The following is a 112,919-nucleotide window of genomic DNA, read 5'->3' as shown; positions in this document are numbered from 1 at the left end:
CACTGGAGATCCTGATGCCGACCATCCAGTCGGCCGAGCTGTGGCGTGAAAGCGGCCGCTATGACGACTACGGCAAGGAGATGCTGCGGATCAAGGACCGGCAGGACCGCGACATGCTCTACGGTCCGACCAACGAGGAAATGGTCACCGAGATTTTCCGTTCCTATGTCAGGTCCTACAAGGATCTGCCGCTCAATCTCTACCACATCCAGTGGAAATTCCGCGACGAGGTGCGGCCACGTTTTGGCGTCATGCGTTCGCGCGAGTTCCTGATGAAGGACGCCTATTCCTTCGACCTCGATTATGAAGGCGCCAAGGCGGCCTACAACCGCATGTTCGTGTCCTATCTCAGGACGTTCACGCGCATGGGACTGCAGGCGATCCCGATGCGGGCCGATACCGGACCGATCGGCGGCGACCTCAGCCACGAATTTATCATCCTGGCCGATACCGGCGAGAGCCAGGTTTTCTGCCATCGCGACTATCTTTCGCTTGCCGTGCCCGGAGCCAGCACCGATTTCGCCAACGGCGCCGAGATCGCCGATATCGTCAAGATTTGGACGACGCCCTACGCCGCCACCGATGAGATGCATGACGAAGCGGCGTGGGAAAAGGTGGCGACAAGCGACAAGGTTTCGGCGCGCGGCATCGAGGTTGGCCATATCTTCCATTTCGGCGACAAATATTCCAAGCCGATGGGCGCCAAGGTGACCGGGCCCGACGGCAAGGACAGTTTCGTCTCGATGGGCTCCTACGGCATCGGACCCTCGCGGCTGGTCGCGGCGATCATCGAAGCCAGCCATGACGACAACGGCATCATCTGGCCGGAATCGGTAGCGCCGTTCGATGTCGGCCTGATCAACATGAAGGCCGGTGACGCCGACTGCGACCGCGTCTGCGGCGAGCTCTATGCGGCCCTCGTCGCTGCCGGCAAGGATGTGCTCTACGACGACACCGACCAGCGGCCGGGCGGCAAGTTCGCCACAGCCGACCTGATCGGCCTGCCCTGGCAGGTGATCGTCGGGCCGCGCGGCGTTGTCGCCGGCGAGATCGAGATCAAGAACCGCCGGACCGGCGAGCGCGAGACGCTGCCGATCGCGGATGCCAAGAAACGCTTCGGGATTGCTGCATGAGCGAAGCGGCAGCAGCCAAGCGCACCGTCGCCGGCCCATTTTCCATGTTCGAGCGCATGGTCGCGTGGCGCTATCTGCGCTCGCGGCGCAAGGAGACGGTGATCTCGGTCATCGCTTCGATCTCCTTCCTCGGCATCATGCTGGGCGTCGCCACGCTGATCGTCGTCATGGCTGTGATGAACGGGTTTCGCGCGGAGCTTCTGACGCGCATCCTCGGCGTCAACGGCCATCTGATCGTGCAGCCGCTCGATTCGCCGCTGGAGGACTATGCGCAGGTTGCCAGCCGCATCAACGGCGTGGCAGGCGTCAAATACGCCATTCCGCTGATCGATGGGCAGGTGCTGGCGCAAGGCAATGTCGGCGGCGGCACCGGCGCGCTGGTGCGCGGCATACGCGGTGATGATCTCGGCAAGATCGCCATCGTCGCCAACAACATCAGGCAGGGCTCGATCGCCGGCTTCGACACCGGCGAGGGCGTTGCCATCGGCAAGCGCATGGCCGAGAATCTTGGTCTTGTGCTCGGCGACACTATCACGCTGATCTCGCCGGATGGCGACGTGACACCAATCGGCACGACGCCGCGGATGAAGGGCTACCCGATCACGGCGATCTTCGAGGTCGGCATGTCGGAATATGATACGTCGATCGTCTACATGCCGTTTTCCGAAGCGCAGCTCTATTTCAACATGGACGGCCGGGCGCAGACGATCGAGATCTATGTCGACAATCCAGACAATGTCGACGCGCTGAAACCGAAGGTCGAAGAGGCGGCGCAGCGACCGATAGACATGGTCGACTGGCGCCAGCGCAACGAGACATTCTTCTCCGCCCTGCAGGTGGAGCGCAACGTCATGTTCATGATTCTGACGCTGATCGTGCTGGTGGCGGCGCTCAACATCATCTCCGGCCTGATCATGCTGGTGAAGGACAAGGGGCACGACATCGCCATCCTGCGCACCATGGGCGCGTCGCGAGGGGCCATCCTGCGCATCTTCCTGATGACGGGGGCGGCGATCGGTGTCACCGGAACATTGGCCGGCGTCCTGCTCGGCGTTCTCATCTGCTTCAACATCGAGTCGATCCGCCAGTTCTTTTCCTGGATGACCGGCAAGGTGCTGTTCAATCCGGAGCTTTATTTTCTCAGCCAGTTGCCGGCGAAAATGGATCCGCGCGAAACGACCTACGTCGTCCTGATGGCGCTCGGGCTTTCCTTCCTGGCAACGGTGTTTCCGGCATGGCGGGCCGCCCGCCTCGATCCGGTCGAAGCCTTGAGGTACGAATGATGGCCGAGGCCATTATCGAATTGAAGAGCGTCGAGCGGCACTATGTGCAAGGGCCGCGCAAGCTCACCATCTTGAACGGCGCCGATTTTTCGCTGAAGCGCGGCGAGATGGTGGCGCTGGTGGCGCCGTCGGGCACCGGCAAGTCGACGCTGCTGCACACCGCCGGCCTGCTGGAGCGGCCCGATGCCGGCGACGTGATTTTGGCCGGGCGTGCCTGCGGCCGGCTTTCCGACGAAGAACGCACGGCGATCCGCCGCAACGATGTCGGCTTCGTCTATCAGTTCCATCATCTGCTGCCGGAATTCTCGGCGCTGGAAAACATCATGATGCCGCAGCTGATCAAAGGGCTGACGCGCAAGGAAGCCGCCGAGCGGGCGGCGCAGCTGCTCGACTATATGCAGATCGGCAAGCGCGCGTCGCACCGTCCGTCCGAACTGTCCGGCGGCGAGCAGCAGCGCGTCGCCATCGCGCGCGCCGTCGCCAATGCGCCGCTGGTGCTGCTGGCCGACGAACCGACCGGCAACCTCGATCCGGTCACCGCCTCCTATGTCTTCGAAGCACTGGAGGCGCTGGTCAGGCAGTCGGGCCTGGCGGCACTGATCGCCACCCACAATCACGAGCTCGCATCGCGCATGGATCGGCGGGTGACGCTGGCCGACGGCAAGGTGGTGCCGCTTTAGTAGGGCACGGCGATACTCAGGTGAGGTCGGCCTGCGAAAGCCGGCTTCCTGCGCTTCCGGTACTCATGTACCCAAAAGTACACTCCGTTCCGGTTCTCGGAATCCACCATTCTCGACTCGGCCTGACCTGAGTCTCGACGTGCCCTGGTCGGCGCTTGATGACCGGGCATTCGCCGCGTCAACCTTTCCTTAACCCTGCGAAATTGATCGCCGTCGATTCCGGAAATGTCCGGGATTGCGGTCGTTGACATTCGAACAAAATTAGAACAAATTATGAACATAGCAACAACAGGAGTGAGTTATGACCGATCTGGTTCAGGACGTCGTTTCGCTGGTGTGCATGAGTGCGTTTCTCGTTTCCATGGCGATGTGGATCGGCGCCATGTGAGGATCTGCGGTTTCGCCGCAGTGTTTTGAGGCGGGCAGGAGGGCGTTTGTGCCGTTAAGCTTTTCTTGCCGCCATGACGCTAGGGTGCCTCTGCAAGACAGGGAGCAACGCCGGTGTCGCCGATCGTGACGGCCATCCTCGTGGCCAGCAATCTCGGGCTGATCTTTCTGCTGATGACCGCGCCGCTCGGTCTGCGCACGATCAGGCTCAGCCGGCTGGTGTCGGCGGACCGGCAGCGTCTCTGGCAGGCGCTGTGGCCGCTTGGCAGCGATGCCGGCTGGTCGGGCGAGATCCTTTCCGCCGAGGCGCTCGACGACCAGGGCGTGGCGCGCATCATGCTGTCCTGGGAAGGCCGAGACGGCCAGCCGATCGAGCGCATGTCGCGGTTCGAAGATGTTGTCGAAGGCTGCCGTTTTTCGATGCGCGTCATCGAGGATACCGCGCCTCGATGCTTCGTTCTGGAAGGATTTTTGCGAGACAACCGAACTCGTCTCGGAAGGCAGTAGCACGCGGGTGAGTCTCAGCCAGACCGATCGCTATCGTGGCATCGCCTTCCTGGTTTTCCGCTACTTCGCCATGCGCCGCGAACTCGGCAAGCTTGAGATCTGGGCCAGGACCGGACAATACCGTAAAGGTGGTTGGTTCGAGCACCCGCTCAGCCAGGTCGGCTTTGCCGTTCTTTCGGCATTCCTGCTGTGGCCGTTCTTCGGGCTCAACCTTGGCGGCCTGGCGCTGGCGTCGATCCTGACCTCGGTAGTGGCCCTGCATGAGCTTGGCCACATGGCAGCCTTCCGGCTGGCGGGGCATCACCAGGCGCGGATGATCTTCATCCCGCTGCTCGGCGGCATCGCCATTGGCGGGCGGCCCTATGACAGCCGTTTCGAAGTGGCCTTCGTGGCGCTGATGGGCGCCGGCTTCTCCGCTTTCCTGGTGCCGTTGCTGATCGCCGCGAGCGTGTTTGCCGGCAGCGAGGGGCATCGGCTCGCCGCTGGATTGCTGGCGACGCTTGCCGGCTGCGCTGCCCTGTTCAACATCGCCAATCTGGTGCCGGTGTGGAAGTTCGATGGCGGCCAGGTGCTGCGCCAAATCTGCCCCGGACCGATCGCGCTGGCGCTGGCCTCGTTTTCCCTGCTCTCAGCCTTGCTGGCGCTTGGTTGGCTGGCAGGTTTTTCCCAAGGCTTTCTGCTGGTGGCGGGCGCTGTCTTTTCGATCCTCAGCCTGCTGACCATGGGTAGCGCGGTAAAACCGCGCCACGAGCTGAAGCCGATCCGCACCTTCGACCGTTTCGCCATGGCCGGTGCACTGCTGGCAGTGTTCGCCATTCACGGCTACGGCCTGCTGTGGGCCTCAGCGCGCCTCCTCTAGGCTGTGCCGATATTCAGGTGAGGCCGGCCTGCAAATGGCAGCTTCCTGCGCATCCGGTGCTCATGTACCCAAAAGTACGCTCCGCTCCGATTCTCGGTATCAGCCATTTTCGACTCGGCCTGACCTGAATCTCGACACATCCTAACCCGGATAAGAATTTACCCAGCCTTGCGGGTTGCCTCGACCGGCGGAGTTGCAGCCGGACCGAACACATCCTCAAAGGCGGACTTCAGCGCCAGGTCGAGGTCGGCCATGGTCACGGGCAGGCCGAGGTCGACAAGGCTGGTGACGCCGTGATCCGAAACACCGCATGGCACGATGCCGCTGAAATGGCCGAGATCCGGCTCGACATTGATGGCAATGCCGTGGAAGCTCACCCAGCGCCTGAGCCTGATGCCGATGGCGGCGATCTTGTCCTCGGCCGGCGATCCGTCGGGCAGGGAAGGGCGATTTGGCCGCACAACCCAGACGCCGACACGATCCTCACGGCGCTCGCCGCGCACATTGAAGGCGGCGAGCGTGCCGATGATCCATTGTTCGAGTGCGGCTACGAAAGCGCGGACGTCCTCGCGCCGCCGCTTGAGGTCGAGCATTACATAGGCGACCCGCTGGCCCGGCCCATGATAGGTGTATTCACCGCCGCGCCCGGCAGCAAACACCGGGAAACGGTCGGGCTCGATCAGGTCCTCGACGTGGGCGCTTGTGCCGGCCGTGTAAAGCGGCGGATGCTCGACCAGCCAGACCATCTCGCCGGCAGCGCCGGTTCTGATCGCATCGGCGCGCGCCTCCATCACCGCGAGCGCTTCGGGGTAGGTGGTCAAGCCGGGCTCGATCCGCCATTCGACCGGCGCGGAACCGGGCAAGGGCAGGAACGACGTGGCGATCTGGCTGCGTTCTGGCATGGCGTATCTCTTGCTGTCCCTCATATGGCGGCAATCGATCAAAACGTCCAGTTCCGGGCGCGGTCCAGGCCTTTGCAGACTTATGCCAAATCCCCGGCGATTATTGCGCTGCGCGCCCTTGTTTCGCCGGAAACGATTTGCTACACGCCGCGAGCCGGTTCGTTCCGGCTCCTACCACGTGCGGTCGTGGCGGAATTGGTAGACGCGCAGCGTTGAGGTCGCTGTGGGGCAACCCGTGGAAGTTCGAGTCTTCTCGACCGCACCATATCTGCTCTCGATTTGTTGTTCTTAACGACAAGGCGATCGAGCCCGCCGCTATCCAGGGCCTGCAACCAGTGTCGTCCCGGCGGGGGATGCATTCTCGTATAGCGCAGTCCGTCCGTCCTGAAACGGCCTCTCACCCTGTTGAAAAGCTTCCCTATAGCCCTCGCTGGCAAAGCCGGCACGATTTGGCGCCTGCCATTGCCGGCGCGCTCCATGCCGCCGATAGCTCCCAAATCAACCCAAGCAGATGGCATTTTTCTCCCAGCTGCAGATCTTTGAAATACTCTTTCTATGGAATTTGTAGAATTATGTTTGGATAGGATCTCGGTACTGGTCGCTAAGTTCTGACGGGGCCTTCGCCTCCTCGGCAAAGTTGCGCCAGCGATCTTAGAGAATGGAGGTTCCCATGACCAAACTCGTAGAGCAGATCATTCCGGAAGCCGATGTTGTGCCGCTGACGGGGCGTGTCGGCGCGGAGATCAGGAACATAAGGCTGTCCGGCGACCTGCCGCAGCAGACAGTAGCGGCTATCAACCAGATCCTGCTGCGGCACAAGGTGGTGTTCTTCCGCGATCAGGCGCATCTCGACGATGTTGGGCAGGAGCGCTTCGCCCATCGTCTCGGCGACCTGGTGCCGCATCCGACCCAAGGTCCCATCAAGGGAACGGCGTCCATTCTCGAGCTCGATTCAAGCCGTGGCGGCGGTCGTGCCGATCAATGGCATACCGACGTCACCTTCGTCGACGCCTATCCGAAATTCTCCGTTCTGCGCGGCGTCGTCATACCGCCGGCCGGCGGCGACACCATCTGGTCGAACACCGCCGCGGCCTACCAGGACCTGCCCGCGCCGTTGAAGCTGCTGGCGGACAATCTCTGGGCGGTTCACAGCAATGCCTACGACTACGCCGCGGTCCGGCCGCGCGCGAGCGCTGCCGAAAAGAAGCATTTCGAGGAGGTCTTCACCTCGACGGTCTACGAGACCGAGCATCCCGTCGTCCGCGTCCATCCGGAAACAGGCGAGCGCACGCTGCTGCTCGGCAATTTCGTGCAACGGCTGGTCGGTCTCTCCAAAAGCGATTCGGCGCGGCTCTACGAGGTGTTCCAGTCCTATGTCACCGCGCCGGAGAACACCGTCCGCTGGCGCTGGAAGGCCGGCGACGTGGCGATCTGGGACAACCGGGCGACCCAGCACTACGCGGTCAACGACTATGGCGATCAGCACCGGGTGGTGCGTCGCGCCACCGTCGACGGCGACGTTCCGATCAGCGTCGACGGTCGCCGCAGCGCCACCCGCACCAAGGTCGCGAAGCCCGCGACCGACAAGGCCGCCTGAGCGCGGTCGAACCTAGGGAGCCGCTGTAGCGCTGGGCGATGACGAGACAGCTCGGCAAAAGCCGAGCCTATCCCGTCCATCCAAGGCCAGCCGAGATGCAATTGATCGATACGAGCAAAGCGTCGGTCGCGCGTTTTTGATCCACTGTCCCGGTATTGGCGCGAACTTCACGCAGCAGGTCGACCTGCAGCCGGTGAATGTCGTCCATCTGTCGCCGCAGATTGTCGAAACGCCGCTTGAACATAGGAAAGCGCGAGGATAGATCGCCTCCCGTGAGGTCACCGATCAGGCGTCGCGTCAGCTCGTATTCCGCGACGATGCGGGCGTAGATTCTTGCCGCGGCATCGCTGTCGGACACCAGGCCGGCGTAGAGCCGCGCGATCTCCATGTCTGACTGGTAAAGCGTCTTCTCGGCCTCGTCGATGATCAGGCGGAAGAAGCGCGAGTGCTCGAACATGCGGGCCAAAAGGTCGCGCCCGGCCTCGCCGCGCACCGCGACGAAAGAGCTGAGCGCGCTGCCGATGCCATACCAGCCGGTCAGCAGATGACGGTTCTGGCTCCAGGCAAACACCCAGGGGATGGCGCGCAGGTCGGCAATGCCGCTGGCGCCGAAACGGCGATCCGGCCTTGAGCCCATTTTCAGGAGCGCCAGTTCCGCGACCGGACTTGCCTGGTTGAAATAATCGAGAAAGCCGGGCTCGGCCATCAACCTGGCATAGGATGCCTGCGACATGCCTGCCAGGGCTTCCAGCGCCTCGTCGAACTCCGGCGTTTCCTTCGGCTCGACATCACCGGGCGATCCGACACTGTGGGCCAGCACGCCGGCGGCGAGAACCTCGAGCTGGTGGAGGCCGGTGCCGCGATTGGCGAATTTCGACGATACGACCTCGCCTTGCTCCGTCACCCGCATGGACCCGGTGACAGTGCCTTGCGGCTGTGCCGCGATCGCCCGGCCGGTCGGCGCGCCGCCGCGGCTGACCGAGCCGCCGCGACCGTGAAAGAAACTGATCCTGACCTTATGCTTGCGCCCCACGGCAGCGAGGCGCTTTTGCGCTTTTGCCAGTTCCCAATTGGACGCCAGGAAACCGCCGTCCTTGTTGGAATCCGAATAGCCGAGCATGATTTCCTGGCGCGCGCGAAAATCCCGCACCGTCCGCCTCACCAGCGAAATGCCGAGCAAATCATTCAGAATGGCAGGGGCGGCCTGCAGATCGGCGATGGTCTCGAACAAGGGCACGACCCGCAGCCTGATTGTGCCGCCGCCACCGGGCGCGGTTGAAAGTCCGCAATATTGCGCCAGCAGATAGACAGCGAGCAGATCGTCGACGGAGCGGGTCATGCTGAGAATGAACGAGCCGACGGCGTCGGCATCCGAAGTGGAGATGTGCTTGGCGATGACGGAGAATGTCGAAAGCAGTTCAGCCGCTTCAGGCGAGAGCCGGCCAGCGTCGATCTCCAGCCGCTCGCCCTGGCTGAGGCCTAAGCGAATGCGCGCCGACCATTGCGGAGTGCCGGCCGCGACGGGATCGGCGGGATTTGTCAGCGCAAACAGTTCAGCCAGCACCCGGTTGACGACCGTGGAGTTCTGCCTGACGTCGAGCGAGACGGTGCGGAAGCCGAAGCTTGCGACTTGCCAAAGCAGAGGCTGGACAAAGCGCTTGGCGACAGCGCGCCCTCCGATCGCGTCGAGAACACAAGACAGCCCGTTCAGATCGGCACAAAATGCCTCCGCCGAGAGATACGCCGCCGCACCGCCACCTCGCGTGGCCTCCAGCCGGGCATACAAGGCCGATGCGAACTGGCGAAGCGGTTCGTCAGGGTTGCGGGCGGCGATCACTTGCGCCTCTCCGCTTCTATCAAGCGCCGTCTGCAGCACCGGCGTGAAGCTGGCCGGCAGGTCGATGACGTTCGAACTGGCGCTGAGCACCGTCACCAGCCGCTGAACCTGCGTCAGATACCAGCCTATGGCGGTATTGCGGTATTCGGCCATGGCATGGTTGGTGACCGCAGCCGTTACATTTGGATTGCCATCGCGGTCGCCACCGATCCACGAGGCATAGCGCATGAAGGGAGGAATTCTGATCAGCTTTCCCGGATAATGACGCTCGAAGGCGCCTTCAAGCTTGCCATAGAGCTGCGGCGTTGCCTCGAAGATGACCTCGCGAAAGAAATGCAGGCCCCAGGCGATTTCGCGTTCGACCGTCGGGCGTTCCAGTCGCAGTTCGCCCGTCATCCATAGAAGTTCGATCTCGCTTTTCAGATCGGCGACCAACAGGTCGCGTTCGCGCGGCGCCCAGCGCGGCTGGTCGAGTTCGGTCAGCTTGCGATAGATACGGCGGTGGATCTCCAGCACCGTGACGCGTTTGGCCTCCGTGGGATGCGCGGTCATGGTCGGGCCGACGCAAAGCTCATCGAGCGCCGCCTGGACTTCGTCCGCTGACTGACCGTTCGCTGCCATCTGCGCGATCACGCTGGCGAAGGACCCGGGCACTTCGTCGACACCCGCGCCTTGTTCGAGTTCGCGACGCGCGCGCATGGCAAGCAACTCGTCGGCAATCGCCAGCAACTGGAACCATACGCCGCTCGCCTGAAGCGCCGGGATGCGCTGCTCCGCGGCAAGCGAGACAAGCGACCTACGTCCGCTCAGAACGGCGGCGATCTCGGGCTCACGCGCGCTTGCGACGTGAAGCAGCAGGCGCAACAAAAGGCTGCGCTCGTCCTCACGAAAGTTGATGCGTCTGCTCTGTTCCAAAGCCGCTTCCTCGTCCGCATCGATTGCAATTGCAGCCGCGCCCTGGAGCGAGACCGGCGCCGGCTGTCAGGCGACCCGGTCGGGGACCGGACGACCCTCGAAGAAGGCGGTCAGGTTCTCCACCACCTTCATGCCCATCGCCACCCGCGTTTCCGCGGTCGCACTGCCGAGATGCGGCAAAAGCACGACGTTCTCCAACTGCTTCAGCGCCTCCGGAATGGCCGGCTCGTCGGCAAAGACGTCGAGACCTGCGCCGGCGATCTCGCGCCTTTGCAGCGCACCGATCAGGGCATCCTGATCGACGACGTCGCCGCGCGCCGTGTTGATGAGGAACGCGCCGCCTTTCATCAATCGCAGGCTGCGAGCATCGATGAGATGGCGGTTTTCCGCGCCGCCCGGACAGTGCAGCGATACGAAGTCGGATGCTGTCAGCAGCCCTTCCAGAGTCTGCATCTGCACTGCGCCCATGGCGCGCGTCTCGTCATCGTCGACCGGCGACCGGTTGAAGAACACGATCTTCATGCCAAAGCCGAAATGCGCGCGCCTGGCCGTCGCTTTGCCGATGCGCCCCATGCCGACAATGCCCAAGGTCTTGCCCGACACCTTGGCGCCGGCCATGTGGGTCGGCGACCAGCCACGCCACTGTCCGGCCCGCAGTTGCCGCTCGCCCTCACCGGTCCGGCGCGCGACAGCCAAGATCAGGCTGAGGGCGAGGTCGGCGGTGCAATCGGTCAGCACACCCGGCGTGTTGGTCACCACGATGTCGCGGTCGCGCGCCGCCGCGACATCGATATGGCTGAAGCCAACGCCGAAATTGGCGATGATCCGGGTGCGGGCGTCGCTCTCGGGAAACACCTGGGAAGGCAAGCGGTCGCTGACCGTTGCCAGGATCGCGTCAAAATCCGCGAAAGCCGATGTCATTGCGGCAGGGCTCAGCGGCGTATCGCTGGCGTTGAGCGTCGTGTCGAAGCGCTCGGCAAGGATCGCTTCGACGGGGGCCGGCCATCTGCGGGTGACAATCAAACGCGGTTTCATCTGATATCCTGCCAATCGGAGGACGGCGATGCTTGCGCCGACCCGAAACAGATTTCACATCTTGCTGTATGCGGCGTTCGCAGGTCGGCGGCTCACGCCGCCTTCTTCGCTTGCGCCAGCGTGTCCGCCACGACTTCGCCGAAGGACGACGGCGTCGGCACGATGACGACGCCGGCCTCCTTCAGGATTTCGACCTTCTCCTGCGCCGACTCGCCGAAGGCCGAGATGATCGCGCCGGCATGGCCCATGCGGCGGCCTTTCGGGGCGGACAGTCCGGCGATGTAGGCGATCAGGGGCTTGCGCATATTGTCGCGCGCCCAGAGCGCGGCTTCGGCTTCCTGCGGCCCGCCGATCTCGCCGATCATGACCACGGCGTCGGTGTCGTCGTCTTGCTCGAACAGCTTCAGAATGTCCTTGAAGGACGAGCCGTTGATCGGATCGCCACCGATGCCAACACTGGTCGAGACGCCGATGCCGAGCGCTTTCATCTGCGAGGCCGCCTCGTAGCCGAGCGTGCCGGAGCGCCCGACAATGCCGACGCGGCCGGGCAGGTAGATGCTGCCGGGCATGATGCCCATGAGGGCCTGTCCGGGCGTGATCATGCCGGCGCAGTTCGGCCCGATCAGCCGCATGCGATCCTCGAAGCGGTAGCGGCGCATGTAGCGCTTGACCTGCATCATGTCCTGCGAAGGGATGCCGTCGGTGATGCAGATGCAGAGCTTTATGCCGGCATCCGCTGCTTCCATGATCGAGTCGGCGGCAAAGGGCGGCGGCACGAAGACGATGCTGGCTTCGGCGCGGGTTTCGCGCACCGCGCCCTTGACGGTGTTGAAGACGGGCAGGCCGAGATGCGTCTGCCCGCCCTTGCCGGGCGTCACGCCGCCGACAAGCTTGGTGCCATAGCGCTTCATGTCCTCGGCATGGAAGCTGCCGATCTTGCCGGTGAAGCCCTGGACGATGACGCGGGTGCTGCGGTTGAGCAGGATTGCCATTTTTTCGACCTCCCTCAGGCTGCTTTTTTCTTGGTGGCCGCGCGCCAGGCGGCGACGGCTTTTTCGGCGGCTTCGGCCAGCGTGTCGGCGACGATCACCGCCTCGCCGGAATCGGCCAGGATGCGACGTCCTTCCTCGACCTTGGTGCCGGCGAGTCGCACCACCAATGGCACGTTGACGCCGACTTCGCGGATCGCCTTCACGACACCCTCGGCGACCCAGTCGCAGCGATTGATGCCGGCGAAGATGTTGACCAGGATGGTCTCGACATTCTTGTCGCCAAGCACAGCGCGGAACGATTTCGCAACCCGCTCGGGCGAGGCGCCGCCGCCGATGTCGAGGAAGTTGGCGGGCTCGCCGCCGGCGATCTTGATCATGTCCATCGTCGCCATGGCGAGGCCGGCGCCATTGATGATGCAGCCGATATTGCCGTCGAGGCCGACATAGGAGAGGCCACGGTCGCTGGCGAAGGTTTCGCGCGCGTCTTCCTGGCTCTTGTCGCGCAACTCGGAGATTTCGGGCCGGCGAAACAGCGCGTTCTCGTCGAACGACATCTTGGCGTCGAGCGCGACGAGGTTGCCGTCGCGGGTCACCACCAGCGGATTGATCTCCAGCATCGATGCGTCGTAGTCGCGGAACACCTGGTAGCAGCCGAGGATGGTTTCGGTCGCCTTGCCGATCAGGTTCTGGTCGAGGCCGAGCCCGAACGCGATCTCGCGCGCCTGAAACCGCTGCATGCCGACACCGGGATCGACCGTGGTGCGGATGATGGAATCCGGAGCCCTTTCGACGATGTCCTCGATCTCGATGCCGCCGGCGGCCGACGCCACGATCATGACGCGCTCCTCCTTCCGGTCGAGCACGAAGCCGACATAGAGTTCCTGCGCGATGTCGACGGCTTCCTCGAGGTAGAGCCTCGAAATCAGCTTGCCGCGCGGACCGGTCTGCTGGGTCACCAGCTTGCGGCCGAGCATGGCCTCGGCGGCTTCCGCGATCTCCTCGTCATTGGCGCACAGCTTGATGCCACCGGCCTTGCCGCGCGCGCCGGAATGAACCTGCGCCTTGACGACCCATTTGCCGCCGCCGATTTCGCGGGCGCGGTAGGTCGCCTGCTCCGGGCTGTAGGCGAGGCCGCCGCGAGGGATGTGGACCCCGTGGCGGGCGAGCAGTTCCTTGGCCTGATATTCGTGAATGTCCATTCTATCCTCCCCGGATCCTCAATGCGCTGCAGCGCGCGGTTGACCGGCGCGTTCGATTGCCTCGTTGACCACCAGCACGTTGCGCGCCATGCGTTCCGACGCCGCGTCGATCATCTTGCCGTCAAGCGCGGCGGCTCCCTTGCCCTGCGCCTCCGCCTCCTTCAGCACTTCGAGGATGCGCCTGGCGCGCGTCACTTCCTTTTCCGGCGGCGAGAAGACCTCATTGGCAAGCGCGATCTGCGAGGGATGGATGGCCCACTTGCCTTCGATGCCAAGAGCTGCCGCGCGCCTGGCGCCGGCGACGTAGCCTTCCGGATCGGAGAAATCGCCGAACGGTCCGTCGATGGCGCGCAGGCCGTAGGCCCGGCAGGCGACGGTCATCCGCGACAGGGCAAAATGCCACTGGTCGCCGGGGTAATCGGGATTGAGGCCGCCAATGTTGACGGTGCGCGCCTTGTTGCTGGCGGCATAGTCGGCGACGCCGAAATGCATCGCTTCCAGCCGCCCCGGAAACGCTGCGATCGCCTCGACATTGGCCATGCCGAGCGCGGTCTCGATCAGCGCTTCCAGCCCGACACGGGTCTTGTAGCCCTTGGCCATCTCGATCTGGTTGACCATCGCCTCGACCATATAGAGATCGGCCGGGACGCCGACTTTCGGCACCAGGATCGTGTCGAGCCGGTCGCCGGCCTGTTCCATCACGTCGACCACGTCGCGATACATGTAATGCGTGTCGAGGCCATTGATACGCACCGAGACGGTCTTGCCCTTGGCGTGCCAGTCGATGTCGTTGAGCGCCTGGATGATGTTCTTGCGGGCCCGCTCCTTGTCGGGCGGGGCGACCGCGTCCTCGATGTCGAGAAAGATGAAGTCGGCGGCGCTGTTCGCCGCCTTGTCGATCATCTCCGGGCTTGAGCCGGGAACGGCCAGTTCGCTGCGCTGCAGCCGGAGTTTTCTGAGGTGGTTGATTGTGTGGCTCATGGTGCGCTCCGGGATCAGGCGGCTTCGGCGATGGCGGATTGCTGCGAGCGGCGGAAATGCGCGATCGCTGCGCCGACGCCGGAGCCCGGTGCCAGCTTGACGCCGCAGTCGAGCAGCGCCAGTTCGGCGGCGGAAAGTGAGGCCAGCACCATCACCTCGTTCAGCCAGCCGAGATGGCCAATGCGGAAGACCTTGCCGAACACCTTGTTGAGGCCGCCACCGAGCGAGGTCTGATAGGTCTGGTAGGCGCGCTTGACGACATCGCCGCTATCGATGCCCTCAGGCACCAGGATGGCGCTGACCGTGTCTGAATGCCATTTCGGCGCTTTTGCGCAGAGTTTCAGCCCCCAGGCGTCGACCGCCTTGCGCACGCCTTCGGCGAGGCGATGGTGACGGGCGAAGATGTTGTCCAGCCCTTCCTCGGCGATGAGGTCGAGCGAGGCGCGCAGGCCGCGCAGTAGCTGCGTCGCCGGCGTATACGGGAAATAACCGGCGTCGTTGGCGCGGATCATGTCCTCGAAGGAGAAGAAGCAGCGCCGGTGGGTCGCTGTCCTCGAGGCTACGAGCGCCTTCTTGCTGACCGACAGGAAGCCGAGACCAGCCGGGAGCATGAAGCCTTTCTGCGAGCCGCTTACGGCGCAATCAACGCCCCATTCCTCCTGCCGGAAATCGATCGAGCCGATCGACGACACGCCGTCGACGAACAGCAGGGCAGGGTGGTTGGCGTCGTCGAGCACGGCGCGGCAGCCGGCAACGTCGCTGGTGACGCCGGTCGCGGTCTCGTTCTGCGTGCAGAAGACCGCCTTGATGCGATGCGCCTTGTCCGCCTTCAGCTTCTCGGCGTAGAGCTCGAGCGGCACGCCGGTTCCCCACTCGCAGTCGATCGCATCGACCTCGAAGCCGAGACGCTCGGCCATGTCGATCCACAGATGCGAGAACTGGCCGAAGCGCGACATCAGCACCCGGTCGCCGGGGCTGAGAACGTTGGTCATCGCCGCTTCCCAGGCGCCGGTGCCAGAGGAGGGGTAGATGAAGACGCGGCCGGTCTCGTTCTTGAAGACCTTCTTGATGTCCTCGAACAGCGGCAGGGTGAAATCGGGGAATGACCCGGCGCGCATGTCCTCCATCGGCAGGTTCATCGCCTGCCGGACCCGCTCCGGAATGTTGGTGGGTCCTGGAATGAAAAGATGGGTGAACCCGGCCATATGCGATCTCCTCCGATGCCTAGGGATTGTGGAGGAAGTGTCGTTTGGACGGCGTGTCGCAACAACACCTTGCCGGGTAAGTATTCGCGGCGCGCGGGTAGGTTCGTCCTACCCGGTCGGCCTACCCGAAAGGGGACGCCGCTTCTCGCTCGAATATAGCGCGACCGCCATCGCCCGGTTGCGAACGGCAAGCTTGTCGTAGAGATTTTTCAGGTGGTACTTCACTGTATTCTCGGAGATGCCGGTGCGGGTCGCGATCTGAAGGTTGGTCCAACCGTCGGAAAGCACCGCCAGCAGTTCCCGTTCCCGAACCGTGAGCTGCGCCAACGGCGTGTCGTTGACCTTGTTGATGTCGATGTAAGGGATGCAGATGCGGCCATGCGCGACCGCCAGGATCGTCTCGAAAATGATCGGCGGGTCGTCGAACTGAAAACAGTAGCCATGCGCGCCGAGTCGCACGCACTGCTTCAGGATGCCGATATCGTGGTCGTTGGAAAAGACCGTGATGCGCACATTGAGCTTGCGGCTCTGGATCTCGGCAAGGACATCGGCGCCGTCCATGTCGGCGAGTTTCCAGCCGATGACGGCGACGTCGAATTCGCCTGCCATTGCCAGTTCGAGGAAATGCCTGCCGCTTTGCACGCAGGCCAAAAGCTCGAAGCGCCCGTCGCATTCCAGCATTTCGCGCATCGCCGACACAACGAGCGGATTGCGCTCGGCGACGACGACGCGAACGCGTTGTCCTGCGATTGTCTCATTCGTTCTCTGTGACTTTACGGTCAAGGGCTTCCGGTTATCTTGGCCACATTACGGGCACAGGCGGATGCGGTGGTTTTCCAGCGCTTACACGACGGCAATTCTGCCCTATCCGCGAATGGGTGCTCTTTCCCCAGCGACATGCGCTGTCGCGCTGCCTGAAGCCCGGGCAGCACCATGTCTTGATGAAGGGACCCTCGTCCCGTCTGCGGGGCAGGGCGCATTTCGTTTGATATTCCCGTGCGTTGCGCGCTAGACCTGACAGGCACCTTTTCCGGGATTCCGATGGCGGGAGGCGCTGGTGGAACGCCAGGGCGAACAGACGACCGGCGCCAGAGCCGCTGAAGACGGCCACGCCGATATCTATGGCGAGGACGGCGTCATTCTGTCGTCATTCCTGGCCCAGATCGGTGCGGCGATCGCCGATCGCGACACGCTGACGCTGAAGCGTGAAGTCGACGACCTGCACCAGTCGGAACTGGGCGACCTGCTCGAAGCGCTTCACCCCGAACAGCGCCGCGTGCTGGTCGAACTCCTGGGCGCCGACTTCGACTTTTCCTCGCTGACCGAGGTCGACGAGGCGATCCGCATGGAGATCGTCGACAATCTGCCCAATGCGCAGATTGCGCAGGCGGTGCAGGAGCTCGATTCCGACGACGCGGTCTACATTCTCGAAGATCTCGAAAAGGAAGACCAGGACGAGATCCTGTCGCAACTGCCGTTCACCGAGCGGATCAGGCTGCGCCGCTCGCTGGACTATCCCGAAGAGACTGCCGGCCGCCGCATGCAGACGGAGTTCGTCGCCGTGCCGCCGTTCTGGACCATCGGCCAGACCATCGACTACATGCGCGAGGACAAGAACCTTCCGGACCGCTTCAGCCAGATCTTTGTCATCGACCCGAGCTTCAAGCTGCTTGGCGCCATCGATCTCGACCAGATCCTGCGCACCAAGCGCTCGGTGAAGGTCGAAGAGGTGATGCATGAGACAAGGCACGCCATTCCGGCCACGATGGACCAGGAAGACGCAGCGCGCGATTTCGAACAATACGATCTTCTCTCCGCCGCTGTTGTCGACGAGAACGAGCGGCTGGTCGGTGTGCTGACCATCGACGACATGGTCGACGTCATCCAGCAGGAGGCCGAAGAGGACCTTTTGCGCATGGGCGGCGTCGGCGATGAAGAGCTGTCGGACAGCATAGTCTCGACCTCGCGTTCGCGTGTGCCCTGGCTGCTCATCAATCTTCTGACGGCGTTCCTGGCGGCGTCGGTGATCAGCCTGTTCGACCATACGATCGAGCACATCGTGGCGCTTGCCGTGCTGATGCCGATCGTGGCGGGGATGGGCGGCAATGCCGGCTCGCAGACCATGACTGTCACCGTGCGCGCGCTGGCGACCAAGGATCTCGACATCTACAATGCCGGCCGCATCATCCGTCGCGAGATGGGGGTGGGCTTCATCAACGGCATCATCTTCGCCATCCTGATCGGCATCGCGGCGGCGGCGTGGTTCTGGGATCCGAACCTCGGCGGCATCATTGCGGCGGCGATGATCATCAACATGTTCGTGGCAGCCCTTGCCGGCATCCTGATCCCGCTGCTGCTCGACCGCTTCAAGATCGACCCGGCGGTGGCTTCGGCGGTTTTCGTTACCACGGTCACCGACGTCGTCGGCTTCTTTGCCTTTCTGGGGCTGGCCACATGGTGGTTCGCCCTGCCCTGAGGCGCGCTGTCGTTAGTGTTTCAGTTTGAATTTGCCTGAATGCGATATGCATTTCCGCTGTGGTCGATGGACGATCTTTGCGAGAAGGTGGATGCGGTTTGCGCCGAAATCGGCAAGCGCGCGCTTACAAAAGTTAGTCGCTGTATGAACAAGACAATCAAGATGCGTTACCACGAGGACAGCCTGGTCCGTGTCGGAATCCTCGCGCACGTCCTTCCGGCTCAACTTTTCAGTTTCTATGAAGAAACCTGGAAAGAGTACGAGAACGATGGCACCGGAGAGCCATACAGCCTTTGGCTTCCAACATACGGCTCTGGATATTATGACAGTGCCGAAGCTGCTGAAGCTGATGCCTGCGCGGTATTCCCTTGGTACGCTGCCGCAATTTTAAACTGAGACACTACCGCGCCGCGGGTAGTGTCTCAGTTTGTTGTGGTCGATGGACGATCTTTGCGAGAAGATGGACGCCGGAGCGCCTAAGCCGGGTCCGCGCGGACCATACAAAAAGGGGCCTAAGGCGGAGCTTCGACGGTAATCTTGATCGAGGAATAGTACGCCGCAACATTGGCAATGTCTTCATCGCTCAGGTGCTTGACGACCAACGACATCATATAACTCTTGCGCTCCCCGGCCTTGTAAGCCATCAGCGAGTGGACGAGATAGTCGTACTTCTGCCCGGCGAGATTGGGCGCTTCGCCACCGCCGGTCAGAGCTCTGCCGAGGCCATCCTTGCCGTGGCACGACTGGCATTTCACCGTGACTGTCCGGCCGGCGATGCTGTCGCCTGCTGCCTGCGCAGATGACGACGTGACCACGAAGGCAACCACGCCAAGGATCAAGCCACGCATACTATGCTCCGTGAATTGCTCCGTAGATCGGACGACAAGGCACCCTACACCCGGCGAGGCGGCATAGCGAATCTTCCATGGTCGAAGTCGGAATTTCAAACTGAGACACTACCGCGCCGAGCTCTCAATTGACTTTTACGTAAATGCCGTGCGAGGCTTGCGCGGGGCGCCATGTCGATTCCGGCATGGCATGGGTTTGGTTCGGGACAAAAGGGCGACGCCGCTTGGCGATCGCCCGGGATTCCGGCATCTGGAGTGACAATGCGGGAATATTACTCGATCACCGAACTGACCCGCGAATTCGAGGTGTCGACGCGGACGCTGCGCTTTTACGAGGATGAAGGGCTGGTGCAGCCGGTGCGGCGCGGCCGCACCAGGCTGTTTCGACCGTCCGACCGGCATCTGATCCGCCAGATCATGCGAGGAAAACGGCTTGGCTTTTCGATCAACGAAATCCGCGAAATCATCCAGATGTACAAGGAGCCGCCCGGCGAGGTCGGTCAACTCAAGCTGATGATCAAGCGCATCGAGGAAAAGCGCGAGGATCTGCGCCAGAAGCGCCGCGACCTCGAGGAAACGCTGGCCGAACTGGACCAGGCCGAAGAATCCTGTGTGGAGCGGCTGGTGGAGCTCGGCGTCAACACGTAGCCGACCTGTGTGAGCCGGCGCCTAAATCCAGCGCCGCACCCTTTTGGCGTAGTCGCGATATTTCTTGCCGAATTTGGCGGCCAGCACCTTTTCCTCGCCCTCGATCGCGAGTTTTTGCGTTGCGAAGGCCGCGATCAGGGCCAGCGGCAGAAACCATGCGATGCCCGAGACGAAGGCGACGCCGATCAACAGCAGCGTGTTGGCCAGATACATCGGGTTGCGCGTGATGCCGAAAGGGCCTGATGTCACCAGATGGTCCGGCACGGCGTTCGGGTTGAACGTCGTCTTGGCCCGTATCATGCTGCGGATGGCGGTGAACCAGAGTGCGGCGACGCCGAACAGCGCCACCCAGCCGGCGGCGAAAAGCAGGTCGCCCGCAATGTCGCCGATCCATGGCAGCGGGTAGAGCAGGCCGAGCGCGATGCTGATGGCGATGGCCGCGACATAGATCAGCGGCGGCCATGGTATGAGCCCGGGTTTCGGCTGACTGTCGGTCATTGCTGCCCTCCCTCCATCATCGAGCTCTCGGTCTTGGCGGTGCAGGTGCCGGCGAGCTCGCTAAGATGCGCCTTGAACTCCGGCGTCTGGTCGCCATTGTAGAGCCGATCGAATGTTGCCTCGCCTTGCAGCGTGTCCAGCATGCACACACAATAGCTGGCGCAGAACTCCGTGTCGCGCTGCTGCTGGCAGGATACCTGACACTCTTTCAGGAAGACCACTTCCCTTGTCTCCACCGGCGCCGGCATGATCTGCGAGAACAGCCAGACACAGCCAAACAGCAGCGGCTGATGGATCAGATAGAAAGCCAGGCTGTGACGGCCGATGAAGATCAGCGGGTTGGCCCATCGTCCGGGCGTGAGCGTCGCCAACCGCGCCAGCACGCCGGCGTTGGAAGCGAGCTTTGTAGCGGCGATGCCGACAAGAACCGCGCCGAACCATGGCAAGACGGGTACGTAGTCGTTGGAGCGCGGGTTGATCGCCGACAGACCAACCCACCACAAAGCAGGGTGGTCGAAGGCTTCGGATCTGAAGTAGATCGGCGCGGCGATCACCACCGCCGCGACGAGCAACGTCAGCAATGACGGCAGACGCAGGAACAAAAGGCCGAGCAGGCTGGCCACCGCGATCTCGTGCAAGATGCCGAAGAAGATGAAGCTGTCCGGCGTGACGAACCAGGTGACTGCCGATATGGCGATCGCCGCCACGGTGACCATGGCGAGACGCTTCCAAAAACCGTTCCAGCGGATCTGCCGACCATGGGCAAGAAACAGGCTGACACCGACCAGGAACAGGAAGGTCGAGGCGATGCAGCGCGCGTAGATCTTCCACCAGCCGAAGGCGGTCAGGCCGGGATCGGTGTAGTGGAAGTTCTCCAGATCCCAGGTGAAATGATAGCTGGCCATGGCGATGAGCGCGATGCCGCGCACGATGTCGATGGCGACAATGCGTTTCGGTTGATCCGGGGCAGGCGGCGTATGGATGCTCATGGTCTCGTAATTCTGATTCAGCTGATCTGAGACGACTAGCACGGTTGCACCGGACAAAAGAAGGCAGGCCGCAGGTGCCGCATCAGGGCTTGCTTTAGGCCAGTGCGGGAAAGCCTTTGGCCGGCTTCGCTTTTTGCCGTGAACGGGTCGGTTTCCTGTTACCGACACCAGGAACGCCACGCCAGATTGGCCGCGCGAGTCTGCTTTGGGGAAAGCAATGTCCACCCATGTGCGCCATCCGATCTGGCTTCCGGCCTTGCGGCCGGCGGATGCACGCACCTTTGCCTCGCTCTACGCGGTCGAGTCCTTCGCCCGCGCCACAGTATCGAGCGTCATCCCGATCCAGGCCTATGAGATCCTGCACAACGAGCAGATCGTCTCGATCCTCTACACCGTCGTGGCCCTGCTCGGCCTGTCGGTGACGCTGTTCATGCCGATGCTGATCCGCCGCTTTGCCCGGCGCTGGGTCTACACGGCCGGCGCCTGCCTGCTTGCCATCGGCTCGCTGTTCTTCGTCACCCACACGCTGGCCGGGCAATTGGCGGGCATGCTGTGCCGGGTCATGGGCGCCAGCGCGCTGTCGATCACGCTCAACCTCTACATCATGGACCACATCCGCAAGACCGACTTCATGCAGGCGGAATCGCTGCGCATGGCGTGGTCGATGTTTGCCTGGACCGGCGGCCCGACGCTCGGCATCTTTCTCTACACGCGCTTCGGCATCTATGCCGCGCATGGCGCGGTTGCCGTTTTTGCCATGATCCTGCTGGCGCTGTTCTGGACCTACAGGCTGGGCGACAATCCATCGATCCGCCCTGGCAAGACACGGCCCGCCAATCCGCTGGCCAATATCGGCCGCTTCGTCGCGCAGCCGCGGCTGAGACTGGCCTGGCTGATCGCTTTTGGCCGCTCCTGCTTCTGGACGACGTTCTTCGTCTACGGGCCGCTGTTCATGGTGATCACCGGCGAGGGCAAGCTGGCTGGCGGCTTGCTGGTGTCGGCCGGCAACGCGCTTTTGTTCATGGCCATTTTCTGGGGCAAGGCGGGAAAGCGCTTCGGCGGCCGGCGGACGATGACATTCGCTTATTTCGCCATGTCGGCGATGCTGTTGGCTGCGGGCGCCGTCGGCGAAACGGTGCCGTTGCTCACCGGCGCTTTTTTGCTCTGCGGCGCGTTCTTCACCATCGCGCTCGATGCGTTGGGCTCAACCGCCTTCATGCGTTCGGTGCGCTCCTATGAGCGGGCGCAGATGGCGGCGGTGTATCGCACGTATCTCGACTTTTCCGAGCTGACGCCGCCGCTGGTCTATTCGGTGGCGCTGGCGTTCTTCGGGTTGGGTTCGGTGTTCGCAACGCTCGGCCTTCTGGCCGCGGTCTGCGGCTTTGTCACCTGGCGCTATCTGCCGAAATCGCTTTGACGGTCATGGCTTGGGTGCCAGTGCTGTGTGCTGGTCACGCACCCAGTTGTGAAAGCGGTGCAGGTCGTACTCCTCGGGCATCAGCACGCCAGCCTCGTGGCGCAGCGAGCGCAGTCCTTTCTGGTTGACCTCGCAGATCGCGGCGTCTTCCTCCAGCACCTGCCGGCCAAAGGCGACGATGTTGTCGATATCGGCCTGGGGTGCTGCCAGTGCCTCGGGCGAAAAAAGCCATTCGGCGGTGAGTTCGGTCTGTTCGGGGCCAAGCGGCACCAGCCGCACCGTGCGGACATAATCGACGTGACCGACGATGAACATCGACGGCAGTGACGTGGCATAGGTCTGGCCGGCGGCGCGCTCGGCCGGCGTCAGCCCGGAAAAGACCGGGCCATGCGCCTGTCCGTCGCGCGACCAGGTCTCGGCGCCGGCGCGCAGGCCACCGGAAAATTCCGGCGCGTCATTGTCGGCATGGCGAACCCAGTCCGGGTCGTCATGGCGGCCCATCAGGCCACGGCCATAGATCGGCACCAGCCGCGACAGGTCCTTGTGGACGCCGGGGCAGTGCAGGCACTCGTTGAAGTTCTCCCAAAAGATCTTCCAGTTGCAGTTCATCACCTTCTTGAGCACGTGACCGCTGACCAGCGTCTCCAGCGGCCAGTTGGCGAGGCTGCCGGATGCAGGATCGAAAGATGTTTCGGCCGAGCCGTGGGCATCTTCGGCGAGATTGACGAAGACGAAGCCGCGCCACACCGACAGCGCCACGCGGTAGAGCGGGTGATCGGCCTTGTCGAAACCTTCGGGCAGCGATTTCGAGGGAACGCGCACGAGGTCGCCGCGCAGCGAATACGACCAGGCGTGATAGGGGCAGGTGATGAGCCGCGCCTTCAGCCGGCCCTTGCTCTCCTGGCAAAGCTGCGAGCCGCGATGCCGGCAAGTGTTGTGGAAGGCGCGCAGCACGCCGGTGTCGTCGCGCAGCACGACGATCTCCTGCGTGCCGACGCGAAAGGTCCTGAAAGCCAGCGGCTGGGCGAGGTCGGCCTCGCGGCAAACCAGCAGCCAGTTTTTGTACCAGATGGCGTCGAGGTCGCGCTGATAGGCGTTTGCGTCCCAATAGGCCGAGGAGGGCAGCGTCGGCTCAAGCCGGGTCAAGCCGTTATAAAGGTCGCGCTCGCCCGGGTTGGGTTGCATGGCTGGCTTCCTGTGATGCGCCAGCCGACACCCAGGCCAATCTCTTGTCAATCACGCCACGGCATTGCCGGTTTCGACCGCAATGCCTTAATCATGTCCTTGAACAAGAGGATTGAGAATTGGCTGCACGGCAGATGTCGCTTACGCCGGAACTGGTCGCGCGCTGCTGGCGCGCGATCGAGGATACCGGTCCCGATCCTGATGCTGCGCATCTGGATGATGGCGACTATGATTCGTTGCTGGACGCATTGCAGGCGGAACTGCCTGACTCGGAACCGCTGTGGCTGTTCGGCTACGGTTCGCTGATCTGGAAACCCGAAATCGACCATGTCGAGGAACGTGTCGCCACGGTGCGCGGCTGGCACCGGTCCTTTTGCATGAACATGACGCGCTGGCGCGGCACCAAGGACAGCCCCGGCCTGATGATGGCGCTGGACCGTGGCGGACAATGCAAGGGCGTCGCCTTTCGCCTTACCGACGACAACAGGCGGCAGCAACTCGGCAAGCTTTTGCGGCGCGAAGTGACGCTGAAGCCGACAAGCTACCATCCCCGCATGCTCAGCCTGTCCAGCGACAGCGGCCCGATAAAGGCTTTGGCCTTCGTCATCAACCGCAACGGTACGACCTATGCCGGCCCGCTCGCCGAAGAGAGGGTCGTCGACAGACTGGCTACATCCTGTGGGCACTGGGGCTCAGGCGCCGATTATCTCTACAACACGGTGAAAAACCTGGAAGAGCGCGGCATTCACGACCGCCATCTGTGGCGGCTGCAGCGCCTCGTTGCCGAGCGGATCGCCGCGTCCGCAGCTTAAGGCCAAGGTGGCGCATTCGCGCTGGTAACCGGCGGAATTTGGTTTGCCGGGCGCTGCGATTTTGCCTATAGTCGCTGCTGTCGTCGGTTCCGTTTGGAGCCAAGAGGGAATGCGGTGCGGGCTGAGTTGTTGCCCAATGCCGTGGCTGCCCCCGCAACTGTGTGCGGTAGTCCTCTCCATATGCCACTGAAGATTTTTCTTCGGGAAGGTGGGGAAGGGCGCTGATCCGCGAGCCAGGAGACCTGCCGGCGACAGGGATAGTGACTTCTATGCCCTCGGGTGGAGGGCGAAAGGACAAGACATGAATACCGCTTCCGTCTCTCTCGGCGCTTCCGTTTCCTCGCAGTCGCGCTTCATGCAGCTGGTGCTCACTGCATTTCTCGGCATGTTCGTTGTCGGGGTTGTTGGCTTCTCGCATATCGATGTGGTCCACAACGCTGCGCACGATTATCGCCACTCGATGGCGTTCCCCTGCCACTGACGAGGAATTGACATCATGAACCTGTTTCGCAACGTCGTGTTCATCGCGGCGATCGCAGGGCTCGTGGCTGGCGTCGTTCTCGCCTGCATGCAGGCCTTTGCCACCGACCCTCTGATCTACCAGGCCGAAGTTTTTGAGAAGGCTGGCGGCCACCAGCACGATCATGCTGCGGCACCCGCCGCCAGCACCACCAATGCCATGAGCAGTGCCGCACCGGCGGAAAACGCCATGAGCTCAGCGCCAGCGCCTGTCGAAGCGGCGGCTCCGGCTGAAGACGAAGGCTGGTCGCCGGCCGACGGCTTCGAGCGCTTTGCCTTCAGTGTCGTCGCCAATATCGTCACCGGCATCGGCTTCGCGTTGATTCTGGTCGCGGTTTCCGAGTTCGCTGGCGGTATCGGCAGCTGGCGCCAGGGCGTGTTCTGGGGCCTGGCCGGCTTTGCGGTGTTCACGCTGGCGCCGGGCCTTGGCCTGCCGCCCGAACTGCCGGCAATGCCGGCGGCCGACCTCATGCAGCGCCAGATCTGGTGGTGGGCAACAGTGGCGGCGACAGCGGCTGGCCTTGGCCTTCTCGCCTTCCGCAAGTCGCTGCCGTTGGCGATCCTTGCCGTGGCTTTGATCGTGGCGCCACATATAGTCGGTGCGCCGCAGCCGGACAGCTTCGTGACAGCAATCCCGGAAGGCCTGCACCATCAGTTCGTGGTGGCGGTTACGGTGACCAATCTGGTGTTCTGGCTGGTGCTTGGTGCTGCCGTCGGCGTGGTGCGCGGACGCTTTACGGGCACAGCCACCAGCCTGCGCGACAGCTTTGCCTGATCGCAAAGAACTGACCTTCGCCCCCACGCCGAAAGACTGGTGAGGGCAGGCGCTGCGCCGTGGACCTATATTGCCACCGCGCAAGCCTATGACGACGAAATGCGCGAGCGCATCGCGCTGCATCGCTCGCGGCGCGGCGAGGGCTGGATGACCATCGATGCGCCACTCGATCTTGCGGGCGCGCTCGCCGCATTACCGGACGGTCAACCTGTTTTGATCGACTGCCTGACACTGTGGCTGACCAATCATATGCTGGCCGACCATGATCTCGAGGCTGAATGCCTGGGGCTGGCGGACGTGCTGTCGCGGCCGCGCGGACCGTGGTTTGTTGTTTCCAACGAAGTCGGCCAGGGCATCGTGCCCGACAACGCGCTCGCGCGCCGGTTTCGCGATGCTGCCGGCCGTCTCAACCAGCAGGTCGCGGCGGTCGCCGACACAGTGCTGCTGATGGTGGCGGGATTGCCGCTCAAGGTGAAATGATATGGCTGATATCGAAGACAAGGATGCCGAAAAACACCGCGCCAAGATGGTCAAGCGCAAGGCGGTGCAGGATGCCGAGGTAGCAGCCAAGACGGTCGAGAAGGGACTTTTGATCGTCAACACCGGTCCCGGCAAGGGCAAGACCACCGCCGCCTTCGGGCTGGCGCTGCGCATGCTCGGCTATGGCAAGCGCGTCGGCGTCGTCCAGTTCATCAAGGGCAAATGGCACACCGGCGAGAAGGATGCCTTTGCCGCCTTCGGCGACCGTGTCGTCTGGCACACGATGGGCGAGGGGTTTACCTGGGAGACGCAGGACCTGAAGCGCGACATCGCCGCCGCGGAGGCTGCCTGGACCAAGGTGCTCGAACTGATGGCCGATCCGTCGATCAGCCTGCTGGTGCTCGACGAATTGAACATTGCGCTGCGCTATGACTATCTCGACCTCAACACAGTGGTCGCGGCGCTGAAGGCACGGCGCGAAGGCCTGCATGTCGTCGTCACCGGCCGCAACGCCAAGCCAGCGCTGGTCGAGGCCGCCGACCTGGTCACCGAGATGGGCGTGACCAAGCACCATTTCTCGGCCGGCGTGAAGGCGCAACAGGGGATAGAGTTCTGAGGGTTTCTTGCCCTCCCCACAGAGGAAAGTGGCTCAGAACGTCACTGCGATCAGGATCGCGGACAACAAGCCGAACAGCCCGATCAGCAGGTAGTCGGCGACTTGATAAAGCCTCAGCGCCCGTCTGATATCCAGGCTCTCCGCCTCGCGCCGGCCGCCTTCGCCCATGAAGGCATCCTCGACGATGACGCCGCCATAGCTGCGCGGCCCAGCCAGCGCCAGGCCGAGCGCGCCGGCCATCGCCGCTTCCGGCCAGCCGGCATTGGGCGAGCGATGTTTCTTGGCGTCGCGCAGCATGGCTGTCCAGGCATTGCCGGGATCGGCATCCCTGACCAGAAAGGCGGCGAGCACGATCAACAGCGCGGTCAGCCTGGAGGCCGGCAGGTTGATGAAATCGTCAAACCGGGCCGCAGCCCGGCCGAAGGCCTCGTGGCGCGGGGTGCGGTGGCCGATCATCGAATCCGCGGTGTTGGCGGCCTTGTAGGCGACGCCGCCGGCCAGCCCGCAAACACCGGTCCAGAAGGCCGGTGCCACGATTCCGTCGGAAAAATTCTCGGCCAGGCTTTCGATTGCGGCGCGGGCAACGCCCGGTTTGTCGAGCCTTTCCGGATCGCGGCCGACAATGCGCGCGACGGTGATACGACCCAAGGCCAGACCGCCGGTGTCGAGTGCATCGGCCACCGCCTCGACATGCTCGAAAAGGCTCTTCTGCGACAGCAGCGACGTCGCCAGTATGGCGGTGATCACCATGCTGGTGGGAAATATCTGCCAGAGCACGATTTGCAGCACAAAGGCGATTGTCGCCGGCACCAGCACGATGACCAGCAATGCCAGGACGCCTCGCCGGCGACGCAGCGCGTCGGAATCAGTGGCGCGGTTGAGCCTGCGGTCGAGAAAGGATATCAGCCTGCCGAACCAGGTGACGGGATGGCCGATGGCGCGGAACAGCCAGTCCGGGTAGCCCAGGGCACGTTCAATGGCCAATGACAGGAAGGCGATCAGGATCGACATGAAGCTTCTTGAAGGAGCGATTGCTGCCGTGGATCACGGCGGGAGCTTGGGCCGGGCGAGCGCGCTCTTCCCTCACGCGCCACAGCCTTTCGTCGACCTTTCGACGGGTATCAATCCGCACTCCTATCCGCTTTTTGAGCTGCCCGCCACCGCCCTGTCACGATTGCCGGAAGCCGGGCGTGGTCGCGAGCTGGCCAAGGTCGCTGCCGCGGCCTATGGCGCGCCGTCGGCAGCGCATGTCGTGCTGGCTCCCGGCACACAGATCTTGTTGCCGCGCGTCGCTTCGCTGGTCAGCCCCGGCAGGGCGCTGGTGCTCGGTCCGACCTATGCCGAACATGCTCGCGCAGCCGCGATCGCCAGCCATTCGGTCGCGGAAGTCGACGATTTCGAGGCTTTGGCCGGTGCCGACCTCGCCATCGTCGTCAATCCCAACAATCCGGACGGGCGCGTCATAGAGCGCGAAAGGCTGCTGCAACTTGCCGAGACATTGCGCGCCAAGGGCGGGCTGCTGGTCGTCGACGAGGCGTTCATGGATGTCGGTCCGCGCGCCGAGAGCCTGGCCGGCGATGTCGACCAGGGCGGCATCGTCGTGTTGCGCTCGTTCGGCAAGTTCTTTGGCCTCGCCGGCTTGCGGTTAGGTTTTGCGCTGGCCGATCCGCAGACGGTCGAACGGCTGGACGCGCAGTTCGGGCCGTGGGCGGTTGCCGGCCCGGCGCTCGAATACGGCATCCGGGCGCTCGCCGACAGCGGCTGGCAGACCGAGATGCGCGCGACACTCAAGGCTGAGGGGGAGCGGCTGGATGCCTTGTTCGGCCGCTTTGGCGTTCCGGTCGCCGGCGGCACCACGCTGTTCCGCTATCTAAGGCTGGCGGACGCAGCCGGCCTATTTTCGGCGCTTGGCGAGCGCGGAGTCCTGCTTCGCCATTTCACCGACCGGCCGCATCTGCTGCGCGCCGGACTGCCGGGAAGTCAGGAGGAATGGCAGCGGCTCGAATCCGCTCTTGCCGAGTGGGTGCACAAGCGCGACGCTGTCGCTGAGGAGATCGCGCGATGATGATCCATGTCTGTTCACTGGCAAAAGTCGATGAAACCGTAACGAAGACCGGCGCCGAGCGGCTGCTTTCCCTGCTGGCGGCGGGAACCGAAGTGGTGCGCCCGGCTTCGATCGTTCCGGAAAATCATCTGCATCTGGTCATGCACGACATTGCGGTGGCGCAGGAAGGCATGACCATGCCGGGCGAGGAGCATGTGCGCAATCTGCTCGATTTCGCCCGTCAATGGGATCGTGTGAAGCCGATGGTCGTGCATTGCTATGCCGGCATCAGCCGTTCGACGGCGTCTGCCTACATCATCGCCGCGGCGCTGGCGCCGAAGCGCGACGAGGTCGAGTTGGCGCAGACGCTGCGCGCCCTGTCGCCCTCGGCGACACCCAATCCGCGATTGATTGCGGTCGCCGATGCGCTGCTTGATCGCAATGGCCGGATGGTTGAGGCGATCCAGGCGATCGGGCGTGGCGCGGACGCTTTTGAAGGCACCCCCTTCGCACTGAGGATCGACGGCTAGGGCATGTCGATATTCAGGTGATGCCGGCCTGCGAACGATGGTTTTCTGCGCTTCCGGTGCTCACGTACCTAAATGTACGCTCCGCTCCGGCCTTCGCCGGCCGAAGCCCTCATAAGTGCCTTCGCTCTATGAAGAGCTACGGACGGCGTAGGCCGGTTCTCGAAATCCATCATTCTCAGCTCGGCCTGACCTGAATCTCAACATACCCTGGGGGTTGTTAGGCCAGCCAGTCGGAGAGCTTCGCCTTGCGCACATCGCGCAAGAGGCTGATGAAACCGTCAGCCTGATGCTCTGATGTCAGCCGGCCTTTTTCGGCCGTCGCAATGCTGGCGTCGCCGACCACGCCGTTCGGGTTGAGGTCGCTGGCGATCCAGGCGAAGGCGTGGGTGCCGGTGTGACGCAGCAGCGAAAATTCCTTTTCGGCGCGGGCGACATTCGAGACAAAATTGTCGGCCTTTGCCATGTCGACGAGGTCCGGCCGGAAATGCAGCATCAGCGAGGTCTCGACATCGCCGCCATGGATGCCGTGGCGATCCTCGAGGTCGGTGTACATGCCGGCCGGGCGACCAAAGCGCTGCCAGCTGGTCTTCACCGCCAGCATCTTTGCGCGCACCCGCAATTCGCGGGTGATGATGCCCATGATCTCCTCATTGCCGCCATGCGAGTTGACGACGATGAGCTTGCGCACGCCGGCGCGTGCGATCGACAGGCCGAGTTCGGTCCACGCTTCGACCAGCGTCGTTGCCGGCAGCGTGAGCGTGCCCGGCGCATGCAGGTGCTCGTTCGACTTGCCGACCGCCTGGACGGGCAGGATGCGGATGTCGAGATCGCCGGGCAGGCGGGCAATCACCGTTTCAAGCATGCCGTTCATGATCGAGGTGTCGGTCGAAACCGGCAGATGCGGACCGTGCTGCTCGATCGCCGCCACCGGCAGCACGGCGATCGTCGCCTCCGGGTCGATCGTGGCGTATTCGGTGGTTCGATAGTCGCCCCACCACACGCGTTTTTTTGCAACGGTCATCGCATGCCTCTCAGATGGACGGGCCAGACTTAGAGCCATAAGGACGGCCTGTCGATCACCCCGCCGCCAGCACCTCGACCTCGACCTTGAATTCCGGCCGGGCGAAGCCGGAAACGACGATCAGCGTCGAGGCCGGCGCCGGGTCGGAGAACAGCCTGTTGCGGACGTCCATATAGGGCTGCAGATAGGCGCGGTCGGTGACGAAAGCGTTGACGCGCACGATGTCCTTCAGCCCCAATCCCGCTTCGCCCAGAATGGCTGCCACGTTCTTGAAGCAAAGTTCGGTCTGGGCGCCTGCATCTTCCGGAACGACGTCGTCCGCGCTGATACCGAGCTGGCCCGAGCACAGGACCAGACGCTTTCCTGCCGGCACCTCGACGCCGTGGCTGTAGCGGGCAAAGGGCGGTTTGATCGACTTCGGTTTGAGAAATTTGAACATGGCAATCTCCGATCTGCCGCCACCTAAGACCGGATCGATTGCACCTTCAAGATGCAGTGCATGGCATTGGCGCGATTGTGGACAGGCGTCCAAAAAATAGGCACGATGCCTCCCGTACAGCATGACCCGTCCGGCCTTCGCGCGCGACTGTTGCGCAAGCGCGGGGTCCTGGCGGTGGCATGTGTCTTGCTTCTTGAACCAATGGTGTCGAGCCCGGCGCGGAGCGCGCCGGAGCAAACAGAGGGTGGTGTTAATGTACGGAAAACTGACGGTTTCGGCGGCGGCGATCGCCATGCTGGCTTCGAGCGCGCTGAGCGCGGCAGCAAACGAAAAGGTGACGTTCGGCACCAACTGGCTAGCTGAGCCAGAGCATGGCGGCTACTACCAGGCCGTGGCCGATGGCACCTATGCCGCGTGCGGCCTCGACGTGACCATCATGCAGGGCGGCCCGCAGGTCAGTGGCCGGCCACTGCTGCTCGCCGGTAAGATCGATTTCTACATGGGCGGCAATCTTTTGTCGGCGTTCGATGCCGTGCAGCAGGACATTCCGATGCGCGTGGTGGCGGCGGACTTTCAGAAGGATCCGCAGGTCATCATGTCCCAACCCGGTCAGGGCCTGGACAAGTGGGAGGATTTGAAGACGGCCGACCAGTACATCCTCGGCGACGAGGGCGTGCAGACCTTCTTCCAGTGGATGGTGACGGAACTCGGCTTCGACGCCGCCAAGCGGGTGCCCTACACCTTCAACTCCGCGCCCTTCATCGCCAACAAGAAGTCGATCCAGCAGGGCTACGTCACCTCTGAGCCGTTCGCGGTCCAGAAAGAGGGTGGTTTCCTGCCGAACCAGTTCCTGCTGGCCGACTACGGCTGGGACACCTATGCGACCACGGTCGAGACCATGCAGGCCACGATCGACAAGCGGCCGGAGGTGGTGCAGTGCTTCGTCGATGGCTCGGCCAAGGGCTGGTACAACTACCTCTACGGCGACAACAAGGCCGCCAACGACATGATCAAGAAAGACAATCCCGACATGACGGATGCGCAGATCGCCTTCTCGATCGAGCAGCTGAAGAAGTTCGGCGTGGTCGATTCCGGCGACACGGAGAAGCTGGGCATCGGCGCCATGACCGACGCGCGCATCCAGAGCTTCTACGACAAGATGGTCAAGGCCAAGGTCACGCCGGCGGGCATCGATATCAAGAAGGCCTACACGCTTGCCTTCGTCAACAAGAGCGTCGGGCTGGAGCTGAAGAAGTAGGCCGGTCTGCCTGACATGATGCAGGAGAAAGTGGCGCAAGCGCCGGCAAGCACATCGGGAGAAAGCCCGATGTTGCTGGCATTGCGTGGCGTCGGCAAGGTTTTTTCCAACGGCGTGACGGCACTCAGCGACGTCAATCTGACGATCCGGGAAGGCGATTTTCTCAGCCTTCTCGGGCCGTCGGGCTGCGGCAAGTCGACGGCCTTGCGCCTGATTGCCGGCCTGTCGACGCCGACTTCCGGTGTGCTCGACTGGCGCGGCAGCGGCTCGCTTGACCGCTCGAACATCGGCTTCGTCTTTCAGGAGCCGACGCTGCTGCCCTGGGCGGATGTCTTCGACAATGTCTGGCTGCCGCTCAGGCTGAAAGGCGTGTCGCGGGCCAAGGCGGCGCCGGTGGTGATGGAGATGCTGGCGCGGGTTCATCTGACCGGTTTTGAGAATGCCGTGCCGCGCGAGCTTTCCGGCGGCATGAAGATGCGCGTTTCGATCGCGCGCGCCATGGTGACCAAGCCGCGTGTGCTGTTGATGGACGAGCCGTTCGCCGCGCTCGACGAAATCACCCGCTTCAAGCTCAACAATGATCTTCTGGAACTGTGGCAGGACGAGCGCTTTACGGTCGTCTTCGTCACCCACAGCGTCTTCGAAAGCGTGTTCCTGTCCAATCGCGTCGTCGTCATGGCGGCGCGGCCGGGCCGGGTATTCGGCGAGCTTGCCGTCGGTGCGCCCTATCCGCGCGACGAGGCGTTTCGCACCTCGCCGGACTATGCCGCGCTCTGCCGCCAGGCCTCGGATGTCCTGGTCAACGCCATCAACTCAATCGCCGGACCGCATCATGACGGCCATTGACCAACCTGCCGTGAACCTCGATCCGGAGGAGGCACGCCGTGTGCGCGAGGAGCGGCTGGAACGGATCGGCAAATGGCTGCTGCCGCTGGCGATCATGATCCTGGCGATCTGGTTGTGGGACCGTGTCTGTGTCTGGAACGAGATCCCGAAATACATCCTGCCGCGCCCCGGCGTGGTGCTGCAGACGCTCTATGACGATGCCGGGCTGCTGTTCTCCTCGCTGCTGGTGACGCTCAAAATCACCTTTCTCAGCCTGGCGCTCGCCGTCATTGGCGGGGTCGGGCTGGCGGTGCTGTTTGCGCAATCGAAATGGGTGGAGATGTCGTTCTTCCCCTTTGCCATCGTGCTGCAGGTGACGCCGATCGTTGCCATCTTCCCGCTGATCAACATCTATGTCGACAACCAGACGACGAAACTGCTGCTGTGCGCCTGGATCGTCGCCTTCTTCCCGATCCTGTCCAACACCACGCTCGGCCTCAATTCCGTCGACCGCAATCTGCGCGACATGTTCAAGCTCAACGGTGCGACCCACTGGCAGCAATTGCGCTATCTCAGGCTGCCGGCAGCGATGCCCTATTTCCTCGGCGGGCTGAAGATCGCCGGTGGCCTGTCGCTGATCGGCGCTGTGGTGGCCGAGTTCGTCGCCGGCGCGCAAGGGCAGTCGTCGGGGCTTGCCTCGCGCATCATCGAGGCCGGCTACCGGCTCAACGCGCCGCGGCTGTTTGCGGCGCTGATCCTGATTTCATTTACCGGCATTTTGATCTTCCTGGTGCTGTCGCTGATCTCGCATCTGATCCTGCGGCGCTGGCACGAAAGTGCATTGAAGCAGGAGCGATAGCGTGGGTGAAACGTCGGCGCGAAACACCCCCCTCTGGCCTGCCGGCCATCTCCCCCTCAAGGGGGGAGATTGGCTGCATGTTTTGTTTTCGCTAATCACGGATGTTGCAAAAGAGGCGGCTCGGCTGAAGCTGCCAATCTCCCCCCTTGGGGGGGAGATGTCCGGCAGGACAGAGGGGGGTAGGCCTTGATCCCAGCCTCCGGCTCTTACTGCCTTGCCAACGCACGCGTTCATCAATCCATCACACCCGGCCTCACCGCCGTCTTCGACAGCGACGGCTTCGCGCTTGCCAACATCACCGTCGCTGATGGCAAAATCACGGGCATCGTCGCGCATGATCGCGCAGCGCTGCAGGCCGGTGCCGTCGACCTTGGCGGCCGTATCATCCTGCCGTGTTTCGTCGACTGCCACACGCATATCGACAAGGGCCATATCTGGCCGCGCAAACCCAATCCCGACGGCACCTTCATGGGCGCGCTGAACGCCACAGGTGCGGACCGCGCCGCGCGCTGGAGTGCCGAGGATGTCGCCCGCCGCATGGATTTTTCACTGCGCTCAGCCTATGCGCATAGCACCAGGGCGTTGCGCACCCACCTCGACAGCGTGCCGCCGCAGGAAGAGATTTCCTGGCCGGTGTTCGAAGCCATGCGCGAAAAATGGCGTGGCCGCATCGAGCTGCAGGCTGCCTGTCTGCTCGGCATCGAAGGCGTGCGCGACAAGAAATGGTTCGAAAGACTGGCCAAGCGGGTGGCTTCGGCCAAGGGCGTGCTCGGCGTCGTCACCTATATGGTGCCGGATCTGGAAGAGCTTCTCGACCAGGTGTTCGCGCAAGCGATCAAGCATGGCCTCGACCTGGATTTCCATGCCGACGAGACCGACGATGTCTCAGCGATCTCGCTGAAGAAGATCGCCGAGGCGGCACTGTGGAACGGTTTTGAGGGCAATATCCTTGTGGGACATTGCTGCTCTCTGGCTCGCCAGCCTGACCTCGATGTGCTCGACACGCTGGACAAGGTGGCGAAGGCCGGGCTCGCCGTGGTGTCGCTGCCGATGTGCAATCTCTATCTGCAGGACCGGCGAGCCGACAACACCACGCCGCGCTGGCGTGGCGTGACGCTGCTGCACGAGATGAAGGCGAGGGGCATTTCGGTTGCGGTTGCCTCCGACAACACGCGTGATCCGTTCTACGCCTATGGCGACCTCGACATGCTGGAAGTCTACCGCATGGCGACGCGCATCCTGCATTTCGATCATCCGGTCGCCGACTGGCCGCAAGCGGTGACGGCGACGCCGGCCAAGGTGATGCGGCTCGACGGTTTTGGTACGCTCGCTTCTGGCGGGGCCGCCGATTTCGTCGTCTTCAAGGGGCGGAGCTGGACGGAATTGCTGTCGCGGCCCGAATCGGATCGCATCGTCGTGCGCGACGGCCGCTCGATCGACCGCCAGCTGCCCGACTATGCCGAACTCGACGATTTGATGGTGACATGATGGATGTTTCGGCACTCAAGCGTGACCTCGAAGGTCTGAAGCTCGACGACAATCCGGCGATCGTCCAGCAGAAAAGCCGCGACTTCTACTGGTACAGCCCGGTGCTGAAGCAGCAGCTCGACCATGTCACCGGCGACCTGATCGTGACGCCGAAATCGGAAGACGAGGTCATCCGCGTGCTCGCCGCTTGCCACCGCCACGGCATTCCGGTGACGCCGCGCGGCAGCGGCACCGGCAATTACGGGCAGGCGATGCCTTTGTCGGGCGGCGTCGTGCTCAATCTTGCCGAGATGAACACGGTCAAGACGATCGCGCCCGGCCGCGTCGTCACCGGCCCGGGTGCGGTTCTCGCCGACATCGACAAAGCGACGCGGGCACATTCGGGCCAGGAACTGCGCATGTCGCCATCGACTTACAACACGGCCTCGATCGGCGGCTTCGTTGCCGGCGGCTCTGGCGGCATCGGTTCGATCCGCTGGGGCGGCCTGCGCGATCTCGGCAATGTCATCCGGCTCAGGACCGTGACGATGGAGGCGGAGCCGCGCGTCATGGACCTGACCGGTGAGGACGTGCTCAAGGTCATGCATGCCTACGGCACCAACGGCATCATCACCGAAGTCGAGATGCCGCTGACCGCCAGCTATGACTGGATCGACGTCATCGTCGGCTTCGACACCTTCATGGACGCTGCCAGCTTCGGCAATGATCTCGCCATCCAGGACGGCATATTGGCGAAACTGATCACGCCGATCGCGGCGCCCATCCCCTACGACTATTTCAAGCGGCATCAGAAGTTCTTCCGGCGCGAGCAGAGCATCGTGGTGTGCATGATCGCGCCGCATGCGATGGACGCCTTTGTCGCCCTGACGGCACACAGCAAGGGCGAGATCGTCTTTCGTGCCGACGAGGAGGCCGATCTCAAGGGCCTGCCGCCGGCCTATGAATTGACCTGGAACCACACGACATTGCGCGCCATCAGGGTCGATCCAACGATTACCTACCTGCAGACCCGATACCCGTCGCCGGACCATCTCGGACACGTCAAGGCGATGGTCGATCGCTTTGGCGACGAGGTGCCGGCGCATCTCGAATTCATCCGTTTCGATGGCGCGATCGGCGCCGCCGGGCTGCCGCTGGTGCGCTTCACCACGACGGAGCGGCTCGACGAGATCATCCGCATTCACGAGGACAATGGCTGCTGGATCTTCAACCCCCACCGCTACACGCTGGAGGAGGGCGGCATGAAGCAGACCGACGCGGTGCAACTTGCCTTCAAGCGCGAGACCGATCCGCAAGGGCTGCTCAATCCCGGCAAGATGATCGCCTGGGAAAATCCTGACTACGATTACCGCTCGGGCAGGTCGTTCCTGTTCAAGGGTTTGCAGAAGGCGGGCTGATGAACATTCTGGTCCTCTACGCCCATCCGGTCGAGACCAGCTTCAACGCCGGCCTGCACCAGATGATCGTCGAGCGGCTGACTGCGGCCGGCCATAGTGTCGATGATTGCGATCTCTACGCCGAGGGCTTCGATCCGCGGCTGACACGGGCCGAGCGGCTCGGCTATCACGATGTGCGCGGCGCCGCTGATCCGGCAGCGCCCTATGTCGAGCGCTTGCTGCGGGCCGAGGCGCTGGTGCTGTCATACCCCGTCTGGAATTTCGGTTTTCCGGCCATGCTGAAAGGCTTTCTCGATCGCGTTTTTCTACCCGGTGTGTCGTTCCGGCTGGTTGATGGCAAGGTGCAACCGTCGCTGCACAACATTCGCAAGCTGGCCGCGGTCACCACCTATGGCGGCAGCCGCTTCCGTGCCATGCTGATGGGCGATCCGCCGCGCAAGCTGGTCAATCGCATGCTGCGCGCCACCATCAAACCCGGTGCCTCTGTGTCCTACCTCGCGCATTATTCGATGAACCTGTCGACCGATGAGACGCGCAAGGCCTTCATGACCAAGGTCGCGGCCAGGATGGATGCGTTCTGATGCGGGTGCTGGTGGTCTATTGCCATCCGGTACCCGAGAGCTTTTGCGCGTCGATCCGCGACAGCGCCATCGAAGTGCTGACGCGAAGAGGCTGGGAGGTACGGCTGCTCGACCTCTATGCGGAAAACTTCAATCCGGTCATGGGCTGCGATGAGCGGCGTTTCTACAATGACCGTGCCCCTGAGGATCCGGCGCTGAAGCCGCATTTCGAGCATCTCGCCTGGGCCGAGGCGATCCTCTTTGTCTATCCGACATGGTGGTACGGGCTGCCGGCGATGCTGAAAGGCTGGCTGGACCGGGTGTGGGCGACCGATGTCGCCTTCAAGCTGCCGGCGGGCAAGGGGCGCATCAAGTCGCTGATGACGCATGTGACCAAGGTCGGCGTGATCACCACCTGCGGCGCGCCAACCTGGTGGAGCGTCGTCGTCGGCCAGCCCGGCCGCAAGACCATCCTGCGCGGCATGCGCGCGCTGTGCGCGACACGTTGCAGGACATTCTTCCTGGCGCATTATCTGATGGATGCCTCGACGCCACGGAGCCGGGCGGCGTTTCTCGCTAAAGTGCGGGCGAAGCTGGAGCGGTTTTGAGGCATTAGCGTCCTTCTCCCCGTTCACGGGGAGGTGAGGAATGGTCCGCACAGCGGACGAAAAGCCAATTGCTTGGCTTTTCGAATGACGAACGCCGGCAGGCAGATGATGGTCGGAGCCAGCTTGCGAAGGTTCGTGCTGCCCCTCATCCGGCCCTTCGGGCCACCTTCTCCCCGTAAACGGGGAGAAGGGTAAGAGGCGCTACATCCTCACCCGTTCCGCCTTCGGATCATACATCGGCTTCAGCGCCGCCTCCGCCGCAAACCGCTCGCCGGCGATCTCGATCTCGTAGGATGAGGCCAGCACGTCCGCCTCGCTCTCACCCTTGCATGAGACATAGCCGAGCCCGACGGCGCCGCCGAGATGGTGGCCGTAATTGCCCGAGGTGATCGGGCCGACGATCTTGCCGTCGCGCAGAATCGCCTCGTTGTGGAAGAGCAGGGGTTGCGGGTCTTTCAGGCGAAACTGCACCAGCCGCCGGTTCATCCCGGCTTCCTTCTTCTGCAGCACGGCATCGCGGCCGATAAAGTCGCCCTTCGCCGTCTTCACGGCAAAGCCGAGGCCGGCCTCCAGAACATGGTCCTCGTCGGTGATGTCGTGGCCGAAATGGCGGAAGGCCTTTTCGATGCGGCAGGAATCCAGCGTGTGCAGGCCGCAAAGTTTCAGGCCGACATCGGCGCCTGCCTCGTCGATTGCTTCGAAGACATGAGCGGCCTGATCGGTCGAGACATAAAGTTCCCAGCCGAGTTCGCCGACATAGGTGACGCGGTGGGCGCGGGCCAGGCCCATGCCGATTTCTATCTCCTGAAACGTCCCGAACGGATTGGTTTCGTTGGAGAAATCGTTCGGGCTCACCTTCTTAATCAATTTCCGCGCGTCCGGCCCCATCAGGCAGAGCACGCTTTCCGCCGCCGTCACGTCGGTGATGACGACGAACTCGTCGGCGAGATGTTTTCTCAACCAGGCGAGATCGCGCTGCAGCGTGGCACCGGGGACGACGAGGAAGTAGGTGGTTTGCGACAGGCGCGAGACGGTAAGGTCGCTCTCGATGCCGCCGCGCTTGTTGAGCATCTGCGTGTAGACGATCTTGCCTGGCGCCACATCCATGTCGTTGGCGCACAGTCTTTGCAGGAAGGCACAGGCGTCGCGGCCCTCGACGCGGATCTTGCCGAAGGAGGTCATGTCGAACAGGCCGACGCCGTTGCGAACCGCCAGATGCTCCTCGCGCTGGTTGTCGAACCAGTTCTGCCGCTTCCAGGAATAGCGGTATTCGCGCTCCTGTCCTTCGCGAGCGAACCAATTGGCGCGCTCCCAGCCGGCGACCTCGCCGAATACGGCGCCGCGCGCCTTCAGGTGCTCATGCAGGGGCGAACGCCTGACGTTGCGCGAGGTCGCCATCTGGCGATAGGGGAAATGGTCGGCATAGAGCAGGCCAAGTGTTTCGGAGACGCGCTCCTTGAGGTAGCGGCGGTTCTTCTGGAACGGCTGGGCGCGGCGGATGTCGACTTCCCAGAGGTCGAAGGGGGCTTCGCCGTCATTGATCCATTGCGCCAGCGCCATGCCGGCGCCGCCGGAAGAGACGATGCCGATCGAATTGTAGCCAGTCGCCATCCAGTAGCCGGACAGTTCCGGCGCCTCGCCGAGATAGTAGCGATCGTCAGGCGTAAAACTCTCGGGGCCATTGAAGAAGGTGTGGATGCCGGCGGTGCCCAGCATCGGCATGCGGTTGACGCCCATTTCGAGGATCGGTTCGAAATGCTCGAAATCCTCGGGCAATTGGTCGAAGCAGAAATCCTCGCGAATGCCGTCCATGCCCCATGGCTTGGCCACCGGCTCGAAGGCGCCGAGCATCATCTTGCCGGCGTCTTCCTTGTAGTAGGCGCATTCGTCGGGAACGCGCAGCACCGGCAGGCGGGTAAGGCCGGGGATCGGCTCGGTGACGAGATAGAAGTGCTCGCAGGCGTGCAGCGGGATGGTGACGCCGTTCTGGGCGCCAAGCTCACGCGCCCACATGCCGGCGCAATTGACGACGATGTCGGCCTCGATCATGCCTTGTTCGTCACCCTGTGCCCACGACACGCCTGTGACGCGACCGTCCCTGGTGTGGACCTTGGTCACTTTCACATTCTCGACGATGGTGGCGCCACGCTGGCGGGCGCCCTTGGCCAGCGCCATGGCGATGTTGGCGGGGTCGCATTGGCCGTCGAGCGGCAGATGGACGGCACCGACCACATCGGACACATTGAGATGCGGGTACATCTCACTGACTTCGTTGGGCGAAATCTCGCGCACGTCGACATCGAAGGCGCGGGCGAGCGAGGCCTGCCTATAGATCTCGTGCTTGCGTTCTTCGGTGAGCGCCACGGTGATCGAACCCACCTGGCGCATGCCGGTGCCGACTTCGGTTTCGGCCTCCAGCTTGACGTAGAGGTCGGCCGAATATTTCGCCAGCCGCGTCATGTTCTGCGAGCCGCGCAACTGGCCGATCAGGCCGGCGGCGTGCCATGTCGTGCCTGATGTCAGCTGCTTGCGTTCGAGCAGCACGATGTCGGTCCAGCCGAGCTTGGCCAGGTGATAGGCGACCGAGCAGCCGGAGACGCCGCCGCCGATGATGACGGCTCTGGCCTTGGTCGGGATGGGTTTGGCGGTCATGCGGCCTCACGGCGGTAGCTGGAAGCGAAGCGGCGCAAGCGAAGCGCTGCCTCCTGCAAGACAGGCTCAGGCTGGCAGAGGCTGATGCGGATGTGGCCGGCGGCGGCCTCGCCGAAGCTGGAGCCGGGCATCACGCCGACCTTTTCGGCGTCGAGCAGGGCCCAGGCGAATTTCTCGTCGTCGGGTTCGACATCAGATATGTCGAGCATGACATACATGCCGCCTTCGGAGCCGCGCACGCTGACATTGTTCATACCGCGCACGGCGTCGAGCAGGATTGTGCGCCTTCCGGCATAGCGCTCTGCGATCTCCTTGACGCCGTAGCCGTTCTCGAGCGCCTCGGCGCAAGCCAGGCTGATGAAGGCCGGCAGGCCGTAGGTGGTCACCAGATTGAGATTGGTCAGCAGCGTAATCATCGCTTCGGGACCGGTCAGCCAGCCCATGCGCCAGCCGGTCATGCCATGGCTCTTCGACATCGAATTGATGACCAGTGTGCGCTCCGCCATGCCAGGTAGCGAGCGCGGCGAGATGTGTTCGCCGCCGCCCAGCGTCCAATAGACCTCGTCGGAGAGCAGCCAGAGGTCATGCTCTCGGCAGATTTGCGCCAGCTCTTCCAAATGCTGGCGCGAATAGACGGCACCCGTCGGGTTGTTCGGTGTGTTGATGAGGATGGCGCGCGTGTTGGGCCGAAGCGCTGCGCGGATATCGCTGGCTCGCGGTTGAAAACCGTCCTCGGCCGGTGTCTCGATCACGGTGAATTCCGCACCCGCCGCGCGGAACGTGTTGGGGTAGGTGGCATAATAGGGCGCGACCACGATGGCATGGTCGCCCTGGTCGAGAACGGCCTGCACGGCCGCGTAGAGCGCTGCCTGCCCACCCGGCGTGGCGATGACCTGATCGGCATTGGTTGCGATGCCAGTGCATGCGGTCGAGGCGACCGCCATGGCCTTGCGCAGACGCGGGATGCCGGGAAGCGGTGTGTAGTGGTGATTGCTGGCGCGAACCGCCGTCACGCAGGCCTCGATGGTTTGCGACGGCGTATCGAAGTCATGGTCGCCGATCGACAGCATGATGATGTCTTCGCCGGCCGCCTTGCGCGCCCAGGCGGCGGTGTGGACCTCCCAGCCATCCTTGCCCGAAGGCACGATGCCGGAAATGCGCGATGAGGGTCTGGGCATCAGGATACTCCCGAAATTTCGTAGCCGGCCTGTTCGAGCTGGGCGCGCAGGGCGGCAATATGGGCGGGTCCGACTTCGCAGCAGCCGCCGACGATGCCGGCGCCGGCTCTCACCCAGCCGAGCGCCTGGTCGGCATAGGCATCCGGGCCAAGGTCATGGCGGGCATGCAGCACATCGACGGTGCCGCCATGTTTGAGCGCTTCGGTGGAGGTGAAGCCGTTGGCATAGGCGCCGACCGGGCCGCCGAGATCGATCAGTTCGGGCAAGGCTGCAGCGATCGCTTCGGGCCGGCAGCAATTGACCAGTCTGGCTGCGATCGGCAGGCCGTCGAGCGCGCTCGACGCTGCCGCTATTGTCTCGCCGCTACGCAGGCGCGGCGTGCCGTGATCGGCGAGCGTCCACGACACCCAGACAGGCTTGCCGCTTTCGGCTGCGGCAGTGACGGCCGCACGGCCTTCTTCGGCCGAGGCCATGGTCTCGCACAGGAACAGATCGACGCCGTCCGCCTGCTCGGCGACGACGCGGCGATAGATGTCGAGCGTCTCCTGATAGGAGATGGTCAGCGCCGGCGCATAGCTGCCGAACAGCGGCGACAGGCAGCCGGCGATCGCCGTGTCGCCTGCTTCGTCGCGAGCTTGCCTTGCCAGTTCAATGCCGCGCTTCTGCAATGGCTTGAACAGGTCTTCTGCACCTTCGCGCGCGAGACGCTCCGGCGTCGCCGAATAGGTGTTGATGGTGATGACGCGGGCGCCAGCGCGGATGAATTCGGCATGCAGGTCGCGCACCAGATCCGGCTCGTCGATCAACACCCTGGCCGACCACAGCGGCGTCGGTTCGGAGCTGCTGCGGCGCACCAGTTCCTGGCCCATGCCACCATCGGTGAGGATGACTTGTTTCATGCTCTCAATCTTTCGTTTTTTGGATCCCACAGCGGTTCGTCTTTTTGCACGATTGCCCGAAAACGCTCGCCGAAGATTTCGATCTCGATTGCCGTGCCCGGTTCGGCGAGGTCGGCGCGCAGCATGCCGAGCGCGATCGATTTGTCGATGCGATGACCCCAGCCGCCTGACGTCGTTTCGCCGACGATCTTGCCGTCATGCCACAGCGTCGACACGGAAGGCGCGTCGCAGTCGCCGGGGTTTTCGACGACCAGCGTGACGAAGCGTTTCTTCACGCCTTGCTGTTTTTCGCTGAGCAAGGCAGCCTTGCCTGGGAAGTCCGGCTTGTCCCATTTGACGAAGCGTTCCAGCCCGCCCTGCAGGATCGAATAGTCGGTCGAAAGATCGCCCTTCCAGGTGCGGTAGCCCTTTTCGAGCCGCAGCGAATCCAGCGCGTACATGCCGAACGGTCTTAGCCCATGTTTCTGACCTGCGGCCCAGACGGCGTCGAAGACGGCCGATGTGTCGTCGACCCTGGTGTGGATTTCCCAGCCGAGTTCGCCGGCGAAGGAGACGCGCACCAGCTTTGCCCAGCGGCCGGCGATTGTCGTCTCCTGATGGGTCAGCCAAGGCAAAGCCAGATCTGCAGCGCAGACATCGGCGAGGATTTTTCGTGAGTTGGGGCCAGCGAGGATCTGCGTGGAGAACTCTTCCGTGCGGTCGATCAGCTTGAACGAAGCGTCCTTCGGCATGCGCGATTTCAGCCATTCGAAGTCGTGCCACTGTGCCACCGCAGCGGTGATCAGCGTCATCAGGTTCTCGTCGTGGCGCACGACGGACATTTCGGTGACGATGCGGCCCTTGTCGTCCGAGAAATAGACAAGGCCGATGCGGCCCGGTTTCGGCACCAGACCGGTCACCTGTCGGCTCAGCCATTCGGCGGCGCCCGGGCCGTCGAGGTTGAAACGCGAGAAGCCCGGCAGGTCTAAAATGCCGGCTTCGTCGCGCACGGCCAGGCATTCTTCGCGCACCCGATGCTGCCACGGCCCGTCGCGGCGGAAGGTCAGTGTGGCTTCCTCGGAAACGTCATCACCCTCCTTCGCGTACCAGGTGGCGCGCTCCCAGCCATTGTAGGCGTCGAAGCGGCCGCCGAGCGCTTTGATGCGATCGTGGATCGGCGACAGTTTGCGGTCGCGGCCGGCCGGCCAGGCATGGCGCGGAAACTGGATGGCGTATTCGTTGCCGTAGATCTCCATGCCCTTGGCGACGCAATAGTCCGGAGCCGCGGCAAAAGAGGTGAAGCGACGTGGATCGCAGGACCACATGTCCCATTCGGTCTGGCCTTGTGTCACCCATTCGGCCAGCACCTTGCCGGCGCCGCCGCCCTGCGCGATGCCGAAGGTGAAGACGCAGGCCTCGAAGGCATTGGGAACGCCCGGCATCGGCCCGATCAGCGGGTTGCCGTCCGGCGTGTAGGGGATCGGGCCGTTGATGACTTTCGACAGGCCGGCGGTGCCGAGGATCGGCACACGGGCGACGGCGTCGGCGAGATAATGCTCGAGGCGGTCGAGATCGTCGGGGAACAGCTGGAACGAGAAATCATCCGGCATCGGGTCGTTGTGGCCAACCCAATGGGCGCGGCAATTGCGCTCATAGGGGCCGAGATTCATGCCGTTCTTTTCCTGACGCAGATAGTAGGAGGTGTCGACGTCGCGCAGCAGCGGTAGTTTCTTGCCCTGTTCTTTCGACCAGGCCGCGAGTTCGGGGATTTCCTCGAACAATATGTACTGATGGCTCATCACCATCATCGGCACGTCGCGGCCGAACATCTTGCCGACTTCGGCTGCACGGTAGCCGGCGGCGTTGACGACGATCTCGCAGCGGATTTCGCCTTGCGCCGTCTCCACCACCCATTCGTCGTTCTCACGGCGCACGCCTGACACCGGGCAGAAGCGGATGATCTTGGCGCCCATGTCGCGCGCGCCCTTGGCCAGCGCCTGGGTCAGCTGTGCCGGGTCGATGTCGCCGTCATTGGGATCGTAGAGCGCACCCTTCAATTCATGCGTTTCGAGAAAGGGGTAGCGGCGCCTGATCTCGTCGAGCCCGACGACGTCGATGTCCATGCCCTGGTAGCGGCCCATGCCCTTGGCGCGCTGGAATTCCTGCATCCGCTCGGTCGTGTGGGCGAGCCTGAGCGAGCCGGTGACGTGGTAGTTCATGGGATAGTCGACCGCGTTGGCGAGCCCGCGATAAAGCTCGGTCGAATAGCGCTGCATGTTCATCAGCGACCATGACGAGGAGAAGGTCGGCACATTGCCGGCGGCGTGCCAGGTAGAGCCGGAGGTCAGCTCGTTCTTTTCCAGAAGCACGCAGTCGGTCCAGCCCGCTTTGGCAAGATGGTAGAGCGAGGAGGTGCCGACGGCACCGCCTCCGATGATCACCACGCGTGCCGTGGTCGGCAAACCGGCCATATTAGAAATCCCTCGTTCAATAGACAGGCGGCGAAACCACCCAGATGATCACTGCCGGCTCGGTGCCGGGATTGCGCCAGCGATACGGCTTGCGCTCGAAGCGAAAGGAGTCGCCTTCGACAAGCCGGTGCCAGACGCCTGCTATCTCGATCTCGAAAATACCCGATGCGACATAGCCGGCCTCCTCGGTCGGCCGTAGCTGCTGGGTCTTCAGTTCCGCTCCCGGCGCGAAGATCGAGCGCACCATCTCGAAACTACCGCCGAGATCGGGCGACAGAAGCTCCTCCACCAGGCCGGATTCGCTTGTGCCAAGCGTGCGCCGGCTGCCGGCGCGCACGACAACGCCGCGCTCCTTCTCGATCGGCACGTCGTGGCTGAAGAACAGGCTGAGCGGCACGCCGAACAGGTCGGCGAAGGCCCTGAGATCGCCGAGCGAAGGGATCGACAGGCCGCGCTCGACCTGGCTGACCCAGCCGACGGAGCGGTCGAGGTTGAGGGCGATCTCAGCCAGCGTCAGCCCGCGCGCCTTGCGCAGCGCGCGAATATCGCTGGCCAGCAGGCGCTCGTCAGGTCCCTGCAATGTTCTGGCGGTAGCTGGGGGCAAAACGCTCACTTGATGAAAATTCCGAAGTGAATTTCATGAGAAAGCACCTTCGTGAAAAAATCAAGAGGATTTTCATGAGGCCGCAAGATTTGCTTGCGCGATTTTGGCGGTTCATGCAAAGGCTCGGCCCACGAACGGCGAGTGTGGGGTCGTCCGGTCGGCGACCAAGGTTTGAAATCTGCGCATGATCTTTTTCCGGAGGCCGGTTCGGTTTTCGGGGCGCATGCGCAAAGGGACGGCCCATGCTGGTGAATGACACACGGATTGCTGAGGACGCGGCGATCGTCGACGAGGCGATCATGTCTCGCCGTTCAGTGCGCGCCTTCCTGCCCGACATGGTCGACGACGAGACGATCCGCGCCATTCTGGCCGTTGCCGCGCGCGCGCCTTCGGGCACCAACATGCAGCCCTGGCGGGTCTATGTCACCAAGGGCGATATCAAGCAGCAGATATCAGATGCCATCCTCAATTCCGGCATCCGCGCCGAGAAGGCCGATTGGGACGAGTATCGCTATTACCCGACCCAGTTCTTCGAGCCTTATCTCACCCGCCGGCGCGCCAACGGTTTTGGGCTCTATGGCGCGCTCGGCATCGGCCGCCGCGAGGTCGACAAGATGCGCGCCCAGCACGACCGCAACTTCGTCTTCTTCGACGCGCCGGTCGGCATGATCTTCACCATCGATCGGCGGCTGAACCAGGGCTCGTGGATCGACTACGGCATGTTCCTGCAAAACATCATGGTGGCGGCGCGGGGCAGGGGTCTGCACACCTGTCCGCAGGCGGCCTTTGCGCCCTATCACCGGCAGATCAGGCCGGTGCTCAACATTCCCGACGAGGAGATCGTCGTCTGCGGCATGGCGCTCGGCCATGAGGACACGACGAAGCCCGAAAACGATTTTCGCACCGACCGCGTGCCGCTGGAAGAATGGGTGACGTTCAGCGAGTAGGCCGATGCGACTGGGCTATTCCACGCTCACTGGCGATCCATGGCCGCTGATATGGGCGCCGTCCTGCGGCGTCAGCCTGAGATAGGCAAACAGCGCGCACAGGGTGATGACGCCTTCGATGACGAACAGGATGCGGAAGTCGTTGACGCTGGCATGGCCGCCGCCAGCCAGGAGCGACAGCACGGCGGCCGCCAAGCCAACGCTGATCGCCACCGCCAGCTGCCACAGTATGTAATAGAGCGCGCTGAAGCGGGCGAGCTGCTCGGGTGCGATGTCCGAGTAAGAGAGGTTACCGGTCGAGGCCCATTGCGCCGAGCGGAAGACGCCGAAGATGAAGATATAAACGAGCACGATCCAGACCGGCGTGGTTGCCTGCATCAGGGCAAAGCCGGCGACCAAGCAAGCCACAACAGGAGTGTTGAACACCAGCACCCGACGGAAGCCGAAGCGGTTGAGAACCCGCGGCATGAAAAGGCGCGTCAGCAACGAGCCGACCGCTGCGACGAAAGTCAGCGATCCCGCCTGTACGGCGCTCATGCCGAAACCGAGCTGGAACATCAGCGGCAGCAGGAAGACGACGGAGCTGAGGCCGATCGTGTCCAGTCCGCCGCCGGTCAGGAAGCTGACGCGGAAGGTGCGGATGCGCAAGAGCTTGAGATCGAGCAGCGGATTGCGGGCACGCAAGCAATAGAAGGAAGCGACGGCGAGGATGGCGATGGCCAGGCCAAGTTCAGCGGCGATCATGCCGCCGCCGGGATCTCTTGCAGCAAGCGAGTCCATGCCGAAGACGAGCAGCGCCATGCCGCCGCCGACAAGGACAAAGCCCGGGAAATCGAAGGGCGCGCGAACCGCCTTGGTTGCCGAGGGAAACAGCGAGGCCGCAAGCAATGCGGCAATGAGCGCGAACGGCACGTTGATGAAGAAGATCCAGCGCCACGAGATGTAGGTGGTCAGCGCACCACCGACGAGCGGGCCGACCAATGGCCCGGACTGGCCGGCCAGCGAGATGTACATATTGATCTTCAGCGTGTGGCTGCGCGGAAAGCTCTGCAGGATCACCACCTGGCCAAGTGTGCCCATCAGCGCGCCGCCGAACCCCTGCAAAGCGCGCGAGCCGACCAGCATCCAGATTCCTTCAGACAGGCCGCACAAAGCCGACGCCAAAGCGAAGACGAGCAAGGCAAAGCAGTAGACGTTGCGCAGGCCGAAGCGATCAGCGGCCCAGCCGCCGACCGGCATCGAGATGATCAGGCTGGCGACATAGACGGTGATCAGCAGGCCGAGCTGGCTGGGCGGGCGGGCGAGGCTTTCGCCAATGCCGGGCAGGGCGGTAACCACGACATTCTGGTCGAGGCTGGTCATGAACACGCCGCAGGCAACTGTAAGTGGCAACAGCAACGACACCTCGCCCGCCGTGCCGATGCGGGTAGGGGCCGTCGCCGAGGTCTCTGCGGTCATGGAAGGGATGCGTACTGGTTGCCTGGTCGAGCCGTGCCTTGAGCATCGGCCCGTGATTCCTGATGCATCGTGGCTGTCGCCGGCCGGGCGCTCAAGCGGCAGATCGGCCGGTCTGTAGGGCCAAACGCTTATTGCACCTCGTAGCCGACTTCCTCGCTGGCATGGCAGAGCGCTTTCCAGAACGAGCGAGCAAACGAGCGGAACACATAGATGTCGAATTGGTCGGCGCCGGTGCGCTGGATCTGCGCGAAGACATCGTGATGGGTGGTCGAGCGGCCGGCGCCGATCGGGAAGGCGGGCAGCGCGAAGTCGATGGCGAAGAATTTCGCCAGCACCCATTCGGCTTTCGGCCCGGCGATGCGGATCGCGGCGCGGCCATGCGACAGGTCGGTGACAGTGCCGATGGTCGGGGTGAGAACGTTGGCAAAGGCCGCCGCCAGGTTCTCCGCTTCATCGACCACGGTGAATTTCCCCGGCGCAAAGCCGAACACCGACCGGACGCCGTCGGTGCTACCACCACCGGCGCCGTCGGCCAAAGCGAGGCCGGTAACGGTGCGGATGGCTGTCATCAGCTGCTTTTCTTCGCCCGGCCATGCGGCTAGCTGCAAGATCGATCCGGGCCTGGTTTCGGAGAGAATGACTTCGACGCCGTGTTCGAAATTGCCATGCGAGCCGGCATGCAGTGCCGGCTCCAGCGGTGATTGGCGCTCAACCATGCATGCGGCTCCCGTCCGGATCGAAGAAGTGGTTGGAGACGATCTCGACCGGCCCGAAGCGCTTGCGCAAGGGGTCGGAGACATAGGCGCGCGTGCCGTGCCGTGTCTTGCCGCCTTCAACCAAAGCCAGCGCGATGTGTTTGCCGAGCGCCGGCGAATAGCAGCAGGCGGTGATGTGACCGAGCGAATCGTGCGGGTTGGCTTCGTCCAGCTCCGCGACGATGTGCGCGCCGCCGTTGAGTGGCCGATTGTCCAGCGCAATCAGCCCGACAAGCTGCAGGCGATCGGAAGCGATCAGGCCTTCGCGATCCATCATCGCCGAGCCGATGAACGGCTTTTTCTTGGACAGCATCCAGTCGAGATGCAGGTCGCGCGCGGTGGTGCGGCCGTCGATCTCGGCGCCGGTGACATGGCCCTTCTCGATGCGCATCGTGCCAAGCGCTTCGAGCCCGTAGGTGACCAGCCCGAACGGCTTGCCGGCCTCGATCAAGGCTTCCCAGACATGGGTGCCGTAGCCAGCGCCGGAATAGACCTCGAAGGCCATTTCGCCGGAGAAGGAGAGCCGACAGATCATCACCGGCACGCCCGATATCTCGCCGCGCACGATGCCCATGAAGGGCAAGGTGGCGTTGTCGACTGCGGTGCCGGTGACGCAAGCGGCGAGGATTGCGCGCGCCTTCGGGCCGCCTATGGCAGCGCCCGCCCATTCGTCGGTGACCGAGGTGACATGCACCTTCAGCTCCGGCCAGATGACATCGAGGAAGTATTCCAGATGCTGCATCACCTTGCCGGCATTGGCGGTGGTGGTGGTCATCAAAAAGTCCTGGTCGCCGAGCCGCCAGGTCGTGCCGTCGTCAAAGGCGAGGCCATCCTCGCGCAGCATCAGCCCGTAGCGCGCCTTGCCGACGGCAAGTGTGGAAAACATGTTGGTGTAGACGCGGTCGAGGAATTCGGCGGCGTCAGGACCTTGCACGGCGATCTTGCCCAATGTCGAGACGTCGACGATGCCGGCGCTCTCTCTGGTGGCCTTGGCTTCGCGGACATAGGCCTGCTCGATCGTCTCACCTGAAAGCCCGTAGATCATCGGGCGGTACCAGAGACCGGCCGAGTACATGGTCGCACCATTGGCGAGGTGCCAGTCGTGCATTGGCGTCAGCCGCTCGGGCTTCAAATCGCCGAAGCGTTCGGCCGCCAACGAGCCGATCGACACCGCCGAAAAGGGTGGACGAAAGCGGGTCGTGCCGACTTCGGGGATCGGCTTGCCCAGCGCTTCGGCCATGATGGCGAGGCCGGGTATGTTGGAGCTCTTGCCCTGGTCGGTCGCCATGCCGAGCGTGGTGTAGCGCTTGAGATGCTCGACCGAAACAAAACCTTCGCGATGCGCCAGCCGCACGTCTTCCGCGGTCACGTCGTGTTGGAAATCGACGAAGCTCTTGCCCTTGGCCCTGATCTCGAACACTGGCGCCGGATCGGGATCGCCTGGGGCGGCTTCGACAATCGGGAGCGCCGATGGAGTTCCGATACCGCCCGCTGCCGAAAGACCGGCGGCGCGGCCTTCGGCGATGGCCTCGCCGGTGGAGAAACTGCCGGTGAAGGCGCCAGCGCCGATCCATTTCTGCGTCGGCTTCGGCGGCAGGAAGGCTTGCCGGGCGGCGTTCCATTCCGCGTTGGCGCCGGCCTGGCTGGCCAGATGGATGGTCGGCGACCAGCCGCCCGACATCAGCAGGCAATCGGCGTGGATGCTGCGCGCATCGCCGCTCAGCGCACCGCTGATCATGTCGAAGCGCTGCACCTTGATGCCGGACAGCGCCTTGCCGCCTTCGGTGGCGACCACGGCGTGGCCGGAGAAAATCTCGGCTTCGGCTTCGTCGGCGAGCTTGTGCATCTCGCTCGGCAGCTCCGGGCGCACGTCGACGATGGCGACGACCGCGGCACCGGCCCGCTTCAGCGCAATCGCCGAGCGATAGGCGCTGTCATTGTTGGTGAACAGCGCGATCCGCTCGCCCGGCAGCACGCCATATTCATTGGCATAGCGCTCGGCGGCATGCGCCAGCATGACGCCCGGCCGGTCGTTGCCCGGGAACACCAGAGGCCGCTCGAAGGAGCCGGTGGCCAGCACCACCGATTTGGCGCGAATGGCCCAGTAGCGATGGCGCGGCTCGCCCTTTCCAGGGATCTCCTTATGATCGGTGACCCGCTCAAGTGCTGCCAGCGTGTTACCGTCATAATAGCCCCACACCGTGGTGCGCGGCAGCAGGCGGATATTGTCATAGCCTTCGAGCTGGCCGACAGAGCGCGCCGCCCAGTCGGCGGCCGGCATGCCGTCGATCGTCTCGGCCGACCAGTTGGCCGAGCCGCCGAAATTCGGCTCGAGCTCGGCGAGGATGACGCGGGCGCCCTGATCTGCAGCCGTCTTTGCAGCAGATAGTCCGGCGGGCCCGGAGCCGACCACCAGCACGTCGCAAAATGCGTTCATGCGCTCGTAGCGCTCGGTGCCGGCAACGATGCCGGCCTTGCCGAGGCCGGCGGCACGGCGGATGAAATGTTCGCAGAACATCCAGAAACGGGTGCCCTTCAGCGGGCCGACCACCGGTCCCATGAAGGTCTTGTAATAGAAGCCGGCCGACAGCAGCTTGCCGCCGAGCTGGTTGACGGCGTTGACGTCCCAGGCAAGCGAGGGGAAGCGGTTCTGGCTGATGGCCACCAGTCCGTCATAGATCTCGACCATGGTCGCGGCGATGTTGGGCTCGCGAACCTCGCCGCGCAGCACCGTCACCAGCGCGTTCGGCTCCTCAACGCCTGATGTCAGCACGCCGCGCGGGCGGTGATATTTGAACGAGCGCCCGAACAGAGTGACGCCGTTGGCCAGTAGCGCCGAGGCCAGCGTGTCGCCGGCATGGCCGGTGTAGGGCGTGCCGTCGAAGCTGAAGCGGATGGTGCGCAGCCGGTCGATCCGGCCGCCGCTCTCGACGCGGCGCGGGCTCATGACTTGCCCTCCGTCTTGTGGCGGGCAGCGGCTTTGTGGTCGCCGCGCATGGCGGCGGCGCTGGAGATCTCGTGCGTCAGCGTGTTGCGCACCACCCTGAGATGGGTGCGGCAACCGCCGGAATGCTGCCAGATCTCATTGTGGTCGCCGGCCGGGTTCAGCCGGTCATAGACATAGGCGTTCCAGGCGTCGAGATTCTGCGAGGCCGGTTGCGGGCGCTGGCGGTTGCCATCGCCCTGATAGGTGAACTCGATGACATCGCGCGGGCCGCAATAGGGGCAAGTAATGAGCATTCTTCTCTACCCCAGATCTAATGCAGCCGGGGCGTTGCGCCCTGGCCTTTGTCATCGATCACCAAGCCGCGATAAAAGCGGTCGAGCGTGAACGGCGCGTTGAAGTCGTGCGGCTCGTCCTTGGCGATGGTCCAGGCAAAGCACCAGCCGGAGGCCGGCGTCGCCTTGAAGCCGCCGTAGCACCAGCCGCAGTTGAGATACATGCCGGGCAGCGGGCCGGTGGTGATGATCGGCGAACCATCCATCGACATGTCGCAGACGCCGCCCCAGGAGCGCAGCATACGGACGCTGGCCAGACCCGGGAACAGCGCCAGCATCTCGCTCATCACCTCATCGACGATGGGCAGATTGCCGCGCTGGGCGTAGCTGTTGTAGCCGTCGATATCGCCGCCATAGACAAGGCCACCCTTGTCCGACTGCGACATGTAGAAATGGCCCATGCCGAAGGTCAGCACCGTGTCGATGAAGGGTTTCAGAGACTCCGTCACGAAGGCCTGCAGCACATGACTCTCGATCGGCATCGTCTCGACGCCGGCAAGTTGCATGACCCGCCCGGTGCTGCCGGCCACCGCCACCGCCACCTTCTTGGCGCGGATCTCGCCGCGCGAGGTCGAGACGCCGGTGATGCGGTCGCCGTCACGCAGGAAGCCGGTCACTTCGCAGTTCTCGATGATGTCGACGCCGCGGCGGTCGGCGCCGCGCGCATAGCCCCAGGCGACGGCGTCATGGCGGGCCGTGCCGGCGCGCGGCTGCATCAGGCCGCCGACGATCGGGAAGCGTGCGTTGGACGACATGTCCAGCGCCGGCACCAGACGCGCGATCTGGGCGGTGGTCATCAGTTCGGCGTCGACGCCGAGATGGCGCATGGCGTTGCCGCGCCTGGCATAGTCGTCGAACTGGGCCGGGGTGTGCGCCAGGTTCAGGCAGCCACGCTGCGAGAACATGACGTTGTAGTTGAGCTCATGCGAGAGGTTCTCCCACATCTTCATCGAGTGTTCGTAGAAGCGGGTGTTGGCGGGCAAAAGATAGTTGGAGCGAACGGCCGTGGTGTTGCGGCCGACATTGCCTGATCCGAGCCAGCCCTTCTCCAGCACCGCGACATTGGTGATGCCGTGCTCCTTGGCGAGGTAATAGGCCGTCGACAGGCCATGGCCACCGCCGCCGATGATGATGACATCATAGGACGCTTTTGGCTCCGGCTTGCGCCAGGCCGGCTTCCAGTCCTGGTTTCCCCTGAGCGCGTTCGCGAGAAGCGAAAAGGCCGAATATTCCGCCATTCTTCATGTCATCCTTGGTGCGATGCGGCAGACTATAGAGCAGGGCGCCGCCGCAAAGCCAATATTGCGCCATGGCTTTTCGACTGGCCGACTCCCAAAAGACGGCCAGGCCGCGACGGCTTGCCCCATGGTGGCGGCGTCTTTATCAAGGGCGGGTCCTAGAACAGGCCTTTGCCGTCCGCGAGTCGCCAACCGATCATGCTCTTTCGATTGCTCCGCCTGATCCTGATCCTTGCGCTGGTTGTCTCGGCGCCGCCTTCGTTCGACGCGATGGCGCAGGCGCTCGGCCAGGGTGCCGCCGGGCTGATCACCGACCAGCAGAAGGTCATCCAGGGCCTGACGGCCAAGACCGACGATCTCGAGAAGAAAATACAGCAAAGTGTCGAGGACGATGCAGCACTTGTGGATATCCGCCTGCAGCTGGAGGATTTGTCGCGCGCTGCGCTGAACAGTGCGCTGGCCTTCCGCTCGCGTGTCGGCGACATCAATGCCCGGATCGAGATGCTGGGTCCGGCGCCGGCTGCCGGCCAGCCGCAAGAGCCCGATATCGTTACCGGCGAGCGTCAGGCTCTGGCCTCCGAAAAAGCCGAAATCAACGCTGTCGTCGCCAGCGCGCAGAACCTGTCGATCCGCATCAACGGCCTGATCGACAAGATCGGCAACATGCGCAGCGACCTTTTCCGCAATGTGCTCACCAAGCGCTACGTGCTGTCCGATGCGCTGAGCCCACAGGTCTTTTCCGACGCGCATGATGAATACGCGAACTTTTACAGGGCAGTCTCATCCTGGCTGACCTTCGCCTTCAAATTCAAGTTCCAGGCGATGCTCGCGGCGACCTTCATGGCGCTTGCGCTCGCCGCGGTGCTGCTGGTCGGCGGCCGGCGTCTGTTCGGACGTGTGTTCGAAGCGGACGCTTCCGTGGAGGAACCATCCTATCTCAGCCGATTGTCGGTGGCGTTCTGGTCGACCCTGCTGCCGACACTGGCGGTCGGCGTCTTCCTCGCTTCGACGGTTTTCCTGTTCAACTATTACAATGTCCTGCGCGGCGATATCGGCGTCTTCCTCAATGCGCTGGCTGCGGTCATCGCGGTGGTGTTCTGCGTCAACCGGCTGACCAATGCGGCGCTCGAACCGCGGCTGCCGAACTGGCGCCTGATACAGGTCGAGACGGGTCCGGCACGCTGGCTGGTGCGGCTGGCCACCGCGATGGCGGTGGTCATCGGCGTCAACAATTTCCTCGCGGTGGTCAACGACAAGATGGGTTCGCCGCTGTCGCTGACCATCGCCAGAAGCTTTGTCGCCACCATCATCGTCGGCGTCATCCTCATCCTGATGGCGTTGCTGAAACCGTACAAGGCGGCCGACGGGACCTGGCGGCCGTGGCCGGCGTGGCTGCGCCTCACCTCCATTGCGCTCGGCCTTTTCACCATCGCGGCGGCGCTGTTCGGCTATATCGGGCTGGCGATTTTCGTTTCGCTGCAGGTTGTGGTCACCGGCACCATCCTGGTCACCGCCTATATCGGCTTCCTGTCGGCACGAGAGATCGGCGAAGAGGGTGGCTTCGCCGACACGTCGATCGGGCGCTGGCTGTCGACCACTGCGAGCTATGAGGAGACCGCGCTCGACCAGCTTGGCCTGGTCGTCAGCGTCGCCATCAACGTCATGATCGTGCTGGTGTTCCTGCCGCTGATCCTGTTGATGTGGGGGTTCCAGCCCGGCGACATCCAGGCCTGGGGCTACAAGCTGGCGACGGGCCTGACCATCGGCTCGGTGACCATCTCGGTCACCGGCATCCTCACTGGCATCATCGTCTTCGTCATCGGCTATTTCCTGACGCGCTGGTTCCAGGGCTGGCTCGACGGCTCGGTGATGGCGCGCGGCCGTGTCGACACCGGTGTGCGCAACTCGATCCGGCTGGCGGTCGGCTATGCCGGCGTCGCACTGGCCGGGCTCGTCGGCATCTCGGCGGCCGGCATCGACCTGTCCAGCCTGGCGCTCGTTGCCGGCGCCCTTTCGCTGGGTATCGGCTTTGGCCTGCAGAACGTCGTCTCCAACTTCGTCTCGGGCCTGATCCTGCTGGCCGAACGGCCATTCAAGGTTGGTGACTGGATCGTTGCCGGCGACATCACCGGCACGGTCAAGAAGATCAGTGTGCGCGCCACCGAGGTCGAGACGTTCCAGCGGCAATCGGTGATCCTGCCCAACTCGAATCTGATCAACAACGCTGTCGGCAACTGGACGCACCGCAACAAGCTCGGCCGCATCGATATCAAGGTCAATGTCGCCTATGGCAGCGACGTGAAGCGGGTGCATGCCATCCTGCTCGAGATCGCGCGCGGCCATGCGCTGGTGCTGAAGAACCCGGAACCCTTCGTGCTGTTCGCCAATTTCGGGCCGGCAGCACTCGAGTTCGAGATCCGCGTGTTCCTCGCCGATGTGCTGAACGGCAATATCGTGCAGAACGACGTCCGCTTTGCCATTCTCGATGCTTTCAGCGGCGAGCATATCGAGATTCCGTCGACGCCGCGCGCGGTCGTCGAGGTCAAGAAGACCGCGGCATGGCCGATAGACGACGAACAGGCCGAGGTCGAATTCGCCGAGCGAGAGCAGGCGGAGGCTGAAGCAGCGGCCGAGAAGAAACGCCTGGCCAAGACAGGCCGCAAGACCCGCAAGCCCGATCCGGACTAGGAGATTCAGGTGATGCCGGCCTGCGAACGGCGGTTTCCTGCGCTTCCGGTGCTCACGTACCCAAAAGTACGCTCCGCTCCGGTTCGCGGAACCCACCATTCTCGGCTCGGCCTGACCTGAATCTCAGCCTGGCTTTTGCGGCGAAGACCAATTGCGGCATGAATGCGGCATTCAGTTGCGGTTCAGCTTCCATCTCATATAAGCTCCCATGCAAAGGGCGAGAATGCCTTGCGAAATGCAACAAGAGGCGGTGGAAACACCGATACTGCAAAATGTGGAAGTCGCTCGTCGTCGCCATCGCTTTTGCTGCAGCGAGTGGTTCGGCCTTCGCCGCCAGCGCGGTCAACAAGGATGCCGAAACGCGCACGCTGATCGTGACGGAAGGCGGTGGCAAGACGGAGTTGGCGCTGGCCGCCGGCGAAACCGTGGAATTCTGCCCGAATGGCTGTTTCGTCACCTTGCCCAATGGTGACCTCGAGGCCCTGACCGGCTCGGAGACAGTCGAGATCTCGGGCGGCGTCGCTCGCATCAAGTAAAGCTGGCGGTTTGATTTTTCGAAGGCCGGGCATTGCCCGGCCTTTTATTGTTTCTGGTAACGCTTGCTTAACAATGACGCCGGAAATACAGCAGCGCCTGCTGCCTGCAACCGGACGTTTTAACGTTCGCTACGCCGTTCCCCGCTATACGGTGCGAATACGCCGAAACACGGCACGACGGATTCAGGCAAGGCAGCACGAAATGGACGCGCGGTCGGACAGGAACGCAATTCCACTTGCGGTCGATCTCGACGGCACGCTGATCGCGACGGACCTTCTGTGGGAAGGCCTGTTCATCCTCATCAAGAAGAATCCGCTCTATATTTTCCTGGTGCCGTTCTGGCTGGCCAGCGGGCCGGCGCGGCTGAAGCAGGCCATCGCCGACCGCATCGACATCGATCCGGCTTCGCTGCCTTATCGCGAGGTGCTGCTCGACCGCATGCGCACCGAACATGGCGAAGGCCGCAAGATCGTGCTGGCCACCGGCACGCCGCGTAAATTCGCGGAGGCGATCGCCGCACATCTCAAGATATTCGATCACGTCCTGGCGACCGACGGCCCCCACAACATGACCTCGGGCCGCAAGCGCGCCGCACTTGTCGCAGCCTATGGCGATGGCGGCTTCGACTATGCCGGCAACAGCCGGCACGACCTCAAGGTCTTCGACGCCGCGCGCAGCGCAATCGTTGTGGCGCCCGACCGCCATGCGGCGCGCTGGCAGGCGGCACACGACGCTGAAATGGTGCCGGTGCCGAAGCCGACCTTGAGGACTTTCGTCAAGATGCTGCGCGTGCATCAATGGCTGAAGAACTCGCTGATCGCGGTGCCGATGGTGTTGTCGCACGAGTACTTCAACGCCAACATGATCTGGCAATGCCTGCTGGCGTTCGTGTCCTTCAGCGCCGTGGCTTCCGCCATCTACATCCTCAACGATTTCTTTGATCTCGCACTCGACCGCAAACATCCGACCAAGCGCAACCGGCCTTTCGCCAGCGGCGCATTGTCGATCCCGTTCGGCCTTGGCTCGATGGCAGCGTTGCTGGCCATCGGCATCGCTGCAGGGCTCTTGCTACCGATCGAATTCCTTGGCGTGCTCGGTGGCTACATGCTCGTCACCACGGCTTATTCACTGTCGCTCAAGCGTATGCTTTTGGGCGACGTGCTGACGCTGGCCGGACTCTACACGATCCGTGTGCTGGCCGGTGCGGCGGCCACCGGTGTCGAAGTCTCCTTCTGGCTGTTGGCCTTCTCGATCTTCTTCTTCCTGTCGCTGGCGCTGGTGAAGCGCTATGTCGAGTTGCGCACCACCGCCATCCCGGCCGGTGAGCGCATTGCCGGTCGCGGCTACCGCACCGAAGATCAGGAGATTGTCGCCCAGGCCGGCATGGCCTCGGCCTTTTCCTCGGCCCTGGTGCTGGCGCTCTATATGGACAGCATGGCCGTGCGCGAACTCTACCCGCATCCCTGGCTTGTGTGGCCGCTGGCGCCGATCGTGCTTTATCTCACCATGCGCGTCTGGATCCTCGCCCGCCGCGATGAGTTGCATGACGATCCGGTGGTCTTCATCATCCGCGACTGGCGCAGCCAGATCGTCGTGCTTATCGGCGCATTGCTGCTGGTTGCCGGGGGCTGGTAGGCATGGCCGAACGGTTCCAGAGTTTTGGTCTCGCCACCCCACCGGCGCCGCGCACCATCCCTGCGGATGACGCCATCGCGCTGATGAAGAGCGGCAAGGCAAAAAAGAACGCGTTGCTCGCCTATGGCAATGGCCGTTCCTATGGCGATTCCTGCCAGAATGAAGCCGGGACGATCGTCGACATGCGGCCGCTGAACCGCATTCTCGCCTTCAATGCCGAGACCGGTCTTCTCGAAGCGGAAGCCGGTGTGCTTTTGTCCGACATCATTGCCCATGCCGCACCCCTCGGTTTTTTCCCGGCGGTCGTGCCTGGCACGCAGTTCGTGACGCTTGGCGGCGCCATCGCCAACGATGTGCATGGCAAGAACCATCACCGGCGCGGCACCTTCGGCTGCCATGTCGAGTCCTTCACGCTGCTGCGCTCGGACGGGCGGACCTATCATTGCTCGGCCACGGACAATGCCCACCTGTTCAAGGCGACGATCGGCGGCATGGGGCTCACCGGCCTGATCCTGTCGGCGTCGATCCGGCTGATGCGGGTGCACTCGCTCGACATCGTCGAGAAGGCGACGCCGTTTCGCGATCTCGGCGAATTCTTCGCGCTGGCCGAAGCCGCCGACCAGGCCAATGAATATGCGGTTGCCTGGATCGACCAGCTTGCCGGGGGCCACGGCCGTGGGCGCGGCCTGCTGTTCACCGGCAACCATGCCGAGCATGGTTCGCATACGGCCGCACGTACCGGCGGACGTCTCTCGGTGCCGTTCCAGCCGCCGTTCAATGTGCTCAACCGGCCGTTCCTGACCGCGTTCAACGCTGCCTACCGGTGGAAGAAGGGACGCTCGTCGGTGCCGCGCCGTGTCGGCTACCAGGGCTTTTTCTTTCCGCTCGACGGCGTTGGCGACTGGAACCGGCTCTATGGGCCCAAGGGCCTCTTCCAGCACCAGAGCGTGGTGCCGGAACAAGCAGCATACCGGGCCGTGCCGGCGCTGCTCGAGGCGGCGAGACGGGCCGGGCAGGGGTCGTTCCTGACGGTGCTGAAGCGTTTTGGCGCGATCCCTTCGCCGGCGCTGCTGTCGTTCCCGCGGCCGGGATACACGCTGACGCTGGATTTCCCCAATCGCGGCGAGACGACGCTACAGCTGCTGAACGAACTTGACCGCATCACGGTCGAGGCCGGTGGCGCGGTCAACCCCTACAAGGATGCGCGCATGGGCGCCGCCACCTTCGCCGCGTCCTTTCCGGATTGGCAGCAACTGGAGGCGCTGCGCGACCCCGCTCTGCTGTCGGATTTCTGGGCGCGGACGGCGCAAAAATTGGACGTGCGGCGCGGAACCGTCCAGGCGGCGGAATAGGTAAAATTTGAGTAATTCGTGGTGAATGAATCGTCAATGCCAGGGTTTACTCAAAACGTTGTTGTGACTTCACGAAATCTTTGCAGGTCTGTAGTAGGACCGCTGCAGGGCGGGTGCAAAACATGAAATACATCGTCTTCATTCTGTTCACAGTCATGACCAATGCTGCCGCGCAGCTGATGCTGAAGCAAGGCATGATGTCGCTCGGGCCGATTTCGTTCGAGGGCGTCAATCCTCTGGTCAAGCTGTTGCAGATCGTCTTCAGCCCGTGGGTCTTTCTTGGTCTCTGCACCTTCGTCATCTCGATGGCCTCGCACCTTTATGTGCTGTCCAAGGTCGAGCTCTCCTTTGCCTACCCGTTCCTCAGCCTCGCCTATGTCGCCGTAGCGATCTTCGCCTATTTCCTTTTCCGCGAGGACCTCAATGCCTGGCGCATCTCCGGTATTGCCTTCATCTGCGTCGGCACCGTGCTGATCGCCCAGAGTGGGCGCGGTCATGAAGAGGAAACGGCTTCCCTTTCGCCCGACAAGATCCACACCAGCGAGACCGTTCGATGAGACATGTGATTTTCGGCGGCGACGGTTTCGTCGGCCGCCACCTTGCCCCGAAACTTGTGGCCGATGGCGAAGAGGTCGTCGTCGCCGATATCGTCAAGAGCGACCTGCCGCACTACCGCTCGGTCCGCTTTGTCACCTGCGACGTCACCGATCCAGCTTCGGTCGCGTCGGTAGGGCTGAAGGCCGACGACATGGTCTACAATTTGTCGGCGAAAATGCTGTCGCCGATCCAGGTGCGGACAAAACGCCACGACTTCTTCTTTCCGGTGAATTTCCACGGCACCGAGCACATCATGCAGGCGATGGACAAGGCCGGCGCGCCGAAGCTGGTCCACTACACGACCGACATGATCTACGGCCATACGGTGACGCAGCCGATGACCGAGGAGCATCCGGTGGCGCCGCTTGGCGAGTATGGCTGGTCGAAGCAGAAGACAGAGGAACTGGCGGCAGAATGGCGCAAGCGCGGCATGTCGATCTCGCTGTTTCGGCCGCGCCTGATCATCGGTCCCGGCCGCCTCGGCATCCTGGAAAAGCTGTTCAAGCTGATCGACTGGAATTTTCCGGTGCCGATGATCGGCTCCGGCAGGAATCCCTATCAGTTCATCTCTGTTTTCGATTGTGCGGAAGCTGCCCGCGCGGCCTGGAAGGCTGGCGTGCCGAACGAAGCCTACAATCTCGGCTCGCTCAATCCGCCGCCGGTGAAGAAATTGCTTGGCGACCTGATCAAGCATGCCGGGTCGAAATCGCTGCTGATCCCAACGCCGGGCTGGGCGGTCAAGCGCACACTTGACCTGCTCGACCTCATGAACATGCCGATCATGGATCCGGAGCAGTATCTGATCGCCGACGAGGAGTGCGTGCTCGACGTGTCCAAGGCCGAGCGTCAGCTCGGCTGGGTGCCGCAATACCGCGACGAGGACATGCTGATCGCCGCCTACAGCGAGTACCGCGCCAAGAAGGCCGGTCACGCCGTCGCCACCAAACATGTGCCTGCCGAATAGCCGGCTCGCCGAACAGATTTCGTTGCGCACGATCCTTGTCATGCGCGCAGACAGGAGATTGAGATGACCGTCATGGCCAAGCCCGAGCAGACGAACACGCGTACCATGGTCAGCCCGCCGGCGCTGTCGCCCGCCAGCATCGCCAAACCCGACCTGATCAGCGTCGAGCAGGCGAAGGCGATGGACGTTGCGCGGATGACCGACCTGTTCAAGGCGCATCTCAATCCGGGCCAGCTGCATTTCATGAAGCTGCTCGGCTTCCACAAGATCAAGATCGAACGTGCCGAAGGCATGTTCTACATCGACCAGAACGGCCGCAAGATTCTCGATTTCTTTGGTGGCTTCGGTTCCTTGGCCTTTGGCCACAACCATCCGCGCATTCTCGAGGCGCGCCGCAAGTTCCAGGAGGAAAAGCGCCAGGAGATCGCCATCGCCTTCATGTCGCAATATGCGGCGGCGCTGGCGCACAACATCGCCAAATGCTCGCCCGGCGATCTCGACATGGTGTTTCTGGGCTCGTCCGGGTCGGAAGCGATGGAAGCGGCGGTGAAACTCGCCGAGCGCGCCGCCGGCCCGAAGCGGCCGAAAATCGTCTATGCCGAGAATTCCTTTCACGGCAAGACCAAGGGCGTGCTGGGCATCACCGACGGCCAGCTCTACCGCGCCGACTTCAAGATGGCGGAAAATACGGTTCGCATTCCCTTTGCCGATATCGAAGCGGTCGAGCGTCTGTTCCGCTCCGATCCGGAGGTTGGCGTCATCGTGCTCGAAACCATCCAGGGCGGCGGCGGCATCATCCAGGCGCCCGCCGAATACTGGCAGAAGCTGCGCGCGCTGTGCGACCAGTATGGCGTGCTGTGGGTCGCCGATGAAGTGCAGTGCGGCTATGGCCGCTCCGGCCGCTTCTACGCTTTCGAGCACTATGGCGTTGTCCCCGATGTGACGGCTCTGGCCAAGTCGCTCGGTGCCGGCAAGGCGGCGGTCGGTGCCATGATCGCCCGGCGCGAGGTCTATATGAAGGCCTATGGCACGCCGAAGACGGCGATGATCCATGCCATGGCGACCTTCGGCGGCATGGGCGAGGCCTGCATCACCGCAATCGAAGGCCTCAACGTGCTCTATGACGAGGGGTTGATCGACAACGCCGCGGCGACTGGCGACTATCTGCTGCAGCGCCTGCAGGCGCTGAAGGAAAAATACCCGAAGATCATCAAGGACGTGCGCGGCAAGGGCTTCATGGTCGGGCTGGAGTTCCACGACTTCTCGCAGACATTGCCGATGGTGCTGCGGCCGATCGTCAGCGTGCTCGACGACAAGCTGAAGGGTTCGCTGTCCGGCTTCGTCGGTGCGCTGCTGTTGCGCGATTATGACGTGCTGGTCGCCTTCACCGAATATAACCGCAACGTCATTCGCCTCGAACCGCCGCTGATCTGCCAGCGCGAGCACGTCGACCGCTTCGTCGACGCGTTCGACAGCCTGCTGTCGCGCGGCATCGTGTCGATCGTGAAGGACTTCGTCAAAAGCCAGGTTCGCTGAGCACAACGATGCTGACCAGGTCGCCCGCTTCGAACACTCGGCTCGACCGGCTAGCCGCGGCCGGTCTGGCATGGGGCGAGGGGACCTATGGGCGCCTGGCGGCGCCGATCGGTGCGGCAGCCTTCGCGCTCTACATCCTTCTGACGGCGGCGACGGCCTGGTTCATGCCCGACGCCAATTGGGACATGCTTCCCTATCTGGCCGTCGCGGAGGAAGGCACCTATCCCGATGCGCAGGCTTTGCATGACTACGCCTACGGCACGGTCAAATCAGGTGTGTCGGCCGGCGACTACAAGACGCTGACCGACGATGGCGGCGGTTTCCGCAGCCATATGGCTGAAAATGCCGCCGACTTCCATTCGCTGCTCGGCATGTACCGGATCAAGTTCCTTTATGCCGAGATCCTGTCGACGATGAGTTCGGCGATGTTGCCGGTCGAGGCGATGCGGCTGGTGTCGGTGGTCTCGGTGCTGCTGTTTGGCGCGATCGCGCTGCTCTGGCTGCGGTCTCAAAGGGCGCTGGCGCTGGCGCCGGTCGTCGGCGCGGTGCTGATCATGGCCGATTTCGGCGAAGCGGCGCGGGCCTCGACGCCGGATCTCTTGTGCTCGGCGCTGTTTCTCGGCGGGCTGTTTGCCTATGTGCGCGGCCGTGATGCGGCGACGGCGCTCCTGCTCTTCCTCGCCTTCATGGCGCGGCCCGACAACATCGTCTTCCTCACCATCTTCGCCGTGCTGCTGGTCATTTTTCGTGAGAAGGCGTGGGGCGCGCTGGCCGGCTTTGCCGTCTCGTTCGTCGCCTACTTCGCCATCTCGCACTGGGCCCAGCATCCCGGCTGGTGGCCGCATCTGTGGTTCTCCAGCATCGAGCAGCACTACAATATGGACGGTTTCGATCCGCCGTTTTCGGCTGTCGCTTATCTCAAGGCATTCGCCGCCTCGCTGGTTCGCGCCATCTCCTTGAACAGCTGGGTCGGCGTCTCGGTGCTGGCATTGGCCGGATGGTATTCATTGAGCCGCGCCGGCTTCAAGCTCGACCGCCGCGCCGGCATCCTGCTGGCCGCACTGGTGCTTGGCGTGCTGGCGAAATTCACCGTCTTTCCGATCCACGACAGCCGCATCTATTTTCCCAATCTGATCCCGCCGTTCCTGCTGCTCGCCGGCCCGATGATGGCGCTGTGGGCGTCGGCAAGCGTCAATGGGCGACGCCCCATCGCCCCGCACGTCATATCTGGAGATAAGCCATGAGTTCCATTTCCAGCCTGGCGCGCATTGCCCTGTCGCTCGGTCTTCCCACCGGCGTTCTCGACCGTGGCCCATCGCTGCACGGCACCAAATTCCTGGCCAAGGCGGCGCTGAAGGCGCGCCTCAGTGGGGCTAGGCGACCGTTTCAGATGGTCAATGTCGGCGCCTGCGACGGCGCATTGTTCGACGACGTGACGCCGTGGCTGCACCGCATTCCGCGCGCCCGCGCCGTGCTGGTCGAGCCGATCCCCTACAATCAGAAGCGGCTGCGCGCCAACTATCCTGATGCCGAGCGTTTCGTCATCGAGCCGGTGGCGGTAACCAAGACCAAGGGCACGATCACCGTCCACACCTTCGATGCCGCTGCACTCGAGGCCGGCACGCTGCCTATCGAGTTCATCGGCTGCTCGTCGGTCACCGACACCAATCTGATGTCTGGCAAGAATGCCTGGGGCGAGGCCGACGCCAATTTCAACAAGTTCGCGCCGCACCTGAGGGATATCGAGGTGCCGTCGGAGACCTTGCAGACGCTGCTCGACCGCAACGGCATCACCTACATCGACGCCTTCCTCGTCGATTGCGAAGGCGCAGACTGGATCGTCTTCGAACAGCTCGACCTCAAGCGCTATCGTCCGGGCATGATCAAGGTCGAGGTCGGCGCGCTGCCGGCGGCCGAAATCGGCCAGGTCGTGGTCAAGCTGAAGACATCAGGCTACCAGGTCGGTTTCCAGGCCGAGGACGTCTGGGCGTTCGCCTGAGCAATACTCGCCTCTGACGACCAGTCGGCGTACTGGGTCGCGCCGCACCAGCGACGTGTCGCAAACAGGCGGTAGCTCCATCCGCGTCCTCTGCATATTGTGCGCCATTCGAACGGGCGCAGGCGCGCCCGCTTTATCGCTTTGGAGTCGCGGGCAATGGCAGAGTTTCCGAAAAAGGCGAAGGTCGTCATCGTCGGCCTTGGCGGTATAGTCGGCGCATCGATCGCCCATCACCTGATCGAACGCGGCTGGGACGACATTGTCGGCATCGACAAATCAGGCATCCCGACCGATATCGGCTCGACCGCGCATGCCTCCGACTTCTGCTACACCACCAGCCACGATTTCCTGTCCTGCTGGACGACGCTCTACTCGATCGATTTCTACGAGAAGATGGGCCACTACGCCCGCATCGGCGGCCTCGAAGTGGCGCGCGTTGGCGATGACAGCCGCATGGAAGAAATCAAGCGCAAGATCGCCTCGGCCAAGGCTTTTGGCACGCGCGCCCGCCTGATCGAACCTGCCGAGATCAAGGAGAAATTTCCGCTCATCGAAGAAGCGATGGTGCAGGGTGGCCTGTGGGACCCCGATGCCGGCCTCGTCATTCCACGCTCGCAGACAGTCGCCGGCAAGCTGGTCGACCAGGCGGAAGTTTCGGGCAAGTTGAAATCATTCGCCAACACGCCGGCCAAATCCCTCATCGTCGAGGAGGGCCGCATCAGGGGCGTGGTCACCGACCGCGGCACGATCATGGCCGACTATGTCATCGTCTGCGCCGGCATTTGGGGCCGGCTGATCGCGGAAATGGTCGGCGAGGACCTGCCGGTGATGCCGATCGACCATCCGCTGACCTTCTTCGGCCCCTACAATGAGTTCGCCGGCACCGGCAAGGAGATCGGCTGGCCGCTGCTGCGTGACCAGGGCAACTCGGCCTATATGCGCGACACCGGCGACCCCAAGACCGCCGAGGGCGGCCAGATCGAATGGGGCTATTACGAGGAAAACAATCCGCGCCTTTGCCATCCGCGCGATCTGCTCGAAAAGCATGAAGCGCGGCTGTCGCCGTCGCAGCGCGATCTCGACATGGAGCAGATTCTGGCGCCGCTCGAGCGCGCCATGGAACTGACGCCGATCCTGGGCGAACTCGGCTACAATGAAAGCCATTCCTTCAACGGCCTGCTGCAGGTGACTGCGGATGGTGGCCCGTCAATGGGCGAAAGCCAGAAGGTCAGGGGTCTCTGGTATGCCGTCGCCATCTGGGTCAAGGACGGCCCCGGCATGGGCAAGCTGATCGCCGACTGGATGACGGACGGCCGGACCGAGATCGACCACCACGCCATCGACTATGCGCGCTTCTATCCGCACCAGACGAAAGAGCAGTTCATCTGGGACCGCTGCACCGAGACGGCGATGAAGGTCTACAATCCGGCGGTGCATCCGCGCGAACCCTTCTCCAAGGGCCGCAACATCCAGCGCTCGCCGTTCTGGGAGCGCGAGAAGGAACTTGGCGGTTACTTCATGGAGTTGGGCGGCTGGGAACGCGCGCACGGCTATGCCGCCAACGAGCATCTCTTGGAGAAGTACGGCAACCGGGTGCCGGTGCGTGCAAACGAGTGGGACAATCGCCATTTCTGGCGCGTCTCCAACGCCGAACACCTCGCCATGAGCGAGGATTGCGGCATCGTCAACCTGTCGCATTTCGCCATGTACGACATTGAAGGCCCGGACCATGTCGCGCTGCTGGAATGGCTGTGCGCGGCCAAGATCGGCGGCGACAACAACATCGGCAAGGGCATCTACACCCACTTCCTCGACGAGGAAGGCATGGTGCGCGCCGACTTTACCGTCATCCGCATGGCTGACCGCTGCCGTTTGATCGACGGCGCCGACGCCGGCCCGCGCGACTTCCAGTACATGCGCCGCACGGCGCAGGACAAAGGCTTTGATGTCACCATCACAGACGTGACCGAGAAGTATGTGACCGTCGGCATCTGGGGCCCGAATGCGCGGGCGACCTTGCAAAAGGTGGTCGAGAACCCGGACGGGCTGTCGCTCGAGAACTTCCCTTTCGCGGCAATCAAGCCGGTCCGGATCGGCGGCAAGGACGTCACCGCGTTCCGCATCTCCTATGTCGGCGAGCAGGGCTGGGAACTGCATATGCGCTACGAGGACGGTCTCGCCGTCTGGGACGCGCTGCGTTCCACCGGCGTCATGCCGTTCGGCGTCGAGACCTATGCCAACACCCGGCGCATGGAAAAGAGCCTGCGCCTGCAGAACGCCGACCTCTTGACCGAGTACAATCTGCTGGAAGCCGATCTCGCGCGTCCTAAGGTCAAGGAGAACGATTTCTGCGGCAAGGCGAAGCACGTGGAATACCGCGCCCGCGAGCACCAGCCGGCCATGTTGTGCACGCTGGTGATGACCGAGAACGTCGATGCAAAGGGCGTCGCCCGCTATCCCGTCGGCATCATGCCGGTGATGGACCCTAAGACGGGCGAAACGCTGGTCGACGAACTCGGCCGCCGGTCGTTCACGACGTCGATGGCCTACGGTCCGACCATTGGCAAGAACATCGGTCTCGCCTATCTGCCATGGGCCTATGCCCAGGAGGGCCGCAAGCTGAACATCGAGTATTTCGGCGAGACCTATCCGGTGGAAGTGGCCGCCGTCGGCTACAAGCCGCTCTACGACCCGGAGAACCTCAAGCCGAGGAGTTGATTGCCGGTAGGCGGCTGACCTGCAAAGATTTGAATACAAAGAGCCCGGCCCAGCGCCGGGCTTTTCTCTTTGTCGATCCGCGATTCTCGCTTACCCTTGCGTCATGTCTGCTTTCGCCTGTGCAAGACATCTCTTTTCGGGCTGCGCCGCGCTGGCGCTGTTGTTGTGGCTGACGCCGGCGTCTCTCGCGGTCGAACCCGTCGATGTCGAGCTGGTGCTGGCCGTTGATGTTTCCCTGTCCATGTCGCCGGACGAACTCGAGATCCAGCGCCACGGCTATGCGGCGGCACTTACGCACGACCATGTGTTGCAGGCCATTGCCGACGGTGCCTACGGCAAGATCGCCGTCACCTATGTCGAATGGGCCGGCACGACCTGGCAGCATGTCATCGTGCCGTGGACGGTGATCGCCAACCGTGCCGATGCCGAACGGGTGGTTGCACAACTTTCCGCCCATCCGCCGGGCAGCGCGCGCCGCACCTCGATTTCCGGCGCGCTTGAATTCGGCAGCGATCTTTTCGCCGAAAGCGGCTTTCAGGGCGTCAAGCGCGTCATCGACATTTCGGGCGACGGCCCCAACAATCAGGGCGCTCCTGTCGATATCACCCGCGACGCTGTGGTGAAGCAAGGGATCGTCATCAACGGGTTGCCGCTGATGACCCGCGGCGGGTTCACCGGCGCCTTCGACGTCAACAATCTCGATCGCTACTACAGCGACTGCGTGATCGGCGGGCCTGGCTCCTTCATGATCCCGGTCAATGACTGGACGCAGTTTCCCGAAGCGATCCGCCGCAAGCTGGTTCTGGAACTTGCCGGCCCTGCCTCGCCGCAATGGGCGGCGGAGGAGGCTGATCACCCGCCGGTGATGCTGGCGCAGGACGGCCCGCCCGTCGACTGCCTGACCGGCGAGAAAATGTGGCGCGACCGCAGCTGGATGTTCGACAGCCGCTAGACGTCAAATCTCCTAGGCCGGGTCAGGCCGCGAGCAACTGCTTGCGGTCGACGCGCTCCTGCTGCGGTGAGCGGGCGTATAGCTCGCGGTAGCATTTGGAGAAATGCGAGGCCGAGACGAAGCCGCAGGCGACCGCCACCTCGACCACCGGCATCGACGACTGGATGAGCAGGTGCCTGGCACGGTCGAGCCGGATCTCGAGATAGTAGCGGGCAGGGGACCTGCCCATCTCGGTGCGGAACAGCCGCTCGATCTGGCGGCGCGACAGGTCGACATGGTCGGCGATCTCGATCAGCGACAGCGGCTCGGACAGATTGCCTTCCATTAATTCGATGATGGTCAGCACCTTGGAATTCTGCACGCCAAGGCGGGCGCGCAACGGCAGGCGCTGGCGGTCGGTCGGGCTGCGGACGCGGTCGGTCAGCACCTGCTCGCACACGCGGTTGACGAGGTTCTCGTCAAAATCGTCGCCGATCAGCTTCAGCATCATGTCGAGCGCGGCGGTGCCGCCGGCGCAGGTGTAGATGTTCTGGTCGATCTCGAACAGGTCGGCGAAGACATTGGCCTTGGGGAACGCCTCGGAAAAGCCCGGCAGGTTCTCCCAGTGGATAGCGCAACGCTTGTTGGACAAGAGGCCGGCGGCAGCCAGGATATGGGCGCCGGTACACAGGCCGCCGACGGCGACGCCGCGATTGTATTCCTCGCGCAGCCAGGCGAAGGCCGATCTGTTCTGGTAGCGCTCGACATTGATGCCGCTGCAGACGATCGCCATGTTCGGCCGTTCCGGCCCGGCCATCTTCTTGCGCTCATCCTCCAGCGAGGTGTTGACGGCGCATTCGACGCCGTTCGAGGCGCGCACCGGCTTGCCGTCGATGCTGGCGAGGCGCCAGCGATAGGCCTCGTAGCCGAGCATCCGGTTGGCCGAGCGTAGCGGGTCGAGCGCTGTCGCAAAGGCGATCATGGTGAAATCGGGGATGAGGAAGAATACAAACGATCGCCTGATCGGGTGCTTTATAACGGCATTCACGGGGAAACCTCACGCGGCCATGACGCGAACAGGATGTCGCGAACAGCACAGCGTCATCAGGAAAAACCATTCCTGTCAATCGGGTAGAGGGCGTAGAGGCAACTATATTTGCGACATGGGTCGCAAATGGGCAATCGCCCAAGCGATGGGCTCAAATTGTCGCCGGTCTAGGCAGATTTGCCCCGCCTTGTGGCTCAAAACGAAAACGCCGCCTCGGCTTGCCAAGGCGGCGTTGGGATCAACTTCGAAGCAGCGGCAGGGAACGCTGCCTTCGCAAGCTGTTGTCTCAGGCGACGAAGCCGAGGCGCGCCGCGTTCATGGCGCCGGTCTGGCCGGGCATGGTGTTGGCAAGGCGTTGGCGCTCGAGAGCGGTCGTCAGGTTCATTTCGCGGCGGGCAAAGAGGCGGGCAAAAAGCTTCATGATCATCTCCATTCGGTTGCTCAGACGGGTCGCCTTCGCTTTATGGAGTGGGGCAGCTCGTTTGCTGCCGCTGATATAGGCCTGTGCGAGGACAAACTAAATCGCAAATGCGAAGCGCTTGATATGAAATGCGACACCGATTGCGACATTATTGGGCAAACTGCCCAGAATTTACCATTATTTACAACGCGTTATCCGGCAATTTGCACCGCTATGCGGCTTGTTCATATGCGCCATGCAGTGGCGACATGGCTCCAAAATTCATTTGAATGCAAATAAAACGGAGAAGGCCTGCCGGGCATGGTCTGCGCGGCAGGCCTTCATTCTTTGCTACACACGGTTTACTTCGCTCCAGCCCAGGATCCGACGCCGTGGCGTGCACCGGTCTTGGTGTCGGCAGCTTCAGGCCAGCCGATGTCCTTCTGCAGTTCGATCGGCAGCGAGTGAATGGCGCGTTCGGTCTGGTAGCGGGCGCGGGCCGCGCTGAATTCGGTCGCAAGCCGACCAATGGATGACAGGATAGACATTTCATTCTCCTTCGTTGGCGGTGGGAGGATCCGCACGACTGAGGCGGTACACCCGGTTTGTTTCAGCTTCACTTCATGTCGAATACAGGTCTGTGTCGTGGTCGTTTGGTGGCTGCTTTCGGTACGTCCTGCTTCGATGGAGTTGACTATCCTCCCATTCTGATGTTCAATCAAACGAAATGGAATGATGGTTTGCATCAGAAAAATTGAAGGTCGATCCCGATGAACGCCCCACTCAATCATCCGCTGCCCCTGCTCGATCTCGATGTGCTGCGCACTTTCGTGGCCATTGCCGAAACCGGCAGCTTCACCACCGCCGCCAATGCCGTCTTCCGCACGCCCTCGGCCGTCTCCATGCAGATCAAGAAGCTTGAGGACATTCTGGGCCGCTCCGTCTTCGCGCGCGACGCGCGCTCGGTGACACTGACCACCGATGGCGAGATGCTGCTCGGCTACGCCCGCCGGCTGCTGTCGATCAACCGCGAGGTGGTGTCGAAGTTCATCATTCCCGACATTGTCGGCGTGGTGCGGCTCGGCTCACCGGACGATTATGGCGAGCGCGTGCTGCCGCATGTGCTGAAGCGTTTTGCGCAGTCGCATCCGTCGATCGCCGTTGACGTCACCATCGACCAGAGCAGCAATCTGCGCCGCCGCATGGACGACCGCGCGCTCGACATCACGCTGCTGACCAACTCCTACAAGACCAGCGCGATCGGCGCCGAGGTGCTGCTGACCGAGCCGATCGTCTGGGCCGGCGCCAAGGGCGGATGTGCGCATCTGCGCGAGCCGCTGCCGGTATCGCTTTGGGAAGAAGGCTGCGCCTGGCGCGCTGGCGCCCTGGAAGCGCTCGGCCGTGAGGGCCGCAACTACCGCATCGCCTATATGAGCGCGCACACGGCCGGCCAGCGCGCCGCCATCATGTCCGATCTCGCGGTAGCGCCGCTGCCGAAGTCGTTCCTCGGCAACGACATGGTCGAGCTTTGCCCGAAGGACGGCATGCCGGACATCGGCACCTACAATCTGGCCATGGTGGTGGCGCCGGATGCCAGCGCACCGGTCAAGGCAGTCGCCGACCACATCCGCGCAACCTTCGAAGTGTTCCGGGAAACCGGCAAGTTCTGATTTTTGTAACGATCGGAGCCCGTCCCGACAGGATCGGGGGCGGGCTCTTCTTCGTCCGGAATGGCTCGCGGGTGACAGATCAGGTGGCGATCTGACCCTGTAGCGGCCATCGACCGGCCGTAGCGCGGCGTGGTTTGGTTTCGCCGTTCAGGAAGGCGACGATGCTGTCGCGCGCGCGGCGCGCCTCGGGCATCTCGATCAGCGGCCAGACGTGGAACATGCCTTCCTCATAGACGACCTCCACATCGACACCGGCGTTACGAGCTTTCTCGGCGAAGATCAGATTGTCGGGGCTGAGCAGATCGTGCGAGCCGGTCAGCAGCAGGGTTTTCGGCAGCACCGACAGGTCGCCGTAAAGCGGACTGATGTGCCAGTCGCTTCGAGCGAAGCCGGCGCTGTAGAGCCGGACCGCCTCCATCCCGCCAGAAATGCCCAGCCACGGATCGTTGCGCTCGGCTTCGAAGACTTCGGGGTTGGCAAGCGACATGTCAAGACCTGGCGAAATCAGCACATGACGTGACGGCAAGGGCAGGGCTTCTTCCGCGGCCATCATGGTCAGCACCACGGCCATGTTGCCGCCGGCGGAGTCACCCATGAAGACGATGTCTTCCGCTTCGGTTTCGTCGAGCATCTGGCGGTAGACCTTGCCGACCATGTCGAACATGGCGTGGAAATCATGCTCGGGGGCAATGGGATAGATCGGCACGGTGATGCCGAAGCCAAGGCGATCGGCCATTTCGGCGATCAGCCCCCAATGATAGGGCGTGATTTCAAAGACATAGGCGCCGCCATGCAGGTAAAGAATCTGCTTCTGCTCGCCGGCCTTGGGCGCGATTTCGTAGACGGGAAAGCCGCCGACGGTGCGCGTCGTGATGCCGAGCCGCGACCGCAGCGCAGCGGGCGGCTGGTGGTCTTCGGTCTTGCGAGCATAGGCAATCCAGCGCTGCAGGTTTTCCGGGCTGGCAAAGGCCTGCTTGCGGCTATGCCGGAGCACAAACGAAACGACGTGGCTTTTGAAACTGGGCATGCGGATACACGAACTTCGGCTGGAGCCGACTAAGAGAAATCTCCCTGTCTTCGAAGATCGTGCCTCGGCCAGAAATGTCAAGTTTTGCGTGGTGGTCAACACGGTTGTGTGATCTGGGGCCGCAACCCCAAGGCAGCTTTCCCAGCCCTTTAGGGCACCGCAACAGCGTTCAACGCCGAGGCAAAAGTGCTGCGCGCAGCTTTGTATCGGTTGTCGCCGGAGCCGTATCGCGGCTCCGGCGTTTGGCCAACAGCTTGCATTTGTCGGCGAATGTCATCAGCGCGCCGAGCCCAGGAGCAGAGCCGACAAGGTGGCCTGCGGGTCATTGCGCGGCGACACCGGCCAGCCGATATCCTTCTGGATTTCGGAAGGCAGGCTGTTCAGTGCTCGGACAGATCTGTTCCGGTTGTGGGCATGCTTGATGGCCGCACCATAACGGCCGAGGCTTTCGAACATCGACATCGTGATCTCCCTTGAAGGATCGCGGCGGTCGGAAGAGATTTCCTGCCTGCCGCTTGATGCCGGTTAAATGCGCCGCGCGTGTATCTGGCGGATTTCACGAAAACAGCGTTTTCGTTTCCAGATCGGCCGATCTTGAAACATTTGCATACAAATGAAATTGGAGGCGTTCGACGCTCTGTTGCAGGCGGTTTACTCTCGCCCGCGCCTTGCCGCATGGCCTTCGCGCGAACGCCGGCGCGGGGCGGCATCGCCGGCAACACCGTCTTCGCTGACGGTCTTGCGCGGCGGCAGTTTCACCGCGGCCGAGAGTTTCGGGAACGGGTCGACCTTGTTCGGCAGCGCCATGGCGTAGACGAAATGCTCCTGGAATTTCGGCTCCAGCGCGGTCTCGATCTTCTCGATCTTGCTGACCGTGTCCTCGATCTCGCGGCGGTAGCCGCGATTGAGCAGCGCCATGCGGGCGCCGGCGCCGGCGGCGTTGCCGACCGCCGAAACCTTGTCGAGATCGCAGTCTGGGATCAGGCCCAGCACCATGGCGTATTTCGGATCGATGAAGGAGCCGAAGGCACCGGCGAAATGGATGCGGTCGACATGCTCGGTGTGCTGTTTTTCCATCAACAGCTTGGTACCGGCATAGAGCGCTGCCTTGGCGAGCTGGATGGCGCGCACGTCGGTCTGGGTGATGGTGATCTTCGGCTCGCCTTCCTTCAGCACGTAGGAGAAGGTGCGGCCGTTGGCGGTGACGCGCGGCGAGCGCGCCGACAGGCCGCCGTCGATGACGCCGTCCTCGGAAATGATGCCGGCAAGATACATTTCGGCGACCACCTCGATGATGCCGGAGCCGCAGATGCCGGTGACGCCGGTTGCCTGCACACTGTCGAGGAAGCCAGGCTCATCCGACCACAGTTCCGAGCCGATGACGCGGTACTTTGGCTCCAGCGTGTCGGCATCGATGCGCACGCGCTCGATGGCGCCGGGGGCGGCGCGCTGGCCGCCGGAGATTTCCGCGCCTTCGAAGGCCGGGCCGGTGGGGGAGGAGGCCGCCACGACCCGCGCACGATTGCCGAGCACGATCTCGGCATTGGTGCCGACATCGACGATCAGCATCATCTCGTCCTGGCGGTGCGGACCTTCCGACAGCGTGACGGCCGCCGCATCGGCGCCGACATGGCCGGCGATGCAAGGCAGCATGTAGAGCCTTGCGCCCTGATTGAGCTTGAGGCCGATGTCCGAGGCCTTGATGTGCACGGCGCCCGAGACGGCCAGCGCGAAGGGCGCGCCGCCGAGCTCGGTCGGATCGATGCCGAGGAACAGATGGTGCATGATCGGATTGCCGACGAAGACGCTGTCCAGAATGTCGTTGCGCTGGACGTTGCCTTCGGCGCAGACCTTGTCGACGAGGCCGGAAATCGCCTCGCGCACGGCCACCGTCATGCCTTCGCGGCCGTCCGGGTTCATCATCACATAGGAAACGCGGCTCATCAGATCCTCGCCGAAGCGGATCTGCGGGTTGGACGTGCCCGACGAGGCGGCGACGCGACCCGACAGCAGCGACACCAGATGCATGGCGATGGTGGTCGAGCCGATATCGCAGGCGAGCCCATAGGCCTCGTTCTTGAGGCCCGGCCACAAAGCGATGACCCGCGCGGTCTCGGTCTCGGCATCCTTGTAGATGGCGGCGGTCGCGGTCCAGTTGCCCTTGCGCAAGATGCCTTGCACCTGCGGCAACAGGTGAAAATCGAAATCGAGGTTTTTCAGGCTCCAGTCGTGCATCAGCGCGATCTTGAGGCGGTCGAGATCGCCGAGCGGCTTGTGCATGTCGGGTTCTTCGATTTCGACATAGCACATGCGGACCGCCGAATCGCGGGCGATGACCCTGGTGTCGGCATCCTTGCGGATGGTCTGCGCGTTGATGACGGTGTCCTGCGGCACGTCGATGACGAGATCGCCGAGGATCTGCGCCGAACAGGACAGGCGCCGGCGCTCAGGCAGGCCGCGCACGCGTTCGTAGCGCTCTTCCTTGGCGCCCTTGGGCGTGATGTGGTCGTTGGAGGAGATGATCTTGTGCTTGGCGAAATTGCCTTCCTGCACTTCAATCTGGCAACGCCCGCAGGTGGCGCGCCCGCCGCAGACGCTCTCGACATAGACGCCGAGCTGGCGTGCGGCGTCGAGCACCGGCGTGCCGACCGGAAACCGCCCGCGCTTGCCGGACGGCATGAACAGCACGAGCGGATCGGTGATGTTTGCAGGCGAGTTCACGATTGCGCGCTTATCCTCGACCCATCCGGGCTTCACGACCGCCACGGCGGCGACCACCATTGCTGGCGCCGTCGCCCGGCGCATTGACCTGCGTCGGTGCTGCCACCGCCTGGCCGCCTTCGGCCGGCTTGTAGTCCTTGTAGGTCCTGATCCAGTTGGTGCAGTTCTCGTCGGTGCCGTTCAGCACATTGGCGCCGCGCACGGCTTCCATTTCCTGCGGACGCACCGGGTTCATGATGGCGCTGGTCATGCCGGCGCCGATCACCATCGGGATGAAGGCGGCATTGATGCCATGGCGGTGCGGCAGGCCGAACGAGATGTTGGAGAGGCCGCACGTGGTGTTGACCTTGAGCTCTTCGCGGAGCCGACGCAACAGAGCGAACACCTGGCGGCCGGCATCGCCCAGCGCGCCGATCGGCATGACCAGCGGGTCGACGACGACATCATGCGCCGGAATGCCGAAATCGGCGCAGCGCTCGACGATCTTCTTGGCGACGGCGAAGCGCACGTCGGGATCCATCGAAATGCCGGTCTCGTCGTTGGAGATGGCAACGACCGGAACGTTGTATTTCTTGATCAGCGGCAGAATGGCTTCGAGCTTTTCCTCTTCGCCGGTGACGGAATTGACCAGCGGGCGGCCCTTGGCAACCTTCAGCGCGGCTTCGATTGCCGCGGTCACCGAGCTGTCGATCGACAGCGGCAGGTCGACCAGCCCCTGGACGATCTCCAGCGTCTGCACCAGCAGGCCTGGCTCGGTCTCGTTCGGGTTGACCGAGGTGACGCCGGCATTGACGTCGAGCATGGTGGCGCCGCAGGCGGCCTGTTCCAACGCGTCCCGGATGACGGTGTCGAAATTGCCGGCGATCATCTCGGCGGCCAGCTTCTTGCGGCCGGTCGGATTGATGCGCTCGCCGATCACGCAGAACGGCTGGTCGAAGCCGATAATGATTTCTCGTGTCGCCGAGGCGACGATGGTACGGGTCATGAAATCTCTCCGTCGTGATATAAAGAGTTCTTTATATCGTTATCTGATTTCGATCAAGCGAATGGTGAGCATGCGCGCCGTCAATGCGCGGTCTTCACCATGTCCACCTGTGTTTCGGTAATCTCGTCGTGCAGTATGTGGTCGAGCCGGTCGGCAACGAGCTGGTCGTCGCGGCGGATTTCGCGCTTCCACGGCTGGCGGCCCTTGAGCACGCCCGATTCATCGACGATCTCGGCGACATATTCTTCCTGGCGATAGGCCATCACATGGACGCCGGAAACGCCGGGAATTTCTTTCACCTCGTTGATGATGTCGATGCAGAGCTGCTTGCCTTCCTTCTTCTGGTCCTGCGCGCCTTCCAGCCGCTTGATGACCGAATCGGGGATGTGGATGCCGGGCACGTTGGAGCGAATCCATTTGGCGGTCTTGGCCGAGGCCAGAGGCCCGACGCCGCACAGGATGAAGCATTTTTCGGTGAAGCCGAGATCGCGCACCTTCTGCATGTAGGTGCGGAACATCGGCACGTCGAAGCAGTACTGGCTCTGCACGAACTGCGCGCCGGACGCGATCTTCTTGCCGAGCCGGTGTGGGCGGAAATCGATCGGCGGCGCGAAAGGGTTGATCGCCGCACCCAGGAACAGCTGCGGTGGCGTGGTCAGCTTGCGGCCGGAGAGGAACTTGCCGTTGTCGCGCATGATGCGGCAGGTTTCCAACAGCGACATGCAGTCGAGGTCGAACACCGGCTTGGCGCCGGGCTGGTCGCCGGCCTGCACACCGTCGCCGGTGAGGCACAGCATGTTGGCGACGCCCATCGCAGCACCGCCCAGCACGTCACCCTGGATGGCGATGCGGTTCTTGTCGCGGCAGGCGATCTGCATGATCGGGGCATAGCCCATGCGGGTCAAAAGCGCGCAAATGCCGACCGACGACATGTGGCAGTTGGCGCCCGATGCATCGACGGCGTTGATGGCGTCGACCCAGCCATCGAAGATTTTCGCGCGGTTGTAGACGTCTTCGGGATCGGCGCTGTCGGGCGGGTTGAGCTCTGTGGTCACCGCGAATTCGCCGCGCCGCAAGACGCGCTCCAGCCGGCCGCGCGAGGTGTGGCCGGGCAGGGGATCGAGCGGCAGGTGGATGCCGGCCGGGTTCTCGTCGAGCTGGCGGCCGATCATGCCGATGCTCCGGTGTTTGCCGCACCATTCTTGGCGGCTTGCGCGGCTTCGCGGGCGGCTGCGGCCTGCGCGGTCACCCGCAGCCATGCCGAGGTTTCGCGCAGCGACTGATCGACCGGCTTCTGCACGTCGAGGATCTTGTCGCCATGCACCATGTTCTGCGAGCCCTCCCAGGCCTTGACCCAGACGCAAGGCATGTCCGGCTCGACCTCGCAATTGCCATTGGCGCGGACGCCGCCGCAGGGTCCGTTGCGCAATTGCTTGGGGCAGTTCATCGGGCATGACATGCCGGTGGAGGACAGCACGCACTGGCCGCACATGCGGCAGTCGAACATGAAGCCCTTGACGCGCTTTTCGACGAATTTGATCGGTCCTTCGACGCGGCCGTAGCCGATGCCTTTCCAGAGGGGATGCAGAAGCAGGAACATGTCGGCGAACCGGGAATAGAACCATTCGAGCAGCCGCGAGTGCCGGATCGACCAAAGCCGTACCGCAAAGGAGCGCTGCACGCGCCGCTGCGGCGACACGTCGGCCGGCTTGTAGTCGGATTTCGGCGCTGCCTTCTTGTTGAGGGTGGCTTGGGTAATCGCCGGTTGGGTGTCAGACATTTTCTTTCCCGCCCGCCTTCACCAGAGCGACCAGCCGCTCGCGGTCGTATTTCGTATCGAGGTCCTGAAAAGCCTTTTCGACCTCGGCTTCGAGGTCGTCCCCAACCGCAATCGGGTCGGCCTTGCGCCATTCGGCGAGATAATCGTCGGTGCCGCCGGCGCCGGTGCGCATGGCGCACATGTCGATCGCCTCGGTGAAGCGCAGCGGCAGTTCGCGCTTGGCGTTCTGCCGGCCCTTCTTGACGATGATTTGGGCGGGGATGTCGCGCCAGTAGACGACGATCAGATCGGCCATGAATTCCTACTCCTCGTGATTTCGAGCATTGCCGCAAGCGCAGTTGGGCTGCTTGTTATGGGACGACGCGCGCGCATTCAAAAGCGACGCTATTGGCGGTCGCAAAAAGAAAGGCGAAAATCCTTGGGATGGCCGGCCTACCAGACGCCGCTTTTGACGCCGGTCCAGAGATAGAACCAGATCGTCGGATGATACCATTGCTTGGAGGGCAGGCCGGGATCCGAGATGGCAAGTTTTCCCGCCAGCGCATCGCGGACCGCGTCGACGCAGACCTCGCGCGAGAACGCCGCCTGCCGCAGCGCATAGCTTGAAATGGTGTCGCCAGGCTCGGCTTTGCCGCGCGCCTGCCGCAGCACGCCGCCGGTGTCGACGCCGGCATCGACCATATGCACGGTGGTGCCGAAGTTTTGCGCGTCGCCCGAGGCCAGCGCCCAATAGCCGCCATTCATGCCGCGGTATTTCGGGGCGACGCCGGCGTGGTAGTTGAGCACCGGGCACGGCATTTTTGCCAGCGTCTGCTTCGACAGCAGGCGGCAGCCGGCGAGCAGCACGACGCCCGGCTGGATTTCCGCGATCGCCTGCAAACACTCGGGAGCGTTGGCTGAGGGGACACGGATGATCGTCTGTCCCGGCTCCGGTTCGGTCTGCAGCTTGTGTTGGGCAATCAACCGTGTCGCATGGCCGGCAAAAAACCGTTTGCCGAGCCGCGTCAGCACCATCGTGCCGAGCTGTCCGACCGCGGAAATCCAGCCCTGGCGACGGGCGCGGCCGAGCAGCAATTGCTTTTTGGATTCAGGGCTTTCGAGGATGACGCTGACAGGGCCGAGCGTGTCGGCGATGGCGTTGACGATGGCCCAGATATGCGGGCCGCCTTCGGTGACGACGACGATCGGCCGTGGATTTGAGTTTTGGGGTTCCATGGTTCGCAACCGCCGCCCGGGAATATGCAGCCGATGCCGGCCAGAGCTCGGGATGCTAGGCCGTCCGGGTTAATCCTTGGTGATCGGCGTGCCGGTCAAGGAGGCGCAGCTCAGCGCTTGAATTCCATGATGTCGAGCTTCGATTCGTAGTAGGGCGCCGGGAATTCGATGCGCCATTCGCTGGCGCTGTTGCGGAAGGCGTAGCCGACCTGGTCGCTTTGCGGGCCGCTGCCATAGGGCTTTGCCGGATCGTCGTTGACCGAGAGTGAGCCGAGATAGATGGCGCGTTTTTCACCATCGTCGAAGAAGCGGCCCTTGGTGCGCTGCGAACCGCTCACCTTTTCCAGCCGCCAGCCGGAGCCATCGTCGGTCACCTTGCACTTGAACCAGCCATAGATGACGAGCGGGCCTAGGCCGCCGGCCTTGATGGTGCGGCACTTCCAGTTGCCGGTCAGGTCCTTGTCGGAAAAGGCGACGAAAGGCTTTGCCAGCAAGGCGTCGAGCTGCTTGACGTCGGCGGGGTCGCCGGCCTTGGCTTCGTCAAGGGCTGCCTTGCGTGTCTCGCCATATTTGTCGAGCCGCACCTTGTCGGCAGGGGTGATCAGTTTTTGCACCTCGCCGTCGGCGTAGGCGGGCAGGGCGAAGGAGAGCAGGCCGAGAACGGCAAGCAGGGGACGGATGACCATCGGTGGCTTTCCTCGTCGCTGGCTGGAGCAGCTTTGTTTGCGTCTAGGGGCACAACTTACCCGATCGCGGCGGCCTGTCATCCATGCTTGACGGCGTTGCGGCCGAAGAATTGCCTCAGGCGCGTGCGGCGGCTTGCGCAAGTCCCGCTGTCAGGTCGCCATAGCCGGTCGAGCGGCGCTCATAGGCGAGGCCGAGCATTTTGGCGGCTTTCTCGGCAACCTTGTCGAGTTCCAGATCGTCGGTCTGGGCGATATAGACGAGCTTCTCGTAGTTGCCGAAATAGTCCTTGATCAGCTCCGGGTGCTTGTCGAGCCCGAGCGGCTTCATGAAGAAGGCGTCGAATTGCCGGCACAGGAAGTCGGTCATATAGAACGACATCATGTCGTCGTCGGCGATTTTCGCATAGGCATCCATGCCCTGGTAGAAGGCAAAGCAGTGCGGCCCGGCCATCCGCTCGACGCCGTGTTTCTCCAGCACGCGGTCGAGCAGGCCGCCGGTGCCGCAATCGGCATAGCCGACGAAGATGTTGGTATAGCCTTCGGCCTTGGCTTTCTCGATCGCCTTGTCCATGGCTGGCGCGATGCGATCCGGGTAGAAATGGAACTCCGCCGGCAGGCACGTCAATTCGAGGTGATCGAGCCCCAGCTGTTCCTTGACGGCCAAAACTTCGCGCGCAATCATCCCGCAGGCGATGACGAGCAGCCTGTCGTCTTGATTCGGTTTCGTTTTTTGTGTCTTGGCCATGGAACCTGTTGAACCGGCCTTCGTTGCTCTGGGGCTAATTTATCTGTTGAGGGAGACACCGTCCATGAAACTGCTACGCATCGCGCCGTTTGCCATCCTTGCCTGCGCCCTTGCCCTTACGGCATGCGCGAACACTGTCCGTGGCGTCGGCAAGGATGTCAAATCGACAGCCAAAGCCGTTGAGGACACTGTCACCAAACCCTGACCCGCTGCGATCTGTTTCCAACATCTGGGAACAAAAAAGCCGCGCTGCAAGGCGCGGCTTTTTTGTTGGCCAAACGCCTTGCGTAGAGATCAGGCTGAAGCACGGACGTTGTGCTTGCGCTTCATGTAGTCCTTGGCGGTTTCGACTGCCACGGCCGCGTCGCGGCAATAGGCATCGGCGCCGACGGCCTTGCCGAATTCCTCGTTTAGCGGCGCGCCGCCAACCAGCACGACATAGTCGTCGCGAATGCCCTTTTCCTTCATCGTGTCGATGACGACCTTCATGTAGGGCATGGTCGTGGTCAGCAGCGCCGACATGCCGATGATGTCGGGCTGGTGCTTTTCGATGGCGTCGAGGTATTTCTCGACCGCATTGTTGATGCCGAGGTCGATGACGTCGAAGCCGGCGCCTTCCATCATCATGCCGACGAGGTTCTTGCCGATGTCGTGGATATCGCCCTTGACGGTGCCGATCACCATCTTGCCCTGCTTCGGCGCGCCGGTGGCGGCGAGCAGCGGGCGCAGGATGAACATGCCGGCCTTCATCGCGTTGGCGGAGAGCAGCACTTCAGGTACGAACAGGATGCCGTCGCGAAAATCCTCGCCGACGATGCGCATGCCTTCGACCAGTGCCTCGGTCAGCACCTTGTAAGGCACCCAGCCGCGCTCGAGCAGGATGTTGGTGCCTTCCTCGATCTCTTCCTTCAACCCGTCATAGAGGTCGTCGTGCATCTGCTGCACCAACTCGTCGTCGGAAAGCTCGGAAAGGATGATCTCGTCGTCGGCCATTTTTAATTCAGCTCCCTGCCACGCGGATGCAATTGCGAGGCCTCAAATATCATTTCAATACCTAACCCGCTACGGGCATCGAGCCATAGCTGATTTGCGACTTCCCGCAAAAGGAAAGCGACTGGAAATCTATTGGTTTTCTTGTCGATTTTGCGACAGGCGTTGGCGCTGGCGGGCCGTTTCGAATAGGGTGCATGGCTACGATCCGGCCAGATGCCGCGAGACGCGGCCACAACGGTTTTCAAAGTTTCAGGGAAGAACGATCATGAGTGAGAACGCGCCAGTCGATCAGGAAGCGTCAAACGCACGGCGCGGACGCGCCGCCAGCGGCGGCGCTGCTGCAAGGCGCGCGGCGCGTTCGGGCGGCGGTCCCGGCACCCAGCTCACCTACATCAAGCGCAAGATCAACGTCTATGAGGTGCTGAACGAGGAAGGCCTGGCGCTGATCGAGAAGAACACCGACACGGTGCTCGAAGAGATCGGCATCATCTTTCGCGACGACGCCGAGGCACTGCAGCTTTGGAAAGAGGCCGGCGCCGACGTCAAGGGCGAGCGTGTGCACTTTCCAAAGGGCCTTTGCCGCTCGCTGCTGAAGACGGCGCCGCCCATCTACACCCAGCACGCCCGCAACGCCGAGCGCTCGGTGCAGATCGGCGGCAACGCCACGGTCTTCGCGCCGGTCTACGGCCCGCCCTTCGTGCGCGACCTCGATGGCGTCAGGCGCTACGCGACGATCGAGGATTTCCGCAATTTCGTGAAGCTCGCCTATATGGCGCCGTCGATCCACCATTCGGGCGGCACGGTGTGCGAGCCGGTCGACGTGCCGGTCAACAAGCGCCACCTCGACATGGTCTACAGCCACATCAAATATTCGGACAAGCCGTTCATGGGCTCGGTGACCGCACCGGAGCGCGCCGAAGACACCGTCGCCATGGCCAAGATCGTGTTCGGCGACGACTTTGTCGAAAACAACACGGTGCTGACCAGCCTGATCAACGCCAACTCGCCGATGGTGTTCGACGAAACCATGCTGGGGGCGCTAAAAGTCTATTCGCGCCACAACCAGGCCTGCATCGTCACCCCGTTCATCCTCGCCGGCGCGATGAGCCCGGTGACGGTCGCCGGCACGCTGACGCAGGTTCTGGCCGAAGTGCTGGCCGGTGCGTCGTTCACGCAATTGATCCGGCCGGGCGCGCCGGTGCTGTTCGGCACGTTTGCCTCGTCGATCTCGATGCAGTCGGGCGCGCCGACCTTCGGCACGCCGGAACCGTCGCTGGTCTCCTATGGCGCGGCACAGCTTGCGCGCCGGCTTGGCCTGCCGTTCCGCACCGGCGGCTCGCTCTGCGCCTCGAAGATCCCGGATGCGCAGGCCGCCTATGAAAGCGCCAACACGCTGAACTCGACGATCCTGGCCGGCACCAATTTCGTGCTGCACTCGGCCGGCTGGCTCGAAGGCGGGCTCGCCTCCTGCTACGAAAAGTTCATGATGGACATCGACCAGCTCGGCATGACCCAGAAGTTCTCCGAAGGCGTCGACCTCTCGGAAAACGGCCAGGCGATGGATGCCATCCGCCAGGTCGGTCCCGGCAGCCATTATCTCGGCTGCGATCACACCCAGGCCAATTTCCAGACCGCCTTCTACCGTTCCAACATCGCCGACAACAATTCCTACGAGCAGTGGCTGGCCGAGGGCGAGAAGACCGCGCCGCAGCGCGCCAACGAGCTCGCCCGCCGCTGGCTGGAGACCTATGAGGCGCCTTATCTCGATCCGGGCATCGACGACGGGCTGAAGGACTATATCGCGACGAAGAAGGCGTCGATGGCTGACGCCTTCACTTGAAAGGAGCCCGAGTCAGGCGGGGCTAAAGTCGCCAACATCATCCACAAGGAAGTCTGGCGGAGCGCTTTCTCCGACCCGGACAAGAAGGGATGATCGTTGCGCGCCGTTGAGGAAATAGCGACGGCGCTTTCCGCCCACGGCCTAATTCTTCGCGGTGGCTTCAATTTCGCTGTCGGCGAAACGACGCCAACCGGCCTCTCTGGCGCTCCCATCAAATCCGTGCTGCTGGTGGGGCAGGCGGGTGCGGCACCTTGGCCGCACTTTTTGAGGTGGCGGGTGACCCAGCCACAGGCCATCGCCAATCCGCTCGACACGTGGTCGCGCGAAGTGATCGGCGCGGTGGCGCAGGATTTTGGCGCACGCGCGGTCTCGCCGTCCGACAGGCCGTATCTGCCGGTCCAGCAATGGGCGATGCGGGCGGAGGGATTGAAACCATCGCCGCTCGGCATTCTCATGCATCCGCAATACGGGCTCTGGCACGCCTATCGCGGCGCGCTGCTGTTCGAGGATGAGATCGCGCTTCCAGAACCTCGCGAGGTGATTCACCTTTGCGACGCATGTCTCGAAAAACCTTGCCTGAAATCATGTCCGGTCGACGCCTATTCCCCGGGTGGTTTCGCCTATCAATCCTGTCTGGCGCATGTGCGTGGGCAAAACGGCGAACCATGCCGCAGCGGCGGCTGCCTCGACCGCAACGCCTGTCCGTATGGCACCGACTATCGCTATCCCGCTGAGGTTCAGGCCTTTCATATGGCTAGCTTTGCCGGCCTCTAGAGCGGTGTTGAACGCCCGCACAAAATGTTGAACGCAATTGTCAGGGAACGGCTTGCCCTGACAATGCCTGCAGATATGTATCGCACGACAGGCAAGGGAGCGGGTCATGGCGAAGCAGGAAATTGAGATCAAGACCAGCGACGGCGTAGCCAAAGCCGGGCTTTTCCGCTCGGAGGCCGCTTCTTCATCCAAGGCCGGCATCATTCTCTATATGGACGCTTTCGGTCCGCGGCCGGCGCTCGATGCAATGGCGGAGCGGCTTGCAGGCTCGGGTTATGCGGTGCTGGTGCCGGATCTTTTCTATCGCAAAGCACCCTACGGGCCGTTCGAACCCAAGACCGCTTTCGTCGTGGATGAGACCAAGGTCGCGCTGACGGCGTTGGTCCATGGCACGACGCAGGACATGACCATTCGCGACAGCGGCGCTTTCCTCGATGTGCTCACTGGGGAGGGTGTCACCGGGCCGGTCGGCGTCGTCGGTTACTGCATGGGCGGGGCGCGGGCCTTGAATGCGGCTGCAACCTATCCCGACAGGATAAGGGCCGCCGCCACCTTCCACGGTGGCAATCTGGCGAGCGATGCCGCCGACAGTCCGCACCGCAAGGCTGCCTCGATCAAGGCGCGCGTCTATGTCGGCGTTGCCGGTGTCGACCGCAGCTTTCCGCCGGAGCAGTCGGCGCGACTGGCCGAGGCGCTGCGCGTGGCGGAAGTCGACCACGCCGTCGAGAACTATGCCGGCATGGCGCATGGCTGGTGCGTGTCGGACCACAGCGTCTTCAATGCCATCGGCGCCGAGCGCCACTGGAAGCGATTGACGACGCTGTTTGCCGAGACGCTGGCCTGACTGTTGGTCTTGCCGGTTGCTTGCCTGACGCGCTAGAGGCAGAACCATTGGAGCGGCCGCCAGAATAGCGCCGGCCGAGCGGGAACGTTGGCCTGATGCAATCCTATGATGTCGTGGTGATCGGCGCGGGCGCGGCCGGAATGATGTGCGCCATCGAGGCCGGCAAGCGCGGCCGTTCGGTTCTGGTGCTCGATCACGCTGCAAAGCCCGGCGAAAAAATCCGCATCTCCGGCGGTGGCCGGTGCAATTTCACCAACATCCATACGAGCCCGAAGAATTTTCTCTCGGGCAATCCGCATTTCTGTATCTCGGCGCTCAGCCGCTACACGCAGCGCGACTTCATTGGGCTCGTCGAACGGCACGGCATCGCCTATCATGAGAAGACGCTGGGACAGCTTTTCTGCGATGGCTCGGCACGCCTGATCATCGACATGCTGGTCCATGAAATGCAGGACCGGGGCGTGGAATTGGTGCTGTCGACCGAGGTTCGGGATGTCGACAAGACTGCGGAAGGGTTTGTCCTGGCGCTCTCCACCGGCACGGTCGCGTGCCGGTCGCTGGTCGTAGCTTGCGGCGGCAAGTCGATCCCCAAAATGGGCGCGACTGGCTTTGGTTACGAACTGGCGGCGCGGTTCGGCGTGGCCGTGGCCGAAACCCGCCCGGCTTTGGTGCCGCTTACCTTCGATTCAAGGACGCTGGAGCGGCTTGCGCCTTTGGCCGGCAACGCCGTCGACGCCGAGATCGCTTGCGGCAAGACGCGGTTTTCCGAGGCGATGCTGTTCACCCATCGGGGCTTAAGCGGGCCTTCCATCCTGCAGATATCGTCCTATTGGCGCGAGGGCGATGAGATCCGCATCGCCATGCTGCCGGGGGTGGATGTGGCCGAGCTGCTTCGCGCCGCCAGGCGCGTCAACGGCAGGCAAGCGGTGCAGACGGTGTTGGCGAACCATCTGCCGAAGCGTCTTGCTCAGGCGGTCGCCGAGCGCACGGGGACCGACGGCAATCTCGCCGATTTGACGGACCTGCAGATGAAGACCGTCGATGCCGCCGTCAACGACTGGCGCATCAAACCGGCCGGTTCAGAGGGCTACCGCACCGCTGAGGTGACGCTTGGCGGCGTCGACACCAACGCGCTGGACCAGAAGACGATGCAGGCGAAATCCGTGCCGGGCCTGTTTTTTATCGGCGAAGTCGTCGATGTCACGGGTTGGCTCGGCGGCTACAATTTCCAATGGGCGTGGTCGTCGGGCTGGGTCGCGGGGCAGGTGTGTTGATATTCAGGTGAGGCCGGCCTGCGAGCCATGGTCTCCTGCGCTTCTGATGCTCACGTACTGAAGTACACTCCGCTCCGGTTCTCGGAACCCAGCATCCTCGGCTCGGCCGGACCCGAATCTCAACACGCCTGAGGTTCGGAAGAGCCAATCCGAAAAAAATCTTTCCATCATCCCAAGGATTAGCCATTAGCCTTCGTCCAACAGGCAAATGATGGCGATGATGCTGGATGAAAGCGAAGCCTCCGACGCCGATCTGATCGGGCGGGCGAAGGGCGGAGACAGGGGTGCCTTCGGCAAATTGCTCGAAAGGCACTACAACTTTGTCTATCGCGCCGCTTATCGCTGGTGCGGAAAGAAGGCCGACGCCGAGGATATCGCCCAGGAAGTCTGCGTCCGGCTCGGTCGGGCGATCCGCGACTATCATGGCAGCGGCGCCTTCACGACATGGCTCTACACCATGACGTTGAACGCGGCGCGCGACATGATGCGCAAGACCACGCGCGAAAACGTCAAGACCGAAGCCTACGGCGCCTACAGCATGATATCGGGCGAGGCCCCGGCCGAGCCCGAAGATCCCACTGAGGCTCTGTGGGCGGCGGTGCGAAAGCTGCCGGACAAGCAGCGCGACGCGGTGCTGCTGGTCTATGGCGAAGGCTTGAGCCACGCGGCCGCATCCGAGGCGATGGCAATCTCGGAGACGACGGTTTCCTGGCACATCCATGAAGCGAAGAAACGGCTGAAAGTGCTCATGCGCACAGCCGGGGAAGTGTGACCATGGTCGACGACAACGAACTCAACAGGCTGCGCGACGCAGCAATACCGGCGCCGGACAGCGACGCGAAGGCCCGCGCCTTCGCCGCCGCCTTGCGCGCCTACGACATGGACGAAAAAACTTCTCCCGCCGCCCAAGGATCGGCCGCCGGGCTTCGTCTCACAGAGCGAGCACAAAAGCTCTGGAGCGAGATCATGCAAAAGAAACTTTACGCCACGCCGGCCATTGCCGGGCTCGTCGCCCTGCCGATCGCCGGATACGCCACCTTCCATATGCTGCAGGAGCAGCCTTCCAAATTCGCCGGGGACGAGAAGATCACCGAGACGCTGGCCGACAAGCCGGCAACCAATGGGCCGGCGACCAAGGCGCCGGTGACCGTCAGGCAGGAGCCTGTTGCCGAAGGCGACAAGCAGAAGAAGGCTGACGCCGACACCGAAAGCCGTGACGTCAGCGTGGCGCTTGAGAAACCAGCCTCGCCGCCGAAATCCGAGTCGACCGTCGCTAGCGGCCTGGCGCAGCAGGACGCACTGTCGCGTGGTGTCGTGTCCGAGCCGGCGCCGGCGCCCAGTGGCGAGTTCGCGCTGGACGGTGGTGCGAGCCAGCCAATGGCCGACAATTCGGCGCGGGTTGACCGTATGCAGGGCACGACGGCCGAGTCCAAGCTGATGGCGCCGCAGCCGGCTACTGCACCGGCCGACCAGTTCCTGCCGCAGGAGCCAAACCGCGACCGCGTCGAGGATTTCAAGACCAATCCGGTGCATGCCGCACTCGAAGATCCGGTCTCGACCTTCTCGATCGACGTCGACACGGCTTCCTATTCCTTCGTGCGCAGCTCGCTGAAGCAGGGTTACCTCCCGCAGGCCGATACGGTGCGCGTCGAGGAGATGGTCAATTACTTCCCCTATGACTGGAAGGGACCGGATTCCGCTTCGACGCCGTTCAACTCGACCGTCAGCGTCATGCCGACGCCGTGGAACACGCACACCAAGCTGATGCATGTCGCCATCAAGGGTTTTGACGTCAAGCCCGTCGAGCAACCCAAGGCCAATCTGGTGTTCCTGATCGACGTGTCGGGTTCGATGGACGAGCCGGACAAGCTGCCGCTGCTCAAGTCGGCGTTCCGGCTGCTGGTCAGCAAGCTCAAGGCGGACGACACCATCTCGATCGTCACCTATGCAGGTGAGGCCGGCACCGTGCTGATGCCGACCAAGGTCACCGAGAAAGACAAGATCCTCAACGCCATCGACAATCTGACGCCTGGCGGTTCAACAGCTGGCGAGGCGGGCATCAAGGAAGCCTACAAGCTTGCCCAGCAGTCCTTCGTCAAGGACGGCGTCAACCGTGTGATGCTGGCCACAGACGGCGACTTCAATGTCGGCCAGACTGATGACGACGACCTGAAGCGGTTGATCGAGAGCGAGCGCAAGACGGGTGTGTTCCTGTCGGTGTTCGGTTTCGGCCGCGGCAATCTGAACGACCAGATGATGCAGACCATCGCCCAGAACGGCAACGGCACCGCTGCTTACATCGATACGCTCGCCGAGGCCGAGAAGGTGCTGGTCGAGGATGCGTCGTCGACGCTGTTCACCATCGCCAAGGACGTGAAGATCCAGGTCGAGTTCAACCCGGACAAGGTCTCCGAATACCGCCTGATCGGCTATGAGACCCGGGCGCTCAACCGCGAGGATTTCAACAATGACCGCGTCGATGCCGGCGATATCGGCTCCGGCCATTCGGTCACCGCGGTCTACGAGATCACGCCCAAGGGCAGTGGCGGCGAGCAGATCGACCCGCTGCGCTATGGCCAGGCGACGGTGAACAATGGCGGTGTCGCCAATGCGGACGAATATGCCTTCGTCAAGATCCGCTACAAGCTGCCGAACGAGGACGTCTCGAAGCTGATCACCACGCCGGTGACGTCGGCCAACGAGGTCGAATCCTTCGACCAGGCCAGCACCGACCAGCGTTTCTCTGTCGCTGTCGCCGCCTTCGGCCAAAAGCTGCGCGACGAGGATGCGACCGCGAAGTTCGGTTACGACAAGATCATGGAGATTGCCACTGCCGCCCGAGGAGCCGACCCGTTTGGGTACAGGTCAGAGTTCCTTTCGCTCGTGCGCCTTGCCTCGGCGCTTGGCGGCAACCGGTAGTGGCGATGACGGCCGGTTTCTTTCAGATAGGATCGTTCTGACACGGGAAACCGGCCGATGGGCGGGTGAGGCAGGCCGGCGAGGGTTCTTCCCTTGCCGGCCTTTTTTTGCTGCGCATCCGCACGATCCCGGCGAGGATCGCCTCGTTCTCGGCTGATCCGCTGAATCGTTAAATTGCGCGAGATTTCCGCCACCCGATCGCAATTTCCTCTTGCTATCTAACAAGTCACGTTTTGGGCTTGAGGGGGTCGGAATTGCTGATCAGGAACATCGCGAACCCGACGCCGACGGCAAGGGACATTCAGGCGGGTGCGACGACGTCGCAGGCGCCGTCCGTCGAATCCAGGCGCATAATGGACGAGGTCAACGCCGCCCGCCAAACCGCGATGTCGGCGCTGAACAACGACCGCTTCCGTGTCATGCTCGAGCAGATCACCGATCCCGGCACATCGGGTGCGTTGGTGACGATGGGCGGCGGTGCCAACAGCGCCGCCACCGATATCAACACGGCGCTGTCGCGCTACGCCGAAAACAGCGAATAACCGAAATATCAGGCGCGGCTGCGGCGCCGTTCGCGGCGGGCTTCGCTGGTCTCGGCAGTGTTTTCCGTCGCCACCTTGTTGCGCATCGGGCCGATGCGCTCGACGATCGCCGCAACAGTCGGCCGATCCGCCTTGGTGTGTGCGTCGAGCGCCTTGCGCATGGCGGCAAGGTGCTGGAACGACGTGCCGCAGCAGCCGCCGACGATTTTGGCGCCAGCATCGACGGCAAGCCTGACATAGTCGGCCATCAGCTCCGGTGTGCCGGAATAGTGGATCTCGGTGCCGCGAAATTCCGGAATGCCGCAATTGCCCTTGACGATGACCGTCGCCTCCGGCTTCGCCTCGGTCATGTCGAGCAGCGAGGCCAGGATATCGGACGCGCCGACACCGCAATTGGCGCCGACACCGAGCGGGCGTTGCGAAAGCCCATCGACGACGCCGTGGATATCCTTTGGCAGCAGCCCCATCATGGTGCGGCCGGCGGTGTCGAACGAACCGGTGTAGGTGTAGGGCAGGCCAACGCGGATGGCGGCTTCGGCGGCAGCGCGGATTTCGTCCGGCGCCGACATGGTCTCGATCCAGGCAACTTCGGCGCCGCCTTCCTTCAAGCCCTCGATCTGTTCGGCAAAGGCATCGACCGCCTCGTCATAGGTCATGGCGCCGAGCGGCACCAGCAATTCGCCGGTCGGCCCGACCGAGCCGGCCACGATCACCTTGCGGCCGGCCTTGTCGGCGACGGCGCGGGCGATCTCGGCGGCGCGCTTGTTCAGCGCATGCACGCGGTCCTGCGCATGATGCAGCTTCAGCCGGTGGCGGGTGCCGCCGAAGGAATTGGTCAGGATGATATCGGCGCCGGCGTCGACGAAATTCTGGTGCAGGCTGGTGATGGTGTCGGGTGCGGTCTCGTTCAGCAGCTCGGGCGCTTCGCCGGCCTCGAGGCCCATGGCGAACAGATTGGTGCCGGTGGCGCCATCGGCCAGCAGAATGCCCTTTTCGGCAAGCAGCGCGTCAATCGGGTTGGTCATGATGGAATACGCCTTCCGGACATCTCTATTGAGATAAGGATATAAAGAACTCTTTATGTCTAGTCAATGTCGGCCGGCGCAAACGGTGGTCAAAATCGCATTTCGGCGAGCTTGTGCGCGAAGCCGGCGGCTTCATGCGCATTGATGTCGGCGGCGCGGATCAGATTGTCGAAATGGCGGGTCAGCGTCTGGATCGGCTGGGTGGCATTGAGCACCAGATACATGTCGCCGACATAGATCGCCGCGCGATACGGACCGAAGATCGTGTAGGGGATCGAATAGCGCATGCGCCCATCATAGAGGAACAGGCGGAAGGTGGGGTAGAGGTCGTCGAGCAGCGTTGCCATGTGCAGAAGCTGCTGGTGACGGTCTGCCTCCGGGAAACGGTCCCACACACCCAGCCCGCGCGCAAAGATCTCCAACGTGTGGCGCGGCATGCAGACTTCCATGTCGGTTTCCGGCCGCCGGTTGTAGTCGATGCGGTATTGCGTTTCGCCGGCCTGCGCCTCGCGGCTCTTGTTGGTGATGCCGGCTTCGTATTCGACCAGCGCCTCGGTGCGCAAAAGGTCGGGAATGCCGGCCGGCACGTAGCGGATTTTCGTGCCGGCGGCCTCCGAATGCCATCTGGCCAGCAAGGTGCGGTCGAAGCCACCGGTGGCTTCCTCGATCTCCAGGCTCTCCCGGATTTCGCCGGTGACGCCTTCGTCCTGGCTCAGCCCAAGCAGCCAGTCGAGCGACACTTTGAACTCGGCGGCGATGTTGAGCAGCGTTTCGGCGCGCGGCAGGCGCGTCGAGGCGCCGGACAGAAGTTGCGACAGTGCAGAACGGTCGATGCCGACGGCGGCCGCGAAGGCCGACTGGTTCAGGTCCGACCTTGTCAGGAGCATCTTCAGGCGCTCGCGAAAGATCGTCGACAGGTCGCGCTTGTCCATGTGCTTCGCTCCAGCGGCTGGAGGAAAAATTTGCGCCGAAGCTGCCGAGACCGCGCCTCAGGCGTAAATGAATCCCTAAGGTTGTTCACAATAGATAACATATGCGGCTTAAAATGCGCAATCGCAACAGTTTGTGCGCTTTGTCGCGTTGCAGCAACCCAAGGCTCCTGACACAATGCTGTCAGGAATCAAAAATGGTTCCGGCGACTGAAAGGCAGTGGTCGATCGCATGACAAGCATGGGTAAGAGACGAAGCGGCGCACCGGCCATCGAATGGCCGACCGTGGTTCTCGCTTTCTTCTGTTACGGACTATGGCTCGTCACCGGCTTTTTGATCTGGCCCTCCTATCCGCTTTTGGCGCTTGCCATCCTGGCCGTCACCGCCGCGCTGCAATCCTCCATCATGCACGAAGTGCTGCACGGTCATCCGACGCGAAACGCGCAGCTCAACGAAGCTTTTGTCTTCCTGCCGATCGGCCTGGTCTGGCCGTTCCGCCGCTTCAAGACCATCCATCTGCGCCACCACGCCGACGAAAGGCTGACCGATCCACTGGATGATCCCGAGAGCTACTACCGGGCGCTATGGCAGCATGACGATTTGCCGCCGCTGATGAAATTCCTGCTGAAGATCAACAACACCATGGCCGGCCGCTTCGTGCTCGGCCCGTGGCTGTCCTGCGTCGGCTTCTTCATCGACGACGCCAAGCAGATGGCTGCGGGCGACAAGGCGATCCGCAAGGCCTGGCTGCTGCACGCCATCGGCCTCGCCATAGTGCTGCCGGTCGTCCAGTTCGGCTTCGGCATTCCGCTGTGGCTCTACATTCTGGTGCCGGTGTGGCTCGGCCAGTCGCTGATCTCGATCCGCACCTTTGCCGAGCATCAATGGTCGGAGCATCCGGAGGGACGCACGGTGATCGTCGAGCGTTCGCCGCTGTCCTTCCTGTTCCTCAACAACAATCTGCACTTCGTCCACCACAAGAGCCCGACGGTGGCCTGGTACCGGCTGCCAAAGCTGTTTCGCGACCGCCGCGACGAATGGCTGCGGATGAACAATGGCTATGCCTATCCGAACTATTTCGCGCTGATTAGGGCTTACGCTTTCAAGGCGAAGGAGCCGATCGTCCATCCGGTGCTGCGCCGCGCGCCAGAGCCGGGCAGGGCGTTCAAGCCGCGCGTCAGGGCGCGCAGTATCAGCGGGCTTGGCAGCGCGCCGGTTCCCGCCGAGCCGCCCAAGGAATAATTCCGGGGCATCCGGATTCCGTGTCGGCCAATTCTGATCGGATGCCGCGTTTTTGCGATCCTTTCCTGAGACATGATGATTGAGTGTCGGCATGAGTGAATTGGTTGCGGCGTTGCCTATGTATGACTGGCCCGAAGTGCGCGGCGAGGTCGACGCGCAATGGGCACGATTGCGCGAGGCCTTTCGGCAAAAGGGCATCGACGCGCCGGAAAGCCTGGCCCGCGTCAATGGCGACCTGCCGGCGGTGCCGGGCGGTATCAGGGATGCCGCCGGCGCATTGATCGCGCCCGATCCGGTGACCCTGCCGCCGGACGAACTCGACTATCACAAGCTTTGGCTGCATCCGGCGCTGCTCTTCGCCCAGACATGCTGGGGACCGATGGAACTTGGCCTGTCCAGGCATGTGCAGGTGGTCGGGCAGCCAAGCTACGACGCCTATGAGGGCGGGCAGGGTGAACTCTATTCGAGCGCGCTGGTGATGCGCGCTGACGGCGGGGCATCGGTTGCGTCGCCGGATGACGGCAGTCCGCTGATCCCGCTCGACCTCCTGCGGGGCAAGCGTTTCACCTTCAACGACACCGGTTCAATGTCGGGCTTCCTCGGACTGAAGCGCGATCTGGAAACGATGGGCGAAAGTCTGGATATCTTTGCATCACGCAGTGCGAGCGGCGGACACCGCGGCTCCATCGTCGCCATTGCCGAGGGCAGGTCGGATGTTGCGGCCATCGACTGCGAGAGCTGGGCGCTGGCCCAGCGTTTTGAGCCTGCCGCGCAGAAGGTGATGGTCGTCGGCTGGACCGGGCGGCGCAAGGGCCTGCCGTTCATTACCGCCGCAAAGACGCCGGAAAAGACAGTCAGGGCGATGCGAGAGGCTATTGCCGGTCTAGCCGAGCAGCCTCGCACCCAGAGGGTAGGTTGAAAGCTGCTGGTTGCCGGCTTCGGTGATCAAGATCTGCTCCTCGATCTTGACGCCCTCGCGCCCGCCAAGCCTGCCGATATAGCTCTCGACACACAGCACCATTCCCGGTTCCAGCACGCCGTCCGGCGTATCCTCCGTCCAGTCGCTGGCATGCGGCAGTGTCGGGTATTCGTCAGCCAGCCCGACGCCGTGATAGAGCACGCCGTAGCGCGTCGGGAAGCAATCTCCAGGCGGCACCGCCGAGCGCTCGACGAGGTCGCGGAAGGATACTCCGGGCTGCATCAGAGCGGTGTTTTGGGCGATCTGCTCGGCGGCAATGCGGAACAGATCGCGCTGTTCGTTCGACGGTTGCGCATCGCCGCACAGCCAGGTGCGCGACAGATCGGCGCAAAAACCGTAGGGGCCAATCAGGTCGGTGTCGAAAGCGACGAGATCGCCGGCCTCGATTTTCCGCGCGGAGCATTCCTGGAACCACGGGTTGGTGCGCGGGCCTGACGACAAGAGCCGGGTTTCGATCCACTCGCCGCCGCGCGCGATGTTGCCGCGGTGCAGCTCCGCCCACAGTTCGTTCTCGGAGATGCCCGGCTTTAGCGTCTTCTCCATCTCGCCCATTGCCGCTTCGCAAGCGACGATGGCGCGGCGCATGGCGAGGATTTCATCCGGCGATTTGATCAGCCGGGCATTTTCCATCACCGCTTCGCCATTGCCGATCGAAACACCAAGGCGAGCCAGTTCCTCGACACCTTCCGGATTGATGTGATCGACGGCAATGCGGCTGTTGCCGCCGCCATGCTCCTTGACCAGATCGGCGATGCCGGCGGCCCAGCGGCGGACTTTCTGCTCGGTCAGCTCGCCGCTGTAGAGATACATCCACGACACAGCCGGCCGCACTTCGTCGACGACGCCGGAATGATCGGACAGGTGCTCGCAGGAGAAATAATCGAACAGCACCACCGGCCCTTCGGTGGCGACGAAACAATGCCGCGTCGGGTTGTGCGCCACCCATAGCTGCATGTTGGTGCTGTCGGTGGCGTAGCGGATGTTGACAGGGTCGTAGAGCAGGGCGCCGGCATAGCCGCGCCGTTTCAGCTCGGCGCGGATGCGCTCCAGCCGGTATTGGCGCATCGCCGGCAAATCGGGAGCGGCAATGCCCGCCGCGGCCCATTCACCTTCCGCTTGCGCGCCATAGCCCAGCACATGCTGGTTGAGCGACGCCGCTTTCTGCCGGGAGGCGTCGCGTAAGGCTTGGATCGAGCCTGATACAAACGGCATGATCTTGCGATGGCGGCCGAAGCTTCCCTTTGGCGCCTCGCTGTGCATGACGCTTAAGTCCGCATTTTCTCGCCGCTCGGATCGAAGGGCGGCTCGACATTGATGCGGGCCGACCGCCGGTGGCCGAGGATTTCGATCTCGAACAGGCCGGCGGTCTCGTTCTCGGCCAGCGCTGCCGGTACATAGCCTTGCGCCATCGACTTCTGAACGTAGTGCGCATAACCGCCCGAGGTCACCCAGCCGACCACGCGCCAGTCGCCGTCGACGATGCCGCGCACGGCGGATGCGCCTTGAGCAGCCTTGGAACCGCGGATTTCCTTGCCTGACGTGTCGAAGCGCGGCGCGCCGTAGCCATGCGGCTTTTCCACCGTACCGTAATCCTTGCTGACCTTGGCCCAGATCGGCTCGTCGCCCATCACGTCGGCGTCGGCGGCATCGACGATGAAGGAGACACGACGCAGTTTCGGCCCTTCCGCCTGTTCCTTGGCGGCAGCCTCGCGGCCGATGAAATCGTTCTTCTCGAGCTTGATGAACCGATCCATCGCCCCTTCATAGGGTCCGTAGATCGGCCGCAACTCGCGGAACCAGGTCGGAAAGTTCTTTTCCAAGCGCATCGACAGCAGAGCGCGCATGCCGAAATCGACCAGGCCGAATTCCTCGCCGGCATCTTTGATCGCTTTGTAGACCAGACGCTGATAGGCGGGCGCCATCCAGATCTCGTAGCCGAGGTCGCCGGTGTAGGTGATGCGGTTGACTAGGCACGGTGCGCCACCGACCGCCATCTCGCGGAAATCCATGAAGCGGAAAGCCTTGGTCGAGATGTCGACATCGACCAGCTTTTGCAAGAGGTCGCGCGATTTCGGGCCGGCGATCGACAGGCCGACCAGCGTCTGGTCGAAGCGATGGATGCGCACCGATCCGTCCTTCGGCAAATGCTTTTCGAACCAGCGCATGTGGTACTTTTGCGCCGCCGATGAGCCCCAGATCATGAAGCGGTCTTCGCCTGCCTTGGCGATGGTGAAGTCGCCGATCAGCCGGCCGAATTCGTTCAGCATCGGCGTCAGCACGATGCGGCCGGTCTTCGGCATGCGGTTGGTCATCAGACGGTTGAGGAAATCCTCCGATCCCTGGCCGGACACTTCATATTTGGCGAAGTTGGCGATCTCGGTGACGCCGACCCTTTCACGGGTGGCGCGGACTTCCTCGCCGATCGGTCCAAAATCGTTGGAGCGGTGGAAGGAGACGATGTCCTTGGGTTGCTTGCCCTTCGGCGCGAACCAGAGCGGGGTTTCCAGACCCCAGCTGTCGCCCATGACGGCGTTGTTGGCGAGCATCGTGTCGTAGAGCGGCGTCGTCTGCGCCGGGCGCGCGGCCGGCAGTTCCTCGTTGGGGAAACGGATCGAGAAACGGCGCGAGTAGTTTTCGCGCACCTTGGCGTTGGTGTAGCGCAAGCCCGCCCATTCGCCAAAACGCGCCACGTCCATGCCCCAGACGTCGAAGCCGGGATCGCCATTGACCATCCAGTTCGACAGCGCCAGACCAACGCCGCCGCCCTGGCTGAAGCCGGCCATGACGGCGCAGGCGCACCAGAAATTGGTCAGGCCCTGCACAGGGCCGACCAGCGGGTTGCCGTCGAGCGCGAAGGTGAAGGGGCCGTTGATGATCTGCTTGATGCCGGCCTTCTCGATGCCGGGGAAATGCTTGAAGCCGATTTCCAGCGATGGCGCTATGCGGTCGATGTCGGGCTGCAGCAGTTCATGGCCGAAATCCCACGGCGTGTTGACCGGCGACCACGGCTTGCAGGCCTTTTCATAGGTGCCGAGCAGGATGCCGTTACGCTCCTGGCGGGTGTAGATCTCGCCCTTGAAGTCGAGCACGCCGATCATCTCGCGGCCGGTCGACTTGTTGAATTCCTCGACCTCCGGCATCGGTTCGGTCAAAAGATACATGTGCTCCATGGCCAGCACCGGCAGCTCGACGCCGACCATGCGGCCGATTTCACGCGCCCACAGGCCGCCGCAGTTGACGACATGCTCGGCCTTCACAGTGCCTTGCTCGGTGACGACGTTCCAGGTGCCGTCGACCTCCTGTGTCAGTTCAACGACGCGGTTGCGCAGCACGATCTCGGCGCCGAGTTTTTTCGCCGCCTTCGAATAGGCGATCGTGGTGCCCGAAGGGTCGAGATGGCCCTCGACCGGATCCCACATGGCGCCGACGAAATTCGTCTCGTCCATCAGCGGGAACATCGCCTTGGCCTCGGATGGCGTGATCAACTCGGTGTCCATGCCGAGATAGCGGCCCTTGGCGTGGGCAAGGCGCAGGAAGTCCATGCGCTCGGGCGTGTCCGCCATCATCACGCCGCCGGTCAGGTGCAGCGAGCAGGACTGGCCGGAAAGCTCCTCGATCTCCTTGTAGAGCTGCACAGTATAGGCCTGCAGCTTGGCAACGTTGGGATCGCCATTCAGCGTGTGAAAGCCGCCAGCCGCGTGCCAGGACGAGCCGGAGGTCAGCTCCGAGCGTTCGATCAGCATGATATCGGTCCAGCCGGCCTTGGCCAGGTGATAGAGCACCGAGCAGCCAACGACGCCGCCGCCGATGACAACCGCTTTTGCATGAGATTTCATGAAGATAAGTCCGTTTTTGCGTAAACTGAATCAGATGTTTTGGTCAGCGGCGAGCAGCGCCGGAGTCAAACCCGTCGCTGCGCGTTGGTCAAAAATCGGTCGGCGCGCCGCCTTCGGAGCGGCGCTTGGCGACGAAGGCGTTGAGTTCCTCGCGGATGGCCGGGTCCATGTAGGGCTCTTCATAGGATGCCAGCCGTTCCTTCCAGACGCGGTTGGCCTTTTCGATCGCCGTCGGTGAGCCTGCTTCCGCCCAGGTTTCGAAATTGCGCCAGTCGGAAATGATCGGCGAATAAAACGCGGTCTTGTAGCGGTCCTGCGTGTGCTGGGTGCCGAAGAAATGGCCGCCGGGGCCGACCGACTTGATGGCATCGAAGCCGAGCGCCTCTTCGGAAAGGTCGAGCGGGGTCAGGAATTCGGCCACCATCTGCAGCAGGTCGATGTCGACGATGGTCTTTTCGTAGGAGCAGCGCAGGCCGCCTTCGAGCCAGCCGGCCGCATGCATCATCAGATTGCCGCCGCCCTGGATGGCGCCCCATAGCGAGAACACGCTTTCATAGGCGGCTTGCGCGTCGACCGTGTTGGCGGCGCAGGTGTTGGAGGTGCGGTAGGGGATGTTGTAGCGGCGGGCAAGCTGGCCGCCGACGAGCTGCGCCTTCATGTATTCGGGGGTGCCGAAAGCCGGTGAACCGGACTTCATGTCGACGTTGGAGGTAAAGCCGCCATAGCCGACGGGCGCGCCCTTGCGCACCATCTGGGCAAAGGCAATGCCGGACAGCGCCTCGGCATTCTGCTGCACCAGCGCGCCGGCGATGGTGACCGGCGCCATGGCGCCCGACAGCGTGAACGGCGTGACGACAACGACCTGGCCCTTGCTCGACATCTGGATGATGCCTTCCATCATCGGCACGTCAAGCTTGAGCGGCGAATTGGTGTTGATGATGGTGAAGACCGACGGCTCTTCCAGCATCTGCTCGTGGCTGATGCCGCGCGCGATCCTGGCGATCTCGATGCCGTCGACATTGCGCTCCTTGCCGAGCGAATAGATGTGGAACACCTTGTCGGTGAGCACGCTGAGATCGCGTATGCATTCGAGGTGGCGGACCGACGGATGGATATCGGTCGGCTCGACCGGATAGCCGCCGGTGCAGTTCAGGATGTTGTGCATCTGCGCAAGCTTGAGGAAGTTGCGGTAATCCTGCTGGTTGCCGGGCCGGCGGCCGCCATCGATGTCGGAGCAGTTGGGCGCCGACGCCATCATCGAAATGATCACATTGTTGCCGCCGAAACGCACATTGTGCGCCGGATTGCGGGCATGGACGGTGAATTCCGACGGGCAGTTCGAGACAAGGTCGAGGATCATGTCGCTGTCGAAGCGCACCCGCTCGCTGCCGTCGCGAACGTCGGCGCCGTGCGCCTTCATGATGCGCCGGGCCTCGTCATGCAGCACGTCGACACCGATTTCCCGGAGCACGCGCAGCGAGGCAAGGTGGATCGATTCCAGTTCGTCGTCCGAGACCAGCCTGGTCGGCGTCAGCGGGTTTTTCAGCTGGCGGAAGGCTGGCTGCTCGAACGCCGCCGAGCCGCCGGCGCGCTTGCCCGCGCGCCCGCCGCGACGGGCACGGTCGGTTGCCAATGCCGGTTCGGCGGGATGAAGGGCGGCGGTCATGGATGGCCTCGTACGCTGCGACAGTGCGGCTGCAATATGGACCGCCGGCTGTCCAGCCATTGCGGAGGCGGCGACCACTAGGGCGAGGGAAGCGACATGCCGGTACGGCAGCCGGCGGGATCGTCGCGGCACCGGCACCACCAGCGGCTTGGCGCAAGCGGATTTCGTTGTCCGGCCCTTCCTTTCCCGGAATCGAACCGGTAGCTGGGTGGTCGGCTGGCCGTACGGTCGGCAACTCACACGGATGACAGCATGGCCGCGACCGGCTCGAGCGATGGCGAAGCGGCAACGCAATGGGCGGCACTTGCCGGCGTCACCGCGGCGCTGGCCATGTTCGGCGCTGCGCAAGGGTTGAGTTCGCCGCTGTTCACCCTGCTGATGCAGAAGCAAGGCATGTCGCCGGCGCTGATCGGCCTGTCGGCGGCAATGATGCCGCTTGGGCTGATCCTCTCGGCGTCGTTCGTGCCCGCCGCCGTGCGGCTGGTCGGCGCCCGCACGCTGGCCGTCGGCTGTTCACTGATCGGCGCGCTGTGCTTCCTTGGCATCGGCTATCTGCAGGACTGGGTGGCCTGGTTCGTCATCCGCTTCATCATCGGCGTCGTCATCAACCCGCTCTACATCCTTGGCGAAGTCTGGGCGCTGTCGCTGGCGCCGCCGTCGCGCCGCGGCAGGGTGATGGGTGCGTTCAACACCGTGCTCGGCGCCGGCTACGCGGCCGGACCTTTGGTGCTGACCGCGGTCGGCACGGCGGGCTGGATACCTTTCCTGGTCGGCATCGGCGGCTTTACACTGTGCGCCGCCATCCTGCGCAGCGTTTCATCAAGCCTTGCCGGCTTCGAGGATGACGGACGGTCTTCCGGTGGCTTTTTCGGTTTTGCCAGGCTGGCGCCGGCGCTGCTGTTTGCCGTGCTGGTTTCGGCGGCGATCCAGCAGGGCACCTATGCCCTGATGCCGGTCTTCGGCTCTGCCTATGGCTTGCCTGAAAGGGTGCTGGCCGCTTTGGTGATGGCGTTGTCGCTGGGCAACATCTTCCTGCAAATCCCGCTCGGTCTGCTGGCGGAACGTTTCGGCGGGCGGGCGATGATCATCTTCTGCGCGCTGGCGACGGCAGTTTGCGCGGCTCTGCTGCCGCTGCTGATCACGACGCCGGCGATCTGGCTCGTGCTTCTGGTCATGGGCGCGGTCGGCTATGGCGTCTACACGATGGCGCTGGTCGAGCTCGGCACCCGGTTCAAGGGAACAGCACTTGTCGCCGGCAATGCGGCCTTCGCGCTGATGTGGGGCGCCGGCGGCATCGTCGGCCCGCCTGGCGCCGGCACGCTGATGCAGTTCATCGGCCCGCTGGGCTTGCCGGTGGTGATCGGCGGTCTCGACATTTTGCTGGTGACGTTTGCGCTTTACCGCTCGTCCGTGCGCCGCGCCGCCTGACATCCGTTGGCCGGGGCAAGCGGTTTCGGCAAGCGGGGACATACCGCGTTGGAACCGAACGTTAATCCTGAGTCACGATAGTGGTGCGGATCATGGCTCTGGCGGAATCGAACAACGACGAAACCATGCAATGGGCGGCGATCACCGGCGTGATCGCGACCGTGTCGGTGTTCGCCATCGCGCAAGGGCTGAGCTTTCCACTGTTGAGCTTCATCCTGCAGCGCCAGGGCGTTTCGCCGGCGATGATCGGCCTGTCGGCGGCGATGACGCCCGTCGGCTTCATCCTGTCGTCACCGTCGATCCCGGCACTGGCGCGCCGGTTCGGGGCAGGGCGCACCGCGCTCACCTGTGCCGCGCTCTCGGCAATCGTGCTGGCGTTGATCGGTTGGACGCAAAATTTCTATTTGTGGTTTCCACTGCGCTTCCTGATCGGCGTGGTGACCAATCCTCTCTATGTGCTGAGCGAGATCTGGATGATCGCGCTAGCGCCGCCGGCGCGCCGCGGTCGCGTGATGGGGGTGTATTCGACGGTTATTTCAGCGGGGTTCGCGGCCGGCCCGCTTTGCCTGCTTGCCGTCGGCACCGAAGGGTGGCCGCCATTTCTGGTGGGCATGGCCGCCTTCGTCTTTTGCGGCTTCTGCCTGGCGCTGGTGTTGCGGCGACTGCCGAAGGTCGACGAGGCCGGGCACCGGGTTTCGGTGATGGGCTTCGTACCGAAGGCCTGGCTGCTGGTATCCGCGGTTGTCGTGGCCGCCGGTTTCGAACAGGGCGTGCTGGCGCTGCTGCCGGTCTATGGAGCGCATTACGGCATCGCCGAGGCCCGCATGTCGGCGCTGCTGTCGGCGATGATCGCCGGCAACATCGCCATGCAGGTGCCGCTTGGCCTGCTGGCCGAAAAATTATCCGCGCGCCTGGTACGCCTTATTTGCGTGTCGCTGACGATGCTCGGATGTGCGCTGTTGCCGCTGCTGATCGAGACGCCGCTGATCTGGACAGGCGTCTTCATCTGGGGCGCCGTTTCCTACGGCATCTATACGATGTCGATCATCGAGCTTGGCGAGCGCTTCACCGGTTCGACACTGGTCGCCGGCAACGCTGCCTTCTCGCTGATGTGGGGCGTCGGCGGCATGGCTGTTCCGCCGCTGGCGGGCAGCGCCATGGACATTCTCGGCGCCGGCGGGTTGCCGATCACGCTGGGGGCGATTTGCCTGGCCCTGGCGGTTGCCACGGTTCTGCGTCGCCGAATGGCGTGAGGCAAAGCTACCTGATGACCTGGCGTCATCATCTTGAATAAAGCCGCCTACGACGCGATGTTGGCAGGGCCGCCAGACAATAGCTTGGAGACCACGCGTGACCCAATCGACGACAAAACGCCAGACTGAAGCCGCCGCCGAGGACAAGTTCCTTTGGCTGGAGGATCGGACCAGCAAGGAATCGCTCGACTGGGTGCATCGTCAGAACGAGCTGACGGTCGGCGAATTGCAGGGCGATCCGTCCTACCAGACGTCGTTCGAAACCGCGCTAGACCTGATGACGGCCGAAGACAACATCGCCGTCGGTGCCGCACTTAACGGCCATGTCTACAATTTCTGGCAGGACAAGACCAATGTGCTCGGCCTGTGGCGGCGCACGGGCGTCGCTTCCTACAAGACCGAGAAGCCGGAATGGGAAACGATCATCGACTTCGACGTGCTGTCGGCCAAGGAGGGGGTGAAGTGGGTGTTCAGCGGCGCCAGCCGTCTCTACCCCGACTTCAATCTTTGCCTGGTGGCGATGTCGCCGGATGGTGGCGATGCCAGCGAGATGCGCGAATTCGACATTGCGACCAAGTCGTTTGTCGAGGATGGCTTTCGCGCGCCCGCCTCGAAGTCGGGTTTTTCCTGGCTGGACAAGGACACGGTCATCGTTTCGGCGGCATTCGAAGAGGCCGACAAGACGGAATCCGGCTATCCGCGCGTGATCAAGCTGTGGACGCGCGGCACCAGGCTGGAAGATGCGACGCCGATCTTCGAGGCGCAGAAGGATGATCTCGCCGCCGGTGGCGCCGTCGAATTCGATGGCGATAAGCGGCATGTCTTCCTGGCCCGAACGCTCGACTTCTTCGCTTCGCACAGCTTCCTGCGCTTGGCCTCCGGTGAAAACCGCCGCATCCCGCTGCCGGACGACGCCACCGACACAGCGCTCTTTAGAGGTCAGCTTGTCTTTGGCGTGCGCACCGCGTGGACGGCGCCGGACGGCACGTCGTGCCAACCGGATGGCCTCTATTCGCTGGATTTCGGGCGCTGGATCGAAACGGGTGCGTTCGGGCCTGTCGAAACCCTGCTCAAGCCGGCGCATCGCGTCTCCATCGCCGGCATCACGCGCACGCAGGACCGCCTGTTCATCAATCTGATGGACAATGTGCGCGGCAAGGTCGTCGTTTGCGAGCGCAATGATGGAGGCTGGTCGCTGAAGCCGGTGGCGCTGCCTGAAAACGGCAATGTCGGCATCAGCCATGCCGAGCATTTCGGCGCCAGCGTTTCCTTCTCCTTCACCGATTTCCTGACGCCGAGTTCGATCATTTGGTCAGACGACAATGGCGAGACGCTGACGACGGTGAAGGCGCAGCCGGCGCGGTTCGACGCATCGCCTCTCATCTCTCAACAGTTCGAGGCGCGCTCGAAGGACGGCACCGAGATTCCGTATTTCGTCGTCAGGCGGCGCGACCAGGACGGTCCGGTGCCGACGCTGCTCTACGGCTATGGCGGCTTCGAAGTGCCGCTCTTGCCCGGCTATGCCGGCGTGCGCGGCAGGCTGTGGCTGGAGAAGGGCAATGCCTATGTGCAGGCCAATATCCGCGGCGGCGGCGAGTTCGGTCCGAACTGGCACCAGGCGGCGCTCAAGGCCAACCGTCAAAATGCCTTCGACGATTTCGCTGCCGTGGCGCAGGACCTGGTCAAGCGCGGCATAGCCACGCCGGCGACGCTCGGCATCCAGGGCGGCTCCAATGGCGGCCTGCTGACCGGCGTTTCGCTGACGCAGCACCCGGAGCTGTTCGGCGCCGTGATTATCGACGTGCCGTTGCTTGACATGCTGCGCTACACCGAACTGCCGCCCGGCGCCTCCTGGATGGCCGAGTATGGCGACCCGTCGAAACCGGAAGAGGCGGCCTGGCTTGCCGCCTATTCGCCCTATCAGCACGTCTCCGCCGATGCCGCCTATCCGCCGGTGCTGCTGACCACGTCTACCGCCGACGATCGCGTTCATCCCGGTCACGCGCGCAAGATGGCGGCTCGCCTGCAGGCTGCCGGTCATGACAAGACGCTGTTCTTCGAGGAAACCGAGGGCGGCCATGGCGGACGCGGTGATCGCCGGCCGCAGGCGGCACAGGCGGCGATGAAGTATGTCTTCCTGCAGCGGGCGCTGAGCGGTACGACTTGAACTGTAGGCTTCAGACAGCCTAAGGTGCCTTTCATGGCTCCAGTACTGACATTGGTCTGCGCATTTGGGGTGGCGGTGACGCCGTCGCCGCGCACGCTGCGCGCCGAGCTTCTGCGGCTGTGCGCCCGCATCGGCTATTCGCCTCCTGCCTGCCTCTGAAGAATCCGCCCCGGCAAGTGCCGGATTGGTTCAAAGAGGAAGGTCAAATCATGACTTATCAGAATTACTCGCTGAAGCAGCTTCAGCAGATCGACGCCGCGCATCATCTGCATCCGTTCACCGACCACAAGGAATTGCGCGAGGCCGGCTCGCGCATCATCACCCACGCCAACGGGCCGTTCATCTACGATGCCGACGGCACCGAAATCCTCGACGGCATGGCTGGGCTTTGGTGCGTCAATGTCGGCTATGGCCGCGATGAACTGGCCGACGCGGCCTATGCCCAGATGAAGGAACTGCCTTACTACAACTCCTTCTTCAAATGCTCGACGCCGACACCGGTGCTGTTGTCCAAGAAGCTGGCGGAACTGGCGCCCAAGGGCGTCAACCAGGTGTTTTATGGTTCCTCCGGCTCGGAGGCCAACGACACGGCGCTGCGGCTGGTGCGGCACTACTGGGCACTGGAAGGCAAGCCGGAGAAGAACCGCATCATCTCGCGCAAGATGGGCTATCACGGCTCGACCATCGCCGGCACCTCGCTCGGCGGCATGGATTTGATGCACAAGCAGCTCGGCGGCGCAGTGCCCAACATCGTCCATGTGATGATGCCCTATGCGTACGAACTGGCTCTACCCGGCGAAAGCGACCATGATTTCGGCTTGCGCGCGGCAAAGGCCGTCGAGGACGCCATTCTCGAAGCCGGCGCCGACAAGGTTGCCGCCTTCATCGGCGAGCCGGTGATGGGGGCAGGCGGCGTGAAAATACCGCCGATGAGCTATTGGCCGGAAGTGCAGCGCATCTGCCGCAAATACGATGTGCTGCTGATGCTGGACGAGGTCATCACCGGCTATGGCCGGACCGGCGAGTGGTTTGCCGCGCAGACCTTCGACATCGAGCCCGACACCATCACCACGGCCAAGGCGCTGACCTCCGGCTACCAGCCGCTGTCGGCGCTGCTGGTCGGCGACCGCATCGCGGCGACGCTGGTCGAGAAGGGTGGCGAGTTCTATCACGGCTATACCTATGCCGGGCATCCGGTGGCCTGTGCGGTGGCGCTGAAGAACCTCGAGATCATAGAGCGAGAGGGTCTGGTCGACCGGGTCAAGAACGACACCGGTCCGTATTTCGCCCAGGCGTTGCAGGAGCGGATCGCCGGCCACGAACTGGTCGGCGAGGTGCGCTCGATCGGACTAATGGGGGCGATCGAGATCGTCAGGGATAAGGCGACCAAGGAGCGCTTCCTGCCCTCGGGGAGTGCGGCGGTGACCGTTCGCGACCACGCGATTGGCCAGGGCCTGATGCTGCGCGCCACCGGCGACACGATGATCTTGTCGCCGCCGCTGATCTGGACGCGCGAGACGATCGACATGGCGTGCGACCGTATCGCCAAGGCGCTCGACCTGGCGCTGGCGGATCTGCGCAGCCGATAAGCCAAACCAGAGCCGGGCGTGCCGCGACCGGCACGCCCGGCCTCTAATGCACCTTTCGTTGTGCCATCAGGGAACGAATAGCCCTCGTCGCGCGTAGTGTTCTGGGACCGGCCACACCGGCAGCATTTCTGGGCGACAATTTTCATGACAAAAACCACCAAGAGCCAACGGGCGCTGGAAGCGGTCGCGATCGGAAACGACCTGATGCTGGCGCCCCTGGTGGCGATGATGCGCTTGCCGCTGATGGCCGCCGATGCCCAAAATGGGCGAAGCTGGAGCCCCGAGACCGCACGTGCGATGCACGAAAAGACCATGGCGATGACGGAGGGCGCGTTTGCCGCGCAAATGGCGCTGCTGCAATCGACGACGCGCTTCTGGCCGGAGTTTTTTTCCGGCCGGCTGCCGTCGCTGTTCAGCGGTGTCGCAGCAGAGCGCTCGATCAGCGCGGCGCTGAAGCCGGCCAGCCGTGCCGTCAAAGCCAATTTTCGCCGGCTGTCGACAAAGTCCTGATCTACAGGCTGGAAACGCAAAAACCGCGCTCCATCGGGAACGCGGCTTTGCCAGATACGCATGGCGTTTCGCTAACAAAACACTGCGAAACTTACGGGCTCCGGTACGCGAGACCTGATCCGGAGCGCCGGGCGGATGCGATATGTCCGCCTCGAAATCCGTTCTATAGGGACATCGTTACCGTCAGGTTATTGAGAGCTTAAGCAAATCTGAATTTGCGATTTTTCTTGCTGAAAAAAATCGACAAAATCGCTGTAAAATTCGAAACTTACGCAGGGTTACCGCGCAGAAAATTAATGATGCCGGAAAAATCGGCGCCGGCATGTCCCTGGGCATTGAACAGCGCGTAAAGTTGCGTGGCCTCTGCGCCCAATGGCGTCACCGCACCGGCGCCTTGTGCTGCTTCCTGCGACAGCTTCAAATCCTTCAACATGAGTGCCGCGGCAAAGCCGGGTTTGTAGTCTCGATTGGCGGGCGATGCCGGCACGGGGCCGGGCACCGGGCAGTAGGTGGTCAGTGACCAGCATTGGCCCGAGGATGTCGAGGCGACGTCGAACAGCGCCTGATGCGACAGGCCGAGCTTTTCCGCCAGAACGAAGGCTTCGGCGACGCCGATCATCGAAATCCCGAGGATCATGTTGTTGCAGATCTTTGCCGCCTGTCCTGCGCCATCATCGCCGCAATGGACGATGCGGCCGGCCATCGGCTTGAGGATTGGCTCTGCCTTGGCAAAGGCGTCCTTCGAGCCGCCGGCCATGAAGGTTAGCGTGCCGGCGGTGGCACCGCCGGTGCCGCCGGAAACCGGCGCGTCGATCGACAGCAGGCCATTCCTGTTGGCGATGGCGTGGGCTTTTCGCGCCGATTCGACGTCGATGGTCGAGGAATCGATGAACAGCGCGCCTTTTTTTGCCTTGGGCGCGATGTCCTCATAGACTGACAGAACATGCTTGCCGGCCGGCAACATGGTGATCACCACATCGGCGTCTTTCACCGCGGCAAGCGCGTTGGCCATGATGACGACGCCATGGTCGCGAGCGACGGTCAAATTCTCTGGCATCAGGTCGAAGCCATGCACCGCATGCCCCGCCTTGACCAGGTTGGCGGCCATCGGGTTGCCCATGTTGCCGAGGCCGATGAAGGCAATGGTCGTCATTGTATTCTCCCGATTTTGGTAGCGTCAGCGGCCGATCAAGGCACGCGCGATGATGACGCGCATGATCTCGTTGGTGCCTTCGAGGATCTGGTGGACGCGCAGGTCCCGCACCAGCTTCTCGACGCCGTAATCGTGCAGATAGCCATAGCCGCCATGCAGTTGCAGCGCGTCATTGGCGACGTTGAAGCAGATGTCGGTGACGAAGCGCTTGGCCATAGCCGACCATTTCCCGGCATCCGGCGCCTTGCGATCGAGCTTGGAGGCCGCGGCGTAGAGAAAAATGCGCGCCGCCTGCAACTCCGTCTCCATGTCGGCAAGCTTGAACTGCAACGCCTGGAACTGGTTGATCTTGGAACCGAATGCCTTGCGCTCGGCGGTGTAGGACAGCGCCTTGTCGAGCGCAGACTGTGCTCCGCCCAGCGAACAGGCGGCGATGTTCAGCCGGCCGCCGTCGAGCCCGGCCATGGCAATGCCGAAGCCGGCACCCTCCGTCGACAAAAGGTTTTCGGCCGGCACCTTGCAGTCCTCGAAAATGACCTGGCGGGTCGACTGCATGTGCCAACCCATCTTGTGCTCGTTGGCGCCGAAGGACAGGCCGGGCGCATCCTTTGGCACGACAAAGGTGGAAATCCCTTTCGGCCCGTCGGCGCCGGTGCGCGCCATGACGACATAGAGATCGCTGTCTCCCGCGCCTGAGATGAACTGCTTGGCGCCGTTCAGCAGATAGTCGCCGCCGCTCTTGTCCGCGCGCGTCTTCAATGCTGCAGCATCTGATCCGGAACCGGGCTCCGTCAGGCAATAGCTGGCTAGCCATTCCATCGAGGTCAACCTGGGCAGGAAGCGCTGGCGCTGCTCGTCGCTGCCGAAGCGGTCGATCATCGACGCCGCCATGTTGTGGATCGAGATGAAGGATGAAAACGCCGGATCGGCGCGCGACAGCGCCTCGAAGATCAAAACGGCGTCGAGCCTGCCCAGCCCCGAGCCGCCGACATCGTCGTGGACATAAATTCCTCCAAGGCCGAGCGGGCCTGTCTCACGGATCACATCGGCGGGAAAGTGCTTGTTGCGATCCCATTCGAGCGCGTTGGGCGCGACGCGATCGGCGGCGAAGGCCTCGGCCATCTCCTGGATGGCGCGCTGGTCCTCGTTGAGTTCGAACTGGCTGGTGCTCGCATCGACAGCGGCGTCCATGGCGTGCTCCCTGTGTTTCCCCAACTGGGGGTTGGCTTGCTGGCCTGTTGTTTTTGGCTTTGCGCGCGCACCAATCTAGACCAATGATGCCGCCGCGCAACCCGGCCAACTCGACCGACCATTTGGGGAGCGGCTGTGCGCGAATGGATGCTCGGAGCAAGGTGTGACGGCAAATTTCGATGAACTGCTCGAAGGCTTCCGCAGCTTTCTCTCGATATTTGATGACGGGCTGGTGTGCGATGCCGTGGCCAGGATCGGCTGGGACATGCAGGCCCGACCGCTCGACCCGCATCCGCTCGCCTGCCTTCACCAACTCGACCGCATCGTCGAACTGGCGCCGGCGAGCGCCAGGCCGCTGGCGCGGCTGCTGGCGGAGCGTCGCAATGATTTCCGCTGGGGCCAAACCTACAGTGAGGCGGATTTCGGCAAGGCGTTCATCGACAATTACGGCTGGCTGGAGGTGTTCGGCACGCGCGGCCACTTCGTCAATGACGAGGTCGCGGCCGGCCTGCTGATCCTTGGACCTGACATCGTCTATCCCGACCATCACCACATCGCCGAGGAAATCTACATCCCGCTGACCGGCGGCACCGAGTGGCGCATGGGCGAGAGCGGGTTTCGCGTTCGCCAGGCAAGCGAGGTGATCCACCATGCGTCTGATGTGAACCACGCCATGCGCACCGGCAAGGAGCCGCTGCTGGCGCTCTACATCTGGCGCGGCGGACCGCTGGCGGCGAAGTCGACGATCACCGGAACCGTTTCGCAGGGCAAGGACTGATGGCCAAGGCGATCATGCTGCAAGGCACCGGCTCCGATGTCGGCAAGACGGTTCTGGTCGCGGGTCTTTGCCGTGCGGCCAAGAAGCGTGGGCTAAAGGTGCGGCCGTTCAAGCCACAGAACATGTCGAACAACGCGGCGGTCGCCGACATTCCGGGTGACAACAATGCCGGCGGCGGCGAAATCGGCCGTGCCCAATGGCTGCAGGCGATCGCCTGCGGTGTGACGCCAACCGTCCACATGAACCCGGTGCTGCTGAAGCCGCAGACCGATATCGGCGCGCAGGTGGTGGTGCAAGGCAAGGTGTTTGGCGAGGCAAGGGCGCGCGACTATCAGGCGCTGAAGGGCCGGCTGATGGACGCTGTTCTGGAGTCCTGGGCGAAGGTCGGCGAGGGCGCCGATCTGGTCATCGTCGAGGGTGCGGGATCGCCGGCCGAGATCAATTTGAGAAGCCGCGACATCGCCAATATGGGCTTTGCGACGCGCGCCAACGTGCCGGTGATCCTGGTCGGTGACATCGACCGGGGCGGCGTCATCGCCTCTGTTGCCGGTACGCATCTGATCCTGCCGGAAGCGGATCGACGCATGATCGCCGGCTACCTCATCAACAAGTTCCGCGGCGATGTCTCGCTGTTCGATGACGGCCTCAAGGCGATCGAGAAATTCACCGGCTGGCGCTGCTTTGGTGTCGTGCCGTGGCTGAAGGCGGCGGCACGGCTGCCTTCGGAGGATTCCGTTGTGCTCGAACGGCTGGTGTCCGGTGAGAAGCGGGCGCTGAAGGTCGCGGTGCCGATGCTTGGCCGCATCGCCAATTTCGACGATCTCGATCCGCTCAAGGCCGAGCCGCAGGTGGAAGTGGTGTTCGTGCCGCCCGGTCAACGCCTGCCTGAAGATGCCGGGCTGGTGGTCATTCCCGGTTCAAAATCGACGATCGGCGATCTCCTGAAATTTCGCGAGAATGGCTGGGACCGCGATCTGCTCGCTCACAGGAAACGCGGCGGCCACGTCGTCGGCATTTGCGGTGGCTTCCAGATGCTGGGGAAAGTCGTGCGCGACCCCGACGGCATCGAGGGGAGCGTCACCGAGGCCGAGGGGCTTGGCCTGCTCGACGTCGAAACAGTGATGGAGCCGGAAAAGACGGTGCGCAACGTCAACGCCCGCTCAGTGCCGTTCGATCTGCCGCTTCAGGGCTATGAGATCCATCTCGGCCGAACCACGGGTGCGGACATGGCTCGGCCGTCAGCCGTCATCAACGGCGTGGACGATGGCGCCATTTCCGCCGACGGCAAGGTGTCTGGCACCTATCTGCACGGCCTGTTCTCAGCCGACGCCTTTCGCGCCCGGTTCCTGGAAAACCTCGGCGTCAAAGGCGGCGGCATCGACTACCGCGCCGAGGTCGAACGGGCGCTGGACGAGGTCGCAGCCGAGCTGGAGACCCATCTCGACTGTGACGCGATTTTTGGGCTGGCGAGGTAGAGCCGCCTATCGTTTCGTCATCCACGGGCGGAGCAAGGAGCGAAGCGACGCAGCGCAGACCCGAGGATCCATGCCGCGAGGTTAAGGCGTTGCAACGGTTCAGAATTCTGCTCCGCTGCATCCTTCGACAAAGGTCACGGCATGGATCCTAGGGTCTCCGCGACGTCGCTTCGCGACTGCTTCACCCTAGGATGACGAAGGTGGGGGCGCTTCGGCCAATCTCGAACCCCCCAGCGCTGCCGGTTCAGGCCTTCTCGCCCGCCTTTGGCCAATAAGTGCCGAACGACCAGACATTGCCTTCCGGGTCGCGGCAGATGAATTCACGGCTGCCATAGTCGCGGTCGACGAGTTCTTCGAGGATTTCGGCGCCGGCCTTTTTGGCGCTGAGATAGGTGGCGTCGGCGTCAGTGACGGCGACGTAGATGGCCCTGCCGCCACCAGAGCCCGGCGCGCCGACCATCTGGCCAAACTTGTCGTCGCGCGCCGTGCCCAGCATGATCATCGACGAGCCGAAGGTCAGTTCGGCATGATGCACGACATCGCCTTCGCCGTAGCGGGCACGGACGCTGAAGCCGAAGGCCTCGCACAGCCAGTCGATCATTCTTGCCGCGTTCCTGTAGCGCAGCGTTGGGTAAAGCCGGGGCGGTTCAGTGGTTGTGGGCATGACGATCTCCTTCGGTTGGGTTGGTCGATACCCCAATCTGGGCGAAGGCGGTTCCGGGGTCTTGAAGAAATGTTACCTCGGCAAGGCGCCATTATGCCTGGACGGCAAGCGCGGTCGGCGTCCGGCCGGCAAGGTCGCGGAACTCGCGCACCAGATGCGCCTGGTCGGCATAGCCGCAGTTGGCGGCGATGTCGGCCCAATCGTTCTCGCCCTGTCGCGACAGCCCAAGCGCGCGGTTGAAGCGGACGATGCGCGACAGCGTCTTGGGTCCGACGCCGATCGCGTCGGAGAATTTTCCGGCAAGATGCTTGCGGCTCCAGCCCAATCTGTCGGAAAGCGATGCAATGCGAATGCGGCCGCCCGAAGCGGTGATCCTGTCATAGGCCCAGGCGATTTCGGCTTGCGTTTCGCGGGCCTCGGTCAACCGGTTGGCGACGAAGGTTTCGGCGATGGCAAAGCGCGTGTTCCAGTCCCGCGCATTGCCGAGCTTATCGCGCAACGCGATGCCTTCAAGGCCGAGCACATCGTCGAGGCCAACCATGCTGTCCGTCAATTCGCTCATCGGCTGGCCGAAGAACCGGCGGGCGCCAAGCGGGGTAAAATTGATCTGGATGCAGCAGGCGCCGCCGAAGGATTCGATCACCACCGGCCCGGCATAGAGGCCGGCGGCGAAACTGGCGAAGCGGTCATTGTCGCCGGGGTCCTTGCCGAGGCCGATGGAAAAAGGTTCGGCGAAGCTGATGACCAGCGGCACGGTCAGCGAGGCGTATTCGACGTTGCGGAAATGGCCAGGCGCCGTTTCGCGATAGCCGCATATGTCCGTCACCGCACCCTGGAGCCGATCGCCGGGTGCGCGCCGCACCATCTCGAACCGATCGGCGACCGGTCGGTCCTGGTCCTCGTGACGCTCTGTCTCGACCGGCATTGGCCGTTCCTCATGTCCGGGACGAACCTAGCAGACCATGCACCAGAATCAAAAGCGCCCGGCTTGTGGCCGGGCGCTCCGAGTTGCCTGAGATGTTTAGGCGCCGCGCATCATGCAGCCGGCGGCCAGCACGATGTAGGCGATGAGAACAATCCACACCGATGCGAGGGGAATGAACGCAAGAACGCCAAGCGCGGCGAGAATACCGATGATGGCGATGACAAGGGAAATAATAAAAATGATTTGCGTAGGTGCACTGAGATTCATGTGTGGTCCTCCTCAACATGATTCGTACCGTTACATTGTATCAGGCGCGTGATTATACACCAATCAGCTGGCGCAACGGGTTGGCGGGGTCCGCCAGCAGCTTGATCGCCAGCGCCAGGCACACGATCACCAGCAGTGGCTTGATCAGCCTGGCGCC

Annotated in this window: 105 protein-coding genes, 1 tRNA gene and 1 riboswitch (2 of these 107 running past the window's edge); of the genes, 56 read left to right on the top strand and 50 right to left on the bottom strand. The window is 63.1% G+C overall.

Annotation, left to right across the window (positions count from 1 at the left end):
• The 5 genes from proS to AC1DVW_RS18480 form a co-directional block, all read left to right on the top strand.
• Nucleotides 1-1,133: the 3' portion of a proline--tRNA ligase gene (gene proS, locus AC1DVW_RS18500; protein ID WP_477324906.1), read on the top strand. Its footprint begins 196 nt before the window's first position; only the last 1,133 of its 1,329 coding nucleotides appear in the window; its start codon lies beyond the left edge, outside the window; its stop codon occupies nt 1,131-1,133.
• Nucleotides 1,130-2,416, top strand: coding sequence for a lipoprotein-releasing ABC transporter permease subunit (locus AC1DVW_RS18495; RefSeq protein ID WP_477276959.1), 1,287 nt, complete (start codon nt 1,130-1,132; stop codon nt 2,414-2,416). Before proS ends, AC1DVW_RS18495 begins: the two co-directional genes overlap by 4 nt.
• Complete coding sequence (locus tag AC1DVW_RS18490) at nt 2,413-3,096, top strand: ABC transporter ATP-binding protein (protein WP_477244919.1); 684 nt, start codon at nt 2,413-2,415, stop codon at nt 3,094-3,096. Before AC1DVW_RS18495 ends, AC1DVW_RS18490 begins: the two co-directional genes overlap by 4 nt.
• Nucleotides 3,097-3,597: 501 nt before the next feature.
• Entirely contained in the window at nt 3,598-3,990 is a 393-nt protein-coding gene (locus AC1DVW_RS18485; RefSeq protein ID WP_477324904.1) for a hypothetical protein, read from the top strand.
• 7 nt (nt 3,991-3,997) lie between these two features.
• The gene (locus tag AC1DVW_RS18480; protein ID WP_477324902.1) at nt 3,998-4,849 is read left to right on the top strand and encodes a zinc metalloprotease; all 852 of its coding nucleotides are present in this window, start codon (nt 3,998-4,000) and stop codon (nt 4,847-4,849) included.
• A 158-nt stretch (nt 4,850-5,007) separates the two neighbouring features.
• Here AC1DVW_RS18480 and lipB read toward each other — a convergent pair whose 3' ends face one another.
• Nucleotides 5,008-5,751 (bottom strand): lipoyl(octanoyl) transferase LipB, encoded by a 744-nt coding sequence (lipB, locus tag AC1DVW_RS18475; protein WP_477244923.1) that lies wholly within the window; start codon nt 5,749-5,751, stop codon nt 5,008-5,010.
• Between the two features lie 180 nt (nt 5,752-5,931).
• On the opposite strand from lipB, the gene AC1DVW_RS18470 reads away from it, so the two are divergent.
• Both AC1DVW_RS18470 and AC1DVW_RS18465 read left to right on the top strand, forming a co-directional pair.
• Nucleotides 5,932-6,016: transfer RNA gene (locus tag AC1DVW_RS18470), tRNA-Leu, on the top strand.
• A gap of 405 nt (nt 6,017-6,421) precedes the next feature.
• Nucleotides 6,422-7,348, top strand: a complete 927-nt coding sequence (locus tag AC1DVW_RS18465; RefSeq protein WP_477324900.1) for a TauD/TfdA dioxygenase family protein — start codon at nt 6,422-6,424, stop codon at nt 7,346-7,348.
• A 67-nt stretch (nt 7,349-7,415) separates the two neighbouring features.
• On the opposite strand, the gene AC1DVW_RS18460 is transcribed toward AC1DVW_RS18465, so the two are convergent.
• From AC1DVW_RS18460 to AC1DVW_RS18430, 7 genes are all read right to left on the bottom strand, one after another.
• Nucleotides 7,416-10,100, bottom strand: a complete 2,685-nt coding sequence (locus AC1DVW_RS18460; protein ID WP_477324898.1) for a phosphoenolpyruvate carboxylase — start codon at nt 10,098-10,100, stop codon at nt 7,416-7,418.
• A gap of 66 nt (nt 10,101-10,166) precedes the next feature.
• Nucleotides 10,167-11,135, bottom strand: a complete 969-nt coding sequence (locus AC1DVW_RS18455; RefSeq protein WP_477324896.1) for a 2-hydroxyacid dehydrogenase — start codon at nt 11,133-11,135, stop codon at nt 10,167-10,169.
• A gap of 92 nt (nt 11,136-11,227) precedes the next feature.
• Nucleotides 11,228-12,127 carry a succinate--CoA ligase subunit alpha gene (gene sucD / locus AC1DVW_RS18450; protein WP_477244930.1) on the bottom strand — a complete coding sequence of 300 codons (900 nt, stop codon included), beginning with the start codon at nt 12,125-12,127 and terminating at the stop codon, nt 11,228-11,230.
• Nucleotides 12,128-12,141: 14 nt separating this feature from the next.
• On the bottom strand, nt 12,142-13,326 hold the full coding sequence (locus AC1DVW_RS18445) for a malate--CoA ligase subunit beta (RefSeq protein ID WP_477244931.1): 1,185 nt from the start codon (nt 13,324-13,326) through the stop codon (nt 12,142-12,144).
• Between the two features lie 18 nt (nt 13,327-13,344).
• Complete coding sequence (locus tag AC1DVW_RS18440) at nt 13,345-14,307, bottom strand: HpcH/HpaI aldolase/citrate lyase family protein (RefSeq protein WP_477324894.1); 963 nt, start codon at nt 14,305-14,307, stop codon at nt 13,345-13,347.
• Between the two features lie 14 nt (nt 14,308-14,321).
• On the bottom strand, nt 14,322-15,512 hold the full coding sequence (locus AC1DVW_RS18435) for an aminotransferase class V-fold PLP-dependent enzyme (RefSeq protein ID WP_477324892.1): 1,191 nt from the start codon (nt 15,510-15,512) through the stop codon (nt 14,322-14,324).
• A 108-nt stretch (nt 15,513-15,620) separates the two neighbouring features.
• Complete coding sequence (locus AC1DVW_RS18430) at nt 15,621-16,295, bottom strand: LuxR C-terminal-related transcriptional regulator (protein ID WP_477244937.1); 675 nt, start codon at nt 16,293-16,295, stop codon at nt 15,621-15,623.
• Between the two features lie 274 nt (nt 16,296-16,569).
• Here AC1DVW_RS18430 and mgtE point away from each other — a divergent pair, with 274 nt between their 5' ends.
• The gene (mgtE, locus tag AC1DVW_RS18425; protein WP_477324890.1) at nt 16,570-17,988 is read left to right on the top strand and encodes a magnesium transporter; all 1,419 of its coding nucleotides are present in this window, start codon (nt 16,570-16,572) and stop codon (nt 17,986-17,988) included.
• Nucleotides 17,989-18,027: 39 nt separating this feature from the next.
• Nucleotides 18,028-18,384 carry a hypothetical protein gene (locus AC1DVW_RS18420; RefSeq protein ID WP_477324888.1) on the top strand — a complete coding sequence of 119 codons (357 nt, stop codon included), beginning with the start codon at nt 18,028-18,030 and terminating at the stop codon, nt 18,382-18,384.
• Nucleotides 18,385-18,500: 116 nt separating this feature from the next.
• Here AC1DVW_RS18420 and AC1DVW_RS18415 read toward each other — a convergent pair whose 3' ends face one another.
• Nucleotides 18,501-18,836, bottom strand: a complete 336-nt coding sequence (locus tag AC1DVW_RS18415; protein WP_477324886.1) for a c-type cytochrome — start codon at nt 18,834-18,836, stop codon at nt 18,501-18,503.
• 261 nt (nt 18,837-19,097) lie between these two features.
• Between AC1DVW_RS18415 and AC1DVW_RS18410 the strand changes: the two genes are divergently transcribed.
• The gene (locus tag AC1DVW_RS18410) at nt 19,098-19,484 is read left to right on the top strand and encodes a MerR family transcriptional regulator (protein WP_006335629.1); all 387 of its coding nucleotides are present in this window, start codon (nt 19,098-19,100) and stop codon (nt 19,482-19,484) included.
• Nucleotides 19,485-19,505: 21 nt separating this feature from the next.
• On the opposite strand, the gene AC1DVW_RS18405 is transcribed toward AC1DVW_RS18410, so the two are convergent.
• Both AC1DVW_RS18405 and AC1DVW_RS18400 read right to left on the bottom strand, forming a co-directional pair.
• Entirely contained in the window at nt 19,506-19,982 is a 477-nt protein-coding gene (locus AC1DVW_RS18405) for a methyltransferase family protein (protein ID WP_477244952.1), read from the bottom strand.
• Nucleotides 19,979-20,971: an acetyltransferase domain-containing protein gene (locus AC1DVW_RS18400; protein WP_477324884.1), complete on the bottom strand. Its 993-nt coding sequence runs from the start codon at nt 20,969-20,971 to the stop codon at nt 19,979-19,981. The genes AC1DVW_RS18405 and AC1DVW_RS18400 overlap by 4 nt, the downstream gene beginning before the upstream one ends.
• A gap of 217 nt (nt 20,972-21,188) precedes the next feature.
• On the opposite strand from AC1DVW_RS18400, the gene AC1DVW_RS18395 reads away from it, so the two are divergent.
• The gene (locus tag AC1DVW_RS18395) at nt 21,189-22,388 is read left to right on the top strand and encodes an MFS transporter (protein ID WP_477324882.1); all 1,200 of its coding nucleotides are present in this window, start codon (nt 21,189-21,191) and stop codon (nt 22,386-22,388) included.
• Nucleotides 22,389-22,391: 3 nt separating this feature from the next.
• Here AC1DVW_RS18395 and AC1DVW_RS18390 read toward each other — a convergent pair whose 3' ends face one another.
• A complete protein-coding gene (locus AC1DVW_RS18390) occupies nt 22,392-23,573 on the bottom strand; it encodes an aromatic ring-hydroxylating oxygenase subunit alpha (protein WP_477324880.1) in 1,182 nt (393 codons plus the stop codon).
• Between the two features lie 119 nt (nt 23,574-23,692).
• Here AC1DVW_RS18390 and AC1DVW_RS18385 point away from each other — a divergent pair, with 119 nt between their 5' ends.
• From AC1DVW_RS18385 to cobO, 5 genes are all read left to right on the top strand, one after another.
• The gene (locus AC1DVW_RS18385; RefSeq protein WP_477324878.1) at nt 23,693-24,385 is read left to right on the top strand and encodes a gamma-glutamylcyclotransferase; all 693 of its coding nucleotides are present in this window, start codon (nt 23,693-23,695) and stop codon (nt 24,383-24,385) included.
• A gap of 67 nt (nt 24,386-24,452) precedes the next feature.
• Nucleotides 24,453-24,649, top strand: a riboswitch (cobalamin riboswitch).
• A gap of 37 nt (nt 24,650-24,686) precedes the next feature.
• Complete coding sequence (locus AC1DVW_RS18380) at nt 24,687-24,866, top strand: CbtB domain-containing protein (RefSeq protein WP_477244961.1); 180 nt, start codon at nt 24,687-24,689, stop codon at nt 24,864-24,866.
• 15 nt (nt 24,867-24,881) lie between these two features.
• Nucleotides 24,882-25,679 carry a CbtA family protein gene (locus tag AC1DVW_RS18375; RefSeq protein ID WP_477244962.1) on the top strand — a complete coding sequence of 266 codons (798 nt, stop codon included), beginning with the start codon at nt 24,882-24,884 and terminating at the stop codon, nt 25,677-25,679.
• Nucleotides 25,680-25,718: 39 nt separating this feature from the next.
• Nucleotides 25,719-26,159 (top strand): bifunctional adenosylcobinamide kinase/adenosylcobinamide-phosphate guanylyltransferase, encoded by a 441-nt coding sequence (locus AC1DVW_RS18370; protein WP_477324876.1) that lies wholly within the window; start codon nt 25,719-25,721, stop codon nt 26,157-26,159.
• A gap of 1 nt (nt 26,160) precedes the next feature.
• Nucleotides 26,161-26,775, top strand: coding sequence for a cob(I)yrinic acid a,c-diamide adenosyltransferase (gene cobO / locus AC1DVW_RS18365; protein ID WP_477324874.1), 615 nt, complete (start codon nt 26,161-26,163; stop codon nt 26,773-26,775).
• Between the two features lie 33 nt (nt 26,776-26,808).
• Here the strand turns inward: cobO and cbiB are convergent, their stop codons facing one another.
• Entirely contained in the window at nt 26,809-27,786 is a 978-nt protein-coding gene (cbiB, locus tag AC1DVW_RS18360) for an adenosylcobinamide-phosphate synthase CbiB (RefSeq protein ID WP_477324872.1), read from the bottom strand.
• On the opposite strand from cbiB, the gene cobD reads away from it, so the two are divergent.
• Nucleotides 27,785-28,840: a threonine-phosphate decarboxylase CobD gene (gene cobD / locus AC1DVW_RS18355; protein WP_477244971.1), complete on the top strand. Its 1,056-nt coding sequence runs from the start codon at nt 27,785-27,787 to the stop codon at nt 28,838-28,840. The two genes, cbiB and cobD, sit on opposite strands and share 2 nt — an antisense overlap.
• Nucleotides 28,840-29,349, top strand: a complete 510-nt coding sequence (locus AC1DVW_RS18350; RefSeq protein ID WP_477245025.1) for a tyrosine phosphatase family protein — start codon at nt 28,840-28,842, stop codon at nt 29,347-29,349. The genes cobD and AC1DVW_RS18350 overlap by 1 nt, the downstream gene beginning before the upstream one ends.
• Before the next feature lie 217 nt (nt 29,350-29,566).
• On the opposite strand, the gene AC1DVW_RS18345 is transcribed toward AC1DVW_RS18350, so the two are convergent.
• Both AC1DVW_RS18345 and AC1DVW_RS18340 read right to left on the bottom strand, forming a co-directional pair.
• Nucleotides 29,567-30,370 (bottom strand): creatininase family protein, encoded by an 804-nt coding sequence (locus tag AC1DVW_RS18345; protein ID WP_477324870.1) that lies wholly within the window; start codon nt 30,368-30,370, stop codon nt 29,567-29,569.
• A 55-nt stretch (nt 30,371-30,425) separates the two neighbouring features.
• Nucleotides 30,426-30,809: a RidA family protein gene (locus AC1DVW_RS18340; protein ID WP_477244975.1), complete on the bottom strand. Its 384-nt coding sequence runs from the start codon at nt 30,807-30,809 to the stop codon at nt 30,426-30,428.
• Nucleotides 30,810-31,062: 253 nt separating this feature from the next.
• Between AC1DVW_RS18340 and AC1DVW_RS18335 the strand changes: the two genes are divergently transcribed.
• The 7 genes from AC1DVW_RS18335 to AC1DVW_RS18305 all read left to right on the top strand — a co-directional run bounded on the left by AC1DVW_RS18335 (nt 31,063) and on the right by AC1DVW_RS18305 (nt 37,804).
• Nucleotides 31,063-32,067, top strand: a complete 1,005-nt coding sequence (locus AC1DVW_RS18335) for an ABC transporter substrate-binding protein (protein ID WP_477244977.1) — start codon at nt 31,063-31,065, stop codon at nt 32,065-32,067.
• Nucleotides 32,068-32,082: 15 nt separating this feature from the next.
• A complete protein-coding gene (locus AC1DVW_RS18330) occupies nt 32,083-32,913 on the top strand; it encodes an ABC transporter ATP-binding protein (RefSeq protein WP_477324868.1) in 831 nt (276 codons plus the stop codon).
• Complete coding sequence (locus AC1DVW_RS18325; protein ID WP_477311952.1) at nt 32,900-33,751, top strand: ABC transporter permease; 852 nt, start codon at nt 32,900-32,902, stop codon at nt 33,749-33,751. Before AC1DVW_RS18330 ends, AC1DVW_RS18325 begins: the two co-directional genes overlap by 14 nt.
• Nucleotides 33,752-33,937: 186 nt before the next feature.
• Nucleotides 33,938-35,239: a cytosine deaminase gene (locus AC1DVW_RS18320; RefSeq protein ID WP_477324866.1), complete on the top strand. Its 1,302-nt coding sequence runs from the start codon at nt 33,938-33,940 to the stop codon at nt 35,237-35,239.
• Complete coding sequence (locus AC1DVW_RS18315; protein WP_477324981.1) at nt 35,239-36,636, top strand: FAD-binding oxidoreductase; 1,398 nt, start codon at nt 35,239-35,241, stop codon at nt 36,634-36,636. Before AC1DVW_RS18320 ends, AC1DVW_RS18315 begins: the two co-directional genes overlap by 1 nt.
• A complete protein-coding gene (locus AC1DVW_RS18310) occupies nt 36,636-37,217 on the top strand; it encodes an NAD(P)H-dependent oxidoreductase (protein WP_477324864.1) in 582 nt (193 codons plus the stop codon). Before AC1DVW_RS18315 ends, AC1DVW_RS18310 begins: the two co-directional genes overlap by 1 nt.
• Nucleotides 37,217-37,804, top strand: a complete 588-nt coding sequence (locus AC1DVW_RS18305) for an NAD(P)H-dependent oxidoreductase (protein ID WP_477324862.1) — start codon at nt 37,217-37,219, stop codon at nt 37,802-37,804. The genes AC1DVW_RS18310 and AC1DVW_RS18305 overlap by 1 nt, the downstream gene beginning before the upstream one ends.
• Before the next feature lie 201 nt (nt 37,805-38,005).
• Here the strand turns inward: AC1DVW_RS18305 and AC1DVW_RS18300 are convergent, their stop codons facing one another.
• Genes AC1DVW_RS18300 through AC1DVW_RS18280 form a run of 5 tightly spaced genes read right to left on the bottom strand, consistent with a single transcriptional unit; the run spans nt 38,006 to nt 45,542 of the window.
• Nucleotides 38,006-40,456 carry a GcvT family protein gene (locus AC1DVW_RS18300; protein ID WP_477324860.1) on the bottom strand — a complete coding sequence of 817 codons (2,451 nt, stop codon included), beginning with the start codon at nt 40,454-40,456 and terminating at the stop codon, nt 38,006-38,008.
• The gene (locus tag AC1DVW_RS18295) at nt 40,453-41,634 is read right to left on the bottom strand and encodes a pyridoxal phosphate-dependent aminotransferase (protein WP_477324858.1); all 1,182 of its coding nucleotides are present in this window, start codon (nt 41,632-41,634) and stop codon (nt 40,453-40,455) included. The genes AC1DVW_RS18300 and AC1DVW_RS18295 overlap by 4 nt, the downstream gene beginning before the upstream one ends.
• Nucleotides 41,634-42,533, bottom strand: coding sequence for a homocysteine S-methyltransferase family protein (locus AC1DVW_RS18290; protein WP_477324856.1), 900 nt, complete (start codon nt 42,531-42,533; stop codon nt 41,634-41,636). The genes AC1DVW_RS18295 and AC1DVW_RS18290 overlap by 1 nt, the downstream gene beginning before the upstream one ends.
• Complete coding sequence (locus AC1DVW_RS18285) at nt 42,530-44,983, bottom strand: GcvT family protein (protein WP_477324854.1); 2,454 nt, start codon at nt 44,981-44,983, stop codon at nt 42,530-42,532. The genes AC1DVW_RS18290 and AC1DVW_RS18285 overlap by 4 nt, the downstream gene beginning before the upstream one ends.
• A gap of 16 nt (nt 44,984-44,999) precedes the next feature.
• Entirely contained in the window at nt 45,000-45,542 is a 543-nt protein-coding gene (locus tag AC1DVW_RS18280; protein WP_477324979.1) for a helix-turn-helix domain-containing protein, read from the bottom strand.
• Between the two features lie 287 nt (nt 45,543-45,829).
• Between AC1DVW_RS18280 and AC1DVW_RS18275 the strand changes: the two genes are divergently transcribed.
• On the top strand, nt 45,830-46,534 hold the full coding sequence (locus AC1DVW_RS18275) for a nitroreductase (protein ID WP_477324852.1): 705 nt from the start codon (nt 45,830-45,832) through the stop codon (nt 46,532-46,534).
• Between the two features lie 15 nt (nt 46,535-46,549).
• On the opposite strand, the gene AC1DVW_RS18270 is transcribed toward AC1DVW_RS18275, so the two are convergent.
• The 5 genes from AC1DVW_RS18270 to AC1DVW_RS18250 form a co-directional block, all read right to left on the bottom strand.
• Entirely contained in the window at nt 46,550-47,992 is a 1,443-nt protein-coding gene (locus AC1DVW_RS18270; RefSeq protein WP_477324850.1) for an MFS transporter, read from the bottom strand.
• A gap of 128 nt (nt 47,993-48,120) precedes the next feature.
• The gene (locus AC1DVW_RS18265) at nt 48,121-48,708 is read right to left on the bottom strand and encodes a sarcosine oxidase subunit gamma (RefSeq protein ID WP_477324848.1); all 588 of its coding nucleotides are present in this window, start codon (nt 48,706-48,708) and stop codon (nt 48,121-48,123) included.
• The gene (locus AC1DVW_RS18260) at nt 48,701-51,694 is read right to left on the bottom strand and encodes a sarcosine oxidase subunit alpha (protein WP_477324846.1); all 2,994 of its coding nucleotides are present in this window, start codon (nt 51,692-51,694) and stop codon (nt 48,701-48,703) included. The genes AC1DVW_RS18265 and AC1DVW_RS18260 overlap by 8 nt, the downstream gene beginning before the upstream one ends.
• Nucleotides 51,691-51,987, bottom strand: a complete 297-nt coding sequence (locus AC1DVW_RS18255) for a sarcosine oxidase subunit delta (RefSeq protein ID WP_477324844.1) — start codon at nt 51,985-51,987, stop codon at nt 51,691-51,693. The genes AC1DVW_RS18260 and AC1DVW_RS18255 overlap by 4 nt, the downstream gene beginning before the upstream one ends.
• Nucleotides 51,988-52,004: 17 nt before the next feature.
• Entirely contained in the window at nt 52,005-53,264 is a 1,260-nt protein-coding gene (locus tag AC1DVW_RS18250; RefSeq protein WP_477324842.1) for a sarcosine oxidase subunit beta, read from the bottom strand.
• A gap of 198 nt (nt 53,265-53,462) precedes the next feature.
• Here AC1DVW_RS18250 and AC1DVW_RS18245 point away from each other — a divergent pair, with 198 nt between their 5' ends.
• The 11 genes from AC1DVW_RS18245 to AC1DVW_RS18195 all read left to right on the top strand — a co-directional run bounded on the left by AC1DVW_RS18245 (nt 53,463) and on the right by AC1DVW_RS18195 (nt 68,242).
• Entirely contained in the window at nt 53,463-55,952 is a 2,490-nt protein-coding gene (locus tag AC1DVW_RS18245) for a mechanosensitive ion channel family protein (RefSeq protein WP_477324840.1), read from the top strand.
• Nucleotides 55,953-56,224: 272 nt separating this feature from the next.
• Nucleotides 56,225-56,488 (top strand): hypothetical protein, encoded by a 264-nt coding sequence (locus AC1DVW_RS18240; RefSeq protein WP_477324838.1) that lies wholly within the window; start codon nt 56,225-56,227, stop codon nt 56,486-56,488.
• Between the two features lie 202 nt (nt 56,489-56,690).
• On the top strand, nt 56,691-58,124 hold the full coding sequence (locus tag AC1DVW_RS18235; RefSeq protein ID WP_477324836.1) for a UbiA family prenyltransferase: 1,434 nt from the start codon (nt 56,691-56,693) through the stop codon (nt 58,122-58,124).
• 2 nt (nt 58,125-58,126) lie between these two features.
• Nucleotides 58,127-59,476 (top strand): FAD-binding oxidoreductase, encoded by a 1,350-nt coding sequence (locus AC1DVW_RS18230; protein ID WP_477324834.1) that lies wholly within the window; start codon nt 58,127-58,129, stop codon nt 59,474-59,476.
• Nucleotides 59,477-59,598: 122 nt separating this feature from the next.
• Complete coding sequence (locus AC1DVW_RS18225) at nt 59,599-60,033, top strand: EamA family transporter (RefSeq protein WP_477247743.1); 435 nt, start codon at nt 59,599-59,601, stop codon at nt 60,031-60,033.
• On the top strand, nt 60,030-61,037 hold the full coding sequence (locus tag AC1DVW_RS18220; protein WP_477247745.1) for an NAD-dependent epimerase/dehydratase family protein: 1,008 nt from the start codon (nt 60,030-60,032) through the stop codon (nt 61,035-61,037). The genes AC1DVW_RS18225 and AC1DVW_RS18220 overlap by 4 nt, the downstream gene beginning before the upstream one ends.
• A 105-nt stretch (nt 61,038-61,142) precedes the next feature.
• Nucleotides 61,143-62,573, top strand: coding sequence for an aspartate aminotransferase family protein (locus AC1DVW_RS18215; protein ID WP_477324977.1), 1,431 nt, complete (start codon nt 61,143-61,145; stop codon nt 62,571-62,573).
• Between the two features lie 8 nt (nt 62,574-62,581).
• Nucleotides 62,582-63,817 (top strand): hypothetical protein, encoded by a 1,236-nt coding sequence (locus AC1DVW_RS18210; protein WP_477324832.1) that lies wholly within the window; start codon nt 62,582-62,584, stop codon nt 63,815-63,817.
• Nucleotides 63,814-64,572 (top strand): FkbM family methyltransferase, encoded by a 759-nt coding sequence (locus AC1DVW_RS18205; protein WP_477324830.1) that lies wholly within the window; start codon nt 63,814-63,816, stop codon nt 64,570-64,572. The genes AC1DVW_RS18210 and AC1DVW_RS18205 overlap by 4 nt, the downstream gene beginning before the upstream one ends.
• 156 nt (nt 64,573-64,728) lie before the next feature.
• Nucleotides 64,729-67,290: a GcvT family protein gene (locus AC1DVW_RS18200; RefSeq protein ID WP_477324828.1), complete on the top strand. Its 2,562-nt coding sequence runs from the start codon at nt 64,729-64,731 to the stop codon at nt 67,288-67,290.
• Nucleotides 67,291-67,393: 103 nt separating this feature from the next.
• Nucleotides 67,394-68,242, top strand: a complete 849-nt coding sequence (locus AC1DVW_RS18195) for a DUF1194 domain-containing protein (RefSeq protein WP_477276883.1) — start codon at nt 67,394-67,396, stop codon at nt 68,240-68,242.
• A 22-nt stretch (nt 68,243-68,264) separates the two neighbouring features.
• Here AC1DVW_RS18195 and AC1DVW_RS18190 read toward each other — a convergent pair whose 3' ends face one another.
• From AC1DVW_RS18190 to AC1DVW_RS18180, 3 genes are all read right to left on the bottom strand, one after another.
• On the bottom strand, nt 68,265-69,203 hold the full coding sequence (locus tag AC1DVW_RS18190) for a GlxA family transcriptional regulator (RefSeq protein WP_477248051.1): 939 nt from the start codon (nt 69,201-69,203) through the stop codon (nt 68,265-68,267).
• Between the two features lie 352 nt (nt 69,204-69,555).
• Complete coding sequence (locus tag AC1DVW_RS18185; RefSeq protein WP_013531161.1) at nt 69,556-69,690, bottom strand: hypothetical protein; 135 nt, start codon at nt 69,688-69,690, stop codon at nt 69,556-69,558.
• Between the two features lie 341 nt (nt 69,691-70,031).
• Nucleotides 70,032-70,217, bottom strand: coding sequence for a hypothetical protein (locus tag AC1DVW_RS18180; RefSeq protein WP_477248053.1), 186 nt, complete (start codon nt 70,215-70,217; stop codon nt 70,032-70,034).
• 222 nt (nt 70,218-70,439) lie between these two features.
• Here AC1DVW_RS18180 and AC1DVW_RS18175 point away from each other — a divergent pair, with 222 nt between their 5' ends.
• The gene (locus AC1DVW_RS18175; RefSeq protein WP_477247755.1) at nt 70,440-71,339 is read left to right on the top strand and encodes a LysR substrate-binding domain-containing protein; all 900 of its coding nucleotides are present in this window, start codon (nt 70,440-70,442) and stop codon (nt 71,337-71,339) included.
• A gap of 79 nt (nt 71,340-71,418) precedes the next feature.
• On the opposite strand, the gene AC1DVW_RS18170 is transcribed toward AC1DVW_RS18175, so the two are convergent.
• From AC1DVW_RS18170 to AC1DVW_RS18125, 10 genes are all read right to left on the bottom strand, one after another.
• Nucleotides 71,419-72,366: an alpha/beta hydrolase gene (locus AC1DVW_RS18170; protein ID WP_477324826.1), complete on the bottom strand. Its 948-nt coding sequence runs from the start codon at nt 72,364-72,366 to the stop codon at nt 71,419-71,421.
• Between the two features lie 276 nt (nt 72,367-72,642).
• Complete coding sequence (locus tag AC1DVW_RS18165; RefSeq protein WP_477247758.1) at nt 72,643-72,828, bottom strand: hypothetical protein; 186 nt, start codon at nt 72,826-72,828, stop codon at nt 72,643-72,645.
• Nucleotides 72,829-73,017: 189 nt separating this feature from the next.
• Complete coding sequence (locus AC1DVW_RS18160) at nt 73,018-75,147, bottom strand: ASKHA domain-containing protein (RefSeq protein WP_477247760.1); 2,130 nt, start codon at nt 75,145-75,147, stop codon at nt 73,018-73,020.
• A complete protein-coding gene (locus AC1DVW_RS18155) occupies nt 75,098-76,072 on the bottom strand; it encodes a methyltetrahydrofolate cobalamin methyltransferase (protein ID WP_477247762.1) in 975 nt (324 codons plus the stop codon). Before AC1DVW_RS18155 ends, AC1DVW_RS18160 begins: the two co-directional genes overlap by 50 nt.
• An 80-nt stretch (nt 76,073-76,152) precedes the next feature.
• The gene (locus tag AC1DVW_RS18150; protein ID WP_477247763.1) at nt 76,153-77,244 is read right to left on the bottom strand and encodes a methylenetetrahydrofolate reductase; all 1,092 of its coding nucleotides are present in this window, start codon (nt 77,242-77,244) and stop codon (nt 76,153-76,155) included.
• Nucleotides 77,241-77,852, bottom strand: coding sequence for a methylenetetrahydrofolate reductase C-terminal domain-containing protein (locus AC1DVW_RS18145; RefSeq protein WP_477247765.1), 612 nt, complete (start codon nt 77,850-77,852; stop codon nt 77,241-77,243). The genes AC1DVW_RS18150 and AC1DVW_RS18145 overlap by 4 nt, the downstream gene beginning before the upstream one ends.
• The gene (locus AC1DVW_RS18140; RefSeq protein WP_477247767.1) at nt 77,845-78,147 is read right to left on the bottom strand and encodes a virulence factor; all 303 of its coding nucleotides are present in this window, start codon (nt 78,145-78,147) and stop codon (nt 77,845-77,847) included. Before AC1DVW_RS18140 ends, AC1DVW_RS18145 begins: the two co-directional genes overlap by 8 nt.
• A 137-nt stretch (nt 78,148-78,284) precedes the next feature.
• On the bottom strand, nt 78,285-79,067 hold the full coding sequence (locus AC1DVW_RS18135) for a formyl transferase (protein ID WP_477276879.1): 783 nt from the start codon (nt 79,065-79,067) through the stop codon (nt 78,285-78,287).
• A 110-nt stretch (nt 79,068-79,177) separates the two neighbouring features.
• Nucleotides 79,178-79,753, bottom strand: a complete 576-nt coding sequence (locus AC1DVW_RS18130) for a DUF4893 domain-containing protein (protein ID WP_477324824.1) — start codon at nt 79,751-79,753, stop codon at nt 79,178-79,180.
• Nucleotides 79,754-79,868: 115 nt separating this feature from the next.
• On the bottom strand, nt 79,869-80,498 hold the full coding sequence (locus AC1DVW_RS18125) for a DUF1638 domain-containing protein (RefSeq protein ID WP_477324822.1): 630 nt from the start codon (nt 80,496-80,498) through the stop codon (nt 79,869-79,871).
• A gap of 64 nt (nt 80,499-80,562) precedes the next feature.
• Between AC1DVW_RS18125 and AC1DVW_RS18120 the strand changes: the two genes are divergently transcribed.
• The gene (locus AC1DVW_RS18120) at nt 80,563-80,703 is read left to right on the top strand and encodes an EncA/B family entericidin (protein WP_477324820.1); all 141 of its coding nucleotides are present in this window, start codon (nt 80,563-80,565) and stop codon (nt 80,701-80,703) included.
• 89 nt (nt 80,704-80,792) lie between these two features.
• On the opposite strand, the gene AC1DVW_RS18115 is transcribed toward AC1DVW_RS18120, so the two are convergent.
• Nucleotides 80,793-81,491 (bottom strand): corrinoid protein, encoded by a 699-nt coding sequence (locus tag AC1DVW_RS18115; protein ID WP_477247776.1) that lies wholly within the window; start codon nt 81,489-81,491, stop codon nt 80,793-80,795.
• A gap of 265 nt (nt 81,492-81,756) precedes the next feature.
• On the opposite strand from AC1DVW_RS18115, the gene AC1DVW_RS18110 reads away from it, so the two are divergent.
• From AC1DVW_RS18110 to AC1DVW_RS18080, 7 genes are all read left to right on the top strand, one after another.
• A complete protein-coding gene (locus AC1DVW_RS18110; protein ID WP_477324818.1) occupies nt 81,757-83,331 on the top strand; it encodes a trimethylamine methyltransferase family protein in 1,575 nt (524 codons plus the stop codon).
• Nucleotides 83,332-83,427: 96 nt separating this feature from the next.
• Entirely contained in the window at nt 83,428-84,105 is a 678-nt protein-coding gene (locus AC1DVW_RS18105; protein WP_477324816.1) for a hypothetical protein, read from the top strand.
• A 106-nt stretch (nt 84,106-84,211) separates the two neighbouring features.
• Nucleotides 84,212-84,949, top strand: coding sequence for a dienelactone hydrolase family protein (locus tag AC1DVW_RS18100; RefSeq protein ID WP_477324814.1), 738 nt, complete (start codon nt 84,212-84,214; stop codon nt 84,947-84,949).
• 95 nt (nt 84,950-85,044) lie between these two features.
• Entirely contained in the window at nt 85,045-86,223 is a 1,179-nt protein-coding gene (locus AC1DVW_RS18095) for a BaiN/RdsA family NAD(P)/FAD-dependent oxidoreductase (protein WP_477324812.1), read from the top strand.
• Nucleotides 86,224-86,434: 211 nt separating this feature from the next.
• Nucleotides 86,435-86,995, top strand: coding sequence for an RNA polymerase sigma factor (locus tag AC1DVW_RS18090; RefSeq protein ID WP_477324810.1), 561 nt, complete (start codon nt 86,435-86,437; stop codon nt 86,993-86,995).
• 2 nt (nt 86,996-86,997) lie between these two features.
• Entirely contained in the window at nt 86,998-89,142 is a 2,145-nt protein-coding gene (locus AC1DVW_RS18085; RefSeq protein ID WP_477324808.1) for a vWA domain-containing protein, read from the top strand.
• 254 nt (nt 89,143-89,396) lie between these two features.
• The gene (locus tag AC1DVW_RS18080; RefSeq protein WP_477324806.1) at nt 89,397-89,684 is read left to right on the top strand and encodes a hypothetical protein; all 288 of its coding nucleotides are present in this window, start codon (nt 89,397-89,399) and stop codon (nt 89,682-89,684) included.
• Between the two features lie 8 nt (nt 89,685-89,692).
• Here the strand turns inward: AC1DVW_RS18080 and bmt are convergent, their stop codons facing one another.
• On the bottom strand, nt 89,693-90,709 hold the full coding sequence (gene bmt, locus AC1DVW_RS18075; RefSeq protein ID WP_477247792.1) for a betaine--homocysteine S-methyltransferase: 1,017 nt from the start codon (nt 90,707-90,709) through the stop codon (nt 89,693-89,695).
• A gap of 89 nt (nt 90,710-90,798) precedes the next feature.
• On the bottom strand, nt 90,799-91,641 hold the full coding sequence (locus AC1DVW_RS18070; protein ID WP_477247795.1) for a helix-turn-helix domain-containing protein: 843 nt from the start codon (nt 91,639-91,641) through the stop codon (nt 90,799-90,801).
• A 229-nt stretch (nt 91,642-91,870) separates the two neighbouring features.
• On the opposite strand from AC1DVW_RS18070, the gene AC1DVW_RS18065 reads away from it, so the two are divergent.
• Together AC1DVW_RS18065 and AC1DVW_RS18060 are read left to right on the top strand one after the other, a co-directional pair.
• Nucleotides 91,871-92,881 (top strand): fatty acid desaturase, encoded by a 1,011-nt coding sequence (locus AC1DVW_RS18065; protein WP_477276855.1) that lies wholly within the window; start codon nt 91,871-91,873, stop codon nt 92,879-92,881.
• 91 nt (nt 92,882-92,972) lie between these two features.
• Complete coding sequence (locus AC1DVW_RS18060) at nt 92,973-93,800, top strand: phosphate/phosphite/phosphonate ABC transporter substrate-binding protein (RefSeq protein ID WP_477324804.1); 828 nt, start codon at nt 92,973-92,975, stop codon at nt 93,798-93,800.
• Here the strand turns inward: AC1DVW_RS18060 and AC1DVW_RS18055 are convergent.
• The 3 genes from AC1DVW_RS18055 to AC1DVW_RS18045 all read right to left on the bottom strand — a co-directional run bounded on the left by AC1DVW_RS18055 (nt 93,765) and on the right by AC1DVW_RS18045 (nt 99,362).
• Nucleotides 93,765-95,120: a M24 family metallopeptidase gene (locus AC1DVW_RS18055; RefSeq protein WP_477324802.1), complete on the bottom strand. Its 1,356-nt coding sequence runs from the start codon at nt 95,118-95,120 to the stop codon at nt 93,765-93,767. The two genes, AC1DVW_RS18060 and AC1DVW_RS18055, sit on opposite strands and share 36 nt — an antisense overlap.
• 5 nt (nt 95,121-95,125) lie before the next feature.
• Nucleotides 95,126-97,696 carry a GcvT family protein gene (locus tag AC1DVW_RS18050; protein ID WP_477324800.1) on the bottom strand — a complete coding sequence of 857 codons (2,571 nt, stop codon included), beginning with the start codon at nt 97,694-97,696 and terminating at the stop codon, nt 95,126-95,128.
• 88 nt (nt 97,697-97,784) lie between these two features.
• Nucleotides 97,785-99,362: a trimethylamine methyltransferase family protein gene (locus tag AC1DVW_RS18045; protein ID WP_477324798.1), complete on the bottom strand. Its 1,578-nt coding sequence runs from the start codon at nt 99,360-99,362 to the stop codon at nt 97,785-97,787.
• A gap of 252 nt (nt 99,363-99,614) precedes the next feature.
• Here AC1DVW_RS18045 and AC1DVW_RS18040 point away from each other — a divergent pair, with 252 nt between their 5' ends.
• From AC1DVW_RS18040 to AC1DVW_RS18015, 6 genes are all read left to right on the top strand, one after another.
• Nucleotides 99,615-100,790, top strand: coding sequence for an MFS transporter (locus AC1DVW_RS18040; RefSeq protein WP_477324796.1), 1,176 nt, complete (start codon nt 99,615-99,617; stop codon nt 100,788-100,790).
• A 92-nt stretch (nt 100,791-100,882) separates the two neighbouring features.
• A complete protein-coding gene (locus AC1DVW_RS18035) occupies nt 100,883-102,043 on the top strand; it encodes an MFS transporter (protein ID WP_477324794.1) in 1,161 nt (386 codons plus the stop codon).
• 97 nt (nt 102,044-102,140) lie between these two features.
• A complete protein-coding gene (locus AC1DVW_RS18030; protein ID WP_477324792.1) occupies nt 102,141-104,210 on the top strand; it encodes a prolyl oligopeptidase family serine peptidase in 2,070 nt (689 codons plus the stop codon).
• A 33-nt stretch (nt 104,211-104,243) separates the two neighbouring features.
• Nucleotides 104,244-104,369: a capsid protein gene (locus AC1DVW_RS18025; protein WP_477324790.1), complete on the top strand. Its 126-nt coding sequence runs from the start codon at nt 104,244-104,246 to the stop codon at nt 104,367-104,369.
• Nucleotides 104,370-104,419: 50 nt separating this feature from the next.
• Nucleotides 104,420-105,799 carry an aspartate aminotransferase family protein gene (locus tag AC1DVW_RS18020; RefSeq protein WP_477324788.1) on the top strand — a complete coding sequence of 460 codons (1,380 nt, stop codon included), beginning with the start codon at nt 104,420-104,422 and terminating at the stop codon, nt 105,797-105,799.
• A 144-nt stretch (nt 105,800-105,943) separates the two neighbouring features.
• Complete coding sequence (locus tag AC1DVW_RS18015; protein ID WP_477324786.1) at nt 105,944-106,309, top strand: hypothetical protein; 366 nt, start codon at nt 105,944-105,946, stop codon at nt 106,307-106,309.
• A 268-nt stretch (nt 106,310-106,577) separates the two neighbouring features.
• Here the strand turns inward: AC1DVW_RS18015 and mmsB are convergent, their stop codons facing one another.
• Nucleotides 106,578-107,462, bottom strand: a complete 885-nt coding sequence (mmsB, locus tag AC1DVW_RS18010) for a 3-hydroxyisobutyrate dehydrogenase (protein ID WP_477247817.1) — start codon at nt 107,460-107,462, stop codon at nt 106,578-106,580.
• 24 nt (nt 107,463-107,486) lie between these two features.
• Nucleotides 107,487-108,653, bottom strand: a complete 1,167-nt coding sequence (locus AC1DVW_RS18005) for an isobutyryl-CoA dehydrogenase (RefSeq protein WP_477324784.1) — start codon at nt 108,651-108,653, stop codon at nt 107,487-107,489.
• 163 nt (nt 108,654-108,816) lie between these two features.
• On the opposite strand from AC1DVW_RS18005, the gene AC1DVW_RS18000 reads away from it, so the two are divergent.
• Together AC1DVW_RS18000 and AC1DVW_RS17995 are read left to right on the top strand one after the other, a co-directional pair.
• Nucleotides 108,817-109,431 (top strand): dimethylsulfonioproprionate lyase family protein, encoded by a 615-nt coding sequence (locus tag AC1DVW_RS18000; RefSeq protein WP_477324782.1) that lies wholly within the window; start codon nt 108,817-108,819, stop codon nt 109,429-109,431.
• Entirely contained in the window at nt 109,431-110,906 is a 1,476-nt protein-coding gene (locus AC1DVW_RS17995) for a cobyric acid synthase (protein WP_477324780.1), read from the top strand. Before AC1DVW_RS18000 ends, AC1DVW_RS17995 begins: the two co-directional genes overlap by 1 nt.
• 244 nt (nt 110,907-111,150) lie before the next feature.
• Here the strand turns inward: AC1DVW_RS17995 and AC1DVW_RS17990 are convergent, their stop codons facing one another.
• The 4 genes from AC1DVW_RS17990 to AC1DVW_RS17975 all read right to left on the bottom strand — a co-directional run.
• Entirely contained in the window at nt 111,151-111,570 is a 420-nt protein-coding gene (locus tag AC1DVW_RS17990; RefSeq protein ID WP_477324778.1) for a VOC family protein, read from the bottom strand.
• 91 nt (nt 111,571-111,661) lie between these two features.
• A complete protein-coding gene (locus tag AC1DVW_RS17985) occupies nt 111,662-112,495 on the bottom strand; it encodes a helix-turn-helix domain-containing protein (RefSeq protein ID WP_477324776.1) in 834 nt (277 codons plus the stop codon).
• 96 nt (nt 112,496-112,591) lie between these two features.
• The gene (locus tag AC1DVW_RS17980) at nt 112,592-112,762 is read right to left on the bottom strand and encodes a hypothetical protein (RefSeq protein WP_477247829.1); all 171 of its coding nucleotides are present in this window, start codon (nt 112,760-112,762) and stop codon (nt 112,592-112,594) included.
• A gap of 52 nt (nt 112,763-112,814) precedes the next feature.
• On the bottom strand, nt 112,815-112,919 hold the 3' portion of the coding sequence (locus tag AC1DVW_RS17975) for a TSUP family transporter (protein WP_477324774.1). 681 nt of this gene lie beyond the right edge of the window; the window shows 105 of its 786 coding nt (coding positions 682-786); its start codon lies off the right edge, out of view; it ends in the stop codon at nt 112,815-112,817.

It is taken from the genome of Mesorhizobium sp. P3_B5 (assembly GCF_056402815.1).
The sequence above is the reverse complement of the archived record's forward strand: the minus strand, read 5'-3'. Positions and strand labels throughout refer to the sequence as shown.

Excerpts from the sequence above, each read along its gene's own strand:
- AC1DVW_RS18025 (WP_477324790.1), top strand. The coding sequence starts at position 104,244 with ATGGCTCCAGTACTGACATTGGTCTGCGCATTTGGGGTGGCGGTGACG.
- AC1DVW_RS18135 (WP_477276879.1), bottom strand. The coding sequence starts at position 79,067 with ATGGAACCCCAAAACTCAAATCCACGGCCGATCGTCGTCGTCACCGAA.
- AC1DVW_RS18095 (WP_477324812.1), top strand. The coding sequence starts at position 85,045 with ATGCAATCCTATGATGTCGTGGTGATCGGCGCGGGCGCGGCCGGAATG.
- AC1DVW_RS18435 (WP_477324892.1), bottom strand. The coding sequence starts at position 15,512 with ATGGCCGGGTTCACCCATCTTTTCATTCCAGGACCCACCAACATTCCG.
- AC1DVW_RS18270 (WP_477324850.1), bottom strand. The coding sequence starts at position 47,992 with ATGACCGCAGAGACCTCGGCGACGGCCCCTACCCGCATCGGCACGGCG.
- AC1DVW_RS18410 (WP_006335629.1), top strand. The coding sequence starts at position 19,098 with ATGCGGGAATATTACTCGATCACCGAACTGACCCGCGAATTCGAGGTG.
- AC1DVW_RS18315 (WP_477324981.1), top strand. The coding sequence starts at position 35,239 with ATGGATGTTTCGGCACTCAAGCGTGACCTCGAAGGTCTGAAGCTCGAC.
- AC1DVW_RS18455 (WP_477324896.1), bottom strand. The coding sequence starts at position 11,135 with ATGAAACCGCGTTTGATTGTCACCCGCAGATGGCCGGCCCCCGTCGAA.
- AC1DVW_RS18330 (WP_477324868.1), top strand. The coding sequence starts at position 32,083 with ATGATGCAGGAGAAAGTGGCGCAAGCGCCGGCAAGCACATCGGGAGAA.
- AC1DVW_RS18150 (WP_477247763.1), bottom strand. The coding sequence starts at position 77,244 with ATGATCGGCCGCCAGCTCGACGAGAACCCGGCCGGCATCCACCTGCCG.
- AC1DVW_RS18490 (WP_477244919.1), top strand. The coding sequence starts at position 2,413 with ATGATGGCCGAGGCCATTATCGAATTGAAGAGCGTCGAGCGGCACTAT.
- AC1DVW_RS18400 (WP_477324884.1), bottom strand. The coding sequence starts at position 20,971 with ATGAGCATCCATACGCCGCCTGCCCCGGATCAACCGAAACGCATTGTC.
- AC1DVW_RS18245 (WP_477324840.1), top strand. The coding sequence starts at position 53,463 with ATGCTCTTTCGATTGCTCCGCCTGATCCTGATCCTTGCGCTGGTTGTC.
- AC1DVW_RS18180 (WP_477248053.1), bottom strand. The coding sequence starts at position 70,217 with ATGTCTATCCTGTCATCCATTGGTCGGCTTGCGACCGAATTCAGCGCG.
- AC1DVW_RS18130 (WP_477324824.1), bottom strand. The coding sequence starts at position 79,753 with ATGGTCATCCGTCCCCTGCTTGCCGTTCTCGGCCTGCTCTCCTTCGCC.
- AC1DVW_RS18325 (WP_477311952.1), top strand. The coding sequence starts at position 32,900 with ATGACGGCCATTGACCAACCTGCCGTGAACCTCGATCCGGAGGAGGCA.
- AC1DVW_RS18345 (WP_477324870.1), bottom strand. The coding sequence starts at position 30,370 with ATGACCGTTGCAAAAAAACGCGTGTGGTGGGGCGACTATCGAACCACC.
- AC1DVW_RS18340 (WP_477244975.1), bottom strand. The coding sequence starts at position 30,809 with ATGTTCAAATTTCTCAAACCGAAGTCGATCAAACCGCCCTTTGCCCGC.
- bmt (WP_477247792.1), bottom strand. The coding sequence starts at position 90,709 with ATGACCAACCCGATTGACGCGCTGCTTGCCGAAAAGGGCATTCTGCTG.
- AC1DVW_RS18310 (WP_477324864.1), top strand. The coding sequence starts at position 36,636 with ATGAACATTCTGGTCCTCTACGCCCATCCGGTCGAGACCAGCTTCAAC.
- lipB (WP_477244923.1), bottom strand. The coding sequence starts at position 5,751 with ATGCCAGAACGCAGCCAGATCGCCACGTCGTTCCTGCCCTTGCCCGGT.
- AC1DVW_RS18285 (WP_477324854.1), bottom strand. The coding sequence starts at position 44,983 with ATGGCCGGTTTGCCGACCACGGCACGCGTGGTGATCATCGGAGGCGGT.
- AC1DVW_RS18100 (WP_477324814.1), top strand. The coding sequence starts at position 84,212 with ATGGCGAAGCAGGAAATTGAGATCAAGACCAGCGACGGCGTAGCCAAA.
- mmsB (WP_477247817.1), bottom strand. The coding sequence starts at position 107,462 with ATGACGACCATTGCCTTCATCGGCCTCGGCAACATGGGCAACCCGATG.
- AC1DVW_RS18350 (WP_477245025.1), top strand. The coding sequence starts at position 28,840 with ATGATCCATGTCTGTTCACTGGCAAAAGTCGATGAAACCGTAACGAAG.
- AC1DVW_RS18195 (WP_477276883.1), top strand. The coding sequence starts at position 67,394 with ATGTCTGCTTTCGCCTGTGCAAGACATCTCTTTTCGGGCTGCGCCGCG.
- AC1DVW_RS18050 (WP_477324800.1), bottom strand. The coding sequence starts at position 97,696 with ATGAAATCTCATGCAAAAGCGGTTGTCATCGGCGGCGGCGTCGTTGGC.
- AC1DVW_RS17980 (WP_477247829.1), bottom strand. The coding sequence starts at position 112,762 with ATGAATCTCAGTGCACCTACGCAAATCATTTTTATTATTTCCCTTGTC.
- cbiB (WP_477324872.1), bottom strand. The coding sequence starts at position 27,786 with ATGTCGATCCTGATCGCCTTCCTGTCATTGGCCATTGAACGTGCCCTG.
- AC1DVW_RS18140 (WP_477247767.1), bottom strand. The coding sequence starts at position 78,147 with ATGGCCGATCTGATCGTCGTCTACTGGCGCGACATCCCCGCCCAAATC.
- AC1DVW_RS18055 (WP_477324802.1), bottom strand. The coding sequence starts at position 95,120 with ATGCACAGCGAGGCGCCAAAGGGAAGCTTCGGCCGCCATCGCAAGATC.
- AC1DVW_RS18395 (WP_477324882.1), top strand. The coding sequence starts at position 21,189 with ATGTCCACCCATGTGCGCCATCCGATCTGGCTTCCGGCCTTGCGGCCG.
- AC1DVW_RS18390 (WP_477324880.1), bottom strand. The coding sequence starts at position 23,573 with ATGCAACCCAACCCGGGCGAGCGCGACCTTTATAACGGCTTGACCCGG.
- AC1DVW_RS18060 (WP_477324804.1), top strand. The coding sequence starts at position 92,973 with ATGAGTGAATTGGTTGCGGCGTTGCCTATGTATGACTGGCCCGAAGTG.
- AC1DVW_RS18090 (WP_477324810.1), top strand. The coding sequence starts at position 86,435 with ATGGCGATGATGCTGGATGAAAGCGAAGCCTCCGACGCCGATCTGATC.
- AC1DVW_RS18240 (WP_477324838.1), top strand. The coding sequence starts at position 56,225 with ATGTGGAAGTCGCTCGTCGTCGCCATCGCTTTTGCTGCAGCGAGTGGT.
- AC1DVW_RS18200 (WP_477324828.1), top strand. The coding sequence starts at position 64,729 with ATGGCAGAGTTTCCGAAAAAGGCGAAGGTCGTCATCGTCGGCCTTGGC.
- AC1DVW_RS18445 (WP_477244931.1), bottom strand. The coding sequence starts at position 13,326 with ATGGACATTCACGAATATCAGGCCAAGGAACTGCTCGCCCGCCACGGG.
- AC1DVW_RS18225 (WP_477247743.1), top strand. The coding sequence starts at position 59,599 with ATGAAATACATCGTCTTCATTCTGTTCACAGTCATGACCAATGCTGCC.
- AC1DVW_RS18020 (WP_477324788.1), top strand. The coding sequence starts at position 104,420 with ATGACTTATCAGAATTACTCGCTGAAGCAGCTTCAGCAGATCGACGCC.
- AC1DVW_RS18380 (WP_477244961.1), top strand. The coding sequence starts at position 24,687 with ATGAATACCGCTTCCGTCTCTCTCGGCGCTTCCGTTTCCTCGCAGTCG.
- AC1DVW_RS18300 (WP_477324860.1), bottom strand. The coding sequence starts at position 40,456 with ATGACCGCCAAACCCATCCCGACCAAGGCCAGAGCCGTCATCATCGGC.
- AC1DVW_RS18175 (WP_477247755.1), top strand. The coding sequence starts at position 70,440 with ATGAACGCCCCACTCAATCATCCGCTGCCCCTGCTCGATCTCGATGTG.
- AC1DVW_RS18110 (WP_477324818.1), top strand. The coding sequence starts at position 81,757 with ATGAGTGAGAACGCGCCAGTCGATCAGGAAGCGTCAAACGCACGGCGC.
- AC1DVW_RS18235 (WP_477324836.1), top strand. The coding sequence starts at position 56,691 with ATGGACGCGCGGTCGGACAGGAACGCAATTCCACTTGCGGTCGATCTC.
- AC1DVW_RS18160 (WP_477247760.1), bottom strand. The coding sequence starts at position 75,147 with ATGGTGGTCGCCGCCGTGGCGGTCGTGAAGCCCGGATGGGTCGAGGAT.
- AC1DVW_RS18125 (WP_477324822.1), bottom strand. The coding sequence starts at position 80,498 with ATGGCCAAGACACAAAAAACGAAACCGAATCAAGACGACAGGCTGCTC.
- AC1DVW_RS18495 (WP_477276959.1), top strand. The coding sequence starts at position 1,130 with ATGAGCGAAGCGGCAGCAGCCAAGCGCACCGTCGCCGGCCCATTTTCC.
- AC1DVW_RS18210 (WP_477324832.1), top strand. The coding sequence starts at position 62,582 with ATGCTGACCAGGTCGCCCGCTTCGAACACTCGGCTCGACCGGCTAGCC.
- AC1DVW_RS18215 (WP_477324977.1), top strand. The coding sequence starts at position 61,143 with ATGGTCAGCCCGCCGGCGCTGTCGCCCGCCAGCATCGCCAAACCCGAC.
- AC1DVW_RS18155 (WP_477247762.1), bottom strand. The coding sequence starts at position 76,072 with ATGACCCGTACCATCGTCGCCTCGGCGACACGAGAAATCATTATCGGC.
- cobD (WP_477244971.1), top strand. The coding sequence starts at position 27,785 with ATGAAGCTTCTTGAAGGAGCGATTGCTGCCGTGGATCACGGCGGGAGC.
- AC1DVW_RS18040 (WP_477324796.1), top strand. The coding sequence starts at position 99,615 with ATGGCCGCGACCGGCTCGAGCGATGGCGAAGCGGCAACGCAATGGGCG.
- AC1DVW_RS18145 (WP_477247765.1), bottom strand. The coding sequence starts at position 77,852 with ATGTCTGACACCCAACCGGCGATTACCCAAGCCACCCTCAACAAGAAG.
- cobO (WP_477324874.1), top strand. The coding sequence starts at position 26,161 with ATGGCTGATATCGAAGACAAGGATGCCGAAAAACACCGCGCCAAGATG.
- sucD (WP_477244930.1), bottom strand. The coding sequence starts at position 12,127 with ATGGCAATCCTGCTCAACCGCAGCACCCGCGTCATCGTCCAGGGCTTC.
- AC1DVW_RS18035 (WP_477324794.1), top strand. The coding sequence starts at position 100,883 with ATGGCTCTGGCGGAATCGAACAACGACGAAACCATGCAATGGGCGGCG.
- AC1DVW_RS18205 (WP_477324830.1), top strand. The coding sequence starts at position 63,814 with ATGAGTTCCATTTCCAGCCTGGCGCGCATTGCCCTGTCGCTCGGTCTT.
- AC1DVW_RS18265 (WP_477324848.1), bottom strand. The coding sequence starts at position 48,708 with ATGGTTGAGCGCCAATCACCGCTGGAGCCGGCACTGCATGCCGGCTCG.
- AC1DVW_RS18005 (WP_477324784.1), bottom strand. The coding sequence starts at position 108,653 with ATGGACGCCGCTGTCGATGCGAGCACCAGCCAGTTCGAACTCAACGAG.
- AC1DVW_RS18335 (WP_477244977.1), top strand. The coding sequence starts at position 31,063 with ATGTACGGAAAACTGACGGTTTCGGCGGCGGCGATCGCCATGCTGGCT.
- AC1DVW_RS18255 (WP_477324844.1), bottom strand. The coding sequence starts at position 51,987 with ATGCTCATTACTTGCCCCTATTGCGGCCCGCGCGATGTCATCGAGTTC.
- AC1DVW_RS18465 (WP_477324900.1), top strand. The coding sequence starts at position 6,422 with ATGACCAAACTCGTAGAGCAGATCATTCCGGAAGCCGATGTTGTGCCG.
- AC1DVW_RS18420 (WP_477324888.1), top strand. The coding sequence starts at position 18,028 with ATGCGATATGCATTTCCGCTGTGGTCGATGGACGATCTTTGCGAGAAG.
- AC1DVW_RS18415 (WP_477324886.1), bottom strand. The coding sequence starts at position 18,836 with ATGCGTGGCTTGATCCTTGGCGTGGTTGCCTTCGTGGTCACGTCGTCA.
- AC1DVW_RS18085 (WP_477324808.1), top strand. The coding sequence starts at position 86,998 with ATGGTCGACGACAACGAACTCAACAGGCTGCGCGACGCAGCAATACCG.
- AC1DVW_RS18065 (WP_477276855.1), top strand. The coding sequence starts at position 91,871 with ATGACAAGCATGGGTAAGAGACGAAGCGGCGCACCGGCCATCGAATGG.
- AC1DVW_RS18440 (WP_477324894.1), bottom strand. The coding sequence starts at position 14,307 with ATGAGCCACACAATCAACCACCTCAGAAAACTCCGGCTGCAGCGCAGC.
- AC1DVW_RS18070 (WP_477247795.1), bottom strand. The coding sequence starts at position 91,641 with ATGGACAAGCGCGACCTGTCGACGATCTTTCGCGAGCGCCTGAAGATG.
- AC1DVW_RS18295 (WP_477324858.1), bottom strand. The coding sequence starts at position 41,634 with ATGCCCAGACCCTCATCGCGCATTTCCGGCATCGTGCCTTCGGGCAAG.
- AC1DVW_RS18405 (WP_477244952.1), bottom strand. The coding sequence starts at position 19,982 with ATGACCGACAGTCAGCCGAAACCCGGGCTCATACCATGGCCGCCGCTG.
- AC1DVW_RS18185 (WP_013531161.1), bottom strand. The coding sequence starts at position 69,690 with ATGAAGCTTTTTGCCCGCCTCTTTGCCCGCCGCGAAATGAACCTGACG.
- AC1DVW_RS18230 (WP_477324834.1), top strand. The coding sequence starts at position 58,127 with ATGGCCGAACGGTTCCAGAGTTTTGGTCTCGCCACCCCACCGGCGCCG.
- AC1DVW_RS18260 (WP_477324846.1), bottom strand. The coding sequence starts at position 51,694 with ATGAGCCCGCGCCGCGTCGAGAGCGGCGGCCGGATCGACCGGCTGCGC.
- AC1DVW_RS17995 (WP_477324780.1), top strand. The coding sequence starts at position 109,431 with ATGGCCAAGGCGATCATGCTGCAAGGCACCGGCTCCGATGTCGGCAAG.
- AC1DVW_RS18275 (WP_477324852.1), top strand. The coding sequence starts at position 45,830 with ATGCTGGTGAATGACACACGGATTGCTGAGGACGCGGCGATCGTCGAC.
- AC1DVW_RS18115 (WP_477247776.1), bottom strand. The coding sequence starts at position 81,491 with ATGGCCGACGACGAGATCATCCTTTCCGAGCTTTCCGACGACGAGTTG.
- AC1DVW_RS17985 (WP_477324776.1), bottom strand. The coding sequence starts at position 112,495 with ATGCCGGTCGAGACAGAGCGTCACGAGGACCAGGACCGACCGGTCGCC.
- AC1DVW_RS18170 (WP_477324826.1), bottom strand. The coding sequence starts at position 72,366 with ATGCCCAGTTTCAAAAGCCACGTCGTTTCGTTTGTGCTCCGGCATAGC.
- AC1DVW_RS18045 (WP_477324798.1), bottom strand. The coding sequence starts at position 99,362 with ATGACCGCCGCCCTTCATCCCGCCGAACCGGCATTGGCAACCGACCGT.
- AC1DVW_RS18375 (WP_477244962.1), top strand. The coding sequence starts at position 24,882 with ATGAACCTGTTTCGCAACGTCGTGTTCATCGCGGCGATCGCAGGGCTC.
- AC1DVW_RS18190 (WP_477248051.1), bottom strand. The coding sequence starts at position 69,203 with ATGATCGCCTTTGCGACAGCGCTCGACCCGCTACGCTCGGCCAACCGG.
- AC1DVW_RS18305 (WP_477324862.1), top strand. The coding sequence starts at position 37,217 with ATGCGGGTGCTGGTGGTCTATTGCCATCCGGTACCCGAGAGCTTTTGC.
- AC1DVW_RS18250 (WP_477324842.1), bottom strand. The coding sequence starts at position 53,264 with ATGGCGGAATATTCGGCCTTTTCGCTTCTCGCGAACGCGCTCAGGGGA.
- AC1DVW_RS18120 (WP_477324820.1), top strand. The coding sequence starts at position 80,563 with ATGAAACTGCTACGCATCGCGCCGTTTGCCATCCTTGCCTGCGCCCTT.
- AC1DVW_RS18220 (WP_477247745.1), top strand. The coding sequence starts at position 60,030 with ATGAGACATGTGATTTTCGGCGGCGACGGTTTCGTCGGCCGCCACCTT.
- AC1DVW_RS18165 (WP_477247758.1), bottom strand. The coding sequence starts at position 72,828 with ATGTCGATGTTCGAAAGCCTCGGCCGTTATGGTGCGGCCATCAAGCAT.
- AC1DVW_RS18290 (WP_477324856.1), bottom strand. The coding sequence starts at position 42,533 with ATGAAACAAGTCATCCTCACCGATGGTGGCATGGGCCAGGAACTGGTG.
- AC1DVW_RS18015 (WP_477324786.1), top strand. The coding sequence starts at position 105,944 with ATGACAAAAACCACCAAGAGCCAACGGGCGCTGGAAGCGGTCGCGATC.
- AC1DVW_RS17990 (WP_477324778.1), bottom strand. The coding sequence starts at position 111,570 with ATGCCCACAACCACTGAACCGCCCCGGCTTTACCCAACGCTGCGCTAC.